This is a genomic window from Micromonospora sp. NPDC050980, from assembly GCF_040653835.1.
GTDB lineage: Bacteria > Actinomycetota > Actinomycetes > Mycobacteriales > Micromonosporaceae > Micromonospora.
Genome location: NZ_JBFAGS010000007.1, coordinates 172190 through 287106, shown reverse-complemented (window position 1 = coordinate 287106; position 114917 = coordinate 172190). Strand labels below are relative to the sequence as shown.

Annotated in this window: 114 protein-coding genes, 1 tRNA gene and 2 pseudogenes (2 of these 117 running past the window's edge); 53 read left to right on the top strand and 64 right to left on the bottom strand. The window is 69.3% G+C overall.

Annotated elements, in window-relative coordinates; translation table 11 throughout:
* The 27 genes from AB0H28_RS14565 to AB0H28_RS14435 all read right to left on the bottom strand — a co-directional run.
* Positions 1-685: the 5' portion of an AAA family ATPase gene (locus tag AB0H28_RS14565; RefSeq protein ID WP_358038987.1), read on the bottom strand. Its footprint begins 428 nt before the window's first position; only the first 685 of its 1113 coding nucleotides appear in the window; it begins with the start codon at positions 683-685; its stop codon lies beyond the left edge, outside the window.
* A 183-nt stretch (positions 686-868) separates the two neighbouring features.
* Positions 869-1348, bottom strand: a complete 480-nt coding sequence (locus AB0H28_RS14560) for a hypothetical protein (RefSeq protein WP_358038984.1) — start codon at positions 1346-1348, stop codon at positions 869-871.
* A gap of 368 nt (positions 1349-1716) precedes the next feature.
* Positions 1717-2115: a hypothetical protein gene (locus AB0H28_RS14555; protein ID WP_358038981.1), complete on the bottom strand. Its 399-nt coding sequence runs from the start codon at positions 2113-2115 to the stop codon at positions 1717-1719.
* On the bottom strand, positions 2102-2767 hold the full coding sequence (locus AB0H28_RS14550; RefSeq protein WP_358038978.1) for a hypothetical protein: 666 nt from the start codon (positions 2765-2767) through the stop codon (positions 2102-2104). The genes AB0H28_RS14555 and AB0H28_RS14550 overlap by 14 nt, the downstream gene beginning before the upstream one ends.
* Entirely contained in the window at positions 2767-3126 is a 360-nt protein-coding gene (locus AB0H28_RS14545; RefSeq protein WP_358038975.1) for a histone-like nucleoid-structuring protein Lsr2, read from the bottom strand. The genes AB0H28_RS14550 and AB0H28_RS14545 overlap by 1 nt, the downstream gene beginning before the upstream one ends.
* A gap of 119 nt (positions 3127-3245) precedes the next feature.
* Positions 3246-3512 carry a hypothetical protein gene (locus tag AB0H28_RS14540; protein WP_358038972.1) on the bottom strand — a complete coding sequence of 89 codons (267 nt, stop codon included), beginning with the start codon at positions 3510-3512 and terminating at the stop codon, positions 3246-3248.
* Positions 3505-4668, bottom strand: a complete 1164-nt coding sequence (locus tag AB0H28_RS14535) for a DUF4314 domain-containing protein (RefSeq protein WP_358038969.1) — start codon at positions 4666-4668, stop codon at positions 3505-3507. The genes AB0H28_RS14540 and AB0H28_RS14535 overlap by 8 nt, the downstream gene beginning before the upstream one ends.
* A 124-nt stretch (positions 4669-4792) precedes the next feature.
* Positions 4793-5455 carry a hypothetical protein gene (locus tag AB0H28_RS14530; protein WP_358038966.1) on the bottom strand — a complete coding sequence of 221 codons (663 nt, stop codon included), beginning with the start codon at positions 5453-5455 and terminating at the stop codon, positions 4793-4795.
* A gap of 102 nt (positions 5456-5557) precedes the next feature.
* Positions 5558-6058, bottom strand: a complete 501-nt coding sequence (locus AB0H28_RS14525; protein WP_358038963.1) for a hypothetical protein — start codon at positions 6056-6058, stop codon at positions 5558-5560.
* A 74-nt stretch (positions 6059-6132) separates the two neighbouring features.
* Positions 6133-6786 carry a hypothetical protein gene (locus tag AB0H28_RS14520; protein ID WP_358038960.1) on the bottom strand — a complete coding sequence of 218 codons (654 nt, stop codon included), beginning with the start codon at positions 6784-6786 and terminating at the stop codon, positions 6133-6135.
* An 80-nt stretch (positions 6787-6866) separates the two neighbouring features.
* Positions 6867-7664, bottom strand: coding sequence for a hypothetical protein (locus AB0H28_RS14515; protein WP_358038957.1), 798 nt, complete (start codon positions 7662-7664; stop codon positions 6867-6869).
* 436 nt (positions 7665-8100) lie between these two features.
* Positions 8101-9135 carry a hypothetical protein gene (locus AB0H28_RS14510; RefSeq protein WP_358039053.1) on the bottom strand — a complete coding sequence of 345 codons (1035 nt, stop codon included), beginning with the start codon at positions 9133-9135 and terminating at the stop codon, positions 8101-8103.
* On the bottom strand, positions 9132-9644 hold the full coding sequence (locus AB0H28_RS14505; protein WP_358038954.1) for a hypothetical protein: 513 nt from the start codon (positions 9642-9644) through the stop codon (positions 9132-9134). The genes AB0H28_RS14510 and AB0H28_RS14505 overlap by 4 nt, the downstream gene beginning before the upstream one ends.
* Positions 9645-9945: 301 nt before the next feature.
* Entirely contained in the window at positions 9946-10530 is a 585-nt protein-coding gene (locus AB0H28_RS14500) for a hypothetical protein (protein WP_358038951.1), read from the bottom strand.
* A 90-nt stretch (positions 10531-10620) separates the two neighbouring features.
* On the bottom strand, positions 10621-11256 hold the full coding sequence (locus AB0H28_RS14495; RefSeq protein WP_358038949.1) for a GGDEF domain-containing protein: 636 nt from the start codon (positions 11254-11256) through the stop codon (positions 10621-10623).
* Between the two features lie 98 nt (positions 11257-11354).
* Positions 11355-12212, bottom strand: coding sequence for a MarR family transcriptional regulator (locus AB0H28_RS14490; protein ID WP_358038946.1), 858 nt, complete (start codon positions 12210-12212; stop codon positions 11355-11357).
* Positions 12213-12273: 61 nt separating this feature from the next.
* A complete protein-coding gene (locus AB0H28_RS14485; protein ID WP_358038943.1) occupies positions 12274-13200 on the bottom strand; it encodes a hypothetical protein in 927 nt (308 codons plus the stop codon).
* A 351-nt stretch (positions 13201-13551) separates the two neighbouring features.
* Positions 13552-14127 (bottom strand): hypothetical protein, encoded by a 576-nt coding sequence (locus AB0H28_RS14480; protein ID WP_358038940.1) that lies wholly within the window; start codon positions 14125-14127, stop codon positions 13552-13554.
* A 106-nt stretch (positions 14128-14233) separates the two neighbouring features.
* Entirely contained in the window at positions 14234-15067 is an 834-nt protein-coding gene (locus AB0H28_RS14475) for a hypothetical protein (RefSeq protein WP_358038937.1), read from the bottom strand.
* A 304-nt stretch (positions 15068-15371) separates the two neighbouring features.
* Positions 15372-15782, bottom strand: coding sequence for a hypothetical protein (locus tag AB0H28_RS14470; RefSeq protein WP_358038934.1), 411 nt, complete (start codon positions 15780-15782; stop codon positions 15372-15374).
* Positions 15783-16272: 490 nt separating this feature from the next.
* A complete protein-coding gene (locus tag AB0H28_RS14465) occupies positions 16273-17196 on the bottom strand; it encodes a replication-relaxation family protein (protein ID WP_358038931.1) in 924 nt (307 codons plus the stop codon).
* Between the two features lie 220 nt (positions 17197-17416).
* Positions 17417-19951: a DUF87 domain-containing protein gene (locus AB0H28_RS14460; protein WP_358038928.1), complete on the bottom strand. Its 2535-nt coding sequence runs from the start codon at positions 19949-19951 to the stop codon at positions 17417-17419.
* The gene (locus AB0H28_RS14455; RefSeq protein WP_358038925.1) at positions 19948-21735 is read right to left on the bottom strand and encodes a DUF87 domain-containing protein; all 1788 of its coding nucleotides are present in this window, start codon (positions 21733-21735) and stop codon (positions 19948-19950) included. Before AB0H28_RS14455 ends, AB0H28_RS14460 begins: the two co-directional genes overlap by 4 nt.
* A complete protein-coding gene (locus AB0H28_RS14450) occupies positions 21732-22694 on the bottom strand; it encodes a PrgI family protein (protein ID WP_358038922.1) in 963 nt (320 codons plus the stop codon). The genes AB0H28_RS14455 and AB0H28_RS14450 overlap by 4 nt, the downstream gene beginning before the upstream one ends.
* On the bottom strand, positions 22691-23611 hold the full coding sequence (locus AB0H28_RS14445) for a type IV secretion system protein (protein WP_358038919.1): 921 nt from the start codon (positions 23609-23611) through the stop codon (positions 22691-22693). The genes AB0H28_RS14450 and AB0H28_RS14445 overlap by 4 nt, the downstream gene beginning before the upstream one ends.
* Complete coding sequence (locus AB0H28_RS14440) at positions 23608-23997, bottom strand: pilin (protein ID WP_358038916.1); 390 nt, start codon at positions 23995-23997, stop codon at positions 23608-23610. The genes AB0H28_RS14445 and AB0H28_RS14440 overlap by 4 nt, the downstream gene beginning before the upstream one ends.
* Positions 23998-24614: 617 nt before the next feature.
* Complete coding sequence (locus AB0H28_RS14435; protein WP_358038913.1) at positions 24615-25481, bottom strand: hypothetical protein; 867 nt, start codon at positions 25479-25481, stop codon at positions 24615-24617.
* Between the two features lie 1540 nt (positions 25482-27021).
* Between AB0H28_RS14435 and AB0H28_RS14430 the strand changes: the two genes are divergently transcribed.
* The 11 genes from AB0H28_RS14430 (at position 27022) to AB0H28_RS14380 (ending at position 36204) form a co-directional block, all read left to right on the top strand.
* Complete coding sequence (locus AB0H28_RS14430) at positions 27022-27921, top strand: hypothetical protein (RefSeq protein WP_358038910.1); 900 nt, start codon at positions 27022-27024, stop codon at positions 27919-27921.
* A gap of 49 nt (positions 27922-27970) precedes the next feature.
* The gene (locus AB0H28_RS14425) at positions 27971-28888 is read left to right on the top strand and encodes a DNA methyltransferase (RefSeq protein ID WP_358039049.1); all 918 of its coding nucleotides are present in this window, start codon (positions 27971-27973) and stop codon (positions 28886-28888) included.
* Positions 28885-29775 (top strand): hypothetical protein, encoded by an 891-nt coding sequence (locus tag AB0H28_RS14420; protein WP_358038907.1) that lies wholly within the window; start codon positions 28885-28887, stop codon positions 29773-29775. The genes AB0H28_RS14425 and AB0H28_RS14420 overlap by 4 nt, the downstream gene beginning before the upstream one ends.
* Positions 29771-30316 carry a DNA (cytosine-5-)-methyltransferase gene (gene dcm, locus AB0H28_RS14415; RefSeq protein WP_358039046.1) on the top strand — a complete coding sequence of 182 codons (546 nt, stop codon included), beginning with the start codon at positions 29771-29773 and terminating at the stop codon, positions 30314-30316. The genes AB0H28_RS14420 and dcm overlap by 5 nt, the downstream gene beginning before the upstream one ends.
* Positions 30294-31166 carry a hypothetical protein gene (locus AB0H28_RS14410; protein WP_358038903.1) on the top strand — a complete coding sequence of 291 codons (873 nt, stop codon included), beginning with the start codon at positions 30294-30296 and terminating at the stop codon, positions 31164-31166. Before dcm ends, AB0H28_RS14410 begins: the two co-directional genes overlap by 23 nt.
* Entirely contained in the window at positions 31163-32326 is a 1164-nt protein-coding gene (locus tag AB0H28_RS14405) for a site-specific DNA-methyltransferase (RefSeq protein ID WP_358038900.1), read from the top strand. Before AB0H28_RS14410 ends, AB0H28_RS14405 begins: the two co-directional genes overlap by 4 nt.
* Complete coding sequence (locus AB0H28_RS14400; protein ID WP_358038897.1) at positions 32323-32775, top strand: XF1762 family protein; 453 nt, start codon at positions 32323-32325, stop codon at positions 32773-32775. The genes AB0H28_RS14405 and AB0H28_RS14400 overlap by 4 nt, the downstream gene beginning before the upstream one ends.
* Positions 32776-32889: 114 nt before the next feature.
* Complete coding sequence (locus AB0H28_RS14395) at positions 32890-33465, top strand: VUT family protein (RefSeq protein ID WP_358038893.1); 576 nt, start codon at positions 32890-32892, stop codon at positions 33463-33465.
* A complete protein-coding gene (locus tag AB0H28_RS14390) occupies positions 33425-34030 on the top strand; it encodes a hypothetical protein (protein WP_358038890.1) in 606 nt (201 codons plus the stop codon). The genes AB0H28_RS14395 and AB0H28_RS14390 overlap by 41 nt, the downstream gene beginning before the upstream one ends.
* A gap of 298 nt (positions 34031-34328) precedes the next feature.
* Positions 34329-34634: a helix-turn-helix domain-containing protein gene (locus AB0H28_RS14385; protein WP_358038887.1), complete on the top strand. Its 306-nt coding sequence runs from the start codon at positions 34329-34331 to the stop codon at positions 34632-34634.
* A gap of 85 nt (positions 34635-34719) precedes the next feature.
* On the top strand, positions 34720-36204 hold the full coding sequence (locus AB0H28_RS14380; RefSeq protein ID WP_358038884.1) for a site-specific integrase: 1485 nt from the start codon (positions 34720-34722) through the stop codon (positions 36202-36204).
* Between the two features lie 503 nt (positions 36205-36707).
* On the opposite strand, the gene AB0H28_RS14375 is transcribed toward AB0H28_RS14380, so the two are convergent.
* The 15 genes from AB0H28_RS14375 to AB0H28_RS14305 form a co-directional block, all read right to left on the bottom strand.
* A tRNA-Lys gene (locus AB0H28_RS14375) sits at positions 36708-36780 on the bottom strand.
* Between the two features lie 239 nt (positions 36781-37019).
* Positions 37020-37631: a hypothetical protein gene (locus AB0H28_RS14370; protein WP_358038881.1), complete on the bottom strand. Its 612-nt coding sequence runs from the start codon at positions 37629-37631 to the stop codon at positions 37020-37022.
* 165 nt (positions 37632-37796) lie between these two features.
* Positions 37797-38537, bottom strand: coding sequence for an NYN domain-containing protein (locus AB0H28_RS14365; protein ID WP_358038879.1), 741 nt, complete (start codon positions 38535-38537; stop codon positions 37797-37799).
* 809 nt (positions 38538-39346) lie between these two features.
* Positions 39347-40336, bottom strand: a complete 990-nt coding sequence (locus AB0H28_RS14360; protein ID WP_358038876.1) for a tetratricopeptide repeat protein — start codon at positions 40334-40336, stop codon at positions 39347-39349.
* A 47-nt stretch (positions 40337-40383) separates the two neighbouring features.
* Complete coding sequence (locus AB0H28_RS14355) at positions 40384-41172, bottom strand: hypothetical protein (RefSeq protein ID WP_358038873.1); 789 nt, start codon at positions 41170-41172, stop codon at positions 40384-40386.
* A gap of 228 nt (positions 41173-41400) precedes the next feature.
* A complete protein-coding gene (locus AB0H28_RS14350) occupies positions 41401-42192 on the bottom strand; it encodes a methyltransferase domain-containing protein (RefSeq protein ID WP_358038870.1) in 792 nt (263 codons plus the stop codon).
* Position 42193: 1 nt separating this feature from the next.
* Positions 42194-43981, bottom strand: coding sequence for an ATP-binding cassette domain-containing protein (locus AB0H28_RS14345; RefSeq protein ID WP_358038867.1), 1788 nt, complete (start codon positions 43979-43981; stop codon positions 42194-42196).
* Entirely contained in the window at positions 43978-44115 is a 138-nt protein-coding gene (locus AB0H28_RS14340; RefSeq protein ID WP_358038864.1) for a hypothetical protein, read from the bottom strand. Before AB0H28_RS14340 ends, AB0H28_RS14345 begins: the two co-directional genes overlap by 4 nt.
* A 37-nt stretch (positions 44116-44152) precedes the next feature.
* Positions 44153-44773: an ATP/GTP-binding protein gene (locus AB0H28_RS14335; RefSeq protein ID WP_358038861.1), complete on the bottom strand. Its 621-nt coding sequence runs from the start codon at positions 44771-44773 to the stop codon at positions 44153-44155.
* Positions 44770-45180, bottom strand: coding sequence for a roadblock/LC7 domain-containing protein (locus tag AB0H28_RS14330; RefSeq protein WP_358038858.1), 411 nt, complete (start codon positions 45178-45180; stop codon positions 44770-44772). The genes AB0H28_RS14335 and AB0H28_RS14330 overlap by 4 nt, the downstream gene beginning before the upstream one ends.
* Entirely contained in the window at positions 45177-47549 is a 2373-nt protein-coding gene (locus AB0H28_RS14325; RefSeq protein WP_358038855.1) for an ATP-binding protein, read from the bottom strand. Before AB0H28_RS14325 ends, AB0H28_RS14330 begins: the two co-directional genes overlap by 4 nt.
* A 90-nt stretch (positions 47550-47639) precedes the next feature.
* Positions 47640-48296, bottom strand: a complete 657-nt coding sequence (locus AB0H28_RS14320; protein ID WP_358038851.1) for a GNAT family N-acetyltransferase — start codon at positions 48294-48296, stop codon at positions 47640-47642.
* Between the two features lie 51 nt (positions 48297-48347).
* The gene (locus AB0H28_RS14315; protein ID WP_358038848.1) at positions 48348-49028 is read right to left on the bottom strand and encodes a GPP34 family phosphoprotein; all 681 of its coding nucleotides are present in this window, start codon (positions 49026-49028) and stop codon (positions 48348-48350) included.
* A 16-nt stretch (positions 49029-49044) separates the two neighbouring features.
* Positions 49045-50058, bottom strand: a complete 1014-nt coding sequence (locus AB0H28_RS14310; protein ID WP_358038845.1) for an acetamidase/formamidase family protein — start codon at positions 50056-50058, stop codon at positions 49045-49047.
* On the bottom strand, positions 50055-51467 hold the full coding sequence (locus AB0H28_RS14305) for an APC family permease (RefSeq protein WP_358038842.1): 1413 nt from the start codon (positions 51465-51467) through the stop codon (positions 50055-50057). Before AB0H28_RS14305 ends, AB0H28_RS14310 begins: the two co-directional genes overlap by 4 nt.
* A gap of 388 nt (positions 51468-51855) precedes the next feature.
* Here AB0H28_RS14305 and AB0H28_RS14300 point away from each other — a divergent pair, with 388 nt between their 5' ends.
* The 5 genes from AB0H28_RS14300 (at position 51856) to AB0H28_RS14280 (ending at position 57143) form a co-directional block, all read left to right on the top strand.
* Positions 51856-52734: a helix-turn-helix transcriptional regulator gene (locus AB0H28_RS14300; protein WP_358038839.1), complete on the top strand. Its 879-nt coding sequence runs from the start codon at positions 51856-51858 to the stop codon at positions 52732-52734.
* Between the two features lies 1 nt (position 52735).
* Complete coding sequence (locus AB0H28_RS14295; RefSeq protein ID WP_358038836.1) at positions 52736-52948, top strand: DUF397 domain-containing protein; 213 nt, start codon at positions 52736-52738, stop codon at positions 52946-52948.
* 314 nt (positions 52949-53262) lie between these two features.
* The gene (locus AB0H28_RS14290) at positions 53263-54537 is read left to right on the top strand and encodes a hypothetical protein (protein WP_358038833.1); all 1275 of its coding nucleotides are present in this window, start codon (positions 53263-53265) and stop codon (positions 54535-54537) included.
* Between the two features lie 12 nt (positions 54538-54549).
* Positions 54550-55278: a creatininase family protein gene (locus AB0H28_RS14285; protein WP_358038830.1), complete on the top strand. Its 729-nt coding sequence runs from the start codon at positions 54550-54552 to the stop codon at positions 55276-55278.
* 866 nt (positions 55279-56144) lie between these two features.
* Positions 56145-57143 (top strand): hypothetical protein, encoded by a 999-nt coding sequence (locus tag AB0H28_RS14280; RefSeq protein WP_358038827.1) that lies wholly within the window; start codon positions 56145-56147, stop codon positions 57141-57143.
* Here AB0H28_RS14280 and AB0H28_RS14275 read toward each other — a convergent pair.
* Positions 57140-58189, bottom strand: a complete 1050-nt coding sequence (locus tag AB0H28_RS14275; protein WP_358038824.1) for an NAD-dependent epimerase/dehydratase family protein — start codon at positions 58187-58189, stop codon at positions 57140-57142. The genes AB0H28_RS14280 and AB0H28_RS14275 overlap by 4 nt on opposite strands.
* A 295-nt stretch (positions 58190-58484) precedes the next feature.
* Here AB0H28_RS14275 and AB0H28_RS14270 point away from each other — a divergent pair.
* The 24 genes and pseudogenes from AB0H28_RS14270 to AB0H28_RS14155 all read left to right on the top strand — a co-directional run.
* A pseudogene (locus AB0H28_RS14270) lies at positions 58485-59124 on the top strand (transposase); the annotation flags it as partial.
* Between the two features lie 226 nt (positions 59125-59350).
* Positions 59351-59974: a GTP cyclohydrolase I gene (gene folE, locus AB0H28_RS14265; RefSeq protein WP_358038821.1), complete on the top strand. Its 624-nt coding sequence runs from the start codon at positions 59351-59353 to the stop codon at positions 59972-59974.
* On the top strand, positions 59971-60417 hold the full coding sequence (gene queD / locus AB0H28_RS14260) for a 6-carboxytetrahydropterin synthase QueD (protein WP_358038818.1): 447 nt from the start codon (positions 59971-59973) through the stop codon (positions 60415-60417). Before folE ends, queD begins: the two co-directional genes overlap by 4 nt.
* Complete coding sequence (locus AB0H28_RS14255; protein ID WP_358038815.1) at positions 60414-61211, top strand: 7-carboxy-7-deazaguanine synthase QueE; 798 nt, start codon at positions 60414-60416, stop codon at positions 61209-61211. Before queD ends, AB0H28_RS14255 begins: the two co-directional genes overlap by 4 nt.
* Entirely contained in the window at positions 61195-61695 is a 501-nt protein-coding gene (locus AB0H28_RS14250; RefSeq protein WP_358038812.1) for a phosphoribosyltransferase family protein, read from the top strand. Before AB0H28_RS14255 ends, AB0H28_RS14250 begins: the two co-directional genes overlap by 17 nt.
* Positions 61692-62726, top strand: a complete 1035-nt coding sequence (locus AB0H28_RS14245) for a radical SAM protein (protein WP_358038809.1) — start codon at positions 61692-61694, stop codon at positions 62724-62726. Before AB0H28_RS14250 ends, AB0H28_RS14245 begins: the two co-directional genes overlap by 4 nt.
* Positions 62723-63817, top strand: coding sequence for an aminotransferase class I/II-fold pyridoxal phosphate-dependent enzyme (locus AB0H28_RS14240; protein ID WP_358038806.1), 1095 nt, complete (start codon positions 62723-62725; stop codon positions 63815-63817). Before AB0H28_RS14245 ends, AB0H28_RS14240 begins: the two co-directional genes overlap by 4 nt.
* Positions 63799-64746, top strand: coding sequence for a zf-HC2 domain-containing protein (locus AB0H28_RS14235; RefSeq protein WP_358038803.1), 948 nt, complete (start codon positions 63799-63801; stop codon positions 64744-64746). Before AB0H28_RS14240 ends, AB0H28_RS14235 begins: the two co-directional genes overlap by 19 nt.
* On the top strand, positions 64739-65428 hold the full coding sequence (locus tag AB0H28_RS14230; RefSeq protein ID WP_358038800.1) for a 7-cyano-7-deazaguanine synthase: 690 nt from the start codon (positions 64739-64741) through the stop codon (positions 65426-65428). Before AB0H28_RS14235 ends, AB0H28_RS14230 begins: the two co-directional genes overlap by 8 nt.
* Positions 65429-65495: 67 nt before the next feature.
* A complete protein-coding gene (locus tag AB0H28_RS14225) occupies positions 65496-66323 on the top strand; it encodes a TIM barrel protein (protein ID WP_358038797.1) in 828 nt (275 codons plus the stop codon).
* A 23-nt stretch (positions 66324-66346) separates the two neighbouring features.
* Positions 66347-67180, top strand: coding sequence for a hypothetical protein (locus tag AB0H28_RS14220; protein ID WP_358038795.1), 834 nt, complete (start codon positions 66347-66349; stop codon positions 67178-67180).
* Positions 67181-67186: 6 nt separating this feature from the next.
* Complete coding sequence (locus tag AB0H28_RS14215) at positions 67187-67882, top strand: ribulose-phosphate 3-epimerase (protein WP_358038792.1); 696 nt, start codon at positions 67187-67189, stop codon at positions 67880-67882.
* Positions 67879-68646, top strand: coding sequence for an HAD family hydrolase (locus AB0H28_RS14210; protein WP_358038789.1), 768 nt, complete (start codon positions 67879-67881; stop codon positions 68644-68646). The genes AB0H28_RS14215 and AB0H28_RS14210 overlap by 4 nt, the downstream gene beginning before the upstream one ends.
* Positions 68643-69461, top strand: a complete 819-nt coding sequence (locus tag AB0H28_RS14205; protein ID WP_358038786.1) for a hypothetical protein — start codon at positions 68643-68645, stop codon at positions 69459-69461. The genes AB0H28_RS14210 and AB0H28_RS14205 overlap by 4 nt, the downstream gene beginning before the upstream one ends.
* On the top strand, positions 69458-70564 hold the full coding sequence (locus tag AB0H28_RS14200; protein WP_358038783.1) for a hypothetical protein: 1107 nt from the start codon (positions 69458-69460) through the stop codon (positions 70562-70564). The genes AB0H28_RS14205 and AB0H28_RS14200 overlap by 4 nt, the downstream gene beginning before the upstream one ends.
* Positions 70561-71442, top strand: coding sequence for a nucleotidyltransferase family protein (locus AB0H28_RS14195; protein ID WP_358038780.1), 882 nt, complete (start codon positions 70561-70563; stop codon positions 71440-71442). Before AB0H28_RS14200 ends, AB0H28_RS14195 begins: the two co-directional genes overlap by 4 nt.
* Positions 71439-71996 (top strand): AAA family ATPase, encoded by a 558-nt coding sequence (locus AB0H28_RS14190; protein ID WP_358038777.1) that lies wholly within the window; start codon positions 71439-71441, stop codon positions 71994-71996. Before AB0H28_RS14195 ends, AB0H28_RS14190 begins: the two co-directional genes overlap by 4 nt.
* Positions 71993-72802, top strand: a complete 810-nt coding sequence (locus AB0H28_RS14185) for an inositol monophosphatase family protein (RefSeq protein WP_358038774.1) — start codon at positions 71993-71995, stop codon at positions 72800-72802. Before AB0H28_RS14190 ends, AB0H28_RS14185 begins: the two co-directional genes overlap by 4 nt.
* A gap of 8 nt (positions 72803-72810) precedes the next feature.
* A complete protein-coding gene (locus AB0H28_RS14180; protein WP_358038771.1) occupies positions 72811-73485 on the top strand; it encodes a thymidylate kinase in 675 nt (224 codons plus the stop codon).
* A gap of 50 nt (positions 73486-73535) precedes the next feature.
* Positions 73536-74525: a phosphotransferase gene (locus tag AB0H28_RS14175; RefSeq protein WP_358038768.1), complete on the top strand. Its 990-nt coding sequence runs from the start codon at positions 73536-73538 to the stop codon at positions 74523-74525.
* Between the two features lie 108 nt (positions 74526-74633).
* Positions 74634-75713 carry a glycosyltransferase gene (locus AB0H28_RS14170; protein ID WP_358038765.1) on the top strand — a complete coding sequence of 360 codons (1080 nt, stop codon included), beginning with the start codon at positions 74634-74636 and terminating at the stop codon, positions 75711-75713.
* Positions 75714-75757: 44 nt separating this feature from the next.
* Positions 75758-76555 carry an HAD family hydrolase gene (locus AB0H28_RS14165; protein ID WP_358038762.1) on the top strand — a complete coding sequence of 266 codons (798 nt, stop codon included), beginning with the start codon at positions 75758-75760 and terminating at the stop codon, positions 76553-76555.
* A gap of 136 nt (positions 76556-76691) precedes the next feature.
* On the top strand, positions 76692-78083 hold the full coding sequence (locus tag AB0H28_RS14160) for a UDP-glucose/GDP-mannose dehydrogenase family protein (RefSeq protein WP_358038759.1): 1392 nt from the start codon (positions 76692-76694) through the stop codon (positions 78081-78083).
* Positions 78084-78175: 92 nt separating this feature from the next.
* Positions 78176-79213, top strand: a complete 1038-nt coding sequence (locus AB0H28_RS14155; RefSeq protein WP_358038756.1) for a methyltransferase domain-containing protein — start codon at positions 78176-78178, stop codon at positions 79211-79213.
* A gap of 53 nt (positions 79214-79266) precedes the next feature.
* Here the strand turns inward: AB0H28_RS14155 and AB0H28_RS14150 are convergent, their stop codons facing one another.
* From AB0H28_RS14150 to AB0H28_RS14140, 3 genes are all read right to left on the bottom strand, one after another.
* Entirely contained in the window at positions 79267-79818 is a 552-nt protein-coding gene (locus AB0H28_RS14150) for an NUDIX domain-containing protein (RefSeq protein WP_358038754.1), read from the bottom strand.
* Positions 79819-80062: 244 nt separating this feature from the next.
* The gene (locus tag AB0H28_RS14145) at positions 80063-80728 is read right to left on the bottom strand and encodes a 2'-5' RNA ligase family protein (RefSeq protein WP_358038751.1); all 666 of its coding nucleotides are present in this window, start codon (positions 80726-80728) and stop codon (positions 80063-80065) included.
* Complete coding sequence (locus tag AB0H28_RS14140) at positions 80725-82023, bottom strand: helix-turn-helix transcriptional regulator (protein WP_358038748.1); 1299 nt, start codon at positions 82021-82023, stop codon at positions 80725-80727. The genes AB0H28_RS14145 and AB0H28_RS14140 overlap by 4 nt, the downstream gene beginning before the upstream one ends.
* Before the next feature lie 147 nt (positions 82024-82170).
* On the opposite strand from AB0H28_RS14140, the gene AB0H28_RS14135 reads away from it, so the two are divergent.
* The 9 genes from AB0H28_RS14135 (at position 82171) to AB0H28_RS14095 (ending at position 89920) form a co-directional block, all read left to right on the top strand.
* On the top strand, positions 82171-82731 hold the full coding sequence (locus tag AB0H28_RS14135) for an NUDIX hydrolase (protein WP_358039043.1): 561 nt from the start codon (positions 82171-82173) through the stop codon (positions 82729-82731).
* A 71-nt stretch (positions 82732-82802) separates the two neighbouring features.
* The gene (locus tag AB0H28_RS14130) at positions 82803-84821 is read left to right on the top strand and encodes an ATP-binding cassette domain-containing protein (RefSeq protein ID WP_358038745.1); all 2019 of its coding nucleotides are present in this window, start codon (positions 82803-82805) and stop codon (positions 84819-84821) included.
* Positions 84818-85399, top strand: a complete 582-nt coding sequence (locus tag AB0H28_RS14125; protein WP_358038742.1) for a kinase — start codon at positions 84818-84820, stop codon at positions 85397-85399. Before AB0H28_RS14130 ends, AB0H28_RS14125 begins: the two co-directional genes overlap by 4 nt.
* On the top strand, positions 85396-86307 hold the full coding sequence (locus AB0H28_RS14120) for a hypothetical protein (protein ID WP_358038739.1): 912 nt from the start codon (positions 85396-85398) through the stop codon (positions 86305-86307). The genes AB0H28_RS14125 and AB0H28_RS14120 overlap by 4 nt, the downstream gene beginning before the upstream one ends.
* Complete coding sequence (locus AB0H28_RS14115) at positions 86298-87644, top strand: MFS transporter (RefSeq protein WP_358038735.1); 1347 nt, start codon at positions 86298-86300, stop codon at positions 87642-87644. The genes AB0H28_RS14120 and AB0H28_RS14115 overlap by 10 nt, the downstream gene beginning before the upstream one ends.
* The gene (locus AB0H28_RS14110; RefSeq protein WP_358038732.1) at positions 87634-88089 is read left to right on the top strand and encodes a hypothetical protein; all 456 of its coding nucleotides are present in this window, start codon (positions 87634-87636) and stop codon (positions 88087-88089) included. The genes AB0H28_RS14115 and AB0H28_RS14110 overlap by 11 nt, the downstream gene beginning before the upstream one ends.
* A gap of 43 nt (positions 88090-88132) precedes the next feature.
* Positions 88133-88702 carry a nucleotidyltransferase family protein gene (locus tag AB0H28_RS14105; RefSeq protein WP_358038729.1) on the top strand — a complete coding sequence of 190 codons (570 nt, stop codon included), beginning with the start codon at positions 88133-88135 and terminating at the stop codon, positions 88700-88702.
* Positions 88703-88736: 34 nt separating this feature from the next.
* The gene (locus AB0H28_RS14100; RefSeq protein ID WP_358038726.1) at positions 88737-89606 is read left to right on the top strand and encodes a carbon-nitrogen hydrolase family protein; all 870 of its coding nucleotides are present in this window, start codon (positions 88737-88739) and stop codon (positions 89604-89606) included.
* A gap of 2 nt (positions 89607-89608) precedes the next feature.
* On the top strand, positions 89609-89920 hold the full coding sequence (locus AB0H28_RS14095) for a hypothetical protein (protein WP_358038723.1): 312 nt from the start codon (positions 89609-89611) through the stop codon (positions 89918-89920).
* Here AB0H28_RS14095 and AB0H28_RS14090 read toward each other — a convergent pair whose 3' ends face one another.
* The 7 genes from AB0H28_RS14090 to AB0H28_RS14060 all read right to left on the bottom strand — a co-directional run bounded on the left by AB0H28_RS14090 (position 89921) and on the right by AB0H28_RS14060 (position 101606).
* Entirely contained in the window at positions 89921-90370 is a 450-nt protein-coding gene (locus tag AB0H28_RS14090) for an NUDIX hydrolase (RefSeq protein WP_358038720.1), read from the bottom strand. It lies immediately after the preceding gene.
* 321 nt (positions 90371-90691) lie between these two features.
* Positions 90692-91513, bottom strand: a complete 822-nt coding sequence (locus tag AB0H28_RS14085; protein ID WP_358038718.1) for a sugar phosphate nucleotidyltransferase — start codon at positions 91511-91513, stop codon at positions 90692-90694.
* Positions 91514-91651: 138 nt separating this feature from the next.
* Positions 91652-92182, bottom strand: a complete 531-nt coding sequence (locus tag AB0H28_RS14080) for an 8-oxo-dGTP diphosphatase (protein ID WP_358038715.1) — start codon at positions 92180-92182, stop codon at positions 91652-91654.
* A 413-nt stretch (positions 92183-92595) separates the two neighbouring features.
* The gene (locus AB0H28_RS14075) at positions 92596-93144 is read right to left on the bottom strand and encodes an AAA family ATPase (protein ID WP_358038712.1); all 549 of its coding nucleotides are present in this window, start codon (positions 93142-93144) and stop codon (positions 92596-92598) included.
* A 400-nt stretch (positions 93145-93544) separates the two neighbouring features.
* Positions 93545-94996, bottom strand: a complete 1452-nt coding sequence (locus AB0H28_RS14070) for a hypothetical protein (RefSeq protein ID WP_358038709.1) — start codon at positions 94994-94996, stop codon at positions 93545-93547.
* Complete coding sequence (locus AB0H28_RS14065; protein WP_358038706.1) at positions 94993-96306, bottom strand: DUF4365 domain-containing protein; 1314 nt, start codon at positions 96304-96306, stop codon at positions 94993-94995. Before AB0H28_RS14065 ends, AB0H28_RS14070 begins: the two co-directional genes overlap by 4 nt.
* 392 nt (positions 96307-96698) lie before the next feature.
* Positions 96699-101606, bottom strand: a complete 4908-nt coding sequence (locus AB0H28_RS14060; protein WP_358038704.1) for a DEAD/DEAH box helicase — start codon at positions 101604-101606, stop codon at positions 96699-96701.
* A 916-nt stretch (positions 101607-102522) separates the two neighbouring features.
* Between AB0H28_RS14060 and AB0H28_RS14055 the strand changes: the two genes are divergently transcribed.
* Positions 102523-103413 carry a hypothetical protein gene (locus tag AB0H28_RS14055; RefSeq protein WP_358038701.1) on the top strand — a complete coding sequence of 297 codons (891 nt, stop codon included), beginning with the start codon at positions 102523-102525 and terminating at the stop codon, positions 103411-103413.
* A gap of 29 nt (positions 103414-103442) precedes the next feature.
* Here the strand turns inward: AB0H28_RS14055 and AB0H28_RS14050 are convergent.
* Positions 103443-103686 (bottom strand): annotated as a pseudogene (locus AB0H28_RS14050) (IS5/IS1182 family transposase); the annotation flags it as partial.
* Positions 103687-104248: 562 nt separating this feature from the next.
* On the opposite strand from AB0H28_RS14050, the gene AB0H28_RS14045 reads away from it, so the two are divergent.
* Positions 104249-105355, top strand: a complete 1107-nt coding sequence (locus tag AB0H28_RS14045; protein WP_358038698.1) for an NAD-dependent epimerase/dehydratase family protein — start codon at positions 104249-104251, stop codon at positions 105353-105355.
* Between the two features lie 54 nt (positions 105356-105409).
* On the opposite strand, the gene AB0H28_RS14040 is transcribed toward AB0H28_RS14045, so the two are convergent.
* From AB0H28_RS14040 to AB0H28_RS14020, 5 genes are all read right to left on the bottom strand, one after another.
* Entirely contained in the window at positions 105410-106609 is a 1200-nt protein-coding gene (locus AB0H28_RS14040; RefSeq protein WP_358038695.1) for a hypothetical protein, read from the bottom strand.
* A gap of 84 nt (positions 106610-106693) precedes the next feature.
* Positions 106694-107443: a ZIP family metal transporter gene (locus AB0H28_RS14035; RefSeq protein ID WP_358038691.1), complete on the bottom strand. Its 750-nt coding sequence runs from the start codon at positions 107441-107443 to the stop codon at positions 106694-106696.
* A gap of 39 nt (positions 107444-107482) precedes the next feature.
* The gene (locus AB0H28_RS14030; RefSeq protein ID WP_358038687.1) at positions 107483-108682 is read right to left on the bottom strand and encodes a GNAT family N-acetyltransferase; all 1200 of its coding nucleotides are present in this window, start codon (positions 108680-108682) and stop codon (positions 107483-107485) included.
* Positions 108683-108733: 51 nt separating this feature from the next.
* On the bottom strand, positions 108734-109453 hold the full coding sequence (locus AB0H28_RS14025; RefSeq protein WP_358038684.1) for a protein phosphatase 2C domain-containing protein: 720 nt from the start codon (positions 109451-109453) through the stop codon (positions 108734-108736).
* A gap of 36 nt (positions 109454-109489) precedes the next feature.
* A complete protein-coding gene (locus tag AB0H28_RS14020) occupies positions 109490-110074 on the bottom strand; it encodes an XRE family transcriptional regulator (protein WP_358038681.1) in 585 nt (194 codons plus the stop codon).
* 54 nt (positions 110075-110128) lie between these two features.
* Here AB0H28_RS14020 and AB0H28_RS14015 point away from each other — a divergent pair, with 54 nt between their 5' ends.
* Positions 110129-111367 (top strand): benzoate/H(+) symporter BenE family transporter, encoded by a 1239-nt coding sequence (locus AB0H28_RS14015; protein ID WP_358038678.1) that lies wholly within the window; start codon positions 110129-110131, stop codon positions 111365-111367.
* Here the strand turns inward: AB0H28_RS14015 and AB0H28_RS14010 are convergent.
* The 4 genes from AB0H28_RS14010 to AB0H28_RS13995 form a co-directional block, all read right to left on the bottom strand.
* Positions 111330-111695, bottom strand: a complete 366-nt coding sequence (locus AB0H28_RS14010; RefSeq protein ID WP_358038674.1) for a hypothetical protein — start codon at positions 111693-111695, stop codon at positions 111330-111332. The two genes, AB0H28_RS14015 and AB0H28_RS14010, sit on opposite strands and share 38 nt — an antisense overlap.
* A 29-nt stretch (positions 111696-111724) precedes the next feature.
* A complete protein-coding gene (locus tag AB0H28_RS14005; protein ID WP_358038672.1) occupies positions 111725-111973 on the bottom strand; it encodes a hypothetical protein in 249 nt (82 codons plus the stop codon).
* A gap of 77 nt (positions 111974-112050) precedes the next feature.
* Positions 112051-112506, bottom strand: a complete 456-nt coding sequence (mscL, locus tag AB0H28_RS14000) for a large conductance mechanosensitive channel protein MscL (protein ID WP_358038669.1) — start codon at positions 112504-112506, stop codon at positions 112051-112053.
* A gap of 39 nt (positions 112507-112545) precedes the next feature.
* Complete coding sequence (locus AB0H28_RS13995; RefSeq protein ID WP_358038666.1) at positions 112546-113229, bottom strand: FadR/GntR family transcriptional regulator; 684 nt, start codon at positions 113227-113229, stop codon at positions 112546-112548.
* A 49-nt stretch (positions 113230-113278) separates the two neighbouring features.
* Here AB0H28_RS13995 and AB0H28_RS13990 point away from each other — a divergent pair, with 49 nt between their 5' ends.
* A complete protein-coding gene (locus AB0H28_RS13990; RefSeq protein ID WP_358038664.1) occupies positions 113279-114595 on the top strand; it encodes an MFS transporter in 1317 nt (438 codons plus the stop codon).
* 9 nt (positions 114596-114604) lie between these two features.
* Here the strand turns inward: AB0H28_RS13990 and AB0H28_RS13985 are convergent, their stop codons facing one another.
* Positions 114605-114917, bottom strand: the 3' portion of a protein-coding gene (locus tag AB0H28_RS13985) for an STAS domain-containing protein (protein ID WP_358038661.1). Its footprint extends 44 nt past the window's final position; only the last 313 of its 357 coding nucleotides appear in the window; its start codon lies off the right edge, out of view; the stop codon is at positions 114605-114607.

Genomic DNA, 114917 nt, shown 5'->3' with positions numbered 1-114917 from the left:
GACCGTCCATGGCCGGGTAAAGCACGGCGAGGACCTTCGGCGGGATGAGGGTGGCATCGTCGACCAGCAGCGCCCGGCCTTCCCGCATCGCGGTGACCAAGGGCCCGTAGACGAACTCGAACCCGCCGTCGGGCAAGGGGATGAAGTTGCCGAGGAGATCCTCGACGACGGTGTCGCCGGTGCCGGCGACGGTCAGCAGGTCGGGGTAGGCGGCCTCGACGAGGGCGGTCTTGCCGGTGCCGGGCGGCCCGTAGAGCAGCACCGGGATGCGCTTGTCGCGCAGCCTGCGCAACACGTCGACGTCGGTGGCCCCGGCGAGTTTGCGGGGGAAGTACAGGTCCCCGTTCGGGCGGGTGACCGGCTGTCGCCGGCCTGACCCGGCCCGACCACCGGCGGCCGATCGCGGTGCAGGGGGCGGCATAGTGCCGGCGGCGTCGATACCGGCCTTTGTGATCTGGAAACGGTGCGGTCCGGTCAGGTGCGTGGCGTATCCGGCTTTGGCCATCTTCTTGCACACCTCGTACACCGCCCCGGTCGACGGCACATCGAGGATCTTCTTCAGCTCACCGACGGTGAATATCTGGTCAGGGTGAGCGACCAGATGCGCTGCGACCTTGTAATACAGGTAGCCGGGACGCCGGTCGCCCGTCGTCGTGGGCGACGTGGTGCTGGTAGTCGGATCCATGCGGGTCCTCCCAATGGATAAGGGATGGAGCCCGCGCACCCGTCTCCGGGGTGCGCGGGCGGTACACATCCGCGCAGCGGAGACGGGACATCGGATGGAGCTCAGATCGCAGGCAGTCAGCCGGTTCTAGGCGTTCGAGGAACCGGTCGTCTGCTGCTCAGAAGGGTTGGTGAGGGTGATGGTTCACAGCGTTCGGGCGAGATCCACCAGCCGATACAGCCCGGTCACGATGCGGCTGCCCGCGGTTCGTGAGGGTCGGCGCGGCGAGCGGTCGACGGTGACCGTCTGCTCGCCGCGCACACGCGTGATCTCGTAAAGCCGGCGGTCCAGGTCGACCGCGGCGGCGATGCGCATCTCGATCCGTTCCGACGGTGGCGCCTTGGCGAGGTCACCGTGGCGGTAGCCCGGTCGGCCGGGAGCGGCCCAGACCTCGAAGACCAGAGCGAAGCCGATGCAGCGTCGCCCGTCGCGGTGCAGCCACGACCGCATGGCGTCGCGCGCGGGCGGGCTGCCGGCGATCTCGGCCAGGCTGTGCAGGACCACGGCAGGCGGCAGACTCGCATCTCCTCCGGCCAGGGTCAGGTTGTGCCAGACACCCCAATCGAACAGGTCAGCATCGATGGACACGGCGTGTGACGGGTCGGCGAGCGGCCAATCGAACACGCCGATCAGCGTCGGAGTGAGATCCCATCCGTGCAGCTCGTGCAGCGTCTCGACGTCGAGGAGTGCGCGGGTCAGCGCGTCTCGGGTACGGGGGTGAAGCATGCATCCTCCTTCAGGAATACGTGATGTCGTCAGCGGGTCTGAGCGCCGCAGGACCGACGGCGGTGAGCGCGTGTCTCGCCGTTAGTCCCGGACTTCAATGCGACTGCGGGGTTGAGCCCGCGCACCCGTCTCCAGGTGCGCGGGCGGTGACAAGTCCACGCCGCGGAGACAGGAACATTGGGATTGGACGTCAGCCGCCAGGCGGCGGATACGCGCCGTGAACTGCTGGTGGTGGCGACCGCTGCCGAGTTGAGCCGGTGGCTGTGTCAGGCTTCGGGATGTCCGACCACCCGGTCGCAGCGTCGAGGATCGACCGGTGTCCAGGGCAAGCCCCAGCCGATCCGGTAGCGCCCGTTCACGGGCTGAGCGAGGTGAACGCCGCCGCCGAGGGACAGCGGCCGGGCGACGGTAAGCACGTCGGCGTCGAAGTCGACGGTGTGCCAGTCACCCCCGACGGTCTCGGCCATCTCGGCGAAGGTGTGCGCGAGCGCCCGGGCGACATCGGCGTCGATGCTGAGCTCGCAGGCCCCGTTCCACCAGCCGATGAGTGTCGCGGCGTAGCCCTCCTGGTAGCGGTGTGACTGGCGGCTCGTCTGGTAGCGCAGCCAGGGCCCGGAGAACACGGCGGCGCTGCCGCGCGCCGGCTGGTAATCAGGAGTGGGCATCGACCACCGCCACCGACCAGTCCGCCGCGCGGAGCGCCACCGGTATGCGGTGGATTCGCCCAGGCCGCCGAGCGGGCAACCGCCGGCTGGCTACGGCGGGTCCACGCGCTGCCATCTGCGCCGTCGGATCCGGGTTTCGACGCCCGCTGACAAGGTCTCGGAAAACCATCCGCAGACGTGCAGGGATTTGGCCGCTATCGCTGGCGGCATCGTAGGCTCCCTCAGCGTCGAGCCACACGACGCCGGCCAGGTCGACCCAGGCCACCGGGGTGCCGCCCGGCGGGAACCGCCAGCCGGGGTGCAGCAGCCTGGGCAGCGCCACGATGTCCCCGGGATACGGCGCCCAGTCGGTGTAGCTGCAGGGCACCACGGTGCCGGGCCGACGGCCGGCCTGTACGGCGTCGGCGCAGGCGAGGCAGGTGGCCCCGTCGATCTGGGTGGTGCCTCGGCAGGCGTCGCAGGTGTGCCAGTTGCTCGGGTCGCCGTCAGGGTCGTAGCTGGTGTCCCACGCCCCGGTGACCTGCCCACCGAGCCGGTAGCCATCGATACGGTGCTCGCGGCTCACGAGCCGCATCGGCGCGGCCAGGTGCGCGTCGATGCTGGCGACGGTCGCGCCGGCGCGTACCAGCACGGCGAAGAGGTGGTGTGCCATCAGCGCGTCCCCTGATCGCTCGTGCGGGCCGCATGCGTGCGGTAGGCGTCGTAGACCGCTGCGGGGATCGGGCCGTGCCGGCGGTACGGGGGAAGCTGCAGCGGCTGCTCGTAGGTGGCCCAGAAGGCGCGGACGTCGGCCGGAAGGCCGGTGGGGATGCTGGGACCTTGTGGCCGAGCGGCGGGCCGCTTGGGCAGCCGGCGGGCCGCTGCGAGGTAGGTGTCCTGTAGCCGCTGCAGGTTGTGCGGTGCGAGGTCGATCTCGTACTCGACGCCGTCGAGGGCGATGCGGTGGGTGCGGACGTCCTGCGTGCTGTGGTCCAGGTCGTCGCTGAGCACCACGATGGTTTTGGTTGACATCGGGCTGCTTTCTGTTGGGGGACATGACGAAGCCCCGCCACCAGTGGAGGTGGCGGGGCGGTGCTGACGGTGTGATCGGCGCCGGCACTACAGGGCCGGTGCCGGCGCCGAGGTTGCGGTCAGCCGGCGATGTAGGCGATGTCGCCGTCGGCGTCGGTGACGCGCACGATGTGACGCGGGGCCGTGGGGATGAGGTCCTCGCGGTTGACGTTGGGCCACTGGTAGCCGTCACCGCCGAGGCGGGCGATGGTGTAGCGGGGATCGTCGAAGCCGTCGATGGCGACGTACAGGCATGGGCCCATCTCCACCATCAGCGCTGGCGCGACGGTGACGATCTCCCCGGCATCCAGCGTCCGCTGGTCCTCGCGTGCCGGCTGCTCAGACATCGGCTTCTCCTTGAGGGCAGAGGTTTTGCTTGGCGTCGTCGTTTGTGGGTGGGTCGGGGATGGCGCCGACGATGCGGTCGCAGTCGTAGGGGTGCACGGCGTTCCAGGTCCAGTTCCAGCCCATCACCACGTAGCGGCCGTCGGCGTCGGGGTTGATGCGGTCGACGGCGTCGGGGTCGGCCTGCACGCGGCTGTCGTCGGCGACGATGACGTCGCCGTCGAAGGACATCCGCCCCAGCGATTCGTCGACCTGCTGCTCGGCGTCGGTGTTGGTGGCGCCGCCGTCGAGAAGGCGCTGGCGGAATTGGTCGCGGTGGGTCTGCTGGTCGGCGACGATCGCCTGCGCGACGTCGCGGGTGCAGGTGAACACGGCCCACCCGTTCCAGTGGTCGATCAGGATGCCGGCGAACCCGACCGGGATGCGCATCTGCCCATCGGCGTTGGGCTGCCAGGCCCAGTCTCCGGCGAACACACCCGGCCCGCCCAGTCGCACGCGGTCGGGGTGGACATGGGTGAGGTCGCGGTCGTCGCCGTCGGGGTGCAGGATCATGCGGCACTGGCGTGCGGCCTCGGTGTGCGCGGCGTCGGCGTAGCCGCCGCACCACGCCCAACGCGCCTGGTCGCGCTGCTGCGCGTTGAGGTTCTCCCAGGCTGGCGCTCCGGGTGGAGCGTGTTGGGCGTAGCGCTCGGGGTCCTCGGCGAGGTGGTACCGGTCGGCTGTCGGGAGTCCGTCGAGGATCAGCGGGACGATGTCCTCGGTGCCAGAAAGGACCCGTCGGGCGATGTCGGTGACGTCACCGCGCGCCTGTCCTCCCAGGGTGTGCTGTGCCCACCAGGTGGCGGCGCCGCGGCCGGCAGCCGCCCCGGCGGTACGCAGCGCCTCACGCACCTGCTGCCCGATATCGGCGGGGTGTAGGGCGAGGAGCCGACGAACGCGGTCGGACTCGCCCAGCAGAAGCGACAGGTGGGAGCCGTTGTCCCAGGCCACGTCGAGGACCTGACCGTGGGGGTCGTAGCGGCGGATGGTCCCCTCGTCACCGGGGCGCAGCCGGGTGTGGGGGTCGCTGGTGTGCGCCAGCACGACCCGGTCGCCGCGGCGGTACGTGCCTGCTGCGGGCTGGTCTTCGGGGTGGCTGTTGCTGGTAGGACTTGTCATCGCAGGTGTCCTTTCGATGTGGTGTTGTACGTGTGGCCATCGGCGATGGCGGTCGTGGAATCGGGTTTCCTCGCCCGCGTGCCCGTGCCGTCGTCGCAGAGGGTCGGCAGGCGTTGCGGGGCGGTCATCCTTCGAGGCGGATCTGGTGCGGCCAGAGGGCGGTGGCGATGCCGGGTCGGGGGCCGCAGGTGCAGTAGGCGGTCAGGGTGGGCGGGTTAGTCGTGCCGTAGACGGGCCGGTTGTCGACGCGCACGAGCACCCGCCGCCCGGCGGGGAATTCCACTGGCGCGGCGGGGTCGTTGCGCCAGTGGATGTCGGCCACGACGCGGCCGAACACCCAGTCGGCGAATGAGGCCGTCTGGGGGTATCTGCCGTGGTCGGAGGCGATGTCGGTGATGAGCTGACGGGCTTGCTCCAGGCTCAGCTCTTCGAGGAGGTCGTCGGGCACCGGTGGATGCGCGGCGAGGCTGACGACCTGCACACCGCGACCGGCGAGCGTGCGGGGCGTGTCGTTCTCGCCGGTGATGGTGATCTGGCCGCTGTGGTGGTCGACGGCGGTGACCCGCCGTCGGATGGCTTCGCCGACTGGTTGGACGAGGTCGCCGACGGCGATGGCATTGCCGGGATAGCCGCGGCCGGCCAGGCGGATTTCGACGGCGGCGCGGTCGAGGACCGGGCTGCCCGGTACGTGGACATAGGCGTCGAGGTCTACCGGCGCTGCCGGCGGTCGTTGCGGCAGTCGCAGGATGTGACCGTCGGGCTCGTGCGAGCTCAGCTCGGACGTCATGCGGGTGGTCCTTTCAGTTGGGGGGCAAACGACGGCCGGCCGCGGCCCCCGGGGTGGGGGTCGCGGCCGGCGATGAGCAAGGTGGTGGATGGTTGTCGGGGGTTACTCCTCGCAGCCCCATACGCAGCCGTCGGGGCTGCAGGGCTGGCCGGCGGCCATGCGGGTCAGGGCCGCCCGGCCGTCGGGATCCTGCGCGCTGCTGTGCAGCGGCCAGCCGAGCCCTTCGGCGAACACGGCGATCTTCGGCGCCCCGTACATCGGGTAAGGGGCGGCGGTCACGGCGCTGACCACGTCATCGCGGCCGAGCAGCCAGGCCAGTTCGGTGAGCTTGTCGACCGCCCGTGCTGCGGATCCGCTGCGGTGGTTCAAGATTTTGTGCACGGCGAACCACAAGTACTCGCGGCCGTACGCCTCGGCACCGGCGTGACCGTCCCACCGGCTTTGGTTCCACTGCTCTGCGGTGAAACCGGGGTGCAGGAATGGGCGGGCGTGATCGACGTCGAGGGCGTTGATCAGCAGATCGCGGCGGAAGCCGAACACGTCGTCGTTGCCGGCGTGTTGGTTGATGCGGTACAGGATGTCCTCCTGCGTACGCGAGATCATGAGCTTTCCCTTCCGGTTGTGGGTATGGGCTGATAGGTGAGGCGGTGGAGCGGGCGCACTCAGTGCGTGCTGCCCTATGGACCGCCGGTTGCGGGTGCCGGTGGTGGCCAGGGCTTGCGGATTAGGCGGTCACCGAAGAACGGGTTCGTGGCGATCAGGGAGCCGCAGCGGTTGCAGGAGGTGGTGATGTCGGAGCCGTACCCCGCCATGGACGGCGCTTCGACGTGGTCGATCTCGTCGGTCGCGCCGCACACGGTGCACACCGTCACCTCCGGGCCGCCGTCGTTGAGGGCGGGTTGGGTGACGAAGAGTTCCTCGGCCGGGTTGAGGTGGTGGGCGCTGTGCCGTAGCCAGCGGCCGTGGACCGTTGCCTCGTACGCGACCAGCCGCCGCTGGTCGAGGTCCAGCAGGTACAGCCACTCCAGTGACCCCTCGACGTTCTCGCGCAGCGAGCCCCGCCATGGGAAGTCGTGGCCGGCGGTCGGGTAGCCCACGCCCGGCACCGGCGGATGCTGGTCCCATCGGCGGGGTTTGGGGTCGACGGCGAGCTGGACCCAGGTACGGGCGAGCAGCGCGGCGGCCATCGCGTCGGTGTCGCGGTCGAACGTGTCGGTCCAGATCCGGCGCAGCAGCGGCACCAGGACCTCTGGTGCTTCGCCGAGCTGGATGCGGCGGGCGAAGCAGGTGCCGCGGGACGCGGACACACCGATCAGCGCAGGTGCGCTCACGAGTCTTGGTCCTCCTTTAGTTGAGGGGTGTGCGGCTACGGCGACCTTGAGGTCGCCGGGAGGTGAGAGCACCCCGGGTGTCAGGCTGCGGTGGCGTTGACCCAGGGCCACTGGTAAGCGCCGATGGCGTAGTGGCCGTCGGCGTCGATGCGGCACAGGTCCTGCTCGAGCCAGCGGCTGCCCTCGTCGGTGTGGTCCTCCCATTGCACGCTGACCTGACGAAACGCCAGCCGCAGAACGGGGTGCTGTCCGGGCACGTCGCCTGTGGCCAGCTCGTGCAGGTCGTGAGCCATACGCTCGACCTCGTGCCGGGGAAACCGACACAATGGCCCGCCAGAGGAAGTGGTGTATCCGTCGGCGACCAGCGCCCTGTAGGTGCCGCCGCCGACGGTGGCGCAGGTGACGGTCACCGGCGTCCAGCTCGCGCCGCGTGGCAGGTGGCCGTGGCGGCTGCGGGAGAGCAGGTATCTGTCGTTGTGCAGCTCGCTGGTGCGGTCGGCGTTGACGCCGAGCCAGGGCACGTCATGCTGACGGGCGAAGCGAAGCAGGTCGAGCAGCGTGCGGCGCCCGTCGAGGTGCGTGGCGTGCAGGGACATGAGCCCGTCGCCCTGGTACGGGCGAGGGTTTCCCGTGGCGCCGGTGTCGGTGTAGGTCCATGTTTCGGCGCGTACGCGGTGCTCGGCGCCGCTAGCGTCGTACCAGGCGGGCGCGCCGTTAGACGTCAGCCAGTCGCCGTCGTGCTCGCGGGACCAGAGCAAGGCGGGCACGTCCGGCTGATCGGGGCGGTACTGCTCACGGATGTTGCGCTGCGGGCAGGCGGCGGCATGTTCGGCCAGCGGATGGATCTGCGCCGCCGGCAACCAGAGTCGACGTGTCATGATCGTTCATCTCCGTGTGTTGTTGGGCCACCCGGCACACGAGGCGAGCCGGGTGGCTATTAGCGATCGGGGGACGCGGCAGCATCGATCGGTGCTGTGCGGTGTCGCCGCCACGGCCACGCGGCATCAGCCGCGGTGTCGAACACCGTGTCGCTGCAAGCGGTTGAGGGCGGGGACCTGCTCGACCGCAGACCGCTAGGGCCCGGCGGTGAGCGGGCGTTCTGAGCGGCCATCTATGGCTCGACGCATAAGCGCGAGGTATCGGGTTGCGCAGCGCGGAGGTGCTTTGGTGCCAGCCATCGATCGGTACCTCGCGATCACGGCCATCCTCAAGCTGCCTGCGGGTTGAGCGGGGACCGCGCTTACGGCCAGCGTCCGCACTGCCATCGGGGATGCTCGGGGTTAGTCGGGTAAGCATGAGGAATGGGTTTGTCCGTCATTGGACGCTGATGTGGACGTGGTTGGTGTGCCATCCGGAGGGGTCGTCACCACCCCATGGGTTGTTGTAGGGGTGCCAGCCTTCGGACTCGGTCCAGATCTGGCGGAACCAGATGACGTACTGGATGCCGAGACGGTCGGCGTTGGCGACGGACCATGCGGCCATCGCGTCGCCGCGGGTTTTTTGGGTGCCGGACGCTTCGCCGCCGGAGGTCATCATCCAGTCGCAGGCGCGGCCTTTGGGGTGTTCGCCGTGGTCGTCGACGCGGTAGCAGCTTGGCTTGGGGAAGCCGGCAGCGGTGCTTTGTTGCACGAGATGGAGTAGGCGTGGGGTTACGCAGCCGGTGCCGGTGGTCGGATCGGGACGGATAGCGCAGTTCTCCTGCGGCCAGGAGCCATCGGAGTTACGCGGGGCCGGTTCGGCGGCGCCGAGCATGGAGGAGCAGTCGAGTCCGACGCCACCGCTTGAGGTGACCTGCTCCTGCACCAGTGAGGTCGCGTCGTCCTCCCACTTCGCGTAAGCGTCGGGGTAGGCGGAGCGTTGGACTGCTTGGGCGGCCTCGGTGAGCGGCATGCTCTGCCAGCCGGCGATGGTGGTTAGCTCGTCGTAGAACTTGCCGGCTGCGTAGGCGGGGTCGCCGAGTTGGGCCGGCGTTCCCCAGCCTTGGCTGGGGCGTTGCTGGAACAGGCCGACGGAGTCACGGTCGCCGCCGGCCAGGTTGCGGAGCCCGGACTCCTGCATGGCGGTGGCGAGCGCGATGATCCAGCCGCGAGCTGGCACCTGCTGTTCGGCGCCGACAGTGATGATCGTGCGGGCGTTGGCGAGTTGGTCGCTGTCCCAGCTCCGAGCTCCGTCAGTTGGCGAGGACGCCGCGGAGGTGGGCAGCACCGGTCGCCCGTCCGGGCCGACAGCGGCGTAGCAGGCGGCTGACACGCTGCCGCCTCCGCCGAACAGCGCGGCGACGCCGCCGGCGCAGAGCACCAGCACAGCGATCACGCCGGCGGCGACCGCACCGAGTGCGCGGGCACTCACTGTGGCGCCGATGCTGGTGGTTGCGATCCGCACCGCTGCTCAGCGTCCCCGGTGCCGTCGGTGCCCAGGCAAGCGACCAGCGGGTAGGTGGCGACGGGGGTCCCGTCGCCGGTGTGCACGACGATGGTGTCGGTGGCGGCGTCGATGAGGTAGATCCATTCGACGTCGAGGTGCCCGGCGTGGCAGAGCGGGAAAACCGTGACCGGTTCCGGCGGGTCCACCGTCACGCCGTCGCTGGTGGAGGCCAGGGTGATGCCGACTCCGGGTACCGGTTTCTGGCCGGCGAAGTTGGAGCGGGTGCTGGCGGTGGTGTCCTCGTCGAGCTGTTCCCAGTCGTTGGCGAGGATCGTGGTGATCAGCTCGGCGGTGTCGTGGTGGGCGTGGGTGGCCCAGATCGCGGCCAGGGTCGGCAGCACGTTGGACGGGTATCCGTCGTAGTGCACGATCCGTGCGCGCACGAGGGCTGGGTTGTCGGGGTCGATGACGCCGATGCAGCAGGTGGTACTCACGGACAGGCTCCTTCGCACGCAGGTGAGGACTGGGTAGCGCTTTCACGGGGGACGCGGTCTTAGGCGGGTGGGGTGCTGGGCCTGGCGCGCCAGCCGTAGACCGGGTCGGTGGTTTCGCTCGATCCGCAGCGCAAGCAGCGGGCGGTGGTGCTCTCGCCGTAGGCGGCCATCGACCTCGGCAGTTCCGTGATAACGACTTCGTCGACGGCGCCGCAGACCCGGCACCTGATGGATCCGCCGTCAGGTCCGCATCGGCTGAAGATCGGCTCGGCTGCGCTGGCGTCGGCTGCGGCGGCCGGGTTCATGCCTTGGGTCCGGTAGTTGCGGGCCGGGTGTAGTGAGCGGTGGCGGCCAGCAACGCGACCAGGCCGGGGTAGGTGGCGGGCAGGTCGCGGGAGTCGGGGATGTCGTCAACGAGCACCAGGGGGTGCTCCTCGCCGCTGAAGTGGGTGAGCTTGTAAAGCCTTCCGTCGGTGTCGACGGCGTCGATGCGGCGGACCTGGCGCAGTTCGCCGTCGAGCGTGGAAACGTCTGCGTAGCAGGCGGCCCAGGCCAGAAGCCGCGTGTCCGGAACGGCGTGGCGGATCCGAGTGATGATCGTGTCAAGGGTGCGGTGGTAGGGCGTGACCTTGGGGGTGCTGTGCAGGGTGGCCGCGAGGTGATGCAGGAGGGCGGGTAGCCCGGCCGGGTTGTCGAGAACGTCGTCGGGGTGCGGCGGGAACTCCACACTCCGCATCGCCGGACCCCGCGACGCGGCGGCGGCAATCAGCGGCCAGTCGTGGACGAGCAGCAGCGTTGGCAACTGGTTGAAGTCAAATCGGGCTGATTCGGTGGATGCCTCAATGAGGCAGGTGCAGAGGTTGTGAACGGCGTCGAAGGACAGCACGGGGTCTCCCATCTCAGGGGTGCACGACGGCAAGGACCCCGCAGCCGGATTGGCTGCGGGGTCCTTGGCGGGTGAGGGTTGGGCGGAGGTTCAGTGGCGCTGTCGGTCGCGGCTGCGCACCGCCGCGGTGCGGTGCGGCAGGTATTCGCGGACCCCGCCGTCGATGCGCTTGGCCTCGTACATCGCGCTGTCGGCTTCGGTCAGCAGCTGCCGTGGGCTGACATTGGCGTGGTGGGTGTGGGTGTAGCCGACCGACGCCGTCACGCACAAATCGCCGTTGACCACGATGATCGTGCCGGCGGCGATCGCTTGCCAGGCGGCGTCGGCCGCGGCGGCGGTGTCCTCGCGACTGCCAAGGACGAGCAGCGCGAACTCGTCGCCGGAGAGCCTCGCGGCGATCCGCACGGGCGTGGGAAGGCTGGACAGGCGGCGGCCGACCTGATCGAGCAGGTCGTTGCCGACCTCGTGCGTGAGGGTGTCGTTGACGGTTTTGAAGTTGTTGAGGTCCAGCAGCACGACCCCGACCGGCGTGTTGTCGGCGAGGGCGGCGCGCAGCCGGGCGTGGAACAGCCGCCGGTTGGGCAGGCCAGTGATGTCGTCGTGGTTTGCCTCCCAGCGGGCCTTAATGAGGGCCCGCTGCTGCCACGACAACAGGGGCGCGGCGACGGCGAGGCCGGCGAGAACTCCGCCGGCGCAGGTGAGCATCTGTTGCACGGTTTGCGACACTGGTATGGCTCCTTGTCTCAGAAGGAGCACCGGGGGCGGGCGAGCAGCGACCAACTTCACGCCCGCCCTCGGGCTGCCTGACGTGTGCGGTGCCTCCGCTACTGGGCGGCGGGAGCGAGCTGGAACGTCGCGTGCTTTCCGTCGATCCGAATCGCCTTGCCGGCGCCGACGAGTTTGTCGGCGGCGTTGGCGACCGCGCCGGGGCTGGCTTTCCTCGCGTCGGTGCCGACGTTCGCGGCGTCGATGAGCTTGGACAACTCGCCGGTCTTGTAGGCCCGGTCAGGGTGCGCTTCGAGGATGTCCAGCACCGCTGCGCGCAGCGAGCCCTTCGCCCGGCGGCTGCGCCCTGGTGCCGTGGTCGACGAGTCCGGGGTGGCGACAGCCTGCGCTTCGCTGTCGTCGAGCGTGCCGGCCTGCGGGGGGTCGTCGTCGACCGTCGGTGCGGGGTCGTCACCTGTGGGCGGCTCGTCCGCGGGCGCGGACGGTTCGGCGGCGGGAGGTTCGCCTTCGGCGGTGCTGTCGGGCGTGCTGGCCCGCTCGCTGGACTTTTCGGTGTCGCCGGGACCGTCGCCAACGGTATCGCCGACGCTGGCCGACTCGTCGGCTGGCGCTTCGGGCTCGGCGAAGGAGGAGTCTGTTGGCGTGGCGGTGCGGCTGGCGCCGACGGTGGCGTGGCCGGAGTCGGTCAGCCGCCACACGGCACGCTTGTCGTCACCTTGGATGCGTTCGGTTTGTCCGGTCCCTTCCCAGACGCGCAGCTTGGCCGTGGCGGTGGAGTAGCCGAGGCCGGCGTGCTCGGCCACGGCGGCGGCGGTGGCGTCGCCGAGATCAGCGAGGGCGGCGAGCACCTTGAACAGGGCGTGCGGTGGCGCGGTTTCCGGTTGATCGGTCATGGGCGTCTCTCCTTGTTGTGTGAGGTCAGCACTGATCCACGCTTCAATCGCGGGAGGAATCAAGTGCGTTGGCCGGATCTGCGGACGCGAGATCCGGCGGAGCGGGATGCGGAGCCACCGCCGGTCAGAACGGCGGCGGCTCGGTGACCGCAGCGGGTTCCTGCCGAGGCGGCAGGTGGGTGGCGGTTCTAGTGCGCAGCCGGGCGGTCAGAGCGGTCAGGTGCAGGCGCATCCGGGTGCGCCGCGGCATGAGGGTCCAGGTGTCGGCGGTCCAGAACCAGCGGTGCGCGCCGATGCCGTAGTAGCCGTCCCGGTCGGGGTGGCAGCGCTCGTCGAGATCGAGGACGACGTCGCCGCCGCCGGTGTCGCGTTCCTCCAGCAGCGCCGCGATGTCACCGTCGAAGCGCAGCAGCGGGAATTCCCCGGGCATGCTGCCCATCCGCCACGGGCCGGTCAGGTCCTCGGCAATCCGTCGGGCCGTGCTCCGGTCGAAACGGCAGATGAGACCGCCGGCGTCCGTGCTGCAGTCGTCGGCGACCAGGGCGGGATAGCTCTGGTTGCGGACTTGCCGCGAGGAGACCATGACCGGTCGCCAGCGCGCGTCGGGTGGCGCGATGTCGCCGCGGTAGTCGAAGGACTGCAGGTGTGTCGCGTCGAGAGCGGCGCCGGGCCACACTCCGGTGTCGATCGCCAGCCAGTTGCGCGCGAGGTCGCGCGCGCCGCGTAGAACGTCGATTAGCCGCCGCTCGGCGGCGGTCGACGAACCGAGCGGCAGGTACCGGTGTTGTGGCCGCTCGCGTTCGCTGCTCGCGGTGGTGGTGCGGCGCCAGGAGACGCTGGAGGCGATCTGCTCGTCGCCGTCGCGGGTGTACCAGACCGGGATGCCGTTGGACCGGATGTGTGCGCTCTCGCCGTCGTGGGTGAGGCTCAGCGCCGGGCCGTTGAGCTCGCCGGCGGCGATCTGCCCTGCGGTGAGGCGGTGGGTGGGGCAGGCGAGGGCGTGCTCTGCCAGTGGCAGGACGTCCTCGATGCGGAACCACAATTGGGACATGGTGAGGGAACCTCCGTGAGGGTGTTGGGCTGCAAGAGGAATAGGGCGGCCTGTCTGCGGCCAGTGCTGCGGAAGCCCCATGCCCGGGGCGCCTGGCGCAGCGGGGTGCGAGAGTCGGCGCCACCGGTCCGAGAAGCACGGTCTCGGAAGTGCCGGTGACAGCGCGCTGAGGTGTGTCACGAGGCTGCGGCGATGGGTGACTGCCAGCATCGGGCCGCAGGGCACGTTTGCATTGATGGCGACCGCTGCAGCCCCTGGTGTAAGGGGCTGGCGTGGTCTCTGCCGGACGCGGCCTGATCGGCGGGAGCGCGTCGGTGGTGGAGCGCTCGGGCGTCCGCGCCGGGCCGCAGGTTAGGCGCGGATGGTGCTGAGCAAACGGCGCAGGTCGGCTGCGATCGCGCGGTCTCGGATCTCCGCCGGTGGGTCGTGCAGCACGACGCTGGTGATGGTGGCCGCGCCGCGGTAGCGCAAGAATTGGTAGTGGCGTCCGTCGATGTCGCAGGCGGTCAGTGCTCGTACCGGGATGCCGTCGTCGGCGGCCGGTAGTCCGAGGGCGGTGGCGTCGCGGCGGCCGGATTCGCTGGTGTCGAGTCCTTCGCCGAGGAATGCCATGGCGAGGATGGGCCCGATCTGGGCGCGGGTCCACTCCCGCAGTTCAGGGGCCTTGGCGGTGGTGAACACTGCGGTGATGGCGCGAAGGCCGAGCCGGTAGGGCATCGTCGAGCGGGCGCCGAGCACGGTGTGCAGCTGCCAGATCGACGGGTCGATGGGCAGTTCCTTGACGTCGAGGCTTTCCACGCCGGTGTGGGAGCTGGAGTCGAACACGCCGAGCAGCGCGGGCAGAGCGTCCCAGTCCTGCTCGTCGGCAAGGGCTTCGACAGCGGTCAGCACGGCCGTGATGGCGGCGGCGCGACGTTCTGGGTTCATGGTGTGCCTCCTTGGCATCGGTGGGTGGGGCAGGAACCGGCACCGCCGGGCGGCGCGCCTGGGGTCCCCTGGGTGCGGGGATCGGGGCGCGCCGTCCGGACGGTTGTTATGCGGTGGTGTCGAGGGCGACCGCGAGGAGCCGTTGGCCGGGCTCGAGGGTGTCGAGGTGGCGTAGGGCTTGTTCGAGGTAGCTCACCCGGTGGGTGAGGGAGTCGCTGATCGGGGCCAGTTTGTGGCCGTCGATGGTGAGCATCGCGTCGCCGACGACGGCGCTGGCTGCTCGGTGGTGTTGGTAGGCCATCTGGCCGGCCTGGTACATCTCCAGTTCTCCGACGCCGGGTTGGCCGGGGCCGGGGGTGACGGCCGCGTGCAGTCGCATGGCGTTGACGCGGGGTTGGGCGTGGAAGTCCGCCACCGCGGTGTCGTACGGGTACTTCTGCGGGTCGGTCAGGTGGCGGGTTTCGAAGGTCGGCCACGGGGTGGCCGGCCGGGTGCCACGCACCGCCTGCTCCCAGATCTGGTAGCGGATGGCGGCGCCGATGGCGGCGGCGTGACGCATGCCAGGCAGGTCGAGCAGCCGCAGCGGTCCTCCCGCGCAGGGGATGGGACGGCCTTTGCGCAGGCCGATCATCTGGTTGCGCTGCCACAGCCGAAGCTGCGGTACCGCCCAGAACAGCGGGGTGAGGGTGCCGGTGACATCGAAGTGGGTGCGTAGCTGGTGCGCGGTGAGCGCTTCGGCGGGCACCTCGTCGGGCAGGCAGATGACCATCGTGGCGATGGTCGGCGGCGGCGTCACGGGCGTACGGATGACGCTGTTGACCCGGGCGGGGGCCGGGGGGCGCGCGGGCGCCGCGGTGGCCTTCGCGGGGGTCGGTCGGGTGGGAAGGGCGGGCACGCGGCTGCCGTTGCGGGTCAGCGGGGTGCCGTTGACAGCGGACATGGTGGGGTCCTCCTTTGCTTGGGTGATGAGGTGTCGGGGCGCGCGGAACTGACCGGTTCACCGGGATCGTGGGTCGGGGTCAGGTCGGCAGGCGATGCAGGTCGCGCGTGGGCGCGGGATCGACCAGGCCACCGGGTTCGTGGGGAGGTCGGTGATGCAGGGGCGCGTGGTGCGCTGGTGCGGGTGGTTGGTGCGATCGTCGGGATCGCTGCGGATACACGCTGGGCCGACCGGACCGCGAGGGCCGATGAGCGCCAAGCCGTCGCGGGGCAGTCACGTGGGCACGGTCCGCGACGGGGATGCCTTACAGGTCGCTGTACAAGTCGCGGCGCAGCATGGGCACTCTCCGTGCGGTCCACCCGTGGTCCGCGGCGGCCATTTCCATCACGGTCGCCATGGCCTCGCGGTTGCGCCTGTACTGGTGAGGATCAGAATCTGCCATGTCCATCGTCCATTCCAGATCAGGGTTGGCGAAGACAACGCCGACGGCGGTGCACATCGCCACGAGGGCGGCGACGGCCTCGTCCCCGTCTTCGAAGCCACCGACAGCGAAGCTGTTGTGCTGTACACCCTCGCGCGGAAACTGGACGCTGATGGTCAGGTCTGCCTTCGCTCCCCAATACCAGCCGTAGAATTCGATGTAGTGGGCATTGATGCTGACCGTCTTGCAGATGATGGGTGCCGGGGACACGGAGTGCTGTTCGGTGTTGGTCATAGGTGCTCCTTGAGGTGGGCGCGCCGGGGCGCGCTGGGGTGACCGGCCCACAGGGTGCGTGGGTCGGGTCATGTGGAATGGGCCGGATGGTGCGGGTGGTTGGTGCGACCTCGTGGGCCGTCGCGCGGGGCGCGGGCCGACCGGCTGATGCGGGTGGGCGTCGCGTACCGCTGGGTGCGGCGGGTGTCCCTGAGGTGGGACCGAACCGGGGTGGAGCGATATGTGGGGTGTGGTGGTGACGTGAACGGTAGCCCTGGGCACTCACAGCGGCGGCGGGCCGTGTGGCGGCGTGGCAGGCGGGTTGACCTGCGGTGTGAGAGATCATCGGCCGCCGTGGGCGGTCTTGGTGTGAGTGGCTGTGAGTCGCTGTGAGTGGCGGGCCCGCTCACAGCCGTTCGCCTGCGGTCGGAGCGTCGCGTGCCGCTGGTGCGGCTGTGCGACGGCGGTTGACCTGCGGTGTGAGCGGCTGTGGGCGAGCCGGCGAGGGCTGTCAGGCGTCGTCGGGATCGGTGAAGTGGTGGGGGTTGGTGGCGGTGTCGGGGCCGTGGTCGCTGGGCAGCTCGTGCAGCCAGCGTCGTGAGCCGGGGTCGGAGGTGAGGGTCCAGGCGGGGCCGGCGGGGTGCTCGTGGTGTAGGCCGGTGGCTACCGGCATGGCGGTGGGCACGCCGGCGAGGGCGTCGAGCAGGTTCGCCTCACGTCGGCGGTGGGGCACGCGCAGCAGGACCGGGTAGCGGGGTCCGAACTCGGCGAGCCGTTCGTAGGCGCGCAGCTTGCCCAGCACGATGCGCAGCGGTTCGGTGCCGTTGTCGTGTTCGAGGAAGAACCCGACGGTGCGGCCGGCGGCGCGCCAGATGCCGTGGCCGTCGGGTCGCACGCCGGCGATGGCGTAGGCGGCGGTGGCGTGCTGCTCGGACCACCAGCGGACCAGTTCGGCGTCGCGGTCGGCGCGGGTGTAGGCGTGCAGGTCGATGAAGAGCTGGTTGGTGCCGAGTAGGTGGCTCATTCGGCCGCTGCCGATGATGCGGTGGGCGCGTTCCACGCTGGTGCGGGGGGCGGGGGCGTCGGGCCGCAGCGGGTCGCTGTAGGCGCGGGGGTGCACGTCGATGCCGAGCGGGCCGAGGGTGTAGAGGTACTGGTCGGTGCCGGTTCGGGTGTCGCCGAAGCGGTGCACGGCCTCGTAGCGGTGCAGGGCGGCCAGGCGCAGCAGCGCGGAGCGCTTGGAGGGGAACAGGGCGGCGGCGATCTGGTCGGCGGAGAGCAGGTAGTGCTCGGCGAGCCAGTCGAGCAGGTCGTGGTCGCGCAGGGTCAGTAGCCGCAGGCGGGCCAGCCGCTCATCCTTGCTGAGCCGGCGAGGAGGTGGGGTGGGTCGAGGTTCGGACGGGTCGGGTTCGGGAGTGTGTGAGTGGCGGGACATGGTGATCTCCTCAGGGGGAGTAGGGAGGAATCCCCCTCCTTTCAGGAGGGAGTCTGGAACTGTCACTGCCGGTGAGCAGCAGTGGTCACCGGCGGTGTGCTGCAGTGACAGGCCGATCGGCCGGTGTGATGGCCGGCGACGGCGGTGAGGGGTGGTGAAGGCACGGCGAAGACCGCAGCGAAGGTGCTACCGAAGCCCCTGAGAGAGCCGCAGATGGTGCTCAGCGGCGTGGACGACGAGCTCGTTCCGAGTCGCGGTTGCTGTCCTCAGGGGGCGCGGTGTCGTCCTTCTTCGGGCGGGAGAACTTCTCGACGAGGTCGTCGATGGCGCTCTTGTCCTGGGGTAGGACCTTCTCTGCGGCTACTTCTCGGATGGCGGTGGCCTCGCCGATGACGGGCTTCGGGGCGCGGGTGCGCATGGTGAACGCCGGTGTCTGGCGTCCGTCGGCGACCAGGCGGGTCGCGGTGGTGTAGGCGTCGAGGTGCGTGAGGTCGTGCTCGTCGAGTTCCGGCAGGGTGTGCCGGGCCAGCACCCGCGCGTCCTCGGGCGCGCAGGAGAAGTAGACCTTGTTGCGGGCGTTGGCCGACGCGGCGGCGAGGAGGTCCTTGGGGAACTGGGCGAGGTCCTGATGCGACAGGACGAGGGACAGCCGATACTTGCGGGCCTCGGCGAGCATCGTGTCGAGGCTGTTGGCGAGGGTGAGGAAGTTCTGCGCCTCGTCGATGATCAGGGTGGCGTCGCGGCGCTGGTCGGGGGCGAGGCGGGCGCGGGCGGTGGCGGCCTGCCACACCTGCGCCAGGATCAGCGACCCGAGCAGCTTGCTCGTGTCCTCCCCCAACTGCCCTTTCGGAATCCGCACCAGCAGGGCGCCGCCGTCGAGGACCTTGCCCATGTCGAAGCTGGAGCGCGGGTACTGCATGGTGCGTTTGACGAAGTCGCGCAGCAGGAAGGAGCGCAGCCGAGCCAGGACCGGTCCGATGACCTGTGAGCGCAGGGCAGGGTTGAGCTCGTCGTACCACTGCCAGAAGCCGTGCAGTCCGGCCGGGTCGTCCAGGTCGACGGTCATCGCGGAGCGGAACTGGGCGGAGTTGAGCAGCGGCGGGATGTGTTGCAGGGTGACGTTGGCGTGCCGCAGTAGGGTCAGGCACGCCACTCGCATGACGTCGTCCATGCGGGGGCCCCACGCCTTGGCGAAGATGTTGCCGAAGATCGACACGAGGTTGTCGACGACGAGGTCGGGGTCGTCACCTTCGAGCGGGTTGATGGTGGGCGGGTTGGGTTGGTCGGGGTCGAACAGCACGACCCGGTCGGCGACGTCGGCGGGCAGCCGGTCGAGGATGTCCAGGACCAGGTCGCCGTGCGGGTCGATGACCACGGTGCCGCGGCCGGCGATGATGTCGTCGAGGGCCATGTTCACCAACATGGTCGTCTTGCCCGAGCCGGTGGATCCGATCACGTGCATGTGATACCTCGAATCCGGCACGGACAGGCCGACACGGTGCCCGCCCATCTGCGCGTCGCCGAGGATCTTCTCTCCGCGCCCACCTATGGTCACGGCGACCGGGGCCGGCATGGACTTCGCGCGGGCCCGGTCCAGACCGGGTACGGCCAGGTCCTGGGGTAGGGCGGCGAGCGCGGCCAGCTCGGGGGCGCTGGTGAGAAACCCGGCGCCGAGACGCCGCGCAGCCAGCACCGCCGTGGGGTGGGGCATACGGGCGCGGTGGGTAAGCCGGTTGCGGGCGGAGTACACGGCGAACGCGGAGGCGATGATGTCCGCGAGGCCGCGCAGCCGGGGCCGCTGGTCGGTGTGGGCGCGGCCGGTGTCCTTGGCGACGGCGTAGCGCACGGCGGTCTCCCACAGCGGGTGGGCGCTCTTGTCGAGGATGGCGCGCACGTCGCGTTCCACGCTCGGGTCCCGCCGTACCGACGGCGCCGCGCGACTGGTGCCGGCGGTGCGCCCGGGTAGGAACGCCTCGATGAGCCACAGCAGTGGTGCGGCCGGGTTGATGGTGGGCAGGGCGGTCTTGCCGTCGCGTAGCCGGCCGGCGGCGCGGCGGGCCCGCTGCGCGCGGCGGGGTGCGGCGGGTCGGGCGAGGATCTGCACGCAGGCGTGCTCGTCGGCGCGCAGGCTGGCCCCGGCGGACATCAGGGGGCGCAGCGGGTCGGTGTCGTGGTCGGTGCGCAGCGGCAGCCATTCGGCGGCCGTGGGCAGCAGATGCCCTCCGACAGCGGCCGTGTCGAGAGGGATCGGCGGTTGCGGGTTGTCCTCGGTGGTGCAGGCGGCGCCGGGCCATGCGGCGCGTACGGCCGCTTCGACGGCGCCAGGTGGGACGGTGCCGGGCACCCACACGGAGATGAGCAGCCGCCGCCCGCTCCACGTGTACTGCCACACGACGTGTGGGCTGCCGTAGCGCAGCCGGCGCCGCCGCGAGGGGGTGAGGGTGCCGGCGAGGTTGGCCCACAGCGCCGCGGCGCTGTGCGGGTCGACCTCCGGCGGTGGGGCGATGGTCACCAGCCGGGCGCCCTCGGCGTGGCGACGGTGCCGCCACGCTGCGAGGAGGTTGCGAGCGGCTACGAAGGCGACCAGCGCGGTCGCGGCGACGGCGAGCAGCCACGGTCGCTGGCCAGCCCACGCGGCGGCGTCGAGCAGCCACCGAGTCGCGTCCGTGGGGGGCATGATGCCGGTGGGCGGGGTGACATCTGTGGCGGGTGCGCTGGGTGCGGGAACAGAGGTGAGGTGGGCGGTGGGGTTCACAGGTCCTCCTCGTCGTCGAGGCCGGGCAGCTCGCCGGGACGGGTCGTCGCGAGGCGATGCTCGGCGTCGGAGGCGATCGCCTCGAAGCTGGTGCGGTTGGTGCCGGAGATCAGGAGCCCGGTCCCGACGCGGGCGGCGAGCAGGAGGCGCCGCTCGCCGGCGGTGAGGCCGAACGCGCCGCCGATGGCGTCGATGGCCTGCGGTGCCTGCTTGAGCAGCACCTGGGTGGCCGCGTTGGCGACGACCGCCTGGCCGAGGTCGGTGCCCAGGACGTCGGCGACATCCTGGGTGATCACCGCGAGTCCGGCGTGACGCTTACGGGCGGCCTTCGACATGCGAAAGAGGAAGCGGGCGCCTTCGCCGTCGCGCATGAGCAGCCACGCCTCGTCGACCACGACCAGCCGCCTGGTCGCTGACCGGCCGGGGGCGTCGACCTGCCGCCAGATCGCATCGAGGGCGAGGAGGGTGCCGACGGTGCGCAGCTCGTCGGGTAGCTGCCGCAGCGACCACACGACCAGATGCCCGTCGAGGCGGGTGGTGGAGGGCCCGTCGAACAGCTGAGAGAACGAGCCGTGCACCCACGGGGCGATGCGGGCGGCGAGCTGCCCGGCGGCCGGATCACTGTCGGCGTCCAGGCATGCGGCGAGGTCGCGCAGCAGTGGCGCGGGCCGATGGTGGGTGGCGGGGTCGGCGGTGATCCCGGCGTGGCGGTAGACGGCGAGGATCGCCCGGTCCAGGGCGGCGCGTTCGGCCGGTGGCGGTTGGTGGCCGAGCAGGACGGCGACGAGGGTGTGCAAGAACAGGCCGCGGCGGGTCAGCACGTCGGGTCGGGTGTCTCCGGCGGGCAGGTCGAGCGGGTTGATCTTCACGCCGGGAGCGCCGAGGCGCACCACCGTGCCGCCGACAGCGTCGGCCAGGCGCAGGTATTCGTCTTCAGGGTCGATGACGGCGACCTGCACCTGCTGGTAGAGGTTGCGCAGGATCTCCAGCTTCACGAAGTAGGACTTGCCGGCGCCCGAGCGGGCCAGCACGACGGAGTTGTGGTTCTCCTGCACCCAGCGGTCCCACCACACGATGCCCTGAGAGTCCGGGTTGACCCCGTAGAGCACGCCGCCTTCGGCGGGCGGGTCGCCGGGCAGCGGCGCGGGCAGGTCCGCCGACGCGAGGGGAAAAGCGGCGGCGAGGGCCTGCGTGTCCATGGTGCGGCGCATCTGCAGGCTGTCGGTACACAGGGGCAGGGTGGTGGTCCAACCGGCGAGGTGCCGCCAGGTCGCGGGCTGCACCTCGATCAGCGTGGACGCGGCGGCGGCCTTCACCTGCGCGCACGCCTGCAGGAGTTCGTCTTCGGTGCGGGCGTGCACGGTCAGGTACAGCCCGACGCGGAACAGTTTCGCCTGCCCGCGGGCCAAGCGCCCGGCGAGGTCGGCGGCGTCGTCGGCCGCCGCCTCAACGTGGGGGTCGGCGAGCTTGCCCGCTCCGGCGTCGGCGCGGCGGCTGGACTCGAAGCGGGCACGCTGAGTACGCAGCCGCGCCGCCGCGATCGGTGCGGGCAGCGGGTCGATGTGCAGGGCCAGGTCGAGGCGGCCCGGCCACGACAGGAGAGGCTCCAGCCAGGCGTGGCCGACCTCGGCGGGGTAGCCGGTGACCACAAGGGTCGCGGCGTAGCCGTCGCCGACGCGCAGCATCCGCGGGGTCACCTCCACCGAGGCCGGCGCGACGGCGCCCGCCAGCGATGAGCGCTGGCGGGCGCCGGTGTTGGTGCGAGATCGTGTGCGGGTTCTCATCGGGGTCCCTTCTTCTGGCGGGCGGGGGTGGCGGGGCCGGTGATGACGGCGTCCGGGGCGGCGAGGCCGCCGGGGCGGGCCGGTCGGTAGGGGTCTGCGGCGGCGGCGATCGCCGCGGTGACCGCCGTCCCGTCCAGGGCGCGGGTGGTGACACCGAGACCGGACAGGGTCCGGACGGTGTCGTCGGCGCGTCGCCGCGCCGCGTGCTCGCCGCGCTCGCCCGCGCTGTTGCGGGTGACGATGAGGACCTGCCGGCGCAGCGGATCCCGCCGGGTGGCGAGGTCGTCGAGGAACCGGGCGTGGTCGGCCGCCGCCTCCGCGAGTGCCGGGTGTCCGAGTGCGTCCACCGTCTGCGACAGGGTGCGGGCGGCGGAGTGCAGGTCGACCGGCTGCGCCGAGACGACGATCTGCGTCGGCGTGGACAGGCTGTTGAGCCAGCGGCCGAACGTGTCGACCAGGGCTGCCTGCTCGTCGGCGGTGCGCAGCGCCAGGTTGACGCTGGTCGCGGCGACCATCGCCGCCCGCGCACCGCCCAGGCGGATCTCCCCGCCGTCGTCGATCGCGTCGGCCGGAAGTGTTAGCGGTGCCGGCACCATCACCCTGCTCTGGGGCACGTGCACCCAGTCGGGTGTCGCCGAACCGGTGTCCGTCGTCGACATCGCCCGGGGCGCCCGCGAGTGCCGGACGGCGGCGAGCAGCCACACGTCCAGTGACAGGCCGTCGCGGCGGCCCACGGCGACACCGAAGACCAGGCCGCCGAGGATGACGGCGGCGCCGACGATCACCGGCGCCGGGACGAGCGTGTGCAGGCCCCGCCAGGCGCCGTAGAAGGCCAGCGCGGCGACGGCGAGGATCGCGAGCTGACGGAAGGTCAGCCCGTACAGAACCTTGTCGGGGGCGTCGACGTCGGCGGGCATCCGCACCCGCTCGGACACAGCATGTTCGGTGCGGGTGCTCATCGGCTCACCGACCGAAGTCCACGACCGAGACCGGGGATCGACCGGGTGACCTGCTGCACGACGATGACCCGCGCCGCCATGCCGAGCACGTTCATCCCGCCGCCGCTGTTACCCGCGCTGACGTAGCGGCGCATGAGCGCCGGCACCCGCAGCGTGGTCCACAGCATGACCATCACCACGAAAAGGTTGATCACCCCGCCCGGATCCACCGGCAGGCCGAGCACAGGCAGCAGGTGGTCGGGGTCGGTGAGCATCCACTGCCCGGCGTACAGGGTGAAGCCCTGCACTATCGGCACGGCGAGGACACCGGCGTAGGACTTCCACCACAGGCGGGCCACCGGGTCGGTCTGCGGCAGCGCGTGACACGCGAGCGCGATGGGCGCGGCGGCGGTGAGGACGAGCACGACGGCGAAGCGGACGATCACGCTGAACGCGGTGGAGGCGAGCAGGACCCCGATGATCGCCACGCAGATCACGAACAGCAGCACCGCGATCTTGTCCTGCCCCGCGGTGATGTGGGTCTTGATGGCCCGGAGCGCGCCGTCGCTGTCTCCCTCGGGAGTGGTCAGGGCTGCGGTGAGGGCGTTGCCGAGGTCGATGAGCATGCCGCACCACAGCTGCGAGAAGTGCGCGGCGATGAAGCCCACGATCAAGCGAGGGAGCAGGTCCTTGACGGTGTATTGGGATCGTTCGTCGCCGCCGCCGGTCACGGTGAGCACGCCGGCGGCGACGAACGCCAAGACGAACACGGTGTCCACGACGAGGATCGAACGGCCGGTCAGGGCCTGCACTTGCGGCAGGGCGGTGACGTTCGGGGTGATCAGCAGCGCGCTGCTGATCACCCCGATCAGCGCGTCCAGGGTCGCCAGGATCGCCGCGGCGAGCCAGTCGAGAATCTGGCCGAGCACGTAACTCATGACGGCGATCCGACGATGCCCTTAACGACACCGAGCAGGATCGGAGCCAGCACGGCGAGGCCGTAGCCGATCAGAGCGTTCTTCAGTGCGCTCTTGGCCTTGTCGACCTGCGCGGGGTCACCTCCAGCGGTGGCCCAGTAGACGCCGGCCAGGACGAGGAACAGGGTGGCGACGGCCGCGAGGATGCCGATCAGCCATGCCTGCAGGTTGGCGATGACGACCGGTAGGGAATTCGCCGCCAGGGCAGGCCCGCCGCTGTCGGCGTACGCGGCGGCGGGCACGGACAGAAACAGCAGCACCTCACCGGTGACGGCGGCGACGCGGCCGACCTGACGGGCGGTGCGGGAGCGGGTGAGGGCACGAAGACGTGCCGGAATGCGGGACATTGAGCGTTCACCTCCGGCCCCGGCCGGGTGAGGGCGGGGCGGTTGTCGGCGGTCCGGGTGGGTGGACCGCCGCCAGAGGGGCGCGGGCGCGGACAGCGCCTCGAAGCACGACCGTCCCCGGGAGGAGCACGTCCTCCCTTGTCGGGTAGCGATCTGTTCGATGAGGTGTCAGCGCACCAAACTGCGCGGCACCCGGAGACGTCCGGTGCGTGGGGCGGCCCGGTGTGGGCCCGGCCCTCTGGCGGCGGGCGGGACCGTCACGTCCGCTCGGCGGCGGGTGAAGTGGTCTCGCACTTGTAAACCGCCGCCTGTGTGCTCTGGCGAACGCCTGTCGTTCTCACAGCGACTCACACGGACTCACAGCCGCTGACACACCGCAGGGTCTTATCGCTTCTGACCTGCGCGCTTGTCAGTTTTGCTCTGACGGCCGGTGTTCCGAGTTGAGATGATCTAGTCGCCGGTCGTTCATCCGCGGCGCTTCATTGGGGTAGCAGCGTTCCAGTGATCGGTTCGTCACCCCGCTCAGGTGGGTGCCGTCAGCGCAGCCTGGACAAGGTCGCGGCGCCCGCACCGAGGATCCGGTGCGGGCGCCGCGCGATTGTCGTGCTGCGAGGGCCTCAGGCGGCGGCTGCCGCCTGAGTCGCGTCCTGACGGGCAGGGCGGCGGCTGGCAGCGCGCAGTCTGCTGCGTCGTTCAGCCTGGACGGCGAGGGCCTCGGCGGCCTGCGGGGATGCCGTCCCGGTGAGCAGGCCCGAGGCGAGGGCTTCGGCGATGCGGGTGTCGATGCGACCCAGGCGCATCCTCAGGGCATCGGTGCTTAGGCCCCGCAACGCGGCGATCGGCTCGATCGCCCGTCGACCGAGCCGCACGTCGATGTAGGACTGCTCGTCGTCGGCGTCGAGGATGCCGAGCCGTACGGCACGGTTGATCAGCACGTCGGGATGTCCGTAGGGGATCTGCGGGGTGCGCGGCCCGATGACGTGCTCGACGTCCTCGACCGGGATGACCTCCGCCGCCTGCTGGCGCAGCTTGAACCCGGCGCGCCAACCCGCACGACACAGCCCGGCGTACGGGGCGGGACGGGCGAGATCCACGTGATCGCGTAGTGCTACCAGGAACCCGGAGAGGACCTCCGCCTCGATGTCGTCGGGGTCGCCGGGGTAGCCGTTGCACAGCTGCCGGGTGTAGCGGCGCAGCGCCGGCAGGGCCATGCCGACCGCGCCGATGACCCACTGTGGCCCGTCCAGGCGGGCCCGGCGGATCATCTCGACCCACACCGCGTCGCGTGCCTCGAAGGACGTGCGATGCGCCAGCAGCCAGTCGCGCACCGCCAGCACCGTCATCACACCCGCCGGTAGGCCGAGGTCCGGGCCGAGCTGGTCGAGGTCGATCGACAAAGGCTCGGGATCGCAGGTCAACGCCGTGAAAGCCACCTCGGCGGCGTTCAGCGGGGACTGCGGCCACTGCGTTGAAGTCGTGCTCATGATTGCCACTCCTCGAAGTCGAGGTCGGTGTCGTCGCCGATCTGGGCGACGTCTGAGCAACCGATTACGCCATGCGTCGCTCACAGACGCTCACAGCGCAGGTCAGCGCGCCTTTCCCGCTGTCAGAGGTGCTCCTCACCCCGGTGAGGGTGGCTGCGCCTCGGTGCCGCCTTCGGTGGGGGCGTCCGTCGTCGGGCGAGCCGCTGACCAGGGCTGTGAGCGATGATCCAACCCACACATACTCGGGGTCGCCGCGTTCGTCACTGCGGCCAGCCACACCCACTCACAGCCGCTCACAGGGACTCACAGCGGCCAGCCACGCCCGCTCACAGCGGCTCACAGCGGCTCACAGCGGCTCACAGCGACCAGCCGCGCTCGCTCACAGCCGCTCGCAAGGGCCAGTCGCGCCGGCTCACAGCCGCTCACAAGGGCCAGCCATGCCCCTCACGGCGGCGCACAACCGCTCGCAGTGGCCTACCGAGGGATGTACGCGACGAATGCCTCGACCCGTCGTCGCGCCGCGTCCGGGCGCCGGCCGATCGGCGTCGGGGCGGGTCCCCCCAACCCTGTCCGGCATGGACGTGAGCGTGGCCAAAGTGACATGACGACCGCGCGCTGGGCGCGCCAACGTAGCCGTCGTCCGGGCACCGCCGACGTGTCCGGCACCCCCTTGCCACCGTGACAATGTCAACGATCGGCTTCGATGCCTTGGACAAAATGGCAACGCTCGCGGACAACAGGTTGCCGCGGCGGCGCGGCCACGGTCAGCGGTGACACCGCCGCTTGGGAAGCGGTCATCCTGGCATTGAGGTTTGTCGTTGACATTTTGTCCGCGGGTGCTCGTGAGCAGGCTGTTGACATCGGTCACGAACGCGCAGGGCGGGCAATGGCGTGGTACCTGACGTGGTCGCGGCCATGCCGTCGCCAGCCGGCGGTGACGCCGGTTGTGACACTGCGGCGCGTCGGCCCCGGCCACTTTGTCCGACAGGACCCGGTCGACTTGAGGGCTGTCACCACGGGTCGCATCAGCGCGCTGCGGACAGTTTGTCATCGCCTCATGTCCATCGCCGGCAGTCGATGCTCAGGCGCGCGCCGCGGTGCGCTTGTGCTGTCGTGTGCCTCGCTGCCGAGTCCACCGATCACGGGGCTTCTCTTCGGTCAGCGGAGAGGTATCCACCGACCGCTGTCCTTTCTCAGTGAAGGTGCTCCGGTCGCAGCGCGTTGACCTGGGCGGATCAGTTTGATTGAGAAAACGGCTGGCCGGGTTTTCTCAGTTGATCTGCTCCGGGTTCGCGTTTGGGGCCGGTTTTCTCAGTCTTTCTGCTCCTGGGAACGCCTTCGTTGCGGATCTTGCTGGTGATGTAGTGGCTGACCGAGCCGTAGGACAGTTCGGCGCCGTGTTCGTCGACGAGGCGTTCCCAGATCGCCCAGCGCCGCCGTGTTGTGAGCGGCTGTGAGTTTGACAGGCGTTCGCCAGAGCACACAGGCGCGGGTTTACAAGTGTCAGCGCACTGCATGCGCGGCGTGGAGCCGACACCACATGAGCGAGCACACGCCGCAGCACCACCAGCACCCTATCCACCCCGTCGACCCGCGCGTGGTCGACCCGACCCTGATCGATGTGGTCGCCGGCGACCCGCCGGTGCCAGTCACCGTGTGGCGCACCGCCCACGGCCCGGCCGACGCCGGGCGTAGCCTCGGCGCCCGCCTGACCTACCGGCTCGTCGCCGCCTACACCCGCCCCGGTGAGGTCGTGGTCGACCTCACCGCCGATCACGCCCTGAGCGCCGTGTGCGCCGCGGGCGGCCGGCGGCACCACCCGGGCTGGTTCACCGACGCGTCCAGCCTGATCATCGGACCAGCCACCCCGCCGGCGCGAACCGATCCCGCCGATCCCGCCGCTGCCGACGACCGCGACGGCGACGAGGGCGACGGCCTTCCGGACATGACCGCCTGGTTCGGTGACGACCTCACCGACGGGCATCCGCCCGCCGAGCGCACCATCGCAGCAGCAGGTCTCACCTCTCTCGGTGAGGCGACGAGCCTGGTCGTGGCCTGCTGGCCGCTGGACGCCGATGGCACCACCAACCGGGTCCGGCTGGCGTGGCTGCTGAGCGCGTGTGCGCGGCTGCTGCGCCCCGGCGGCTGCCTCGTCCTGGTCGTCACCGTCCCCAGCGCCGCAGCCGGTGGCCCGGAGGACTTCAGCCCGGTGGCCACCGCCGCCGCGCAGGTGGGCCTGGGCTACCTGCAGCACATCGTCGCCGTCGGTGCCGACACCGATGGTGACGCGTTCGTCTACCACGTCACCGACGAGGAACTGCTCACCCTGACCCATCCGCAGTGGGTGGCGCACGTGCGGGTCCACGCGGACTTGCTGGTGTTCTCACCCGTCCACAAGGCGCGCGAGCAGCGCCGCGACGGCGGTGAGAGCCGTGGCTGAGCACACCGCTTCTCCCGCCGAGTCGCAGGAGCCGACCCAGGACTCCAGTCTGAGCGACAGCGCTCAGCGCCAGCCCGCGCAGCCGGAAGGGCTCTCGGTGTGGGCGACCGCCCAGCGCACCGGGCCGGTGCAGCGCCGCGGCCGGTACGTGCCCGAGTCGGTCAAGCACCCGGCCCGGATGCTCCCGGCGATCGCCGCCCACGCGGTGCACGCCTACACCCAGCCTGGGGACCTTGTCCTCGACCCGATGTGTGGGATCGGCACCACCCTCGTCGAGGCCATCCACGCCGGCCGCGACGCGATCGGCGTGGAGTACGAGCCGCGCTGGTCCAACATCGCCGACGCCAACATCACCCACGCTCACCAGCACGGCGCGACCGGCCGGGCGTCGGTGGTGCGCGGCGACGCCACCCGCCTGTCCGCGCTCCTGCCCGCCGCCTTGGCCGGGCAGGTCGCGTTGGTGGTCACCTCGCCGCCGTACGGGCCGACCGTGCACGGCCTGGTCCGACCCGGCGAGGACGGGGTCGCGAAGTTCGACAACGCCTACAACGACGGCGCCGACCGCGGGAACCTCGCCTACCGCGACCTCACCGGCCTTACCGACGGGTTCGAGCAGATCCTGCGCGGCTGCGCGGGCCTGCTGCGACCCGGCGGCACCGTCGTGGTCACCGCCCGACCGTGGCGCAAGCACCGGCAACTGGTCGACCTGCCCAGCGCCGTGATCGCCGCCGGCGTCCGCGCCGGCCTGATACCCACCGAACGATGCGTCGCGCTGCTCGCGGCGGTCCGCGACGGGCAGCTCGTCGCCCGGCCATCGTTCTTCCAGCTCCGCGCCGTGCGCAAGGCCCGCGCCGGCGGCACCCCACTGCACCTGATCACGCACGAGGACGTGCTGATCTTCCGTCGGCCGGCCGGCGACCCGGGTTCCCCAATCCTGAACACCGCTGAGGGCGGGGTGATCGCGTGAGCGCACCCGCCCACAGGTACCTGAGCCTCGGTGCCGGGGTCCAGAGCTCCACCGTCCTGCTGCTGGCCGCCCGCGGTGACATCCCCACCTTCGACGCGGCGATCTTTGCGAACACGGGCTGGGAGCCCATCGCGGTCTACGCCCATCTGCGCCGGCTGGAGCAGCTGGCCGCCGCATCGGGGATGCCAGTCGTGCGGGTCGCGGCGGGTGACATTCGCCGCGACGCCCTCGACCCGGCCCACCGCTTCGCCTCGATGCCACTGTTCACCCTGGGACCCAACGGCGAGCGGGGTATGGCGCGCCGGCAGTGCACCGGCGAGTACAAGATCAAACCGATCAAGGTGGAGGTGCGGCGCCGCCTTGGCTATCCGCACCCCACCCGGGTCCCCGCCGGTGTGGTCGCCGAGATGGCGATCGGGATCAGCCTCGACGAGATCGGCCGGGCCCGCGACGCCGACGTCGCCTACATGCGCAACACGTTCCCGCTGCTCGACCTCGGTTGGCGCCGCCAGGACTGCCTCGCCTACCTCACCGCGCACGGGCTCGGGGACACCCCTCGAAGCGCGTGCGTGGGTTGTCCGTTTCGCACCGACGCGGAGTGGGTGCGGCTGCGCCGCGATGATCCGACCGGGTGGGACGACGCGGTGGCGTTCGACGCCGCGATCCGCCACGGGTCCGCACGGGCCAACGCCGCCGGGCAGCCCCTGCGGGGCCAGTTCTTCCTGCACCGCCAGCGCATCCCTCTCAACCAGGTCACCCTGCGTCCCCGCGCGGACGCGCAAGCGGACGCACCGGGGTGTGGGCCGTGGACCTGTCCCCACCCGGACACCGTCACCGAACCGACGCCCGAGTCATCGGCTACGTCGGGGCGGGAGGTGCGCCATTGACCAGCACCTCCCACCCCGAATCGGATCGCTGTGCACCGGCTACGGCGGCCTCGACATGGCCGTCGAACTGGTGCTCGGCGGCCAACTCACCTGGTACGCCGAAACCGACCGGCACGCCGCAGCCGTCTGCGCCCACCACTGGCCCGACGTGCCGAACCTCGGCGACATCCGCACTGTCGACTGGAGCAGCGTCGCACCCGTCGACATTCTCACCGCCGGATTCCCTTGCCAGGACATCAGTAATGCCGGCAAGCGAGCCGGCATCACCGGAGCGCATTCCAGCCTGTGGAGCGCTGTCGCCGACGCCGTTCGCGCGCTTCGACCGCCGATCGTCTTCGTGGAAAACGTCGCCGCGCTCCTCCGACGAGGCTTCGACGTCGTCGAAGCCGACCTGGCCACGCTCGGGTACGACACGAGCTGGACGTGCCTACGCGCATCCGACGTCGGCGCCGCGCACCGCCGCGACCGGCTGTTTCTGCTGGCCACACCCCGAGAGCTATGGGCTGGGGGTGCGGACGTTGCCGACTCCGTGCGCCCGTGACGGCAAGGGCCCCGGGCACCAGTACGGTCTGCCCGACCTGATCGAACCGTCCGGATCCACCCATGGCCTGCTGCCCACGCCCACCACGGTGGCGTACGGGTCGAACAAGTCCCCATCCGCGGGAGCGGCTCGCCGGCCCAGCCTGGCCGGCATCGCCGGGCAGCTTCTGCCCACTCCCACGGTGGCCGACAGCCGCTCCTCGGCCAACGTCACCGCCAGCCGCGTCACCCCGATCGATCACCAGGGCCGGACGCTGACCGACGCCACCCGGCTGCTGCCCACCCCCCGCGCCAGCGACACCGGCACCCCCGGACGCAAGGCCGGGGCCGGGTTCCGGCCCCCGCTGTCGCAGGTACTGCTACCCACCCCGAGGGCCACCGACGGCGCGAAAGGCTGTCCAGGGCAGCGCGGCTCGCACGGCGATCTCACCCTGCCGTCGGCGGCGGTACGGGTGCCCACCCGCACCCTGCCCACTCCCCGCGCGTCCGACGGGCGCGGCCCCGGACGCCACGGCGACGGGGGCGCGGACCTGCGCACCACCGTCGCCGGTCTCGGTCACCTCGACGAGGGCCGGTGGGGCTCCTACGCCGCCGCCGTCGCCCGCTGGGAGCTGTTGCTCGGCCGCCCCGCGCCAGGGCCCACCCAGGCCGGGCAGCACGGCAAGCCCGTGCTCGCCCCACCGTTCGTGGAATGGCTGATGGGCCTCAACGCCGGTCACGTCACCGATCCGGCGCTGGGCCTGCCGCGCACCCTCGCGCTGCGGGTGCTCGGCAACGGCGTCGTCCCCCAGCAGGCGGCAGCCGCGCTGCGGCTACTGCTGTGCCCGCACCGCTGGCAGGTGCCCTCATGACCGAAGAGCGAATCCGTGCGGCCGAGGGCCTGCGCCGCTACGAGTACCACCAGGACGGGCCGGTCACCCTCTACCTCGGCGACACCCGACGGGTGCTCACCGCGATGCCCGACGCGTCTGTGGACTGCGTCGTCACCTCACCCCCGTTCTGGGGCCTACGCGACTACGGCACCGGCCGCTGGAGCGGCGGCAACCCCGCCTGCCCGCACGACGCCCGGCGGCGGGTCGACGGCGCCACCTGCCGGCGATGCTCTGCCCGATGGTCCGATCCGCAGTACGGACTCGAACCCACCTTCGATGGATACGTCGATCGACTGGTCGACGTATTCGCTCAGGTGCGGCGGGTGCTCACCCCGACCGGGACGTGCTGGCTCAACCTCGGCGACAGCTACAGCACCGCCTCCGGCGGCGCACCCCAAGCAGGCTGGCCGCAACCCGGAGGGCGGCGCCCGCCACGCCCCCGCGCGCAGGACAACCTCGCGCCGAAGAACCTCCTCGGCGTGCCCTGGCGGGTCGCGTTCGCGCTGCAAGCCGACGGCTGGTGGCTGCGTAACGCGATCATCTGGTCCAAGACCAATCCGATGCCTGAGTCCGTCCGTGACCGCCTGTCCACCACCTACGAACTGCTGTTTCTGCTCGCCCCGTCACCCACCTACTTCTTCGACCTTGACCCCATCCGGATACCTCTGATCCATCCGAAGGCAGCCGACGGATCCCGAGTCATCGGTGGCGCCCGCAAGGGCGCCACCGGCGGGATCGGGGCGACCGCCCGCCGCCGAGGCGCCACCGCCTACGGCAGCAAGTACACCGCCACCGACACCACCGAGCCGCGCGCCGCGGCGGGCAACCTCAAACCGCTCGGACACGCCCACACCGCCGCGCACCAGAAGGGTCGCAACCCCGGGGACGTGTGGCGTATCGCCACCCGCCCCTACCGCGGCTCCCACGTCGCCCCTTTCCCCATCGACCTGCCACTACGGGCGATCGCCGCCGGCTGCCCGACCGGCGGCGTGGTCCTCGACCCGTTCTCCGGCGCCGCCAGCACCGGCCTGGCCGCGATGCACCTCGGCCGGCGCTACCTCGGCATCGACATCGCCGAGCAGTTCCACCGCGAGGCCATCACCCGCCTCCGCCCGTACCTGGCGAAGGACACGACGTGAGCCTGCGCCTGGTGCCGGTCACGCTTGCCCAGGCCGGCCAGTTCATTACCGACTGGCATCGCCACCACCGCCCGCCCCGAGGACACAAATTCTCGATCGGCATCGCCCAGGACGACGTTCTCGTCGGGGTGGCGGTGGTCGGCCGGCCCGTCGCACGGATGCTCGACGACGGCCACACCCTTGAGGTCACCCGCGTCGCCGTCGCCGACACCATGCCGAACGGCTGCAGCATGCTCTACGGCGCCGCCTGGAGAGCCGCGAAAGCCCTCGGCTACCGCCGGCTGGTCACCTACACCCAGCAGGGCGAGTCCGGAGCCAGCCTGCGGGCGGCCGGGTGGCGCATCGTCGCCGCCCGGCCGCCCACACCCGGCTGGTCCCGCGCTGCCCGACCCCGCAGCGACCACGGCGTCGACCACATCGCCCGCCTCCGCTGGCAACCGCAGCCCTGACCCTGCCACCGGCCGCCCCGGCGCCACCTGCGGGTGGGCGCCCGTCGAGTTTCGACGAGGCGCCCACCCGCTGCTGCCACACGCACCCCACCTCCACCATCGAAGGAACATCCGTTGTCACCCTTGATCTCTGCCATCTCCACTCATCACCCGCTGACGCGGCGTGCTCTCGCCGCGGTAGCGGCGATCGTCGCGTTCGTCGCCACGATCGTTACCGCGAACCTGCTGACCGCCCGCTACGGTCTGGTGCCCGTGGGTTTCGGTCTCACCGCGACCGCCGGTACCGCCAGCGCCGGACTGACGCTGCTGCTGCGCGACGCGGTCCACCAGATCGCCGGCCGCATCGTCACGCTGCTGTGCATCGCCGCCGGAGCGGCTCTGTGCGCGGGGCTCGCCTCCGCCCGACTTGCGCTGGCCTCAGCCTGCGCGTTCCTCATCTCGGAAATGACGGACCTGCTGGTCTACGAGCGGCTGCGCGCCCACAGAGGCTGGATGTGGGCCGCGCTCGCCTCGAACTGCATCGGCGCTCCCGTCGACTCCGCGCTGTTCCTCGCCCTCGCCGGACTGCCGATATGGGCCGCGATGCCCGGACAGGTCTGGGTCAAGACCGTCGCCTGCGCCATCAGCCTCGCCGCCGTCGCCGTCTCTCGTGCGCTACTACGCCACCGCCTCCGGCCCCCGTGTCCGTGAGGCCATCCGCGCCGGCCACCTCGCGATGATCGCCACCCCCGCCTCGGGAAACATCATCCCCGCAGGCGTGGATTGGTGCGCCGACAACGGATGCTTCAACCCTGACCGCTATCCCGGGGACGCCGCGTACCTGCGGTGGCTGTCCCGACGGGCCGACCGCGCCAACCGGTGCGCGTTCGCGACCGCACCCGATGTCGTCGCAGACGCTACCGCCACGCTGCGCCGCAGCGAACCGATGCTTGGCGAGATTCGCGCGGCCGGCTACCCGGCCGCGCTCGTCGCCCAGGACGGACTCGAGGCATTCGCGGTGCCCTGGCACGCCATCGACGCCTTGTTCATCGGCGGTAGCACCGCCTGGAAACTCGGCCCTGATGCCGCGCATCTAGCCGGGCAGGCCCGCCGTCGTGGCTTGTGGGTGCACATGGGCCGAGTCAACAGCTTGCGGCGCCTACGCCACGCCACCGCTATCGGCTGCCACTCCGCCGACGGCACCCACCTCGCCTTCGGCCCCGACCAGAACCTGCCGAAACTCCTGGGCTGGCTGCAGACCGTGAACGACCCATAACCAAGCCTGCCGCACCGCAGGCCGGTGTCCAGCGCAAGAGGCACTTCGCCGCAGCGGCTGCGGCCCGCTCCCGCCACCGGCTGCCACTCGGCTGACGGCACACAACTCAGCTCTGCCCCACCACCAACTGCCGCGACCCCGGTCCCTGCCCGAGCAGCCCCACCAACTCGGTGACACCTGCCTCGAGGGATAGGCCCACCACCCCACGCGGGCCTACCGCACATCCGCCTGGCCACCGCAGCCACCCGATCCCGGTTGGCAGTCAACGTCACCCCACGTCCTTGAAAGGACCCATCCCATGACCACGCCCAACCACAACATCACCGACCGCCGCAGCCCGGAAGATGGACAATCCGACAGCGCTGTCTGGACCGTCGAACGGATCCACGAACTCGGGCTGATCACCGACATCGCCACCGCTGCGGAAATCTTCGGCCTGTCCCGCGCGAGCGCCTATGACCTCGCCAAACGCGACCTGTTTCCGGTCGCGGTGCTGCGCTTCGGCAGCCGCTACCGCGTACCGGTCGCGGCGATCCTGCACGCCCTGCACCTACCCACGGGCGACGAGCAACCGCCCGACCCGCCCGCGACGGCAGCGACTTGACCGGCCGCCGAAGGCACGCGTCGATCACCCCGTACGAAAATCCGCAGCCACCGGCTGCCCCACAACCCCGAGGAGCCACCGCACCATGGCGCAAGGATCCATCTACAAAATCTGCAGCTGCCGCGACCCCAACGGCACAAAACTCGGCACACGATGCCCACAGCTACGCCGCGCCGGCGGCGCCTGGAACTCCCACCACGGCAAGTGGGGATACCAACTCGAACTACCGAAGAGGCCCGACGGGACCCGCCGTGCCCCGCTACGCCGTCACACCTTCGACGGCCGCGACGACGCCGCCCGAGACCAGGGGCAGGCCATAGCGTTGCTGGCGCTCGCCGGCGACGACGCCGCCCTCGCGACCGAGATCGCCGACCTCCTGCAGCAGGTCAAAGCCCGAGCGCCGATGCCCGACCGCGACACCATCGCCAAGCGAGTCAACGCCGGACTTCCCACCAGCGTCGACATGACCGTCGGCGAATACCTGAAACAGTGGCTGGAATCGCGGCGCAACATCGAGCCCAGCACGAGACGCGCCTACGATTGTCAGATCCGAGTGCACCTCATCCCGCACCTCGGCGACATCCCCCTGGTGAAGCTGAGGGTCGAACACATCTCCGCCATGTTCACCGCGATCACCGACCGCAACACCGCCATCGACATGGCCAAGCAAAGCGAGGACCCGCAGATCCGCGCCACCGTCCGCGGGATACGGGCCACGGGCCCTGCGACCATGCAGCGCATCCGCGCCGTCCTACGCAAGGCACTCAACGACGCGATGGCACGCTCCAACAACCGGCTCATCGACTTCAACCCCGCCAAACACGTCGAACTGCCTTCGGCAAAGCAACCCAAACCCCGCGTCTGGACGGACAAAGCCGTAGCACGGTGGCGCGAGACCGGGGAGAAACCCGGCCCCGTCATGGTGTGGACACCCGACCAGGCTGGGGTCTTCCTCGACTACGCCCAAGATCACGACATCGCCCTCTACCCGGTGTTCGTGGGCATCATGCACCGCGGAATGCGCCGAGGCGAGGCACTCGGCCTACGCGACACCACCGTCGACCTGGACGACGCGTTGGTAACCGTCGACCTGCAGCGCACCACCGTCGGCTACGAAGTGGTCGACAAGAAAGTCAAGTCCGAGTCCGGTAACCGCGCGTTCGCGCTGGACAGCTTCACCAACGCCGCGTGGCGCGCCTACCTCGCCCGCCGCGCCCGCTGGCGGCTCGCCTGCGGCAGCACATGGCCGGACACCGGATTCTTCTTCGTCCAACCCAACGGCGACAAGTGGCACCCGGACGCCGTCAGCAAACGCTTCGAAAGCCTCGTACGCGACGCCGGCCTGCCACCGGTCCGACTGCACGACCTGCGGCACTGCGCCGCGACCTACCTGAAAGCCTCCGGCGCCGACCTCACCGACGTCAAGGAACTACTCGGGCACTCCACCATCACGATCACCAGCGACACCTACACCTCGGTCATCGTGGAGCTACAAGTCGAACGGGACAAAGCCGAGGCCGCCGCCGCGCTTGTTCCCCGCCGCCCACGTCCACGCCCACGGGCGGCCTGACCGCCACGACCACCGAAACAGGACACCCCGAACCGTGACACGATCCCCGCACCTCGCACGGCGGCAACCGCTCCACCGAACCACGCCGCCAGCTGGGTTCAGACCACGGCGAGCACCGGATGCGGCCGACCACCGTAGGTCGGCCGCATCCGGGTCGCCACGTTCGCGGGAAGCTTGGCCATGCCGACCGCCAACCCACGATGACCCGCCTCATCCGGTGCAGCCCACGGGATCAGCCCAGGGCCGCCCTGGGTCTCGGCTGGTCAGACCGACACTGCCCAGCCGGCCACGCATCCTGCGCCGGCGCGGCGAGCACCAGCAGCCCGCACTTGATCATCCGTATTTTCGTCAGGTTCGGCGACACGCACGGTGGGATCGACGTTCACACGGCTGGCAGACAGCGACTTTTAGCGCTGATTCGCCGCGACTCTACGCCGGGCTGAAATCCACGGCCATCGACGTGACGTCTGGCTATACACGCAGGTCAGACAAGGTTTTTTGGGTGGGCCGCCGGGGGCTCGAACCCCGAACCTACTGATTAAAAGTCAGCAGCTCTACCGATTGAGCTAGCGGCCCGCCGCGCCATAAGGCTACCCGAGGTTCCGTCGGGTAGCCGCGCGACTATCCCTGGACGTGCTCCCGCCCTCGTGAAGGCATGGCTCGCCGTGGCTCAGAGGGTGCCCTCGCGTGGGCGGGCTTCTCCCGGTTTGCTCGGCCCGCGGATGTTTCACGCGCCTGGTTGATGACTTTAGGCGTCGAGCCACGCTGCTTGCGTAACGTGGGGGGACGGCCTAGCCGTCCGTCGGCTGGGGTGATCACTCCTGCGGGAGGATCTTTAGGTCTGCGGTCATGCGGGCAGCGACGTCGGCGTCGAGTTGCGGTCCGTGGGCGAAGGTCCAGGCGCCTCGGCGGAGGTTAGTGACCGTCTGGCTGAGGGCGCGCCGGGCGTAGACGACGCTCTCGCCGCTGCAGAGCACGGCGTCGCCCTGCGCTGTGGTGTGGCTGTTGCTCACGGCTTCACCGAGCAGCGTCAGGCAGTTGCTGGCGTCGTCGAGGACTCCGACGGCTTCCCATTTGTCGTGGTGCCCGTGCGTGAGTCGGTCGTGGTTGAGGCTGACACACCGCACGGCTTGGGCGAGCGACGCGATGAGTCGGCCGGTGGCCGCAATGCTGAGCACCGCGGGGGAAGCGTTGGTGACCTCGCGTTCCTGCGCGTCGTTCGCGTGCTTGATGTGGGTTACGAGGTCGGCGATGTCGATGGCCGAAAGGTGTGACCGTACGAAGGTTTCTTCACGGATTCCGAGGGTCGCGGCGTTGGTGGTGACAAGTTCGGCGAGGACGTTCTGCGCGGTGCTCGCAGAGATGTCGAGGCCGTGACGTTGACCCTCGTCGCGCAGCCGGTCGACCGTCTGCTGGAATTTGGTCATTCGACGCACGCGTCCTCCTCAGGTGGTGCCTCACCCGCAGGCTAGTCGGTTGTCGTGTGGGGAGCCAGGAGCCCGTCCACGCGGCCATCGACGATCCAGAACAGACACGCTGGCGTCTAGGCGGGAACCGCTGGGTGGCCCTGTTTTGTCGAGAGTCCATCGGTGTTATTTCTCGGTTTGGATCAGGCGGATGGTGATGTCGGCGCCGGAGCGTCCTGCGGTGGCGACCCGGTGCGAGAGCCGGTTGAGGAAGTCGCGGAAGGTGCGGCACCCGTAGTTGCCCTGGTCGAATGATGGGTCTAGCACCAGCATCTTGTTCTTGACGGTGCCGGCGGTTGGGGTGTCAGTACCGATCTGCTCGAACGCGCGCACGAGCAGGGCCTCGGCGTCGGTGATGTCGAAGGCGGCGGTGACCGCGGGCCGGGCGGCCGGCTCGACCTCGGCGACGATGGTGCCCCAGAACTTGTACTCCGAGCAGACCGACACCAGGCGCTGGCTGGCGGTGGCCTGGGTGCCGACACCGACGACGTGCTTGCCGAACTCGCGGAGCCGGTGCACCAGCGGGGAGTAGTCGCTGTCACCGGTCACCAGGACGAACACGTCGACGTCGGGGTGGGTGATGAGGACTTCCATCGCGTCGACGGCCATCCGGATGTCGGCGGCGTTCTTGCCCGCGATGCCGTGGTGGGCGATCTGGACCAGGTCGACGCCGTTGTTGGCCAGGGCCGGCTGATACCGGCCGAACCCGGAGTTCGCCCAGTCGGCGTAGGCCTTGCGGATCGAGGCGTTGCCGTAGAAGCCGCGGCACAGGTGCGTTAGCGCCTTGGCCGGGATCGGCTCGCTCTGCCCGGGAAGACCCTTGCCGGCGCCGCACACGAGGTTCTCGAAGTCGATGAACACCGCCACGCGCGTCTCGGGTGAATACCGAGGAAACGGCTGCGAGCGCATCCACCGGCTCAGCGTTGCGCGAGTGCTGTTCTCCTTATCCATGTTCACGCCTTCCTCTCTGGGGCCTCATCCGATTGCCTGAGCCCGCCGCCGCTCTTGTCAGTCATACCGAGCCAGCCCGGCAGCTACCACATGTCGCCACTGTTCAGTGTGCTTTCGTACTGGGGGCGCCTGCGAATCGGCGGCAGGCGGCGGGTGCCGGACTGCGGTGGGGTGGAGGCGGTTCGCGCGTGATCCTGTTCGGTGCTTCAACCAATCGAAACCACCCGCCGCTTACCCGTTCGCGTGCGCCCACGGCTCATCGGCCGCTGGTTCAGAACGGCCACTAGGCAGGCGGTCGCTGGCAAACCGTGCCTGTGCGGCACGATGTCGAAGCCGCCCGGCTCGGCCGGGTAGTGCGTGGCGCCGGTGCGGGGCGTGCACGGTGACCAGGCCTCCGCTGGGGCCGAACAGATCGCTCACGTGGCGCCGGTCAGCGGCACCGGTGAGGTCGAGGATCCGCTGCGGACACCCACCCGGCCGATCTGATCGGTCAACGTCCGGGTGAGCGTCGTGCGCGCGGCTTCCTGCCACTGATGCCCCCGGGGGTCGCGCCGGCGTGGTTGTCGGGGACGGCGGGGGCGTGGGGTTCGGTCATGGTGCTGTGCTCCTGACGTTGGGTGCGGTCGGAAGGACTTGTTCCAGGTCGGTGATGCCGTCTGCGTGACGGGTGGGCTCAGCGTCTACCGGTTGTCGCTGGTGTGGTCGGGCTCTGCGGCGCCGTGCTGTCACATCGTGGCGAGGTGGCTGATCATTCGGGCGGTTGCGGGGTGCCCGGGGTGGGCGACTCGGTGTACGGCGATGGTGTCGGCGAGCAGGTCGCGGGCGCGGGCGTGGTGGCCGAGCTGGTGCAGGACGACGGCGAGGCTGGCTTGCGCGGCGAGGGTCGGGTGGGCGTCGGGGCCGGTGGTGGTGGCGAGTTGTTCGGCGAGGTGGCGGTAGAGGTGGTAGGCCTGCTGCGGGTTGCCCGCGCAGCGGTGTGCGGCGGCGAGGGTGTGGAGAGCGGCCAGCGTCGATGCGGCGGCGGGGCCGTGCAGGTGGGTGTGGGCGTGGTGGGCGTAGGTGGCCCAGCGGATCGCGGGTGTGGGGTGTCCGAGGCGGATGAGCACGTCGGCCTGTAGGTGCGCGGCGGCGGCGCGCTCGGGATCGGCGCGGGCGGTGGCGGGGTCGACGGCGGCGAGCACGGCGGCGAGCAGCTCACGGGCGTGCGCCGGGTTGGCGGCGGCCAGCGTGCGCGCCCGGGCAAGGTGCTCGGCCGGGCGCGGAATGTCCGTGACGGCGGTCCGCCAGGTGATGTGCAGGTCGGCGGGGTGCCGCCCGACGGTGAGGCGGCTGATGACCCGGCCCGCGTAGGTGGCTGCGGCCTCGCGGCTGTAGGGAGCGGTGGCGGCGGGCAGGATGCGCGGGGTGTGCTGAAGCACGGCGCGGCCGATCGTGTCGACGATCCGTGCTGCGGGTAGTGGCGGGCGTGAGCATCCGGGTGGGCAGTCATATTCCACGGCTGCGGTGGCGGTGAGGAACGCGGCCATGCGGTGGTGGCACAGTCGGCACCACAGCAGTCCCGGCGGAAGCGACAGCGGAACGTCGTCGTCACCCTCGGTGCGCTGGTCGAGTAGCGCGGCGGTCGAGACACGGTGGCTGCTGGCCGCATGGTGCTGGCTGGTTGGCTGCGCGGGGATCGTTGTCAGGTTGTGCGGATGCTTGTGGCTAGTCGGCATGTCGGCAGTCCTTGGGCGTAGCGGTAGTCAGCTCGGCGGCTCGGGGCTCACGTGGTGCGTCGTGGGGGTTGGTAGGTGCACAGGGCGCGGTGTTCGGGGCGGGGCGGGTGGCTTGCGGCGTGTTGCACCTGGTGGCGTAACGGTTCGGGTTGTCCGCGGGCCGGGTGGGTGCCGTGCCAGTAGTGGTAGGTGGCGAGGTTGGTGTCGGCGCAGTCGCGGTACATCCCGGCGAGGCGGATGAGCATCGGCAGCGTGAGTTCGTTGCTGTCGCCGGCGTGGGCGCGGCGGGTGTGCCAGGCACCGGTGAGTTCGTTGTGGGCGGCGGCGCAGGACCCGGCGCGGTGCAGGGCGCTGGCGCGGTCGGCGCGGGCGGCGAGGATGTGATCGCTGGTCGGGCTGTGAAGGGACGGGAGGGCGGCGATCAGGTCGCGGTAGCAGGCCGCTGATCGTCGGGGATGATTGTCGGCGAGCAGCGCCGCGGCGAGGACGCCGAGGGCGTGGAGCGTCGTCGGGTGGCCGGGGCCGTGGTGGTGGTGGGTGTGCGCCCACCTCGCCCACGCCGACGCGGCGGCGGGGTGGCCGGTGCCGGCGAGGGCGTAGGCGTAGAGCACGGCGGCGGTGTCGGCGTTGGCCAGACCTGCGGTTACGTGCGCCAGCGTGGGCCGCAGCAGCGCGGCGACCGCCCTGAGCTCGCCGACGGCGGCGAGGTCGTCGGCCTGCGCGATGATCGGGGCCTGCCGTGCGGGCGCTGTTGCCGCCTTGCTGCTGTTGCCATCGCCGGCAGCGGGGTGGGCTGCGGTGACGGCGGCGTCAGCGAGGTGGTGCGGGGAGCCCATGGCGTCCTTTCCTCGTGGGGGCGGCAGGTATCGGTGGCCGGCGGCGGCGAATGGGGGATGCGCCGCCGCCGGCCACGCCGGCGTTCCGCCGCTCCCTGGTGCGGGCGGTCGGCCGGCTCGGCCGCCGGGAAGGTGTCGGCGGCCGTCGCGCCCCGGGTTGGCTGGCTGCCGAGACCGAGCCGTCCGGGGCGGGGGATGCGGGCGTGGCAGTGGTGCCACGCCCGCGGGTCAGTGGGGTTTGCGGGCGGTCGTGGCGGCGAACTCGTAGCCGCGCACCACGACCGTCGGGTCGCTCATCAGGTCGTTGAATCGGTCGAGGTCGCCCGCGGTGAGGTCGGCGGCGCGGAGCTGCTCGCGTAGTTGCCGGGCGTTGTCGGCGTATAGGCGGCAGCCGGGGCTGCCGCCTGTCCAGGTTTGCGCGACCCAGCGGGTGCGGACCTCATCGAGGCCGGCGTCGAGCAGCAGCCTGGGAACCTTTTCGCCCCAGTGCAGGTCGACGCCACGTTCGGCGAGGACGTCGAGGATGGTGTGTACGACCCGCACGATCAGATCGGCGTCGCCGGCGGTGGGGGCGTGAGGGACGGTGGTGCGGGCGTAGACGATCTCGCCGAGTACGAGCCGCCCGCCGGGGTGCAGCGCGGTCACCATCTGGTCGAGTAGCCGCGCGCGGGTAGGCAGGTGCGCCAGGATGCAGCGGGCGGTGATGACGTCGAGGCTGCCCGCCTCGACGGGTAGGCGTTCGGCGCGCAGGTCACGCTGGTAGACGTCCAGCGCGTCGCTCTGGCTGAGGAAGGTGGTGTCGAGGTCGACGGCGGCGACCTCGCCGGTGGGGCCGACGAGGGCGCGCAGGAGCTCGGCGACGGATCCGGCGCCAGCTCCGACGTCGAGGGCGCGGTGCCCGATGGTGACGCCGACGCGCTCGAGGTCGGCGATGGTGACCGGGTCGAGTATCTCCTGCAGCGGCTGCAGGTAAATGGAGGTGTTGCGCAGCTGGTAGGGCTGTTTCCCGGTGGCGGTCATCTCACGGTCCTTCCTCAGTCGCGGTAATGGGTGCGGGGATGCAAAGCTGTTCGGGGCGCAGGATGTACCTGCTTTGCCGGCGGGGCGTCATCAGGCCCGCCTGCCGCACCTGCGTGCTGTCATCGGCGGTGGTGGACGGTTTCTCCCAGTAGCGGCGCTCGGCATGGGTGCGGGTCAACAGCAGCCGGTAGACCGACGGCTGCCAACCTGACGGCGTGTGCGTGGCCCGTTCGTAGGCCAGCACCTGCCCGGTGGACGGGTGCAGGATCAGCAGGTGCCGCTCGGTGCCGTGAGCGCCGATGGCAGCTACACCGATACCGGCGCGGCCGGCGCGGTCCACCAGGGCGGGGTAGGCGGTCAGCCCTGGGGTGTGCGCTAGTTCCATCACCGCGAGTCGGCGCCCGGCTGGTCCCGGGCTGCGCCACGCGGCCAGCACGGCGAGACCACGGATGATCCGGTCACCGCCGCCGTCGCCGGCAAGCACGTCCACGCTGTAGTGAAAGAAATCGCTGCTGGTGAACGCCCCCGACACGCTAGGGATGGTGAGATCTCCCGGCAGCCAGAAGTCGTGCGTGATGCCAAGCCACGGGTCCGGGAAGTCGCTCGTCAGGGCTGCGCCGGAATCGTCGTCCCGGTACCAGCGCACCACGTCGCGCGTTGCCGGCTCACCCTCGTCGAGATGCCAGCTACGCAGCCGCACCACGTCGAACCGACCGCTGATCGTGTCGCAGGTGTCCGGCGCGATCCGCTGGGCCAGATCCTGCAGCACGCCGGGTGCCGTCCGCGGGTACGCGAGGATCGTCGCCGGTGGCATGGCCGCGGTAGCGGCCAACTCAGCCGCTCGTGCCGGTTCCGGCACCGCGCAGCCGGCCTCGACGCCAATCAGGGCTGACACGTCCGGCTTCGCCGGGACGAGGACGCCGGGGAAGGCCAGCGCCAGGGCCATCACGGTGCCGCCCGCGGCGGCGACGCCGTGGCGGCGCGGGGCTGTCGTCGGTGCGGTGGACGCCTCCTCGCCCGCGCCGAGGTAGAGAGCGACGACGGTCGGGTCGGCGCGCACGGTGTCAGCGGGTCCGTCGGTGTGGCGGCGCCCCTGGTGCAGCACGGTGATCCAGTCCGCCTGGGCCGCGACGACGCCCGCATGCTGCTCGACGAGCACCACAGCCATCCGCCGCGGCAGCGCACCGAGGACGTCCACGAGACGGGCGGTGTCGGTGTCGTTCAGGCCCGCGGCGGGCTCGTCGAGTAGCAGCACGCGGGGTTGTCCGGCCAGGGCGACGACCAGGTCGAGCATGCGGCGGTGCCCGTGTGGCAGGCCCGCGGCGGGGTGGTCGGCGTAGTCGAGGAGCCCGGTTAGGTTCAGCAGTTCCAGGGGTGTTTGCTCGGGCTGGTGGCGGTGGCGCCAGCCGCCCATGCGCACGCAGTCGAGCACCGACAGCCCGGGGTAGACCTGGGGTTGTTGAGCGGTCCGGCTGATGCCGTTGCGGGCTCGCCATGTGCTCCCGCGGTGGGTGATGGGTTGCCCGTTGTAGGTGATGGTGCCGCTGCGGGCGCGGGTGGTGCCGGCGAGGAGGTTCAGCAGGGTGGACTTCCCGCCGCCGGTGGGGCCGATAACCGCGTGTCGGTCGCCGGGGGCCACGCTGAAGATATCCAGGTCCAGCACGGTCGACCGCTGGTACTCGTGCCGCAGGCCCCTCGCGGTCAGGCCAGAGCTGGAAGCGCGCTCGATGTCAATACCACTGCGTCGCGAGGGTACCGGCTCCTGGTCTATGCGGTGGATGATCTTCACGGGGTGCTCCTCGCGGGTCGGATCATGCTGCTGCTGCTCGCCTCGCCGGGCGTGCTGGTGCAGCCGGCGCTGGTGAGTAGGACAGCCGTCGACGCGAGCGCGGCGATGCGGCGTCGCATCGGTGGGGGCGTCATCAGGTGCTCCTTGCCGAAGGGGTTCGGGGGGTGATGGTCAGGATGTCGGCGGGCTGCTCGCGGCGGTGGCTTTCGCGGGCGTGGTCCTGGTGCGCGTGAGGACGTGTTCGACGAGGGCGATGAGCAGGTCGCGGACGCTGTCGCGGTCGCGGGCGTCGATGGTGACGACGGGCACGTCCGCGGTGATGGCCAGGGCGTCGCGGATCGCGTCGGCGGGGTGGATCTGCCCGTCGGGGAACTGGTTGACGGCGATGACGAACGGCATCCCGGCGTTCTCGACGTAGTCGAGGTGACGGAAGGATTCCTGTAGGCGGCGGGTGTCGACCAGGACCACCGCGCCGACGGCACCGTGGGCGATGGCGTCCCACATGAACCAGAACCGGTGCTGCCCGGGTGTGCCGTAGACGTAGACGGTGACGCCGTTGATCTCCAGTCGGCCGAAGTCCATCGCCACGGTCGTGGTGGTCTTCGCCGGCGTGTGGGTCGTGTCGTCGGCGGTGTTCGCGGCGGTCATGACCGCCTCCGTGGTCAACGGCGCGATGTCGGACACCGCGCCGACCAAGGTGGTCTTCCCGATGCCGAACGGGCCGGTGAGCACGATTTTCAGCCGCGGCGCGTCGGCGGGCGCGCGCACCGCCACAGTGGTGGACGTGCTCATCGGGGGCCGTGTCCGGCGGCGGTGAGGGTGCCGGCGAAGGCCGGGGTGAGCTGGTCGCGGACCTGGTCGGCGAAGCGGTGCAGCTCCTGGGTGACGAACGCGAGGTCGGCGTTGGGTTTGGTCAGGGTGAGCAGCGACGCGCCGCTGCTGACGGTGACCAGCAGAAGGAAGCCGTTCTCCAGGGTGGTGATGTTGCCTTCCACCGCACCGCCGTCGAGGTCGCGGGCCGCGCCGTTGACGAGACTGGTCATTCCCGCGGCGATCGCGGCGAGCCGTTCGGCGGCCTCCCGGTTGAGGGTGTCGGTCCAGGCCAGCAGCAGGCCGTCAGCGGACACCGCCACGGCCCGGCTCACTCCGGGGATCCGGGCGAGGTTGGTGCTCAGCAGGTGGCTCAGGTGGTTGCTCATGGTTGACCTTCCGCGGGGGTGTGGCGGCCGAGGCCGCGTTGGTAGGCGGCTGCCACGTCGGCCTGCCGCGTGGAGGGGCGCCGGGGCGGCTCGGGGGCGGGCGGCGGTGGTGGTGTGAATACGGCCATGGGCTGTCGCACTGGCAGGCCGCTGATCGTCCTCGCGGCCTCATCCGTCGTGGCCGGACCGGGGTCGGCGTGCAGGTGGACGGTGGCGCCGTCGTCGAACCACGGCGATGGAAGAGGTTGCCGCCGGGCTGCCTCGTTGAACACTGGGGTGGCCTCTCGCTGCATCGCCCACTGCTTGCGGCTGATCGTCGGCAGCGGCTGGGTGGGGCTGTCGCCGACCAGGGGGGTCTCCGGCGGGCGGGGTGCGGGGATCGCCGCCGGTTGCCGGGGCGGTGCGGGGATGGGCAGGGTGAGGGTGGAGGCGGGGGTGCCGCCTGGTGCCCGGCGCCCGGCGATCGCAGGCGCGGGTAGTTCGGCCGGTGGCGCGGGCGCGATCAGCAGCCGCTCGGCGGGGATCTCCACTTCGGCGACGGTGCCGCGCGGCTGTCCTGGCAGGAGCCGTACCGATAGGCCGTGTGCGGCGGCGAGGACCGCGACGGTGGCCAGTCCTTGGCGGCGTATGTGCTCGACGTCGATCTGCGGCGCGGGTGCGGCGAGCTCGGCGTTCAGCCGCGCCATCAGCTGCGGGGTGATGCCGGTGCCAGCGTCGACGATCTGCAGGATCACCCGGTCGCCGAGCAGGTGTCCGGTGATCAGCGCGTTGCCCGGGTTGTAGCGGGTGGCGTTGTCCAGCAGCGACGCCACCAGGTGCACCAGGTCGTCGACCATGGCTGGTGGCACCTGGATCCGGTCGTTGATGACGCCGAGGTCGACGCGCAGGTACTCCTGGATGAGGCCCTGCGCCGCTTGGGCGACCGTGACCAGTGACGCCGGTTCCGAGCGCACGGTGCCGACGGAGCGGCCCGAGAGCACCAGCAGGCTTTGCGTGTGGTGTAGCAGCTGCGCGGCGAGGTGATCCAGCGCGAACAGGGTGCTCAGGGTCGCCGCGTCGGCCTCGTCGCGCTCGGCTGTGTCGAGGGCGTCGAGCAGTCGTCGGGTCATGCTCTGGCAGCGGCGTCCCACGGCCTCCACCGCGGCCGAGGTCACCCGTCGCTGCCGGGCCAGGTCCGTCGCGACGTGGTGGGTGACCAGGGCGAGGCTGTCGAACGCTGCCATGACGTCGTCGATCTCGTCGCGGCGTGCGCCGGCCAGCAGCGCGGCCGGCGCGGGCGACATTACCGCTGCCGGGTCCGTCGGGTCCGCGGTCGAGGCCCGCCGCACGATCTCTGGCAGATCGTGTTCGGCCATGCCGGACACGGCGTCGCGGACCCGCCGCAGCCGCCGCGTCAGTGTCCTGCCCTGACGTACCGTCGTCACCGCGGCCAGGGCCACCAGCGCGACAGCGACCGCGCCGAGCACCAGGGTGCTCGTCCACTGCCCCTCCCGCCGACGTTGCACGTCAGCGGCGATCTCCGCGTCAATGCGGGACCGAAGCGCGTGCAGCCGCTCGCGTCGGTCAGTGGCGGCGCGCGTCCAGGCGCCCTCGTCAACGCGCGAGCGTGATCCGACAGACGCGCGGGCCACCTCGTCGTCGAGACGCTGCGCCGTGAGGATCTGCGGGCCGGTCAACGCCTGATCCAGCCACACCCGCCACTGCTGGGGGGAACGCTGCCCTGCGGTCAGCAACGCCTCGTCGTAAGCCGCCCGCGTCACCGCGAGGTCCTGCTGCACCGCCAGCGTCATAACACCGGCGGTAGCGGCCAGAACCGATTCCTCGCGTGTGCCTGCGGCCTCCGATGCCCGCGACACCGCCGCCGCGACGCGCAACCGATCGGCGAGGTCGTTGTCGGCGCCCCCTACCTGGCCCACGCTCTCGCGTACGGTCAGGCCGTGGGCGACCGCGACGCGGTAGCGCGCCAGCACCGCCGAGCGCGACATCGACCGGCCGCGGATCTGCTCGCGGAACGCCGGCAGCAGCGCGAGTTGCGCATCGAAGTGCCCGAACAACCGGGTGGTGTCGCGGTCGTCGGTCAGCCGGCTGCGGCGTTGCCGGTAGCCCTCGATCGCCGCGTCCGAGCGGGAGAACTGCTCCAGCAGCGGGTCGACGCGGGAGTCGGCCGTCAGGGACTGCGTGGCGAGGAAGCGTTCGCGGTCGAGTTCGGCGAGCGCGTCACCTGCGGCCGTTGAGGCCGCGACCAGCGACCGTAGCCGCTCCGCGGCGGTGACCTGCCGGCCGGTGGACACCACTGCCCACATCCCGAAGACCAGCGTCGCCACCAGCGGGATGACCAGCAGGAGAGCGAGCCTCCTGGCAACGGGCACCTCAGCTCCATCCTCGCGTCGATCGCGCAGACGCCGCGCCGCATCCGAGCATGGCCACCGGTAGCGCTTCGCCGCGCCCTGCGCCGGTAGTCATCGGGCGTTCCTCGCGGGGGTGCTCTGCGTGGCCAGGGCGGCGGCGTTGACCGGCCAGGCGTCGCGCCGCGGCCGCGGGTTACGGCGAAGGGTGGCGATGACCGGTCCGTCGGGCAGGGCGACCTGCGGCCGGGGCTGGTAGCCGTGCCGCTGGTACATCGCGGGGGTGCCGGTGAGGGTCTCGGTCCAGGACGGCAGGTCGGTGCGGTCGAGGCGTGCTTCGTGGTGGGCGAGCATGGACGTGTCAAGGCCGCGGCGCTTTCCGGCCGGTGTGACGGCGAGGACCGCCAGGTGGTAGTGCGCCTCGGTGGTGCGGGCCTGGGTGAGCAGCGTGTCGAGCAGCGTGAATTGCTGGGCGTGCGCTCCCGCGGCGACGGTGAGACGGTCGTCGTAGTTCGGCGGTGGCGGGAGGTCGCGGTAGCGGTTGAAGCCGACGGCGGCGGCGCTCAGGTCGTCGGTGACCTGGATGTCGCCGAAGAAGATCGCGTGTTCCAACCAGATCTTCGCGACGCCGGTCAGGACCTTGACGCGGATCGTTGGCTCGGGCACCAGCCAGGCCGCGAGCGGGCTGGTGTGCAGGGCCTCGGCGACGACAGCGGCGATCTGCTCCTGCTCCGGCCAACGGGCAGAGCGGATACGCGGGGCGTCGTTCATCAGACCTCCAACAACAATAGGACGGCGCCAGCGAGCACGGCGGCGGCGCCTCTAGCGGTAGGTGGCGGTGGCGAGATCACCGACGGCGGCGTCGACCGCCGCGGTGATCTCGCAGACCGGCCGGTGGTGCTGCCCAGCGATCGCCCGCAGCTGGGCGGTGACCTCGGCGGTGTCCTCACCGAGATACAGGTGAGCGGTCAGGCCCAGGGTCGCGACGAGCCCCGCGAGCGCGGCGGTGTGGTTGGTGGGCTCATCACGCCCGGCCGCGAGGTACCGCAGCCGGGCCCGGGCCACGACCGCCCACCGGGTGTCCGTCAACAGGTAGCAGTCGGTGCGGGAAAGGCCACCGAAACGGCGGCGCACCTCGTGGCGCAACACCCCCGCGTCGTGCAGGCCCGCTCGGGTGCGCTCGTACAGGTCCTCGGCGAACCCGCGCAGCCAGGGCCGTAGCGGCGGCGCGGTCCGGGCGTGACGCAGCGAGGTGATGGCGGCATCGGCGACCAGGTCCCCGATCGGCCGGTCCAGGTGCAGCCCCAGACACAACTCACCCTCAGGGCGACCATTCCCGGATGCGAGAACGATGCGCCCGGTGAGGAACAGGTCGATCAGGACCGCGCCGGCGAGGCCGAGAGCGAGAGCCTGCCGGTACAGGTGCGGCTGGCCGGTGTCGTCGTCGTGCCCGAGCAGGAACAACTCGTCACGCAACGGCAGCGGAGCATTCGCCGAGGTCATCGCCGCAGCCCCTGCTCTACCGCGGCCCGGCGGCGTGCTGCCGCAACCGGGCGTGCGCCCCGTCGTACGCCGCGCCCGGCGACGGCAGCAGGGTCTTCTCGACGGCGGCGAGGACGGTGTAGTTCGGGTCGCACACGTTGCCGATCGGCGCCCGCCCGGCCTGCGACACCAGCTGATAGGCGTCCAACTCGTCCAGGCCGGTCAGATCGCTGGCCCACCCGACAAGATCCCGGTGAGCGATCCGGTAGGCATCCTCCAAGGGCCGTGCGCAGCCGACCGTCATCAGGTCACGGTCGGTCTCGATACGCGGCCACACCGTCGACACGCCCTTGATGACCTCGACAACGAGGGTGGTGACGGTGGCGATCTCCACCCCGACACCGCACGCCTCACCCTCGCCCTGGCGGGCGTGGCCGTCTCCGAGGGCGAGCAGCGCCCCGGGCACGTTCACCCCCAGATACAGGGTGGCCCCGGCCCGCAGCTCCGGCGTGTCCAGGTTCCCGCCGTGCATGTCCGGCACGATCGTCGAGCGGACCTCGAACGCGCCCGGCGCGACACCGATCGTGCCGATCATCGGCTGCAACGGCAGATCAACGCTGTGCTCGCTGCCCGTGGCCTGGAAACGCACCGTCTCGGCGGACCGGTCGATGTCATACACCCACACCCGCTCCTGCAATGGCGGCTGCAGGGTGGCGGTGTGCGAGGTGGAGGTCAGCGCCCCGAAGTGCGGGAACGTCGACGACACCCCCCACTCCCGGACCGGCTCGATGCCGAGGATGTGCACCGCGAGGGTGTCACCGGGCTCGGCGTCCTCGACGAAGAACGGCCCCGACACCGGGTTCAGGTACGGCATCTGGCACACCCGCGACGGCAAGTCCGCCGCACCGCGCACCAGCCCACCGAAGCAGTCCTCGGTCTGCACCTGCAGGACACTGCCGCTGCGCACCCGGGCCACCGGCTCCCGGCCGCCGAAGGTGTACGCCAGCTCGTCACGCGCCGGCCGGTAGGTGAACGCGTCCACGCCGCTCACACCCGCTCCACGTGACGCGCCGACGACTGCGCCTGCCCCGACGCCAACCCCGACAACTCCGGACGACGACCCGACACGTACAGACCCGCCAGAACCACCACGCCCAGGGCGAGCCAAGCCAGCCCGAGACGCTGCGCGGCGATGTTCGCATTCACCACGACGTAGGCGAGGATCGCGAACCCGATCCCGGGCATCACCAGGTGCTTCCACCAGTTGCCGCTGCGCTGGCGGATGAGGTGATGCACCACCACCGAGACGTGCAGGACCAGGAACGCGACCATCGCCCCGAAGTTGATCAGCGATGACAGCAGCGTGATCCCATCGGCGCGGGTCGCCATGTACAGGCCCAGGGCGAGGGACACCGCGCCGGTGAGCAGCGTGGCGTTGATCGGCACGTTCCGGCGGATCGACACCTTCGCCAAGAACGCCGGCAGCTGCCGGTCGCGGGCCATCGCATACAGCAGCCTCGAGGTGGCGACCTGGGCGACCATCGAGTTCGGCAACCCCCACGCGATCGCCGTCGCCACCGCGCACAACGTCGCCAACCACCCCCCACCGGCCACCGCGGCGGCGTCGTAGAAGGCGGTTCCGTTCGGGTCACCATTCGACAGGAGACCGGCCGGGTCGGGGACGAGCATCGCGGCCAGCCACGTCTGGGCGATGAACAGCACCCCGGCCAGGATGAGGACGGCGGCCATGGACCGGCCGATCTGCCGGGCGCCGTCGCGAGTCTCCTCGGCCAGCATGCTGATGCCGTCGAAGCCCAGGAAGCTCAGCACGGCGATCGACACCGCCCCCGCCACCAGCGACCAGGTGAACGTGTCGGCGTTGTAGAAGGCATCCCAGCTGAACCGTCCCTTACCGCTCGCGAGGGCCCATCCGCCCACCGCCAGGAAGACCGCCAGGACGATCAGCTCGCCGACGAGCATCACCCGGGTCACCACCGCCGTCATCCGAATACCGACCGAGTTGACGACCGTGTTGACCGCGACGAACCCCAGCAGCCACAGCCACACCGGCACCGCCGGCACCGTGGAGTGCATCGCCACCGACGCCACCAGATACAGCAGCCCCGGCACGAGGACGTAGTCGAGCAGGATCACCCAGCCGGCCAGGAACCCGACCGGCGCGCTGATGCCCCGGCCCGCGTAGTTGTAGACGCTGCCCGACATCGGAAACGCCTTCACCATCTGCGAGTAAGAGAACGCCGTGAACACCAATGCCACAACACCCACCGCGTAGGCCAAGGCGACCATGCCGCCCGAGCCGGAATACACGCTGCCGAAAATCGCCATCGGCGCGATCGGCACCATGTACACCAGCCCATACGACACGAGGTCCCGGAACCGCAACTGCCGGCTCAGCTCCTGTCGGTAGCCGTAGCTGGCCAATAACTGCTGCTCGGACATCTCATTCCCTTCCGCTCGAAGCGGCCTTCGCGGCGGGCCCTTACGCTGCTCGCTTGGACATCGGCTCGCCCGTCAAATGCTCACCGATCCAGGGCAACCGCGCGACGAAGTCGAACTGCGCCCTGTCACTGCCGTGTCGACCTACGAGACCTAAGCCATCGATAGTTAACTCGTTGCGAATTAACGATCACGGAAAGGCTGACGCCTGGGAATACCGACTTACGGTCCGACCTTCTGTACCGACCTGCGGTCCGACCGGCACCTGAGCTGCGCAAATGCGACCGGTTGCCAGGTAGCTCAAGATCGTTTTGCCGGATCTCGGGGTTACAGTGGACGCCCGGCCGACGGACACTAGCGGCCGGGTTTCACGCATCCGTGGAGGACATTGGTGAGTCGCCCTAGTCCGTATGTTCGTCGACGATGGCTTGGACGCGAGATCCGGCGCATGCGCGATGAGCACGGCATGTCGGCTGAGTCGCTCGCCCGCGCGGTCGGTTACTCGCGCCAACAGCTCAGCGCATTGGAGAACGGTCATCTCGGCCCAGACGTGGATCTCGTGAGCGCGATATGCGAATATCTTGCCGTCGGGGTCAAGCGGCGGACGGCGATCATGGATGGGGCAGCTGACGGATGGGCGCGAGGCTGGTGGATGGCCGATGCCGAACGGATGGGTGCGCGACAAGCAATCTACGCCGACTTAGAAAGCGGCACGAAGAGCATCACCGAGTACGCCCCGTTTCTAATCCCCGGGCTACTGCAGACGCCCGCCTTCGCCGACGCGCGGATGCGCAGCGAACCCGCACGTCACACCGAGCCATTCGAATCCGCTCAGGCCGTCTCAGCCAGGGCTCGCCGTCAACAATTGCTTCTTGCCCCGGATGGGCCGCGCTACAACGTTGTCCTCGACGAGGGGGCGATCCGGCGCAGCGCCGCCGAACCACACATCGTTGCCGACCAACTACGGCACATCTTGAACATCTGCGCTGCCCACGCCTCCGTGAAGGTTCGAGTGCTGCCGATCGACACCACGATCAAGGGCCATAGCGCGATGTGCTCACCGTACTCGATCTATCATTACCGAGACACGCCGAGTTCAATTGCTGTCGCAGTTGACACTCTTAACCAGGATTTGATCCATACTGAGACGGACGAGATCGACCCGTACCTGAGCTTGCACGGACGACTCAAAGCTGCCGCATTAGACAATGAACGAAGTTTCGGTCTGATCCGCGCCGCTGCTCAAGCTTATTACCGACAGGAGTCATAGCATGACCGCACGAAAGTACACCAAGTGGCGCAAGTCAACCCGCAGCGATCAAGGGAACTGCGTGGAGGTCGCCCGCGCTGACAACGGCGGCGTCGGCGTGCGTGACTCCAAGGACACAGGACCGGTCCTGGAGTTCACTGCCACGTCCTGGGCCGCCTTCAGCAATGCCGTCGGTGCCCGCACGGACGATCGACGGCTCACCCCTCGCGAGTGAACCGGGTCGATGCCGACCCGTGCATCCGCGGCGGGGCCCGCGAGTGAGTCCACGCCGTTAGAAGCTGATCCCCGCCGAGATGACTCACACCGCTCATCCATCGGCCGGCTCTGGCTGCCTTAGATGGTGCCGGCGCCCAGGTAAGCGAGCCGCCAGCCCGGGTCGGCTTCCCCGGCCGGAAGTATCGGTTAGACCTCTGCACATCAGCGGCGCGCCGGCACCGTCCCAACTCTCTGGCACGACCACCTTGACAACACGCTGCGATTCCGGAGTATCACACTCTGATACAGTCTTGCATCTTGTGGAGGCGATCGGTGCCGCGTCATCCCGATACGATCATCGCGCCAAACACGCTCCTCACCGATGCTCGCAAGAGCCTGCAGTCACCTCACCGGCGTGGCCAGTATCTCTCACGGGCGGAGCTGGCCGACGCCGTCAACAACGCTCTCCAACAGCTGCATCCTGGCCGAGACATGACCTTCCACTACGTCGACTTCCGGTGGATCGGCAAACTCGAACGCGGTGAGCACCGCTGGCCCAGCGACGAGCGCCGCAAGGCCCTTCGACACGTCTTGAAGGCCGCCGCCGACCGGCACCTCGGCTTGTTCAGCCCACGCCGCTCTGGCGAGGACGCTTCCGCCTGGGTGCCAACATCCCCCGCTCTTCGATCAGCACCAGACGAAATCGAGGACAAAGTCGCTGAGGCGCTCGCCACCGGATATGCGGACGCTGCGGGGCCTTGGCTGCGCGACCTCGACTGCCTGACGGCGCAGCCGAGCATCAGCGTGACGCCGGAACTCAGCCGTCAGGTTCGCCAGAATCTCGAGGTCCTCGATCGGCTGCAGCGCGACGGACAACGACCTCATTTGGCCGCCGCGGATGCACGGTGGTCAGAGTTCATGAGTTGGATCGCCGACAACGTCGGAGATTCTGCCGGCGGGGCGTGGCTGGAGCGATGCCAGCGCCGCGCAACCGAAATCGAAGACCAGGTCCTCATCGCTTACGCGCTGATGCGAGGCAGCCAGCGCTCCCTCGATGACGGCGACGTTCGCAGCGCGATTGACTTGGCACGCCGTTCGCTTACCCACGTCCCGGCAGCGCCTCGCGTACGCGTGCTGTGCCTGACCCGGCTAGCCGAAGGGCTGGCCGCCGGTGGTGTTCATGACACCAGCGCCGTCATCGCCGAGGCTCATCGCGAGCTTCGGTACATAGGGCACGATGGTGCTGATAAGCTCGCCCGACATTGCGATCCTCGCTACGTCAGAGCGGTCGACGCACGGTGCCGGCAGCTACTCGGCGACCTGTTGTCCGCGGTGTCGATCTTCGAAGAGCTGATCGGGGAGGATCGAACGACACCTTCGCTCGACGTTGGGATGTGGCATACCTACCTGGGCGAGTGCTATCTGCACAACGATCCCGAACAGGCCGCTGCGCACGGCATGCAGGCGCTACGGCTGGCTCGCGAGGCGCGTTCGTACCGCGTGATCCGGGCATCCCAGCCCCTCGCGATCGCGGTGCGCCGTCATGGCAGCCTCACCTCGGTTCGCGCGTTCGTCGATGCTCATCGAAGCGCCGTTCAGGACCAGTGACAGGATGGCTCGGTGGACTTGATTCCCATGACCACCAGCACCGAGGTCGCCACTCACGCACCGAAGCTCGCAGTGCTGCCGGTGGGCAGCTTCGAGCAGCACGGCTCATACCTGCCACTCGCCACGGATACCATCGTTGCCTCGACGATCGCCGCATCAATCGGCGCACAATACAACGTTCTCGTGCTGCCGCCGATCACCGTGTCTTGTTCACACGAGCATGCCTCTTGGCCTGGCACGGTAAGCATCAGTCACCAGACGCTGACCGCCATCGTTGAAGACGTCCGGGCGTCCCTCGTGCGGAGCGGAATTACTCGATTAGCAATCGTCAATGGCCATGGCGGGAACTACGTGCTGAGCAATATCATTCAGACCGCCAATGCGCTGAAGCCGGGAAGTATGACGCTATTCCCTGGCCGCGCCGACTGGAACCGGGCACGCGCTGAGGCGGGGCTATTGACTGACGCGCATCGAGACATGCACGCGGGCGAGCTCGAGGTCTCGATTCTGCTGCATAGCTGTCCAGACTCCGTCCGCGCAGGCTTCGCACAAGGCGACCATCTTGCCGACGAGCGTGCCATGCTCCTTGTGCACGGCATGGGCGCATACACGGAGACCGGCGTCATCGGCCAGCCATCGGCTGGCTCCGCCGCGAAAGGACAGGCAGTACTCCGGAGCCTGACCGCAGCGTTCAGTGACCATATCTCAGCCATGAACGCCGAGCCAGAAGTTTCGATCTGATGCATGGCCTTTTGAGCAGGGCCTTGGCATGCTGGCCGTTGAGAAGGCCGCCTGTCGAGTGGCTTCGACGCGGGCGGCCGTCAATGCAGGCGCACCCGCGAGGACGGGCGCGAGAGTCGGAGGGGGCTAGTGCGTCACCATCCCGATACCGATGATCCCAGCACGCAGCTCCCCTGCGCTCCCCTGAAAGCGCCCTTGCCACCCGCACACGAACACGGCCTGTGCCGCGGCGCATCGACCGGTGTCATCCGGACGAGGATCGGCCACCACGTTCCTGCAAGCGATCAGGCGTCCCCCACAGCCCACCTTGGCTCGACGAAGGAGCTCGAACGTACCGAGCCTCTTCCGGCGAGCGAGGTGGGTAGCGCCGCCCTCCTTTTTGTCCTGGAAGTTGCCCTCGCCGAGGCCCTGCGCGTGCGTCGGCTCGCGTGGAGGGATCGGTAGTGCCCCGCCATCCAGAGACGGTGATTACGCCGAACAGGCTGCTCAGCGATGCCCGTCAACGCCTGGCCTCGCCGAAGCGGGCAGACCAACGCATGTCACGCAGCGAGCTCGCTGACGCTGTCAACACTGCGCTCGACCGGTTGTATCCCGGCCGCGCCCTCACCGCGCACTACGTTGACTTCCGGTGGATTGGAAAGCTTGAACGTGGCGAACATCGCTGGCCCAGCGATGAACGCCGTGCCGCCCTCCGCGACGTTCTGGACACTGGAACGGACGGCGGCCTAGGCCTCTACAGTCCCCGACGCACCGGTGGCGCCCCGGCGCATACCCTGGACGGCAGGACAGGACATGTGCCAACGGCCGTTCTGGTGCCGGTTAGTGGGACCCTCACGGGCAGGTACGTTGGACTTGAGCAGGCGATCGTGGACGCCGCAGACGAATGCAGCAAGCACGCCAATGACGCAGGGACGTGGAAGGTGCCGGACGGGGAGATCGACCAGCTACGCGAGGACGTGGGATCCGTTGCGCTGAGCTTTAATGCTCTAACACCGGCTGAGGCTGTGAAGGAGACACTCCGCATCCGTAGTGCGGCAGTGCATTCCCTGCCTCGGACGCGGCGCCCCTCGCAGCAGAACGACCTCTACCTCACCCTCGGGCAGACAGTCTCGCTACTCGCCAGCGCCAGCATCGACCTGGGCCTGTGGGCAACGGCGCGGCAGTACGCGCAGGCGGCAGAGCAGTACGGCGACATCATCGGACATGCCGGCGTCCGGGCTTATGCCTTAGGGATGAAAGCGACCATCGCTTACTGGACCGGGCGGGCCCCAGAGGCTGTCCGCTACGCCAGCATGGCAGCAGAGCTGGCACCGGTCGGAGTCGCCCAAACACGTGCCTTCAGCATATTGGCGAGAGCGTGGTCTCACCGCGGGGCAGCTGACGAGGTAGGCCATGCCCTGCTTGCCGCCGAGGACGTCCGGAGCTCTGAGGGCTTCGACGAGCTGCATGATCTTATCGGCGGGGAGTTCGGGTACTCCGTTCCGCAGCAAGCACGAAGCGCGAGTACCGCCTGGCTACAAATCGGGCAAATGGAAGCTGCCACTGCGGCCGCCACGCGAGCGGTCGAGGCTGTCGCCGCATCGAGTTCGGAGGCTTGGTCCACGGTAGAGGCTGAGGCCCGCGTCGACCTCGCCACATGTCAGCTTCTCGCCGGCGACGTAGGTGCCGCACGAGACACGCTGACCTCGCTTTGGTCGATGCCGCGCAGTTGGAGGCGAGTCGGATTGCTCAGGCGGGTTCAGCGGTTGCACGACATGCTGACTGCCGCTCGATGGCGCCCGGTCCTCGCCGCTAGGGAGGTGGCTGAAGAAGCCGCCGTCTTCACCGCAAACATGGGTGCAACAGTGGAGCCCCCGTTGTCCTAGTCGCGCGCGGTGTACGCCTTCAACAGGGCGCGCTCCCGCTCGACCCGGAGGCCATGATCGGCAGCCCGTCCCGCTTCGCCGTTACCAGAAATCGCGGTTCCGCCGCCTCTCATCCACGCCCACGTGTCGGTGACGGTTTGCGCCAACGGTCGGCATTTCAGCCCGGCATCGACAGCACGCGAACTATCCACGCTCCAGACGCCCTTACTTGTACGCCACAGCGGCAACTCAGTCCATTGCTGGACGTCGTGTTCTAGAAGCCATGTCGGCTCCATCCAGATCGGACGCGAGTCGGCCGCAGTCGTCGCAATGCAAGTGTTGATCAAATCGGCGAAGGTCGCGTGCCCCATTGGAGCGGTGAGATTGAAGGAGCCGCAGTGGCCGATGGTCGCGCACTGCAGGGCGAATGTCGCGACGTCGCGCACGTCGATGGGTTGGATAGGCCGGTCCGGCGGGCCAGGGACTAGGAGTTGGCCGCCACGGGAGGCACGCGTCAGCCACCATGTGAGCCGACCGACATATTCCCTAGGGCCTAGAATGACACCGGGCCGTAAAATTGCGGCGCGGTCCTCGCCGACTGTCTCCACAACGGCTCGTTCGCAGCCAGCTTTGAGGCTCCCGTACTGGCCGGCGTAACCGAGTTCGGCGCCAAATTCAGCGTCCGCATTAGGCGGACAATCGAACGTCCTGGATTCATCGTTGAGCGACTCGTCCGGCCAGCCAGTGAAGACGTTGACCGATGACACAAATATGTAGCGGCCCACGACCTGATTCAACGCGGTCGCTGCAATCAGAACCTGCTGCGGAACGAAACCGATCGTGTCTATTACGGCATCCCAAGGCCCATGCTCAGCGAGCCGGCGAATATCCTCGGGGCGCTCGCGGTCGCCTCGTAGCGCCTGCACGCCGGGAATATCGGCCGCGGAGACACCACGGTTGAACGTTGTGACAGAGTGCCCGGACTCAAGAGCTCGCTCGGCCAGCACACGACCGAGGAACCATGTGCCGCCGAGGATCAGTAGCCGCATCTGCTCATCATCGCTCACCACTGCGCCCGTGTCCTGATGGGGGCATGGGCCTGACCCGGCTCAACGGACATCTTGGATCAAAGGCTGTGTGTCTGCGGGAGGATGTTCATGAACGGCGCGCGGAAGAAGCCGCGCGGGTGTTCATGCCCGGAGTTCCAGGCGGAGATCGACGAGATGTTCCGACGCGGTGATCGGCCGGTCGGTCAGGTCGTGAGGGGCTTCGACCTGACCTAGACCCCGGTGCGGGAGTGGGTGAAACGCGCCGACCTCGGCGCCGGCCCGCGCGGACGGGTCAAGCAGCGGTGAGCACGACGACTTCCCGCCCCGCCAGACCATCTATGGCTATTTCACCGCCTGGACCACGGACGGACGGGGTCTTCACCAGCTCAACTACCAGCTCACCGGCTTGGTCCGCACCAGGGCTGGACGCGCGATGCAGCCCTCCGCCTGCGTCATCGACACCTGAAGCGTGAAGACCTCCACCAACGCGCCCCTGCCCACGCAAGGAATCGACGCCGGCGCGAAGATCGTCGGAAGCGAACGCGGCATCATCACCGACACCCGGATCCGCTCCTCGCCGTGGTCGTCAGAGCGGCCAGCACCAGCGACAACACCACGGGCATCGGCCTTCTCAACCAAGCCACGACCACTCACGCGATGCTGGCCAAGGCCTGCGTCAACGCCGCCTTCAAGGACAAAGTCATCGAACACGGCGCCGCCCTCGGCATCGACGTCGAAGTCATCGCCAAACACCCACAGGTCAAAGGGATTCTCCGTGGTCGAACGCCGCTGGGTCGTCGAACGCACCCTCGGCTGGATCATGCAACACCAACGCCTCGCCCGCCATCACGAAGCCTTACTTTACAACGCCGCCATCATGATCCACGTCGCGACGATCGAAAACCTCACGATAGATCATCGACGAAACCACCCCAGCCCAGCGAGACACCTGAAGTCGGCTCCGAACCCTACTGTTTAGACGGTCCTCAGGCTCAAGTTAGTGCTGCTCAACACTAAGTCGGACCGAAGGTCAGTACGCAAGGTCGGACCGTAAGTAGGTATTCCCAACTCCGCGCCTCTAAGTGATCGTGGTTCTGCAGTCGGCCACATTGGCCGTCTGCAGGCGGACACAGCACACGCGTTTCCGAGAGTTCAACCTCACCCCCCAAAGGAGACTCGGTGGTTACTACCGTTTCCGATCCGGAGATTGGCCATACGTTCTTACCCACGACGGCGCCCTCGATCGACCGGACTGCCGCTGAGCTGGCCGTCGGGCAGCTACTGGCCGCGTTCGGCGTCGATGCGGACTCTGAGATCGGTGTCAACACCCCCCGCAGGGTCGCGGACGCTTACGCGCAGATGCTTACGCAGAAGCCCTGGAAGTTCACCAAGTTCCCGAACGAAGATGACCAGCATGACCTGGTGGTTACCGGCGGGATTGAGTTCACGTCGGTGTGCGCGCATCATCTTCTCCCATTCTTCGGAACGGCGGCCGTCGGCTATCGCCCGACCCAGTTCATTCCCGGTCTGTCGAAGGTCGCCCGGGCCGTACGGATGTTCGCCGCACGCCTGCAGACGCAGGAGGGTATGGGTCGGCAGGTCGCTCGGTACTTGCAACAGCAGCTCGAATGCGCTGATGTTGGGGTGCTGCTGCGGGCCGAGCACACCTGCATGACGTGCCGCGGTGTGCGGGCGCAGGGATCGTTGACGATCACAGTCGCGACGACCGGGGCCCTCCAGACGGACGCCGCTGCTCGCGCCGAGTTCGTCCAGCTGGCGTCGATGGCAGGACGTGCGGCATGAGCGCCACATCGGCAGAAGCGGGGCCGACTGCGGCCAAGGGTCGGGGGGAGTACCGGATAGGGAAGTCGTTCGCATTTGAGGCCGCGCACCGGCTTGGGGGGCTGCCGGAGCGCCACAAGTGCGCGCGAGTCCACGGCCACTCTTACACCGTCGAGGTGACCCTCGTTGCGCACGTCTTGAGCGGACCCGGCTTCGTCGTCGACTTCGCAGATCTCGAGCCCGTGAAGCAGTACCTGGCCGACACGTTCGACCACCGGTTGATCAACGAGGCGATCGCGGTCGAGCCTACCAGCGAGAACCTTTCCCGGCTGATCTTCGACTGGTGCGCCGAGAGGTTGCCGCTTCCCGACGGTGTGTGCATCGAGGCCGTGAGGGTCAGCGAAACCGCGACCAGCTGGGCGGAGTACCGGATACCGGTCTGCGCTGGAAGGGAATCTCGTTGACTACCGTCGCCCGCTCTTCGGTCCGACGCAAGGCCGGCGCTGCGCAGGTCGCCGACCTCTTCTACTCATTCCAAGGCGAAGGGCCCAGCTTCGGGCGCCGTGCACTATTCGCACGCCTGATGGCCTGCAACCTGACATGCGGATACATGGCGCTGCCGAGCACCGGTGACGCGCCGGCTGACGGAGTGATGATCTGCGACACCGAGTACACGTGGAACTCTTCGCGGTACGACCTGAGCGCGGCGCGAACGTTAACGTCGGCCGAGATCTGGGAGGAGCTGCTTCGGATCGATCCCGCCACGGCCGACCCATCGCGAAACCCGGTAGACCTGGTCGTCGTGACCGGCGGCGAGCCGTTGCTGCACCGGGATGTGGTCACCAGTATCGCGTGGTCGGCGCGTGCGAGCGGGCGCACGGTCGAAGTCGAGACGAACGCGACGGTCGCGCCGGGCAGTGACCTAATCGACGCCGGGGTGGCCTTCAACGCGGGTCTGAAGCTGGAGAGTTCCGCGGTCCCCCGTGCAAAGCGGATCAAGCCGCACGTCATCAGGCAACTGCAGGACACCGGGAGAGCCCACTGGAAGTTCGTGGTGACCTGCCCGGCCGACATTCAGGAGATCGTCGCCCTGCAGCACGAGTTCGGGCTCACACAGGTGTGGCTGTCCCCAGAGGGCACCACCGCGGACGTGGTCACCGAGCGGATGCGGTGGATGGCGGACGCCGCGCTGACGCACGGCTGGAATCTGACCAGCCGCGCCCACGTCCTGATCTGGGGTGATGAACGTGGCCGTTGACCAGACACCGATCATCCTGAGCTGGGCCGATGTTGCTGAGACGGTCGACGTGATCGCCGGCCAGGTCCGCGACGATCGGCTGCCCGATGTGCTGGTGGGCGTGCTCCGCGGCGGCCTCGTTCCGGCCGTCCTGCTTTCGCACGGGCTCGGCGTTCGCGAGATGCGCGCGGTGGAGGTGGTCCATACCCTGGACGACTCCGTGAACGCCGACAAGTCCGGCACACCCCAGGTGGTGAACCCCGCTACTCTCGGCGACCTCACGGGCATGGACGTGCTGCTGGTCGACGACATCGCGGGCAGCGGCGACACCCTCGTCTGCACCGTCGGCCTGCTGCAGGCCGCCGGGGCCAAGCGGGTACGTAGCGCCGTTCTGACCGTCAACCGTGCGAACTGGCGCCGACCGCAGCGCCCCGCCGACGTCGTGACGTATCTTGGTCACCAGGTCGGCACCTGGGTGATCTTCCCCTGGGAGGCGTCAGCATGACGGCCGACCTGAACCCGGTCACCCTGCTGTGGGCACTACGGTCGCCGTGCAACCTCGGCTGCCGGTACTGCTACTTCGGCACGATCGAAGAGCACCGCGGAGCCGTACCGCTGCAATCCGGAGCGCTGTCGCACCTGGCCCGCACCGACCTGGACCTCGCTGCGATCACCGCCTTCGTGGACACCCTGCCCGGGTCCCGGGTGAAGCGAATCTTCATCGCCGGCGGTGAGCCGCTGATCTGGCCGCCGGTGATGGAGGTGATCGCCGCGATAAAAGCCGCCGGCGTGCAGGTGGTGTTGTGCACCAACGGGATTCCGCTGAACCGGCCCGAACTGCTGGACATGATCATCAGCTTGGGCGTCGACGCCGTGTCCGTATCTCTTGACTCGCCAGACGCGGACTACAACGACACGTGGAGGCCTGCCCGCAACGGCAAACACGCGCACCAGGACGTGATCAGCGGCATCCAGGCCTTGATCACCGCCCGAGGCAGCAGCCCATCGCCGAGAGTCGGCCTGTACTCGGTGATCACCCGACTCAACATTGACGTCGTCCAGACCGGCGCCGTGCTGGCGTCCGAGCTCGGCTGCGACTACTTCGTCCCGCAACCCATCGCCCTCGAGCACGGCCATGCCCTGCACACACAGCTGTCCCTGACCGACGGCGACGCAGACCCGATGTCAGAGGCATTCACCCAGCTCTACCGCTCCTGCACGCCGGTGCGGCTGCCCGACCCAAGTTATCCCGGCAGAGTCGTCGACAGCATCACCCACGAGCAAGGCTTCGTGAGCGGCTGCTTCGGCGGCACGAACCTGTTCTTCATCGAGCCGGACGGCAGCGTGTATGACTGCCCGTCGAGTTTGAAGATCGCCGCCACCGCCCCGGGACGGACCATCCGCGGTGCCGACGCACGAACGCTGTTCGCCGCAGCCGGTCCCTGCAGCGACTGCGGATTGTTCAGCCGCGACTGCGTCAACATGTGGCCGCTGATGGGCTTCGAACGGTTCCTGACCGAGCGGATTCCGACGTGACCGCCGCGGACGGCACTGCCGTCGAGGACCTGTCACGGCTGCTTGCGCAGATGCCACGGCCGGCGGGCGCCGAGTATGTCGCAGCCCTGGAAGACGAGCTCGCTACCAGGTTCGGGGTCCAACACGCCGTCGCAGTCTCATCGGGTACCGCGGCATTGCACACCGCTCTGCTCAGCCTCAGCGTCGGGCCCGGTGACGAAGTCCTGGTGCCGGCGCTGTCGGTGGTGATGTCGGTTGCGCCGATCATCCAGGCCGGCGCCCGGCCCGTGTTCGTCGACTGCGATCGGCAGGGCCGCGGTCTCGACCTGGACGACCTCGCAGCCAAGGTGACCGGGGCGACCAAAGCGGTCCTGCCTGTCCACCTGTGGGGCCGCCAAGGCGATCCCGTCCGATTGGCGCAAGCCGCCGCCGCGCACGGCCTGGCCGTGGTCGAGGACGCGTGTCAGGCCCAGGGCAGCAGGACCGGTGGGCGAGCTGCCGGAACCAACGGCGACGTGGGTTGCTTCAGCCTCAAGGACGGCAAGATCGTCTGGTGCGGTGAAGGCGGCTACCTGCTCACTGACCGCGACGACATCGCCGGCCGCGCCCGCGCGCTGCGGGCACACCACCTGCCGCCGTACGACGGCCAGCCCGAAACAGTCGGCTACAACTACCGCCTCGCCGAACCGCTCGCGATCATCGCCCGGTCGAACCTGGCCCGGTTCGACGATCTGCTCGACCATCGCCGCGGCCAAGCGCAGCAACTCGCCGGCCTGCTCGCCGCCACCCCGGGGTTGAAAGCAGCCACCGACGCGGCGGCCGGTGACAACGGCTACAGCGCGCTGTTCCGGCTGGAGCTGGAGCGCCCGCGGGCCTTCTGCGAGCACCTCGCCCGGCTCGGGGTGCCCAACAGTGTCGGCACCTTCGGGTTGACGGCCGCCGACCGGCGGCCCGCGCTCGCCCGTTACGCCGGCTCACCGTGCTCGCAAGCGGAGATGGTCATCGACCGCACCTTGGCCGTCGTCCTGACCGACCACGACACCGAGGAACGCATCAACGGTTATGCACAGACGATTTCGCGAGAGGCGAGCACGTGGGATACACACCGGTAATCCTCGGCGCCGGGCACGCCCGTGGCGACGCAGCCGCGCGACCCGAGCTGAGCTGCGCGGGTGTCCGCGCCGTCATCGACGACTACCGGACCGGCGCCTTGGGCGCCGATACGCGAGATCTCATGCGCACGCACCTCGACGAGTGCGCCGACTGCCGACAGCAGTGGCGTCGGTCCCGGTGGGGCGCCGCCCGGACCTCCGCGCTCTACGGGGAACTGGCCGGCTTTCTCGGTGACGGGTTCGTCGAGCACCGCGACACGACCCAAGAACTCGTGACCGCCTGGGACCAGGCGGCGCCGCGCACCGACCTGGAGATCCGCCGGTTCTACCGCACCACGCAGGCGTACCTCTACGACCAGGTCCTCTGGCATGCCAGCGGCACCCGCCCCAACTACGTCGCCGCAGCCCTGCCCATCCTGCAGGCGCACCCCGGACCGGTCCTCGACTGGGGCTGCGGCATCGGCGTGGATCTGCTGCGCATGCACCAGCTCGGGCTGAACGTCTGGGGATGCGAGCTTCCCTCACCACCGCGCGACTTCCTGATCTGGCGCGCCCGCCACCACGGATATCACCGTCCGATCGTCGACCCCGGCAACGCCGGCCCCAGAGCCAAGCCGACCGTCCTGTGGCTCATCGACACCCTGGATCACCTCCGCGACCCGCAGGCTTCCCTCGGCGCCCTGCTCGACACGGTCGACGTGCTGATCACCGAACGCTACGTCGACGATCCCCGCCGCGGCCGTCTGGGATTCCACTTCCGGCGCCCCCTGTCCGAGATCGCCGAGCTGCTCGCCGAGCACGGCCTGCACCCGCAGCAGCAGCGGGACGAACCGGTCCTGCTGTCGGTCTGGTCCAGGGCCCGCCGCGGCCCTGCACAGCCCGGCCCCGCCACCCACGACGACATTCGGCAAGGAGCACCCAGTGCGTGAAGTTCTGCTCTTCTCCGCCGGCTTGGACTCGTTCCCGGCGTGGCACTTCCTCGGCAAACCGCCAGCGCTGTACTTCGACAGCGGCCATTACGGCCGGCAGCAGGAGATCGACACGGTGCGGGCAATCGCCGCGGGCCACGGCATGGACCTGGAGATCAGCACCGAACTCGATTTGTCCGCTCGGGCCACGAAGGAGGGTGACCTGATCCCGTTCCGCAACGTGCTGTTCGCGATGCTCGCGGCGTTCCGCGCGGACGTCATCTGGTGTATCGGGGTCAAGGGCGATCACACCGCGGACAAAAGCCCGGAGGCGTTCGCGCGGATGAGCGACGTGCTGAGCGAGTTCGCTGACCGGCCGATCCGCGTCGACAGCCCGTTCTGGGACAAGACCAAGACCGAGATCGTCGCCTGGTATCTCGCCGCGGGACTGCCGGTAGACGCGCTGCTGCAGACGTTCTCGTGCGCCACCCCCGGTGACGCCTTCGTGCACTGCGGGGAGTGCCCCAGCTGCCTACGGCGGTGGATCGCACTGGCCAACAACGGCATCACCGGCACGTTCGTCCACGACCCATGGGCGTGGGAACGAGTCGGCAGCTACTACCGGCCCGCGATGGCCGAGGGGCGCTACCCACCGCACCGCGTCGAGGAGTTCCGACAGGCGATGTCCACCGTCACGCCGTGAACCACGCCGCAGTCCCATCTGCTTAGCGGGCCTCCTGCCCGCCCACGGCCGACCTTTGTGAGGAACGATGAACACGAACGGACTGCGGTTCGCCGCCAACATGTCCATGCTCTACGGGCACCTGCCGATGCTCGAGCGGCCGGCCGCTGCCGCCGCCGACGGGTTCATCACCGTCGAAACATGGTGGCCCTTCACCGGCCCCGAGCCCGACGCCACCGAGGTCGAAGCGTTCACGGCCGCGCTCGACGACGCCGCCGTACAGCTGGTCGCGATGAACCTCATCGAGGGCGACATGCGCGCCGGCGACCGCGGGCTGCTGTCGAGCCCCGACCGGCACGGCGAGGTCCTCGCCAGCCTCGACGTCGCGACCAGTTTCGCCGACCGGGTCGGCTGCCGCATTCTCATGGTGCTCTACGGCAATCGTGAACCAGGCGTCGACCCGCATCAGCAGGACCGCCTCGCCGTCGAGAACCTCGCCATCGCCGCAGCAGCCGCTGACCGGATCGGCGCTTGCGTCGCGTTGGAGGCGATCAGCCCGGCGGAAGCCCCGGACTACCCGATTAGCGACGCCGACACCGCCGCGGCGACGACCGATGCGGTCAACGACCGCAGCGGGCTGACCAACACCGGGCTGTTGGCCGACCTCTACCACCACGGACGCTCCGGCGAGGACGTGCCCGGCCTGCTGCGCCGTCACGCCCAGCGGCTGCTGCACGTGCAGGTCGCCGACGATCCCGGCCGGGGACGGCCCGGCTCCGGAGCACTGGACTACCCGGCGTACTTCGCCGCACTGCACGACATCGGCTATGCCGGCTGGATCGGCCTGGAGTACGAACCGACCCGCGATCCCCGGGTCGACTTCGACTGGCTGCCCACGCTGCGGCCGGCCGCCTGAGAAGGAAGCAAGGGAGACTACCGATGCAGTCGTTGGCGCCATCGCCGTCCGCCCCAGCCGGTCAGGGAGGTACCCCCACCGACCCGCTGCGTTGGCTGGGGCTGCCGCAGGGCCGCCTGGTCACCATGGAGGGCATCTGGGGAGCGGGCAAGACCACCGCGGCCCGGCTGGTCAGCACCCGCCTGGAAAAAGCCAGCTTCAGCACTGCCGTCATCCATTACGGCGGCGAGCCGGGCACCATCGGCCGCCTGTCGCAGTTCCTCGAAACCGCGCCGCTACGCTCCCGCACCGGACTCGGCGGATACCAGAGCGCCCACCACAGCACCGTCGACGTCCTGCTACGCCTGTGCCGCGAAGCCCACCATCACCTCACCTGCTTCGGGCCGGCACTGGCCGCCAACGATGTGGTGCTCGTCGACCACGGCATCTACTCCAAGATCGCCTGGGCGTTGACCGTACTGACCGAGACCGACCCACAGGCAGACCAGGCCCAGACCTTGACCCGCATCCGGGCCCTGACCGCGCCCTGGTTCTGCACCCCCGACGTCCCCGTCTTCCTCGACACCCCCTGGCCGCTGGCCCGGGAAAGGGCGATCAGCAGGGGGCATGGCGGCGGCAATCCGGCGGCTGTCGAACGGCTGCTGTTCTTGCCCCGGTATGTCGAGGCGTACCGCCGGGTCCTCACCGACCTGATGCCACCGACGCTGCGCATCCGGGTCGGGCTGCGCGACCCCGAGGACGTCGCCGACGAGATCACCGCCGAACTCCTTGGCTTACTCAGGGCCGCACCGACGGCCGCGGATCAGACCACGGCGGCGCAACCGCATACGCCGGTGCCCGCCGACCGGAGGAACTGACCAGCCATGACATCGTTCCTCGACACGTTGCCGACCGACCGGCTCCTGCTGGACGTGTCCCTGTGGTCCGCCGACCTGTCGGCCCTGGGCGCCGAGGCAACCCGGATCAGCCCTTACGCCGATCTGCTGCACATCGACGCCTCCGACACCGTGTTCGTCCCGCAGCCGCTGTTCTTCCCCGACCTGGTGAGCGCCGTCCGAGCACACACCAGCCTGCCGTTGCACGTGCATCTCATGGCGCATCACCCGGCCCGGCTCGCGCAGGCGTTCGTTGAGGCCGGCGCCGACCTGATCACCGTGCACGCCGAGGCCCGCGAAGCCACCGACGCCATCGAGGTCATCCGCGCCGCCGGCCGAGCGGCCGGGGTCGCCTTGACGCTCGACACCGCGCCGGACGCCGTGGCCGGCATGCTCACAATGGCGGATGCCGCCGTGCTGATCGGCACGCCGCTGGGCACCAAGGGCACCTCCATGGACCCGGCCGCCGTTAGCCGGATCGCCGACACACGACGCCTGCTGAACGCGGCGGGCCGACGTGTCCCGATCTTCGCCGACGGCGGGATCCGCCGGGACACCGTGGCCTCGCTGGCCGACGCTGGAGCGGCCGGCGTGGTCCCCGGATCCCTGCTGTGGAGCAGCAACGATCTTGCCGGAACCGCTGCCTGGATCCGCGACCAACGAGCGGCAGGGAGCCCCCGATGACCGGCGAAGCCCTGGCAGGGTGGACCGTCAGCCTCGACATGTGGGGAACGCTGATCGACCACACCGACAAAGACGCGGTCGCCGCATGGCGGGTGGCGGAGTTCGCGCGAGTCTTCGACGCGTTCGGGCACCGCCGCACACTCGACGAGGTTCGCGCCGCCGTCAGCGCCACAGACCAGGATGTCCTGCGTCAGCAGCGGCGGCACGGCGTGCAGCCGGTCCTGGACGACATGCTCGCCGCGATCCGCGGGCCGCTCGACATCCCCGACACACTGCAGATGACCTCGCTGCTTCGCGTCGTGCACACCCACGCCGCCCTGCGTGGATGCCCGCAACCGTTGCAAGGCGCTGTCGAGACCCTCACCGCGCTGAGCATGAGCGGTGCCCGGCTCGTGCTGACCTCCAACACCCTCGCGACCTCAGCCGAGGTACATCGGCAGCTCCTGCACGACCTCGGCCTGTCCGTGTACTTCGCGGACATGCTCTTCTCCGGAGAACTCGGTATCGCGAAACCCCACCCCGACGTATTCGCCGCCATCACCGCTCGGGCGCAGTGCCCGCCCGAGCGGGTATGGCATGTCGGCGACGACCGCCGCACCGACGTCAACGGGGCACTCACGGCCGGGTGCCGAGCCGTGCATTACCGCCCGGACGGCGAAGCCGCCCGGGGCGAGGTTCCCGTCATCACTCATCTCGGCCAGCTCGTCGACCTGCTGACAACCGCCTGCCAACGGGCTGGCGCCGGCAACCTGGAGGAGTCATGACCCCGGCGATGTCCCACACCACTTCGCTGCTGACGCCGCTGCACCCGGCCAGCCCCGGAACCGAATACCGGCTGTCGGACTTACTGCAACGACACCAGGCTGGCGACGCGGTCTTCGTCACCGACGATGTCGCCGGCTACCGCGGCGGCCACGACCCCCTGTTGTATACCGCGTACCGCGACGTGCTTTCCCCGCGAACGGCCGACGGTTCCGACTGGTTCGCGGACCTGGTCGAGTACCAGCCGGGGCAGCTGCCCGGAGGTGAACTGATCCGCTCCACCGGGCACTGGAACACCCCGACACAGCTCGAAATCTTCCAGACACTGACCGGCCGGGTCCTGATGCTCGCCGCATGGCGCACTAGCTCAGGCGAGCCGGTCCTGACCTGTCAGACGTGTGATGCCGGGGAAATGGCCGTCATTCCCTTCGGTGGCTGGCACCTCACCCTCGTTCTCGACGGCCCCGCCGCAGTGTTCAACTTCTACACCGACCTGCCAGCCGATCCCGCTCCGCCGCAGCAGGCAGCACCGCATCAGGCACCGGCGGCCGGAGATCGAGGCAAGTACCGGCGAGCGGCGCCGGTCGAGCTCACCGCGGTCCGTGCCGGGGACGGATTCGCGATCACCGGACCTGCCAGGAGTCTGGCCGTCTGGGGTGCCGCACAACCGGTCTCGGAGGCGGCCTGGCTGCGCGACATCGTCGCCGGCACAAGTCTTCCGGACTTCTACCGCGATGCCGACAGCGCGACGCTGGCCGCCTTGGTCGCGAACACGCGCCGCCACGTACCTGTCAGCCACCGAACGGATCCTCGATGACCACATCGAATCCCCCGGCGATGGCCGGCACGGCGACTTTCCGGTGCGCCACCGCGTCGGTCACGCTCACCACCGACATCGACGGCGCCCTGGACGAGGCCCGGAAGATCCTCTACTCCTACGACGAACTCCCCGGCACCGGCGGCACCTGGCAGGTCCACCTGCGCCACGACCCGGACGTCGTCACAAACCCGAACGCTCACACCGACGGCGACGAGTTCGACATCGGGCCGCAGACGTACGCGTACCGGCACGACGGCGCCCTGCAAAACGTGTTCTGGGTGCCGGCCCGCCGCACCCTCCTGCACGCCGGCCCAGCCGCGAAAGTGATCTGCGCCTGGTGCGCCGACCTTCCCGCCGCGCTTGACTGGGCGCCGCGGCTGGTTCGGCAAGCCATGACCGCGCAACTACTGGCAGCCGGCATGGTCTACGCCCACGCTGCCGCCTTCACCCACGGCGAGCGTGGCGTCCTGATCGCGGGCAACCGTGGCCGGGGCAAGACGACGACGCTGCTGGCGGCCCTGCACCATCTCGGCGTGAACTACTGCACCAACGACCGGCTCATGCTCCACGCCACCGGCGAGGATCTGCACGGCTATCCATGGCCGATGCCGCTACGAGCCGGGATCGGCACCCTCACCGCCCTGCCGCACCTGCGGCACCTGGTCCCACCGCAACAGCAGACGCTAGCCGCCGAGCAACGATGGACATTCCCCACCAAGATCGTCGTGGAGCCGCCCGCCTTCTCCACACTGATGCAGCCCGAGGCGACCGTCACCCGCCACCTGCGCGTTTCGATGATGCTCTGGCCGCAGCTTGACCCAACCCGAACCGAGGTCCAGGTCGAGCGGGTCGACCCGGACGAGGTCGCGGCAACCGTGAACAAAACCCGCATGTTCATGCACGACCTGCACCGCGGCGCCAGCGCCCACACCAACCAGTGGCTCGCCGCGGCCCCCGACGACGACGTCGTCTACCGGAACGTGGAGCAGGCAGCTGCGGTCCTGGCCGGGCAGCCCTGCTTCCGCATCCGGGCTGGCGCCGACCCGGTCGCGCTGGCCGCCGCCGTCGGCCGGTTGCTCGACAACGAGGCGGCCGGATGAACGCCATCGAACCCGTCCAGAGCTTCTTTCCCGACACAACCGAGCGCCCGCGCGTGTACCGGCTGCTGCGGGCGGCGAGCGAACCGGCCCACCGGGAACTCGGCGAGGCGCCCGGCCTGGACGACATCCCTCCCCTGGGCGAGGTCCTGGAGTACGTCATCAACGCCAAGATGACCTGCCTGTTCGCGGACTGGCTCAGCCGATACGGCCACACCCAGCGCTTTCCCCGGCCGATGCAGCAGTTCCTACGCGGGCAACTGCGCCTCAACGCCTACCGATCGCGCAAGCACCATCAAGAAGCCGCAGCGATCATCGCCGCGCTGCACGACCACGACGTGCCTGCCGCGGCGATCAACGGCATCGCCCACGCCGCCCTGCTCTACCCCGAAGCCGGCGTCCGGCAGTCCAGCGACGTCGACATCCTCATCCCCGCATCCGCGGCGGCCACCGCCGCAGCGCTGCTCACCCGCCGCGGCTACTACAGCACCGGTCGCAGCCCCACGACCTTGCACCGCGACTTCGACGACCCAATCGTGCCCGGGCTCACCCTCGACCTGACCACCGAGCTGGCCCACACCGGCGACGACACCACCATCCAGACGATTCTCGACCGGCGTGTACCTGCACCCGGAAGTGTCGAACACCAGGCGCCGCTGCCGATCCTGCACCGAGATGACGGGTTCCGGCACACCCTGGCCCGCGTCGCCTCCCAGCGCCGCTGGCCCGCCCTGGCCGACGCGCTGCACTACGCCCTCGACGACACCAGCCCCCAACCGGCCACCGCCCTCGACGAGCCGTCGCGGGCGGGCTGGGATCTCGTCCGTTCCTGCTGGCCCCAACTCCCGCAGGACGCGCCTCCGAGCGGGAGCCACCGATGATCGTGCAACTGACCGGTCTCCCCGGCACGGGCAAGACCACACTGGCCACCGGCCTCGGCCGACACTTCGGAGAGCGTTGCCTGCTGCTGGCTAAGGACCTCGTACGCGATGCCCTGTACGGCCCGTCCGGGCAGGTCACCTACCAGCGGGAACAGGACGACTTCGTCGTCTCCCTGCTGCACCTGGCCGCCCGGGAACGACTCACCCGCGACCCGGACGCCGTGATCGTCCTCGAACGCACCGGCACCCGCGCGTACCAGCTCGACGACGTCACCCAGCTGGCCACCACGCTCGGACAACCGTTGGCCGTCATCCACTGCTGGTGCCCCGACACGGTGGCCCGCGACCGGCTCGATGCCGACCACCGCGACGGCACCCATCCCGCCGGCAACCGCACCTTCAGCCTGTACCAGCAGTTGCAGCAGTACGCCGACCCGATCACCGTTCCAGCACTGCGACTGCAGACCGACACCGGCGCGGACGAACTGCTCGCCGCTGCGCTCGGCTACCTCGACCAGCTGCACACCAACCGATCGGAGGCCGCCGCCCGATGACGCACCAGCTCGCCGACCTGCTCGACATCGCCCGTACCGCCGTCCAACTCGGCACACGAGTCCTGGAGACGGCCGCCGTCCGGCAGGTCACCGCCAAAGGGCCCAAGGACGTGGTCACCGACCTCGACCTGAGCATCGAGCAGCAGATCCTCGCCTTCTTGAAAGAACGAACCCCCGACATCGACCGGTACAGCGAAGAGGCGGGCGGCGACCCGGCCCGCCCGCGCCAACGGTGGGTCCTCGACCCGATCGACGGCACCGTCAACCTCGTCCACGGCCTGCCGCTCTACGGGGTCTCCCTCGCCCTCACCGACGGCGTCCAGCCGCTGCTCGGCGTGATCAGCCTTCCCACCCTCCGCCGCACCTACTGGGGCGCCGCCGAACTGGGCGCCTGGTGCAACAACCAACCCATCGCACCGTCCGAAGCGAGGAACCTCGCCGACGCCGTGATCGCCATCGGCGACTACGGCACCGGCGACGACGCCGACGAACGCAACGCCGTCGCCGTCGCACTGCACGCCGCCCTCGCTCCCGCCGCCGGCAAGGTCCGCATGCTGGGCTCCGCCGCCGTGGACCTGGCCTTCGTGGCCGACGGATCCCTCGATGCCAGCATCACCCTCGGCAACCGGGACTGGGACATGGCCGCCGGCGTCGCGATCGCCCGAGCGGCTGGCGCGAACGTCACCGACACCGACGGCACCCCCCACGACCTCGCCTCTCGCACCACGATCGTCACCGCACCCGGACTGACCGGCGCGGTGCTCGACACACTGCGTCAGGCAACCACCGGCACTACGTACGCCTGAACAAGGAGATGCGGATGCTCATCGGATTCGAAGGGCTGACCGGCGCCGGGAAAAGTACCCAGTCCGGCATGCTCGCCGACTGCCTGACCGAACAGGGGCTGACCGTCACCTACCTGCCCGACAACCTGACCCGCGCCGCCGATCCGCTCGGCCGGGCGCTGCTGACGTTGTTCGACTCCGGTGATCCGTTCTCCCGACATGAACACGTTGTCACCGACACCCTGCTCGGCGCGGCGATTCGGGCGGACACCTACGCCACCGACATCGCCGGCCACCTCGCCGAGGGCAGCACCGTCGTCGAAGACCGCGGGATCCACACCCTCTACTCCTACAGCCTCGCCCGGCTCCTGCAGCACCACCACATCGTCCGTGCCGACGCGATCACCTGGCTGCGCAACGTCGGGACCTTCGCCGGCCCCGCCGCCGTCCGGTCCGTGTGGCTCTACCTGCCCGCCGACGATGCCATCGCCCGCGCGGAACTCCGGCAAGGCCATCCGTACACCGCCGAGCAGCGGGCGTTCCTCCGGTTCGTCCACGATGCGTACGCCGAACTCGCGCGAACCGATCCCGACCTGCACCGAGTCGACGTCACAGGACTCAATCCCCAACAGGCACATCACGCGGTGCTCGCCGACCTGGCCACCTTGCCGACCTTCGCTGCGAAACGTGCCACCGCGGCGTGACACGACCGGCGGCGTCGCGAGACCCGCCACGCGCCCAGCTACTACGGTCGGTGCCGTCCATCAACCCCAATTACCATGGAGCCGAAGACAGCATGATTGCCCGATCCCACGAGGCCCCCCAAACGCTGCTTACCGAACTCCGGCAGGCCCGTGAGCACGGAGGCGAAGCCCTCAGCGACTCCCTGGCTAGCCTCGGCGTACGTCCGCTCTCCGGGGGCATGCAGAACGATCTTTACCGGTGGACGTCGCCGGGTGGCCATGACATCGTGATCAAGTTCTACACCAAGACGGACCGGCGGCGTGCCGAGCGCGAATGGGCGGCACTGAACCTCCTCGAGCCGCAGCACCTTGGCACTGTCCCGGTCCCGCTGTGGCTCGACCCGGCCGAAGTCGAACCAGCCATCGGCATGACCGTGCTTCACGGCACCCCGCTGATCGAGGCAGCGGATCGGCTGCACGCCCTGCGCGGCCTTGCCTGCACGACCATGCAACTGCAGGCGGTCCCGCTGTCTGGGCTGATGGCCGAGTTACCTCGCATCGACAGCGGTGAGCACTACTTGGTCCGGCTGACCCAGGCATGGCCGGAACTGCTCGAGGACCAGGCCGACGACCCACTCGCACCCGCCATGCAGCAGCTGCTCGCCGCCTGGCACAGCAGCGGTGACGCCGACGTGATCATGGAGCGGGCCGAGCCGGTGCTGTCCCGCGGCGACGCCAATATGCTCAACTGGCTCCAGACCTCCGACGGGGCCGCCTGCGTCGACTTCGAGTACGCCGGCTACAGCAACCAGGTGTTCGACGCCGCCGACCACATCGAGCACATCAGCGCCCGCGACGTGCCCGACGAGGTGTGGGTGAACGTGCTGCCCGACCTCGGGGTCACCGACGCCCACCGCAAGCAGTTCGCGGCGAACCAGCGCACGTGCGCTCTGCGGTGGCTCGCCGTCCTGTGGAAGCAGCGAGTCCGCCGCCGCGACGAGTTCACCCGGCAGCACGAACGGGTCGACATGCTCTTCGGTTCCTCCAACCCTTACGCCTAGGGCCTGCTGGCCCAAGCCCGGATCGCGCGGACGTTCACCGAACTCAGATCGGCGGGCAAGGTCCGCCACTCTGCGGAGTTCGCTTCCGAATTCGTGTTCAGGAGCCCCATGAAAATCGACATTGTGCACCCCGGCTACCTGGCCGTGCAGCCGTCGGACCTGACGACGAAAGGCGTGGGCGGGAACGAGACAGGCATGATCCTGTCCGCCCGCGGCCTCGCCGCGCGAGGCCATGAAGTGCGGGTGTACGCCGACTGCCCACGCCTTGAGGATCGCGGCGTACAGTGGCTGCCCCTCACGGAACTCGCCGAGGACGATTACCGGGACGTGATCATTTTCTGGGTCCGGACTAAGAGGATGGAGCCGGGCCGGTTCAATGCGCCAGTACGAGCGGTGAAGCTCGGACTAAAGACGCCCAACGACAGCCTCATCAACCAGGTTGGCACCGGTGACGTCAACCTCTTGATCGCCTTCTCGGACTTCCAACGCGACCTGTACATCAACGACTTTGGTTACCCGCCAGATGCCGACTGGGTCGTCACAGCCGACGGCTTGGACACCTCGGACTACGCCGAGCAGCCACCCAAGGTACCAGGACGATGTCTGCACGCCGCCAACCCGAAGCGGGGCCTGGAACCGCTGCTGGACATGTGGCCCTCCATTCGCCGGGTGCACCCGGACGCAGAGCTGTTCGTTGCCTCGAGTCACCTCCTGCGAGGAATAACAGTCGAGGAAGACTTGCGCCGAGCCGGAGTGCTGTATGAGCGCGCGAGGGCGATGGCATCCGACGGCGTGCACTACCTGGGCCGGCTAGCAAAACCGGACCTCATCCGCCTTCAGCTGACTGCAGAGTTCTACCTGTACCCCACTACGTACCCGGAGACCTGCTGCATCGCCGCTATGGAGGCCGCCGCCGCCGGCGCAGTGATCGTCTGTTCGCCGGCCGGCGCTCTGTCGGATCGGGTCATCGACGGCGTCACCGGCTGCCTGGTCGAGGGAGACCCAGCAGACACCGTCGTGGCCCGAACCTTCGTAGAGCGGATCACCACTCTGCGATCGGACCCGACCCGGCTGAAATGCATGGCGCAGGCGGCGAAAGAATTCGCTGGCGCTAGCGACTACACAAAGGTGCTCCTCGTCTGGGAAGAAGCCTTCAGTCGAGTTCTCCCCTCGTTGCCCCCCGGCTGAGCCCAACAGTCTCAGGATTCTTCGCCCGAACTCGGACGTGTGCCATGAAGACTATAATCATTGATCTCGATGACACCTTGATTGAGGATATGCAGGCCGCGAAAACGTCAGTCGCCCAGACACTTTCGACGGTCGCCTTACCCACCGACGGCGAGACAATCGAACTGGCTCTGCAGTTGATCAGAAAGATGTGGAAGGCGCACCCTCACCGGCACACTGGTTCGCTCGCTCACGTCAGCGGATGGGAGGCACTCTGGCTACCGCGCGAGAATACAGGGCTCCCCGGGCCTGTCATCGAGTCGCTGCAGCAACATGAGGTCCAGGTCTGGTCCGCAATACTCGATGCGCGCCGAGCCGACCCGGCCAGGGCGAAAACCGCAGCGGAAGGCTACCGTTCGTTCCGCCACCGCCTCATCCGCGCCCTGCCGGGCACCCAAGCCAAGCTGGCCGAACTCCGTCAGAACCACCGACTCTGGCTTGCCACTAACGGGATGCCGGCGCACCAGTGCCGGAAGCTAGCGAAGGCAGGGCTCGCAGACTATTTTGATCGGATTCTGGTCTCCGGCGACGTAGGCGCCGCCAAGTCGCACCCCGCTTTTGCGTCCGCAATCGGGCGTGAATTGGCTCGGGACGAACTTCGTATCTGCCTTGTGATAGGGGACAGCACCACCCAGGACCTACAGTTGGCCAGCAACGGTGGCTGGAACGCCGCTCACGTCTGCCCGGCCGGATCCTGCGACGAAGAAGTCGTGAACACCGTAACCACAGTGACGCACATTCGTTCCCTGAATCACGTCGCATGTGAATGCCCGTCTTCAGCGGCACGCAGACTTCGACTGTGAGGGCGTCAGCCAAGCGGAGCGAGGTTGGGGCGACAACCTGCCGCGTGGTTTCGCCCCTTGTAAAATAGAAGACGATCACCATCCGGATCGGTCCACGGCGTTGACCGACCAAGAATCCGTGGAGAGGAAATACTCAATGAAGGTTTGTGTCGTCGGGACCGGATACGTCGGTCTCACCACCAGCGTCAGCCTCGCCTTCCTGGGCCACGACATCACCTGCATTGACCTTGACCAACGCAAGATCGACATTCTCCGCGCCGGCCAATGCCCGATCTACGAGCCGCACCTGGAAGCGCTCATCGACCAGGCGTCCTCGCACCTGAGCTTCACCACCGACTACGCCGTCGGCGTGCCCGACGCCGACGTCGTGTTCATCGCCGTGCAGACCCCGCAACTCGACAACGGCAACCCCGACCTGCAGTACCTGCGATCCGCCGCCGAAAGCGTCGCCGAGCACCTGCGCGGCGGCTTCACCGTCGTGGTCAACAAGTCCACCGTGCCGATCGGCTCCGGCAACTGGGTCGACGCGATCCTGCGCGAAGCCTACGAACACCACCACGGCAACCGCCCCGACGGCCAGTTCGCGGTCGCCTCGAACCCTGAGTTCCTGCGCGAGGGCACCGCGCTCGCCGACACCCTGTACCCGGACCGCATCGTCATCGGCTCCGACAACCAGAAGAGCCTGGACGTCCTCAACCAGCTCTACCGACCCATCCTCAACCAGTCTTTCACCCCGCCCACCGTGCTGCCCCGCCCCGCCGGCATGAGCGCCGTGCCGCTGGTCTCCACCGACCTGGCCTCAGCGGAGCTGATCAAGTACGCGGCCAACGCCTTCCTCGCCCTCAAGATCAGCTATATCAACGAGATCGCCGCGATAGCCGGCAAGGTCGGCGCCGACGTCCGCGAAGTCGCCCGCGGCACCGGCCTCGACGCCCGCATCGGCCCCCGCTTCCTCAACCCCGGCATCGGCTGGGGCGGATCCTGCTTCGGCAAAGACACCGCCGCGCTTATCGCCACCGCCAGCGAGTACCACCTCGCTACGCCGATCGTCACCGCCGCCCGCGATGTCAACCACCGCCAGCGCACCAAGGTCGTCGACCGGCTCCTCGACGAACTCCACATCATCAAAGGCCGAAAGATCGGCATCCTCGGCCTCGCGTTCAAGCCCGACACCGACGACCTGCGCGACTCACCCGCCATCGACATCGCGAACCTGCTCCTCGAACGCGGCGCCCGCATCACCCTGCACGACCCCGTCGCCGCCGACCGCTTCCGCCGCGAACAACCCACCCTCGCCGCGCACCTCGCCGACGGAGTCGACGACGTGTTCGACGACGCCGACGCCATCGTGGTCGCCACCGAATGGACGCACTACCGCGACCTCGACTGGGCCAAATTCGCCCCCACCATGCGCTCACCACTCGTCCTCGACGGACGACACTGCCTCGACGCCGACAGGCTCACCGAAATCGGCTACCGATACCTCACCATGAACTCCCCAGCCCTCCCTCCGCGCAGGCAGCCGTAGCTGCTCACGATCCACAAAACACCGCCATCGATCGGGCGCTGATCCCGGCTCTCAAGCCCGGACGGCAACTCGCCTGCTACGGAAGGAGTCCTGTGACCGCCGCCGATTCGCTACTCGGCAGCGTTCCCGAGCAGCACTACATCCACAACGCGGAGCGCGGCGAAACCCTGCACCGGTCCGCGCCGGAAGCCATCCACCGCGACGTGCTCGCCCTTCAGATCAGCGACGGAGACAACGTGCTGGAGATAGGCACCGGCACGGGATACTCCGGCGCGCTGCTCGCCGCCCAAGCCGGGCGCTCAGGGCGAGTAACAAGCGTCGACATCAGTGACCACCTGGTCGAATGGGCAACCCGCCTGCACCGTCAACGCGGCCTGAGCACCATCACCTGCCACAGCGCCGACGGCCTGGCCGGCTACCCGCCACACGCCGCCTACCAACGCATCGTCGCCTGGTGCACACCACCACGGCTACCCCGATCGTGGATAGACCAACTAAGCGCGAACGGGAGGCTCGTCGCCACCCTACCCATCGCCGAACAGCCCTCCACCACCCTGATCACGACCATCACCCTGAACGAAGGACAACCGCGCGTCGAGATGGCCACCCTCGGCACCGGCTACGCCCAATCCACCACCGCAGCCGTCGACGACGCCATCACCATCCCCGGCCGCTGGGTAGACCACCACATCGAGCACCCCCACCCGGCATGGATATCCATCGGCTGGCGCGAGCACGACCCGCACCACACCGGCGCCCGCGACGCCCTCAGCCTGTTGCTTGACCCCCGCCACAGCGAGACCTACCACGGCCCGCCGCTGGACTGGCAGTCCTGGTCGGCCTACTCCGTCATCGCCGGCGGGCCACACCGCAGCCTCGCCTCCCTGGGCGACGGGCAGCGCGGCATCGGGCACACCAGCGCCACCTCCGCCGCCGTGATCCTGGGCGACGGCACCATCCTCGCCGACACCGCCAACTCCCCATCCCTGACCGCGCTACGGAGCTGGCTCGGGCGGTGGGAGCAGGCAGGACGGCCTGACGCCTCATGGTTCGACGTGAGGCTTGTGCCCTACCACGGGGAAGACCTGCCCGGCTGGGACCTACGCATCACCGCTGCCACCGGGACGTGACCCCTGACGACCATCGGATCGACCCAAGCCAGCCCGTGACCCGGTCACGCACGTCACCCGGGCGTGCTCACTGCCCGGGTGACGCGGTGACCGACAAGCCGCTGCGCCTCGGCCAGCGGATACCAGGCGGCGCCTCGCACCTCCGACTCCTGGATCGACCCGACGTCGGCGGACGTGGTTGAGAAGGCGTACCCGATATCGAGATGGAAGTGTTCCGGTTCGCCCTTGTCCGGCCGCGCTGGCACCGGCCCGTACTCGACGTACGCCGGTAGCGGTGAGGTCGGAACAATACCGGCGGGATCAACTCCGGTCTCCTCCACCAGCTCCCGCACCGCCGCGTCGATCAGCGTGGCATCGGTCGGCTCGAGGTGCCCGCCGGGCTGCAGCAGGAGCCCGTACGCGAGGTGATCAACAAGAAGGACCTCCGTTCCGCCGCGCACAAGGAGCGCACCGACAGTCACGTGCACGGGGAAGTGGAGCCGCGAGGCACAGTCCGCGCCCTCGGTCAGTAGCTGCATCGGCGCCGACAGCGCTGCGGCTTCGTGGCGATGGAACTCGAGGTAGGCCGACAGTGTCCACAGGATGCCTGAGTTGCTGATCGTCATCATCAGTCTCCGTCGCAGCTGCAGAGCAAGCTCTACCAAATCGCTTGCTCAGCCGAGAGTGGGAACGCCGGACGCCGGCAGCTTCCTTAGGTGCGTGTCGTTCCCGGCATTCATACGCTACAGGCGAGCGTTAGCACGGTAGGCGTGCCTCGCTCCCAGGACGCCCGGGTGGTCGTTGCCACATCTGTGTCAGGCCACCGACGCTCGCGCCGATCGTGGTCTCGCTTGCCCGCGTCCTCTGCTGCTATGCACCGAGGGTGAGCGTGGCCACCGATGACCATCGGTAGGTGTGATGCTCTCGGCGCAGCGCGATCAGTGATGCCGTGTGGATCGTCGCGGTGGCAGCGGGCAGGCTGCGGAGTTCGGCCAGGCGTTCGCGGATCGGCGCGGTGGATGTTGCCTTCCTGCTGTAGGCGATGGTGACGTGCGGTCGGAACCCGTCAGCGGGTTCGGGCACGCTCGGCCATACGGCGCCGATCGCGGCGCGGATGCGGTCGCGGAGCTGTTCAACCGGTTGCCAGGGCGTCACGAGCAGGCCGATGCCTTCGGCGTCGGGGTCGACGGGCCCAAGAGACAACCGCAGCGGCGCAAGGTCGGCGCACCGTCGACGGGCTTCGGCGACGACCGCGTCGATGTCGCTGTCGGACACCTCGTCGACGAAACCGACGCCTTGCATGGTCAGGTGCAGGCAGTCGAGGGGCACCAGGTCCAGGCCGGGCAGCGCCAGCCGGTCCTGGAGCTCAGTCACGAACTGGTGAAGGTCGGGTTGGTGTTTGAAGGTGAGGTGCCAGGTATAGAACTGGCGGTCGGGCCGCCAGCCTGGGCGCCAGTACCAGTGCTCGGTCAGGGTGGGCAGGTGGTGGTAGGCGGTCCAGCGGTGCTGCAGGCTGCGCGCTTCCCGACTGCTCATGCCGGGGATCGTAGGCCCGAGCGGGGTGCGCTGCTGGTCGGCGTGTACTCATTGAGCAGGTCAGTGACGTAGAGCAACTGGGGGTGGCGGCCGAAGGGGCGCGCAGCGCCAAGAAACTGTCGGGCGCGCTGCCGCACCGATTCGAAGCGGCAGTCGGCGGCCAGGGTGAGCGCCTCCACAGCCAAGTCAGCGGCGTGATCGAGGTTCCCAGCGTGCAGGTGGGCGGTGGCCAGGTCGAGGCGACTGAGCGCCTGCGGACCGCGCAGCTGCGCAGCGTCGAAGGCGGCAATCGGGGTAGCGAGGTGGTCGATCACCTCGGCGGTGCGGCCGATGGTGAGGTAGGCGGTGGCCGCGTTGGCGGCGGCGCGGGCCAGGCAGTATGGGCCGAGGGTCAGACTGGTGCTGACCTGCTCGGCCGCCGGCTGCCCCGCCAGCAGGGCGAAGGCGTGGTCGACGGCGCGGTCGACGCCGTAGCGGTCACCGACGCAGGCGAGCGCGCGGGCCTGCCCGTTGACGAGCAGGCGGATGCGGTGCGCACTCGTGCCGGAGTGCCGCAGGCCGTCGTCGGCGTAGTTGAGAGCGTCGCGAGGGTCCCCGCTGTAGTAGGCGATCAGGCTCTGAGTGGCGCGAGCCCACGCCCGCACATCGGGTTGCTCGGCGGCGTCAGCGAGCTCAAACGCCTCGGCGGCGTAGGCGCGTGCGACGCCGAAAGCCCGAAGGTCCAGAGCAAGGACGGCGAGCAGCCCGGACAGATGCGCGGCGACCGTATAGAGCCGGGCCCGCTGCGGGGGGTGATGCCGGGCGGCCATCAACTCGTCGACGCCGACGCGCAGCGGACGCAGCCGGCCCACCAGCGTGGCCGGTGGAAGTCGTTCATTGTCGGTGATCGCTTGTCGGATCTCGTCCTCCAGGTGAGTCAGCCGCGCGTCCTCGTTTGCGGCGGTTAGGGCCGCTCGGCGCGCGGCGATGTGCTGCTCGGGCTCCCACAGAGCCTCACCGCCGGTTGCTGCGGTATCGCCCGCGTCAAGCTGGCTGCGCTGACGGTGTAGGTCCAGCTCGGCGATGCGGTCGTACTCGGCGACAAGTGCTCCGCCTGTCCGCAGGGCGGTGTCGCAGCGTCGCCAGAACATCCGGTCGGGGTACTGCAGGCCGGTCTCGGTGCTGGCGATCGAGCTGCGGGCGTAGCGCACAAGCGGGGCGAGGCCGTGCTGCGTGAGATCGGCCGTCTTACGCAGGTGCGCGAGGTGCCGGCCGAGCGCGCGGCGCGCGGTGATGATCTCGTCGCTGTCGCCCATCGGCCATCACCCCCGAGTCGAGCGGTCACGGTAAGCGGTGACCGTAGCGACCGGCTGTGACATTTTCCAGGCGGGCCGCGGAGCCCCGGGCGGCGCGTTCACGCCGCGAGGTAGTGGCCGCCGTGGTCAAGGTGGCGGTTGTCGGAGGTGCTGTCGGAGAAGCCCGACATTGTCGGCGCGCGCCGCTGCGGGCGTGTCGGGCTGCCAGGGTTCTACCGTGCCTGCATGCCCTCCGACCCCCACGATTTCACCGTCGGTCTGCCGCGCAAGCGGATGGCTGCGGGGCTGCTGATCACCGATCCGCAGGATCGGGTTCTGCTGGTCGAGCCGGCGTATCAGGCGTGGTGGGAGATTCCCGGGGGGTGCGTCGAGGACGGCGAGTCGCCGTGGCAGGCAGTCGTGCGGGAATGCCGCGAGGAACTCGGCTTGGACCTGACGCCGGGTCGGCTGCTTGTCGTGGACTGGGTGCCGGCCGGCGACGGCCGCACCGACGGCGTGATGCTCGTCTTCGACGGTGGTGCCCTGGACGCGGTGCGGGCGCAGCGCATCGTCGTGCCGCCCGCCGAGTTAAAGGGGTGGGCGTGGTCCGACCCGCCGCAGGCGCGGGCGAGGTTGCAGCCGTTGCTGGCCCGCCGCGTCGCCGAATGCCTGCAGGCGCGGGGTGACGGTGTGACCCGCTACCTCGAAGACGGCGTACCGGTCTCCTGACGCGACCTGCCGCACCGCCGCCTCGCTCGCTCGATCGCCGACTTGCCAGCCCGTCGTTGGGAGGATCCGTCGTGCCCGAAACCAACCGTTCCGATCCCGCATCATCCGAGCCCGCGTCGCCGGTCGACTCGGTGTTGCCGGAGCTGCGGGAGATGTGGTGGGAGACCGGCATGCGCGCCCGGGCGCAGGCCGGCCTGTTCGCGGTGTTCACCGAGCTACCCCGTCTGGTCCGGGCCGCCCTGGTGGTGAGCTGGCGCGCGGACCGGCCGCGGACATCGGTCGTGGCGGCCACGACGCTCGGCGCGGGCGTGATGGCGGCGTTCGGGCTGCTCGCCACCCAGCGGGTCCTGGTGGAGCTATTCGCCGGCGGACCCACTGGGGACAAGGTCCGCGCGGCGTTGCCCGCCCTGGCGGCGTTGGCGGCGGTGACCGCGCTGCGCGCCGCGATGGCCACTGCCATGGGGTACGCGCAGAACGGGCTGACTCCGAAGGTGGACCGGGAGGTGGAACGGGGCCTGTTCGAGGTGACGACCGCCGTGCAGCTGGAAGCGTTCGACGCGGACGCGTTCGCCGACGACATGGAGCGGGCATCCCGGGGCGCGGACTCCACCACCGGGCTGGTGCAGGCGGCGATGAACCTGCTCGCCGGGCTCGCCGGCGTCGTGGCCGTCGCGGTCGCCGTGGTGGTGGTCCACCCGCTGCTGCTGCTCGCTTTGTTGGTCGCGACGGTGCCGAACGGGTGGGCGTCGCTGCGCGCGGGGCATCTGCGCTACCAGACCTACGCTGCGGGATCGGTGCGGCGGCGCCGGTTGTGGTTGCTGCACCGGCTGATGGCCGAACGGGACTCCGCCCCCGAACTGCGCTCCTACAGTCTGCGGCAGTTCCTGCTCAACCAGTACGACCGGGTGATGGGCGTGGAAACCCGCATTCAACTCGCCCTCGCGAAGCGGGTCACCACGACCACCACCGTCGGCGCGGTGATCGGCGGGATCGCCACCACCGCGGTGTACGTCCTGCTCGGCCTGCTGCTCGTCGACGGGCAGATCCCTCTCGCCGCCGCCGCGACCTGCGTCATCGCCGTGCAGACCGCGCAACGCTCCCTGGCCGTGGTCACCTTTCAGATCGACCGCGTCTACACCGAAGGACAGCACTTCCGCGACTACCAAGGCTTCATGACCCGCGCCGCCGACTACCTACCCACGCCCCTTGGCACGCCGCAAGGCCAAGCTGCACACGGTCCGGCGCCGCAGCGGCTGCGCAGCATCACCGTCGACTCGGTCAGCCTGCGCTACCCCGACCGCGACACCGCCGCCGTCGACCACGTCGCCCTGACCATCGCAGCGGGCGAGACGGTGGCATTCGTCGGGGAGAACGGCTCCGGGAAGTCCACCCTCGCCACCATGATCGCCACCCTGCGCGCCCCCACCGCCGGCACGATCCGCTACAACGACCAACCCGGCGACGACTGGGACGTCGATGAGCTGCGGGCCCGCATCGCAGTCGTGACGCAGGAGTACCACAAGTGGCCGTTCACGGCCGCCACGAACATCGCCATCGGCGACGTCACCACCACCGCCGATCAGACCCGCATCGCCGCCGCCGCCGGCCGGGCCGTCGCCCACGACATGATCAGCGAGCTTCCGCACGGATACGAGACGCTGCTCGACCGGACCTTCGCCGGCGGCCAAGACCTCTCCGGCGGGCAGTGGCAACGCATCACCGCCGCCCGCGGATTCCTCCGAGAAGCCGACGTGCTCATCATGGACGAGCCGTCCTCCGCCCTCGACCCCCGCGCCGAGGACGCCCTGTTCCAAGCCATCCGCGACCGGCAAGGCCACGCGATCACGATCCTAATCACCCACCGGTTGGCCAACGTCCGCCACGCCGACCGCATCTACGTCCTGCACCACGGCCGCCTCGTCGAAGCCGGCACCCACCGCGACCTCATGACCGCCGGCGGACGCTACGCCGAGCTGTTCACCCTTCAAGCCTCCGGCTACGAAAGTGGAATCACATGCCCGCACCAGGTCACCAATCCCGACGAGGAGAGCCAGCTCCCGCGGCAGGGCCAGCATCAGGTGGTCCGATGAGCAGTTCCGCCGTGGACGGCGTACCTTCCACCGGCACCAATGAGACGATTTTGATCTGCCTTCGCGGGAACAGCGGCGCCGGGAAGAGCACCCTCGCCCGGACGCTGCGTTACCGGCACGGCCGCGGCTGCGCCCTGGTCGGCCAAGATCACCTCCGACGGATCCTGCTCAGAGAACGCGACAAGCCCCGAGGCCTCGCGCCCGCACTCATCGCGCAGAACGTCCGCTTCTGCCTCGACCACGGCTACCACGTGATCCTGGAAGGGCTCATGCATGCCGCTCGGTACCGGAGCATGCTCACCGAGCTGCGCGACGCGCACCGCGGGCGGACGCTGTTCGTCTACCTCGACGTGTCGCTGCCCGAGACCCTGCGACGCCACGACACGCGTCCCATGGCGGCGGAGGTGTCGCCAGACCACCTGCGCAGCTGGTACACCCCGCGCGATGTCCTCGGCTGGCCCGACGAACTCGTCCTGCCCGAGACCACCACCCTGGAGCAAGCGGTCGAGCGCATCGCCACCGCCGCCGGCCTGCCACTGACCGGCCGCGACACCGACATCCTTCCGGCCGCCCCGTGAACCGGCGCCAGATGACGCCCGTCGGCGGCGCGAACACTCCGGTGGGCGGGGCTGACGAGGCGTTCGCGGCGCTGATCGCCCGCGCCGGCTCCGCCCGGGTGGGCATCGGCCGGGTCGTGCACCGCACCGACAAAGCCCTCGTCGCCACCGGACACCGCAACGGCCAGCCGGTGATCGCCAAGCTGCTGACCACCGACGACCCGTACTGGGTCGGCCGCCGCGACCACGAACTACGCACCTACGAGCGGCTCGCCGACCAGCCGCCATCGGTGCGTGTGCCTCGGCTGGTGTGCTCTGACGAGCGGCTCACCGTCCTGACGCAGCTCCCCGGACAGCGTCTGCACGACGCGCGTCACCTCACCCGCGACGTCCACGCCCGCACGGCACAGCAGGTCCTCGACACACTCGACGCCTTCGCCCATTGGGCGCCAACGCCGGCGCTGCCGCAACCTGTCGACTACCACGGCCGCATCGACGCCGAGCACGCCAGCGGGCTCCTCGACGACGCCGACCGATTCGCCCTGCACGCCCTCGTCGACCAGCTCGGCCCGGCGCGGGTAACCGCCCACGGCGACGCCCTACCAGCGAACCTTCTCCTTGACGGCGGGCACTGCGCCCTCGTCGACCTCGAGCACACCGGAAGCTACCTGCCCGGCTACGACCTCGCGCTCCTGCACCTCGTCAGCGCCGCGGCCAGCCCGACCATCACCGCCGCGATCACCGCACGCGTACAGACCGCTGGCATCGACACCGCCTTTCAGGTCAACCGGTTGTTGCTGACCTGTCGAGAGATCCGCCTGCACACCAGCTTGCCGGCCGCTGATCCGGCCACCTCCAAGCTCGCGTACCTGCGACAGCTCCTCAGCCAGGCACGCCACGACGTTCAGGCGCTGATGCGATGGGCTTGAACCGGACGATCGCCAGTACTCGGGCCCACCGCAGCCCCACGGCGAGCTCACCAGCACCTCCCCAGCTGAGCGCTGACTTCCACCGCCTGTGGGGCGCCTACTCCGTGAGCCAAACGGGATCTGCTGTCGGGGCGGGCGCGCTGCCGCTGGTCGCGATCCTGCTGCTGGACGCATCGGCTCTGCAGATCTCGCTGCTCGCGGTGATCTCCGGCCTCGCTGCGGCGGTCATCGTCCTACCCCTGGGCCCTTGGGTGGAGTTCCGGCGTAAACGGCCTGTGATGATCGGCGCCGACCTGCTGCGCTTCGCCGCCCTGGCAAGCGTCTGCATCGCCGCCGCGCTCGACGCCCTGACGTACGCGCACGTGTGCGTCGTCGCCGTCATACAGACCGCCGGCACCATCGTGTTCAACGCCGCCAGCGGCGCCCACCTGACACACCTGGTCACCGTCGAACAGCGTGTCACCGCCAACAGCCGATTCGAGACCTCCCAGTGGACGGCGAACAGCCTCGGCTCACCCATCGGCGGTGTCCTCGTGTCCTGGCTCGGCGCCACCGCGTCCGTCACCGTCGACGCCGCGACCTTCCTGGCATCCGCGCTCGGGATCCGCCGCCTCCGCACCCCCGAACCGCCGCCACCGGCGCGGCAACCCACCCCGAGCCGGAGCCGGGAAGCCATCGAGGGATGGCGGCACATCCTTCACCACGCGGGCCTGCGTGCCCTGTTCGTCAACGCCATCATCTTCGGCGGCGCCATCACGGCCAGCACGCCCATCATCGCGGTGTTCATGCTCCGCGACCTGCACCTGGCGCCCTGGCAGTACGGCCTGGCCCTCGGACTGCCCTGCCTCGGCGGGATCCTCGGCTCCCTCACCGCCGGCCCGCTCACCACCCGATACGGCCTGCGCACGGTCCTGCTCACCACCGGCGTCGCCCGCACACTCTGGATGGGATTCATCCCCCTCGCCCCGCCCGGCACACCCGGCCTGATCATCATCACCCTCGCCGACACACTCCTGCTGTTCGCCGCGGGAACGTTCAATCCCACCTTCGCCGCCTACCGGATCAACCACACCAGCGAGCACTGCCTGTCCCGCGTCCTGACCGCCTGGTCCATCACCAGCAAACTCACCCAACCGATCGTCATCGCCGCGGCCGGCGTCCTCGCCGCCGTAACCGGCCCCCGCACCGCCCTCACGGCTACCGCCGCCCTCACCCTCACCAGCGCCGCGTTCCTGCCGTGGAAAGCGACCCGGAACAGCCCGCCCTACAGACCCGGCGCGAGCACCCGCCTGCCCGCCGCCGTCACCACACCCAGGAAGAACGCAGATGAGCGATGACACCCCGCAGCGGCGAGCGCCCCGCCGCTACACCGGCACCACGACCGACTTCGTACTGGACGGCACCACCGGACGCCTCACCACGGCCACCTCGTTCGGCTCCCTCACTCACGTCGAGCTGCGCGTCGGTAAACACGGCTCCACCCTGGCCGGCCTCACCGAAGCGCTGTCCACGGCGATCACCACCGGCCTGCAAGCCGGCGCGCCCCTGCCCGAGTTCGTGGCCCCACTACGGCACACCCACTACATCCCCTGCGGCGCCACCACCGACCCGGACGTGCCACACGCGACCTCGCTGAGCGACTACCTCGCACACCGCCTCCACCAGCAGCACACCCACACCGCGCCACCACACCCGGACGCCGCGCAGCTGTCCGGAGACGTCCAAGCCAGCACGCAGCCACAACTGCCGAAGGCCACCTGGATGCCACACCCCCGCAGCTGACCTGGCCTCGATCACCCTCAACCTGACGGAAGGCGGACAGGAAATGCGTGACGACGAGTTACGCGCTCTGGTTGGCGCGAGTCAGCCGCTGATGCGGGCGCTGCGCACCGTGCGGGACTCGGGCCTGCCGGACGCCTGGATCGGCGCTGGTGTCCTCAGGGATCTCGTCTGGGACCAACGCTACGGGCACGGCTTCGACTTCCTCCGGACCCGGGACATCGACGTGGCGTTCTTCGACCCCGCCGACCTGACCCGGGCCAACGACGAGCACGCCACCGGGCGTCTGACGGCGATGTGGCCCGGACCGCCCTGGGAGGCGAAGAACCAGGCCGCCGTGTACACCTGGTACCCCGCCCGATTCGGAGGCGACCCCGTCCCCGCACTCGGCAGCATCGCCGACGCGGTCGCGACCTGGCCCGAATACACCACCGCCGTCGCGATCCGTCTCGACGCCGACGGGCGCATCGCTGTCTGCGCACCACACGGACTCGATCACCTCCTCGACGGCATCTGGCGCCGCAATCCGACCCGAGTCAGCCTGGCCGTGTCCGCGCAACGACTAGCACGGCAACGCCCCGCCCACCGGTGGCGCCGAGTCCGAGTCCTCACCTGACCACCCACGATCGACCCCAGGAGGCTCACCCCGAATGCCCGAGGCCCGCCGAGTGGACGACTCGTCGACTCTCATGATCGCTGCCGCCCAGCCGCTGGTCACCTGCGACGCCGCGCTCAACGGCGCCGCAATCCGTACGTTCATGCGACGCGCGCACCAGCAGGGCGCCCACCTGGTGCAGTTCCCCGAAGGCGCCCTGTCCGGCTACGCCGGACAGGCCAAGGACCACTTCGCCGGTTGGGACGTCGACTGGACAGTGCTGAGGCGGGAGTTGGACGAGACGGCCGCGCTCGCGGGTGAGCTCGGCCTTTGGGTGATCCTGGGCAGCAACCACCGACTCAGCGGCCAGCACCGACCACACAACAGCCTGTACGTAATCTCCGACCAGGGACGCATCGTCGACCGCTACGACAAGCGCTACCTCTCCCACACCGAGATCAGCCGCTTCTACACCCCCGGCTTCACACCAACCGTCCTCAACCTCGCGGGATTCAAGCTGGGTCTGGCACTCTGCGTCGAGATCAACTTCCCGGAATTGTTCCTCGACTACCTGCACCGGGGTGTGGACTGCGTCCTGTTCTCTACCTTCTCCGAAGACCCGATGTTCGCCGTGATGGCCCAAGGTCACGCCGCCACCATGAGCCAGTGGGTGAGCGTCTCGGTGCCCGCGCAATGCAGCACCGCGATGCCCGCCGGGATTGTCGGCCCGCACGGCGGCTGGCTCGCCCAGTGCGCCCCCGATGGCACCACCGGCCTGGTCTGCGCCACCCTCGACCGCGACGCACCAGAGCTGCGCGTCGCCGTGCACCACGCCCGCCCCTGGCGCGCCACCGCCCGCGACGGCACCATCTACCGACAACAGCGCGTGGACGATCCGCGCAGCCACGACCGCACCGGGAGATGACAGTGGCACCGAACATCCGCCGCCTGCTCCGCGGCCAGCCTCAGTTCCCACTGATGATCGTCGGCCATGGTCGCATCGGCCACGCTCACCTTCCGGTCGGCCTGCGCAAGCAACTGAAGGAACTCGCCGCCACCGACACGGCACACTGGGGGCTGCTCTTCGTGCTCGACGCCCGACGGCACCGCTGGACCCTGTTCTCCCCAGACGCGGAGTACGCGGCGCTGTTCGCGCCCGCCGCCCACAACCTGAACCTCGACGTCGACATCTTCACCACGAAGTTCCCCTGCTGGAACAGCGGCTGGCGGATCACCTAGCTACGGCACCCGCGGGATCGCCTCGGGCTCCACCACCGGCGGGCCACAGACGACCAGCATCGTCGGCACGGCGAGTCCCGACGTCTCGGTGGGCAGCCACGGCAGCGGCACCCAGTCCACACCCACCATCGCCGGGCAGTCACACGCCGACTCGTCCGTACCGAGGGTCGGTTCACCGGCGGCTACGTCGACCGCGAAGCACGCCGTCAAGCCCGACGGGTACGGCACCTCGAACAGGTAATGCACCGCCACAGCCCGCAGCCCCACCTCCTCGGCAACCTCACGCCGGACCGCGTCCTCCGCAGTCTCGCCAGGGCCAATACCGCCCCCAGGAAGCGTCCAATACTCCTGGCCATCGTGGCGACCCGACGGCCCGAGACCGCGCTCGCGCACCATCAACACCCGGCCGTCGCGGATGATCACCGCTGCGGCTCGCCGACGATCCGTCACTGTCACATCATCCCTGCGCCAGCTGGACACGTCCGTCTGACCGCGGAGGGATGTCACCGCGCGCCATACAATTGCAGAAACATCCGATGGATCGGCGTGACAATCGGTAGTCCTTCAACCTCGCAGGCAGCCGCACCTATCGAGGAAGGCGCAGCGTCGAGGTCGCGCTGCACCTCGTGTCCTTCGGACACCATGATCGGATCCGATTAAGGACGCCTTTCGGGCGCAGAGGATCACGGGCCACGGGGCACTGGCCAGCGTCGGCGCAGAGCCGCCGGACTCGCCGCCGGGGGCGTCCGTGAGACCCGACGTGGCCAGGCCCTACGCCAGAGCCGCGGCGTTGTTGGCCGCGAGCCAACCCGAGGGGTTGCCGCAGTCGTGGTACTCACCGGTGACGGGGTGGATCAGCACCTCGTTGTCACGCGCGAAGGCGATCACGGCGTCAGTGGCCTGGTACTCGCCGCTCGGCGCCGGGGCCAGCGCCTGGAAGTAGGCCACGGCCTCGGCGGGTAGCAAAGTGCGGCTGATGTTGATGTACGCGGTCGGCTCGCCGTAGCGGTCAGGCTTCTCCAGCAGCTGATCCAGTAGTTGAAGGCCTTCCGCTGCTCGCGGGTGCAGGATGCCGTAGCGATGGGCTTCAACCCCGGACACCGTGGCCGCGGCGAGCGCGGCCGGCACCCCGGCGGCGGCCCGGGCAACGGCGAGGTCGGCCAAGTCGGACCCGCCGTCATTGCGAAGCAGAAGGTCGTCTCCGGCGACGAGGAGGAAATCGTCGCCGGCGATGAAGTCGCTGGCGACGATGGCGGGCAGAGCGGTGCCGTACCGGTCGTCGCGTGGTTGTTCGATGAACGTGAAGTCGGCCTGGCCGTGGAGGTCGGCGAGGGATGCGTACTTTGCCTGCCAGCCGCGGGCGGCGAAGTAGTCCATCAGGTCGTGGTCTTCGGTGAAGTAGTGACGCACCTGGCGGCCGATCTCGCCGGGGGCGGTGACGATCGCGATCTCGTGAGCGCCGGCGGCGACGCAGTCAGCGACCGCGTAGGCGACGACTGGCTGGTTGAGAATCGGCAGCATGCACTTGTTGATCGTCTTGCCGATCGGGAAGAAGCGACTGCCCGTGCCGGCGACAGCGATGACGGCCCTCACGCGCTCACCCCTTCATTCGGGTCGCACCGGCCGTCAGGGGGTGGCGACAGCGAGCCAGGCAGACGGCTGCAGTCTATGCGTCGTCCGAGTCCGATCCGGGGAAGTAGAAGAACGACACCACGCGCTGATGCGCCGTCATCAAGGGACCCGCGTCGCCGTCCTCGACTGGTCATTGAGGCCGTCGGTGAGGCTGTAGGACCAGCTCGTGGCTTTGCCGTCGGCGAAGGGCATCACGCCATGAAAGACGCGAGGCTGGCGGCCGAAGACCAACGGCAGGAAGTGTCGATCGCTCTCCCACATCGGCACCCGCCCGGCGAGCACGTCATCGATCTCGGCCCAGATCAGGGTGCCCTCCGGGCACTCCGCCCGTAGCAGTCCTGTCCAGTTGGGGATGCGGAACAGGAACCCGAACCAGTTCTCGCCGCTGCGGCCAAACCCGGGCCAAGATATCGTTCCGGCGAGCTGCACCTCGTGACACTTCAAGCCGCTCTCCTCCCGGATCTCCCGGCGCATTCCCGCGATCACGTCCTCGTCCGGCTCGACCTTCCCGCCCAGCCCGTTGTGGTAGCCGAAGTGCACGTCATCGGGACGCTTGTCCCGTCGAATCAACAGCACCCGCATGCCGTCGGGATGCAGGACGTAGCCGAGCGTCGCGAGGATGGACAGCATCCCCTCACCCTAGGTGCCTGCTCCGGCGACGGCAGCGCGGTGAAGATGGGTGTGTCGACCGCCTTTCGGGTGGCCCCCAGCAACAGGTGCGAGAGCAGCCGCACCTGGCGCGCGACGATTGCGCCTCCGGACCGTGGCGGGATGGTCGCCTCAGCCTTCGTTGCCGGCGTCACCGGCGGCAGCATGGTCGCTTGGGCGGCCGTGCAGCCCGTTACTGCGGCGACGCCCCTCGAAAGGGTGCTCATCGTCTCCGGACTTGCCAGCGCACTCGGCGGAGTGTTCACCGCGAGCGCGTAGCGCCCAACCGGGGCGTGCCTCGCACGCCAGGAGCGCGCCTCGCGCAGACACGAAACCGTTTCCCGGGACAGCCGCAGCGATCAGACGGTCCATGGACGAGCCTCTCATTGATCGAGTCAGGTCGCCGGCTCCGCCAATCGCGCCCGCACCCGCCCGGCCAGTTCGTCGACTGATAGCTCACCATCCAGCAGCATGGTCTGCGCTGACAGCTGAGGCACCGCGGCGACGCATCGCTGGATCTGCGCTAGGCGCCACGCACGGACCTCAGCGTCCCGGCCCTGATCTCCCGGCCAGATGGACTGCTCCTCGATCCGCTGCCGGAGCACCTCCACCGGCGTGTTCAGGAAGAAGTGATCAACGGATGCGCCCGCGGCGCGCAAAGCGAGGAAGATCTCGTCCAGATACTGCGGCACGACGACGGTCATCGGGACCACGAGGGTCGTGTGGTACTCCTGCAGCAGTGCTACGGCCGTATCCGCCACACTGCGCCGCCAGATCCGAAGGTCTTGAAAATCGCCGCTCGGCGGCAGAGGGACGATCTCGCGGAGCATGTAACCCGGCAGTTCGGCATCGAACAGCAACAGCCGGGCATCATCGGCGAGCAGCCGCTTCGCCAGCGTCGTCTTGCCGGCACCGAACGCGCCGTTCAGCCATACGATTCTCATGCCAGCCCCCTCTGACCCGTGACGAAACTCGACCGTCGTTCACCCAAGAGTCCGCTACTCGATCATTCAACGATCGACGTCAGGTCCGACGGTTCGCCGCCGGACCTGAGGAGGTCCGCGGGCGAGCGCTGCAGCATCGGAGCCCCTGCCGCAGGCTGACAACCGCAGCGGGGCGTCACCAGCAGGCCCTCACAGTTGAGCTATCATGACGGGCATTGCTCGGATGGCGGACTGCCGACGAGCCCAGCCGCGACTCGCTTCCCCCCGATGTCGATTGGCGTTATCTCTGCGCCTTGCGCCGGAACAGGCCGATGAAATTAATCGGCAATGCCTGCGGCACATGGCACAGGGCTCTGAGGATGACCCATCAGGCAATTCGGGTGTCCCGCATCCTGTAGCTTTACATGTAGTAGGCGTAACGCGTTGCAATTCGAGCGTTGCTCGGAACATGCTTGAGGATCGAGCCGACCCTGTAGGCGGTGCGCAGGGTGAGCGGGTCGCGTTCGTCGAGTTGGGCGTTGTTCCAGTTCATCTTGGATAGGGCGAGTATGTCGGCGCCGGCCGCTAGCAGATCGGTACCTGGCGATGCTGACCGGATTAACAGCGGCTGCGGGACGTACATGCCGGGGTAGGTACGGAAGTAGGGCACCGATCCGCGGGTGTACAGCAGCAGCGTGCGCGCATTCATCTGAACGGTGGTACCCCGCAGGGGTGGAAGTTGCCCAGCGCGGTATAGGTGTGGGGCACCGCGTCGCTGGATCCACAGCATGTCGACGTGGTCGATGTCGCGCTGGTCGGCGGCTTCATGGAAGCCATCAATCTCCCCGGGGGTGAAATTCGAGGTCTTGTGCACCGCGATGCGCGCGGGCTGGTGGCCGTGGGTGCTGCGGTACTCGGCCAGCGCGTCGATCAGCAGCCGGCGGGCGTCGGAGAGCGCCAGGTGGGGCTGCCGGTCGCTCTTGGAGATCTGCGCGGTGCCGCCGCGTACAACGACGCCGTCGCCGCGCTCGTTGAATACCTGGGCGACGGCGGTGTGGAGCTCCTGGCCGCTTTGGGTGCGGTAGAAGCTGACACCGACGTAGCAGGTGGCGAGGTCTGAGCTGTGGCGCTGCATGCGCCAGGGTGTCCCGCCGGCCTTGTAGTACAGGGCCGTGTGTAAGTTCCAGGCCCTCGTGGCTTCGTCCTGTAAGGGCCGGGCGGCCTGCCCGCCGGTCCTGGCGCGAACCCCGGTCCAGGTCTCTCTGCGCATCAGCTGCAAGGGCGCCGGCAGCGTGAGTGCGGTGGCTTTGAGCAGATCATGAAAGTCGCCTCCGGTCCCACGCTCGTCCTGCTCATCCTCGTGTTCGGCTGCGCCTTCGACCGACGGCGGGGGGTTTTCCCTGTCGTTGAGCTCATCCGGACGGGCGCAGATCACGACCCGGCAGCGTCCAGTCTCGACGAGCGATCGGGCGGCATCAGCGTAGATCTCGACCGCATCAGCGGTTGCGGAGATGACGTCGGCGCGGGCCAGGCGGCGCAGCTGGCGCTCGGGGATCTCGCGGACAAGGGAGTCATCGAAGATGAGCTCGGCGCCAAACTGCGCATTGATGCTGAAACCGGGAAAAGGCTGGTGGAGATTCTCCTGCCCGGGCTTCGTGTCTTTGGCGTCAATTTGATTCTGGCAGCGCTGTAACCAACTCCGGATGCCATCGATGGCCTGGGCGGGGCCGACCAGGGCGACCGGGATCTGGTGCGGCGCGGCCGGGGAGTCGGCATCGGCCGGGCCAAAGACACTGATGCCGTAACGCGGGTCGATGTGCCGGTTCCCGGCGCGAAACTCCAGCTCCGGCTCGTGAAGCACGTGCGCCCTCATCGTGGCAACTCCCACAGCCCTTTTGTCAGCCCGTGCACGCTCGGCTTCGGGACCGGCTCCTGTGGAATCCAGACCGTCTCGTCGATCGTGGCGTCGCAGTCCAGCTCGAGGAGCTGGCCGAACCGGATGCGCTCGTCTCGGCGGCTGAACAGGGTATCCTCGCCTTGCAGATAGTCGGCCCAGGCGCGCACGAGCTGGTAGACAGCGTTGTTGCGCTCCATGCGCTTGATCTTCTTGACGTATTCGGAGTCGTACAGAGAATCGCGCCAGCCGTCGATGGTGAAGTGGTAGGTGGGGTTAATCTCCAAGTACCACTGCTCGCCCCAGCGGCGGAAGTACAAGCCGGCGGCGTAGTGACGACAGAAGCTGATCTTCTTTTCGTCGTCCTTTCCGAAATAGGGGGTGAAGAAGCTGCGCCCACGGCTGCCCCGATAGCGGCCCTTAATTCGTCGGTTGGAGCGGTCGGGTGGGGCCTGCATGTAGACGACCTTCTTCTTGAGATGCCAGACCAGCTCAGGGTGGTGCGCCGCTCGCAAGGTGAAGTTCAACAGGGACACGAAGCGGCGCTGCAGGTCGGGATCCTCGGTGCTCGCCCAGGTCTCGGTCGGGATGGAGGTCACCGGGCCGTCGCACAGGATAGCCAGCGGGCCCTCGTCCAGTCGGCACAATGAGAAGATTCGCCCGGCGGCCAGGTGGAAGCCGCCCTCGAACTTGTTGCCGTTCGAGCGCATCCGTTCCCAGGCTTCGCCCCGGTCACGACACGGCGTCGACGCCTCGTAGACAAGTGGAGCGAACCCCACGACAGTGAGCAGGTTCGAGACCAACCGCTCGCTGCCCTCTAGCCGCGGGAGTTGCTCCCCTATCGGCACGCCCAGGGCCGACATCTCGCTAAAGGCGTCTGGATCGAACCGATCCGCCGACTTGTCGAAGTGGACGACGCGGCGCGCCCTGCGCTCGGGGTCGGCGAACCACGTGTCTACGCGCTTCCACCACGCCTGCTGGCTACGAAGGTCCACGCAGATCAGCACGACTGGTCTGCCCAGCCGACACCAGTAGTCGATGTGGTCGGCCTTGCACGGGAACCTAAAATGAGTTGGCGTCTCGCCCGGAAACCCGGCTTCTGTAGCCTTTACCTGGGCTAGAACGGCAACTCCAGTAACTTCCCGATCGGTGTCCACGAACTCGATCTGGCCGTCAATCGCGAAGTCACGCCGACTGTCGTTCCACACGTGGCCAGCGTCGGAGACGGCCTTGTCGACGAAGGCCTCGCCCCGGTATCCAGCCCGCTGCTGAACGCTACGCTTCGGCATCCGATCACGAGCCCAGCTGTAGGGCGAGTGACTGTGCCGCGGCCCGCCCGCGTCTGACAGGTCGATGCCGCTGTACTGGGTTGTTCCGCGCCATGCGCTGGTCCTTCGCTGTCGAGCTGTGGCTCAAGTCAGCATAGGCAGGCCCACCGACAATTCCAGCGGATGCGGCAGCGGACCCCGCATGCGTCAGACCACGCCCCTGATCGGGCGCGGCAGTTCGGGTCTGGTTCGAATCGGTGGGCCCTTGTCGCTGACGAGCCGGCCAGCCACGGCGGCGGCTCGTCAGCAACGACCCGTCAATCCGACGGTGCGTGTCGCAGCCACGCTGTCAGCGCGGCGAGCGCCCGCACCTGTAGCGACGCCAACGAGACCCGGATCCGGGCGTCGCAGTGTCACGACCTGACTCCGCCGTACCGTTGGTCGAGAATATCCATGGAGGGCAGGCCATTCACAATTTTCATGGTTTCCACGCTGACGGTCACAATCCGCTTAAGCAGATCGACCACATAACGAGGATCGTCGGACCAATCGTTCGGGTCGTTAACGTTGCCTGAATCCTTATCAGTCTTGACTTGGAACCGCTCGATGATCCACTCGATAGCCGAACGGGCTCCGAGCTGGTAGCGGTACGCCTCCTCGGGGATGTTGCTGAGTGTCACTCGGTGGTTGTAAAGGATCGTCGACCGGTCCACCACGGCCTTGACCCTGGCGAACTTCATCTTGCCGACCCGGTACAGCTCGTCGAGTGGAGTGGTAGACGCATCTCCCGCGACCGTCTCGACAACACCCTGGTGCGGCTCCACCTGCTCGTATCGGATGTGGAGGTCGGTAAGCTTACGACCCGCGTCCGCGAAGTCCCTGAAGTGACTCACTTTCGGGATGCGAGGGAGTGACTTCTTCAGGTCGGAGGAGAAGAGGTCTCGGTATTCCGGGGAGTGCAGCAGGGCGTAGACGTAGTAAAAGATGTCATCCTTGCTGACGGTCGCGCCTGGGTATGCTCGCCTAAAGTCCTCTAATGCGGCGTCGCTGATATTGTCGACGCGCCGATACCGTTGACTGCCCTCTCCGGCGGCAGCAAAGAGATCATTTGCCTCGCCGGAGTCTCGATAGGTGTAGCGCGGGAAGAACTGGCCGACGCTCGATCCCCAGTATGAGACATCGGGCAGGCAGCCCATCGCGTGGACCGAGAACGGCTTGTCTGAGCCAGCTCCGGTCACGTAGAAGCCAAAGTTCTGCGAGTCGACGGTCGGGAACATTAGAGGCAGTTGACCCGGCCGATGGATCAAGTTTTTATCAAAGTAAACGGCTTGGCGGCAGAAGGGCCGATATTGTGCGGTGACGATGCGGGCCGGGTCGTAATCGATGCGTTTTCCCTGCAGGAGCTTAGCCAGAAGGCTCGAGGACCAGCTGATCTTTGCCGAATCGGTGGCGACCCATTGTTCGGCATTCCTTAGGCTGGGCGCGACAATGCCGTTCGATCTGCAGTTTTCCTCAAAATCGGCGACCTGGTCGTTGTAGAAACTAACCAGGGCTCGCACGCTATGCTCTAGGCGGCCTTCGGAGAAGTTGTATACCCAGGCGTCGCGAGAAGACAACAGGCCGTTGGAGTATATCTCGAAAAGGGCATCGGCCCGCCGACCCTTGTCCTTTTCACCAATAGCCCGGAAGGTTGCAAATCGTTGGTTGCGCTGGTTAATCCAGTCACCATCGGGATTCGGCTTGATCTGCTCCCACGGGACAGATTCGAGACTTTGCGACGCGAGGATGCGCAGCTTGTCCTCGCGGGTCAGGTAGTCCCCGATATTTCGGTAGTGCAAGGGGCAGCCATCGGTTTTGGCGTTCTTCGCGCCCCCCTTGACGAGAAGCAGGATGGCTACGGTGTTTCGGCTGCCACTGCCGAAGATCTTGCCGCCTTCCTTACGGGACTGCTCGCCTGCGGTGCGCTGATTGCCACGCAGGTTGTAGCAGTAGATTGCGTCGAACTCGTCGACAAGGCATTTGCGCAGTCCGTCGGCACTTGTCCCATCGATATAGCCACCGTTGGAGACATATGCCACGATTCCTTCTTGGTCGATACGGTCCGATGCCCAGCGGATCGAGCGGATGTATGAGTCATATAGCTTGCTCTTGTTGGTAGCGTTCGTCCGCGCGACGTAGGTATCGGCGATCCGCTGGTCTAGAACCTCGTAACTGAGATTCTGGTTGTTGTCGTTTTGGCTGTCCTGCCCCACGGAGTAGGGCGGGTTGCCGATGACGACGGTAATCTTCTGCTTCTGTTGTTTCTTGGCCCGCTCGCTGTTGCCTTCGAGGACGTCCATCCCGTCTAGTTTGGCCGTGCCCTCCGCGAGTTGAAAGGTGTCAGTGAGCACGATGCCTTCGAAGGGGCGGTATTCGCCGCCGGCCCGGTCGTGGAACGCGGCTTCGATGTTGACAGCGGCGATGTAGTACGCGAGCAGCACAATCTCGTTGGCATGCAGTTCACTCGTGTACTTGCGGAGCAGGTCTTCTGGTTTGATGTTGCCGGACTGGAGAAGGCGGACCGGGAAGGTGCCGGTGCCAACGAACGGGTCAATGATGTGGACGCCCTCGTCTGACAGCGAGCGACCGAAGTGCTTGTTCAACGCCTGCTCAGTCGAGCGGATGATGAAGTCGACGACCTCGACGGGGGTGTAGACGATGCCGAGGGCATCGGCGGTCTTCGGCAGGGCGGTCTTGAAGAACTTGTCGTACAGCTCGACGATGACGCGCTGGCGGCCCTCGTGGTTGTCGATGCCTTCAGCGCGCACCCGCACCGATTGGTAGAACTCGTCGAGCTTCTTGCTCTCGACGTCGAGTCCCTGGTCATCGAGGATGTCGAGCATACGCTGCATGGCTTTGGAGACTGGGTTGTGCTCGGCGAAGCCGTAGTCCTTGAACAGCGCGTCGAAGACCGGCTTGGTGACGATGTGCTGGGCCAGCATGTCGATGGCGTCGGTCTCGTTGACGCCAGGGTTGATGTTGAGGCGCAGCTCGCTGAGGAACTCCTCGAAGGCGCTCCGCTTCTCAGGCAGCGTCAGGGCAGCCTTGATCCGGGTGACATGCCGGTCGGCGATCTGGGCGATGTCACGGGCCCAGTCTTCCCAATACTGCCGCTGGCCGACCTTGTCGACGATGCGGGCGTAGATCGCCTCTCGCCAGTCGGTGACGGAGAAGAGCGCCTCCTGGATGTGCTTGGCGCTCTGGGCTTCCTTAGCCTTCGCGGCCTCAGCGCTGTCGGCTGTGCTCGATCCATCGCGGTCACCGACCGACTCGTCACCCGGGCCGATACTGCCGATGCCGATCTTGTTGTCCGGCCTGTTCTTGTTGAGCTCGATCTGGTTGACCGTCGCGTTGAAGCGGTCGTCATGGGCGCGCAGCGCCTGCAGGACCTGCCACACCGTCTTGAAGCGCTGGTTGTCGGCGAGCGCCTTCTCCGGCGCCACACCGGCGGGGATAGCGACCGGCAGGATGATGTAGCCGTAATTCTTGCCGGAAGCCAGGCGCATGACCCGCCCGACGGACTGAACGACGTCCACCACCGAGTTTCGGGGGTGAAGGAAGAGGACAGCATCCAGGCTGGGCACATCCACGCCCTCGGACAGGCAGCGAGCGTTGGACAGGATGCGAGCGTTGGCCGGGCCCGGGTCCTGCTTCAGCCAGTCCAGCAGCTTGTTACGCCGCAGCGTGTTGAACGTGCCGTCGACGTGCTCGACCTCGCAGCGCAGCACCTCGTCGTCGGCATCGTCGTAGGCGTCAACCACCTCGGTGAAACGCTTGGCGATCGCCGTGGAGTCGGCGATTGAGCGGGCGAACGCGACAGCCCGTTTCATGGGCGCCTCGCCCTCGGCAAACCCGGAGCCATCGGCGAACGTACCGGTGCGCTTCGCCATCGCGTTCCAGCAGCCGATGATTTTCGCAGCGTCGTCGAGCCTCAGCTCGAAGTCCCCTCCGGCGAGACCCTGCTGCAGCGTCTTGGCGACCCTGCCCTCGTCCACGGTGAGGATAAGAACCTTGTAATCGGTAAGCAGACCCCGTTCGACGGCTTTGCCGAAGCCCAGCCGGTGGAACTCAGGGCCGTACGTCGTCTCGTCGTCCATCGACGCCAGCAACGCGTCCGAGTTCCTCGCCTCGGACTTGGTGTCGTCGTTGTAGATCCGCGGGGTCGCGGTCATGTAAAGGCGGCGGTCGCCGCTGAGGTACGTGTCATCGTGCACTCGGACGAACGACGACTCGTCATGCCCGGCCAGCGTGACACCGGTCGTCCGGTGGGCCTCGTCGCACAGGATCAGGTCGAAGCGGGACAGGCCCTTGCGCTGGGCCGCCGCCACAGTCCCGATGGACTGGTAGGTGGAGAAGACCACGGTCAGCCCCGGCTCAGCCTCAACCCTGGCCATCTGCTCAATGAGGCGGTCGGGGTCGGTGGTGGCGGGCAAGGCCAGGTCGTAAGTGGCCATTTCGTTATCGTCGCCCATGGCGGCTCGCTGCTTGCCAACCTTGGTGTCCGAGCACACCGCGAACGCGCGCAGCCTCACCGCGGACTCGTACGACCATTCGCGCAGGCTCTGCGACAGCAGGGCGATGGAGGGAACCAGGAACAGAACGGTGGTGTGCTCTGACTCTCCAGCGACCGCGCGCTCGCGCTGCAGCCGTTCGGCGATCTTCAGGCTGGTGAACGTCTTGCCGGTTCCGCATGCCATGAGCAGCTTGCCACGGTTGTGCTCGGCGAAGCGGGCGAAGACGTCGTCAATCGCTTCACGCTGATGGGGGCGGAGATCGTGCTTCTTCCGCAGCGTCATCTCGACGCGGTCATCGAGGGTGGGCATGTGCCACTGCACCGGGCTCTGCGCGATCTCGTCGAGCCCGATCCGCGTGACCGGAACCTGCTGATCGGCTAGCGCCGCCTCAGCGTGGACATTCCACTTGTCGGTCGTCGAGATAATCATGCGGCGGGTGAAGCCACCCTTGCCGGAGGCGGTGAAGAAGGAGTCGATGTCCGCCTTCTCAACGGTGTGGTTCGGCTCGTAGAACTTGCACTGAATGGCACAGTAGCCACCCGTCTCGCGGTCCTGTGCGACCAGGTCGATGCCGACATCCCGCTTGTCGTGCTCCGTTCCCGGCCACTCGGCCCACATCCACACCCGGCTGAACTGCTCAGTCCACTGCGGGTCGGTGCTCAGGTACTGAAGCATCAACTCCTCGAAGCCGGTACCACGATCACGATTGCTCAACGAGTTGTCGCGGATCGCCTTGATAACGTCATGCACGGTCGTGGTCGTCGTCACTGCGCATCGAGTCCCGTCACAGATGCCGGCGAGCCACCACTCGCCGGAGAAGTCGGCCGGAGGTAGGCGACTCTACCGCTGCTGCGGATTGCGCAGCGGTAACGGAGTCTTGGGCAAGAACCGGCAGGAGCGGCATGCCACGCCTGGGACGCTGCGCGCTGGCTGCTGGCAGGCCAGTCGGCTCGTCACCTGGCCTGAGGAAGATGACTGCGACTTGCATGACCGTTTCAGGCTGGACCCGGAGTTGCTCGGCGGCGGGGTACTCAGTCGGTAGTCCGCCGCGGTCGAAGCTGTGCCCCTCCGCTCGGGGTCGGGACTGTCAGGTCGTTCAGGTAACCGCCGCCGTCGGAGATGTGGCTCGCGAAGGCATGGGTGGGATGGCCGAGCCCTATCTCCAGGCGGAAGCTCGTCGGAGTCGTCGGTTGCTGTTTGCTGGTCAACTGTCGATCGCGGCTGCTCCGATTACGGCTGGGCCTACGACGCAGCCGGCTCCTTGCACGTCCATGGCACGTTGACGGGTAGGCGCCCAGGGGCAACTAGCGCACCGCTGCCCGATCGACATCGATGTCGATCCGAAGCACGGCCTGGTCGGCGGGACCGATCGTCATGTTGTGTCCGCAGCCCCCATGAGCATGATCGTCTCGACCTACTCGTCGCCTCCCGCGCTGCCCGTGACCTGCACCGTCACGATGAGAATGGCTCATTGTGTGGTTGAGAACTCTTCGCCCAGCCGTCGTGCCGGCCGAATCCACCCACCGCAGTGGGCCTTAACCTCGCATCAACCTAGGCGTATCGGAGTTTTGCGAACTCCGGACGCACCCGATGTCCCTTCCGGCCGTTACTCAGAAGCAGGCGGTTCGGCAACTCGCTACGGCGAGACCCAGAGCCTGGCCGGAGCCCGACCGGAGGAGCCGAGGTGGTACGACAGGGTTGCCTCGCGACGCTGGTCGTGACGGGGGTGCTGCTCGCAGGGTGTAGCGCGCAGGGCCACCCGGAGCGCGTGGATCCGCAGCCGATCTCGGGAACTAGCGGGCCTGTGGTGCCGTTGGCGCCGGAGTCACTGATCGGTTCTTGGACGATCGTCGACGTTGCCGACCCTGGCGCGGGCAGGATCCTTCGCCTCGCGGACGGTGATCTGGACCTGGTCGGCACCCGCTGCGGCACTCTGGGCGGCTTTTGGCGGGCCAGCAGCGACGGCACCTTCCTCGCGGACATCTTCACGGCTTCCACCGCTGCGGTCGAGGGCATCCCCGGCTGCGCGAAGGCCAGTCAAGAGACTCCCGAATGGCTGCGCCGCATCACTGCCTACCAGTTCGACGGCGCAGGACTACCCGTGCTCCTGGACGCACGAGAGCAACCGGTCGCCCGGCTGATCCCCGGGGCGACACCGACCCCGGAGCCCGACATGGCCGACGACCTACTGGAACCGCCGGTGATCACCGACGAAGCCCGCCGGGCCCTGAGACCAGCGGTCGCCCTACCGGCGAAGCTAGTTCCGGTGGACCGAACCCGGCTGGCAGGTCGCTGGGTACCCCTGAGCGGGCACAAGGCCGCATACGTGAAGTTCACGGCCGACGGTGAATGGCGCGGATCCGACGGCTGCAACGACGAGAGCGGTCGATGGATTACCGCTGCCAGCGGCACGCTGCTCACGACCGCAAGAGGAACCACACTGATATTTTGCGCTGACAGTGTGTCGGTCGGGGGATGGGTGGTGGCGGCCAGACGAGCAGGCCTCGACGGTCAGGTCCTGGTGCTCCTCGACGCCCAAGGCGCGGAGACAGGCCGACTATTCCCCGCGAACTAAGGCGTATTTCATAAGCCTGGTCAGAGTCGTTAGCAGATGATGGCGACGGTCAGGACGGCCTGGAACTGTTTGGCCAACTTGAGTCGTAGCGGGTGGCGATGCCGCGGTGGCGCTCAGTTCGGGCTATGCCGTTCTCGAAGGCATGTTGCATCCGGTAGAGCCTTGGTTGAACTGCGACGGGCGTCCGCCGCGGCTGCAACTGGCTTTACGATGGGCGTCCTGATCGGTTTTGCTCGGAATGCCGGTCTTGATCCCACGCCTGCGGAGGTAAGCAGCGGTGTTGGGTGCTTCAGTCCAACGCTCGCAGGTGCGCTAGGTGTAACGCCCGACGTAGCTGGCGCGCATAGCGGCTTCAAGCAGGGTCGCTGAGGGGCCGTGGGTGTTCCATGGGTGATCGGATGCCGGCGACCCTGGATGGATTACAAGCCTAAAATCTGGATTTCGGCCACGAGCAATTGCGGACCTGGCGAACACAATGAGTAACGACCATGCTGGCCTGCTAATACGTGGCGGCCTTTTCTCGGAAACGGGCGTAAGAGTCCGGACAGAATTAGTTTACGGTAAGTAGCGGAGGCAATGAGCGCTCCTGAAGATTAAAAGTCCACAGCTCTGCCATTGAGCTAGCGGCCCGCCCGCTCAGGTTACCGGAACCTCCCCGTCCCGGCCTTCCACCTCCACCGCCTGTCGATCTTCGGCTGGGGGCCAGCCCGCCGAAGTGGCGTGATCCGACCCGGCAGGACCTCACCACCTCGCCGATCTGGCAACGGAGATGGATACGCACGAACCTCCCACCCGGGAACGATTGCTGCCCGGTTCAGCGGGTACCGGACCGGTCATGCGTATCGTGATCGTGGGGGCCACCGGAAACGTGGGGACCGCCGTACTCCGCCGGTTGCGGCGGGAGTCGGAGGCCGAACTGGTCGGGGTGGCCCGCCGGTTGCCCGGGTCGGACGCCGGCGAGCCGTACGACGACGTCCAGTGGCACTCCTGTGACATCGGCGCGCCCGGCGCGGCCGACGAGCTGGTGCGGATCTTCGCCGGGGCCCGGGCGGTCGTGCACCTGGCCTGGCAGATCCAGCCCAGCCACGACCGGCGCACGCTCTACCGGACCAACGTCGGGGGCAGCCGCGCGGTCGTCGAGGCCACCGTCCGGGCCGGCGTTCCCGCCCTGGTGTACGCCTCGTCGGTCGGCACCTACGCGCCCGGCCCGAAGGACCACCCGGTCAGCGAGAACTGGCCGGCGACCGGGGTGGAGACATCGTCGTACAGCCGGGACAAGGCGGAGGTGGAGGCGCTGCTCGACGGCGTGCAGCGGGAGCACCCGGAACTGCGGATCGTGCGGTTGCGGCCCGGGCTGATCTTCCAGCGCGAGGCCGGCACCGAGATCAGCCGCTACTTCCTCGGCCCGCTGGTGCCGGTGCGGCTGCTGCGTTACGGCCGGATCCCGCTGGTGCCGTCGCACCGGCGACTACGGATGCAGGCGGTGCACGCCGACGACGTGGCCGACGCGTACGCCCGGGCGGTCGTGGGCGACGCGCGCGGCGCGTTCAACGTGGCGACCGACCCGGTGCTGACGCCGGAGCTGGTGGCGCGGCACTTCCACGGCTTGACCGTGCCGGTGGCGGTGCCGCTGCTGCGCGGTGCGGCGGCGCTGACCTGGCGGACCCGCCTGCAGCCGGTGGACGTCGGCTGGGTCGACCTGGCGTTGAACGTCCCGTTGATGTCCACTCACCGCGCCGAGGCGGAACTCGGCTGGGAGCCCGAGGTCGACACGGTGACCGCCCTGCGGGACGTCATCGCCGGCATGGCCACCAGGGCCGGCACGACCTCCCCGCCGCTGTCCACGGACCCCACCCTGCCCGGTCGCCCGGCCGCCCTCCCCAAGGGCCGCCTCCCGGCCACCCCAACCCCTACTGATCCGCACTCCCCACCGAGAGTGTGAGAGGGGGCCCCTTCTCTACCGGAGGCGTTAAGAAGGGGCCCCTCCTTACACCTCTCAGGAGAGGTGGGAGAAGGTGACCGACGGGGGGCGGGCGCCGAGGAAGAAGATGCCCGGGAAGCCTTTCGTCTCGAACCCCTTGCTCGGGTTCCTCCGCAGGGTCGAGCTGGTGATCGACATCGTGCCGGTGCGGTTGTTGCTGACGAAGAAGACGGCGCCGCCGCCCTCGTTGGCGCTGTTGTTCTCGATGATCGTGCCGGCGAGCTTCACCGTGAACTCGTTGCCGTCGCAGTAGATCGCCCCGCCGCTGCCGCCGCCCGGCGTGCCGCCCCGGGCCGGGTTCGCGCCGGTGCCGACCGCCTGGTTGTCACGGAAGACGCTGTTCAGCACCGTCCAGGAGACGCCGATGCTGCTCAGCGCGGCGCCGTTGGCGCACACCCCGCCGGTGAAGGTGCTGCCCACCACGTACACCGGCTTGTTCTCGAACTGGCTGAGCACCCGCAGCGCGGCGCCGCCCAGGTCGGGGCCGGAGCGATCGCAGCGGTTGTCGACGAACCGCGAGTTGACCACCTTGACCCGCCCGCCCCGGACGAAGATCGCGCCGCCCCCGCCGCCCTCGGCGGTGTCGCCGGTGGAGTTGCCGCCGGTGAACGTCAGGTTCTGCACGGTGAGCTGCGGGTGGTCCTGGTTCTGGCAGTGCGAGGTGGTCCAGCCCTGGGCCTGGTCGCAGGTGTTCATGTAGAGGATCCGGCGGCTGCCGCCGCCGCTGAGCGTGACCTTGCCGCCGCCGTCGAGCACGATGCGCGGGCCGTGCGCGTTCACCACCTTGGCGGTGGCCTTCATGGTGATGGTCACCGGTGCCGGGCCGCAGTCGAACGTGATGATGCCGCCGGCCGCCACCGCCTTCACCACCGCCGCCGAGGTGCAGCTCGCGGGCGTGCCGGTGCCGACGGTACGGGTCGGGTGCGACGTGTCCACCGCGCGTGCCTCGGCCGGCACGGCCGCCCGACCGGCGGGGTTGCCGGCGCGCAGCGTGGCCGTGGCCGGGGTGGGGCTCGGCTTGGCGCTGCCGAGGCCGGCGCGGGCGCTGGGCGTGGCCGCCGGGGCGTCGGCCGCCGGGGCGGAGGCGGTACCGGCCGGCGTGCCGGTGGCGGCGGCCGGTACGGGTCGGTCGGGCGGGTCGTCGCCGCCGCAGCCGGGCAGCGTGGCGGTGGTCAGGGCGAGGGCGAGCAGCAGGACAGTGGACTTCACACGCACCCGCCCGATGCTAGGAGGCCGGGGCGCTCCGGCACGACCCGGGCGGCGATCCTTAACCCGCCGCTAAGCCACCTGCCCGGACCGTCAGGCGTGGGAGAGGGCGAACGCGACCAGGAAGCCGAGTACGGTGATCAGGCCGACCAGCAGGTGCGCGTCCTCGAACGCCTCCGGGACCATGGTGTCGGTGATCATCGCCAGGATCGCGCCGGCGGCGAGCGCGGTGATGGTGGCCAGCACCTCCGGTGCGGCGCCGCCGAGCAGCGTGTAGCCGGCCAGTGACGCGGCGCCGGAGATCAACGCGATGGCGGCCCAGAGGCCGAAGACGTAGCGCCGGGTCCGCCCGGCCTGCCGCATGCCGGCCGCGCTGGACAGCCCCTCCGGCACGTTGCTGAGAAAGACCGCGATCACCGTGACCACGCTGACCGGGCCACCGGCCAGCAGGCTCGCGCCGATCACCACCGATTCGGGTACGCCGTCGAGCAGCGCCCCGATCGCGATCGCGTTGCCGGAACCGGGCTGCTCCCGCTCGGAGGGCTGCTCGTCGCCGGAGCGCTTGCGGTGCCGCGCCCCGTGCCGGGCCAGCAGCACGTTCGCCCCGGTGTAGGCGAGCGCGCCGGCCACCGCGCCGATCGTCACCGGCAGCAGGCCGCCCTGCTCGTGCGCCTCGGCGATCAGCTCGAACGAGACGGCGGAGAGCAGCACGCCGGCCCCGAACGCCATCACCGAGGCGGTGGCCCGGCGCGGCACCCGCGCGAAGAACCCGACGGCCGCCCCGATCAACAGGGCGGACCCGGCGAGCAGGCCCCAGAATCCCGCTTCCAACCACTCCGGCACGCGCAGGTCCCTACCCGCGGGGCGGCCGGGTCAACCGGATCAGAAGTCGGCGAACAGGTAGGGCAGCTCACGGGGAAACAGCCGGCGCAGCTCGGTGGCCGCGTCCACCGGCACCTCGCCCAGCCCGCGCACCGCCACCTCGGCCGGGTCGAGCACCCCGTAGGCCAGGGCGGAGAGCCCGGCGGCGGTGAGCCGCGCGGCCGACACGCTGCCCTCGGCGGCGGCGTCGGCCGGCAGCACCGCCAGCTTGCCGGTGGTGCCGTCGAGCAGGTGCCGGCCGGCGAGCCAGCGGTCACCGACCAGCTCGACGAGCACCCGGCCGACGCCGACCGGCTGTTCGGCGAGCGCCTCCAGGCTGAGCAGCCGGGCCATCGGCGCGGTCGGGTCGGGCCGGGCCACCCGCGCCTCGACCCGGACGTCCAGGTCGGTGAGCCACAACTCGGGCAGCTCGCCGGGCGGCAACTCGACGCTGACCCGGGCCACCTGGTCGACGTGCCGGGCGAAGAACTGGAGCAGCGACGCCCGCGCGTACGGGTCGTCGAAGAGCAGGTCGTCGGCGATCAACGTGCCGGCGTGGTCGTCGATCCGGTAGGTGACCGCGCCGACCGTCTCGCCGCCGCGCACCACGCTGACCAGCCAGCGGTCGTCCCGCTCGCGCAACCCGACGGCCCGGAAGTCGGGGAAGACCGCGAAGCCGTGCCGCTCGCGCAGGCACCGCTCGGTGTAGGCGCGCCACCGCGGGTAGCCCGCGCCGATCCGCTCCCACACCAGTTCGTCGGGCAGTTCGGCCCGCAGCAGCGACGCCAGGTCCGCGGGGGCGAAGACCGCGGTACGTCGCCGGGGCAGCCCGACGTAGCCGAAGCGCTCGTAGAACGAGGCGCGGAACGGGTGCAGCGCGCTGAGCTGGTGCCCCTCGTCCCGCATCCCGTCGAGGAGTTGGTGCATCAGCGTCCGCACGTGCCCCCGCCGGCGGGCCAGCGGGTGGGTGGCCACCCCCGCGACGCCGGCCATCGGCAGCACCGCGCCGCGCAGGTTCTGCCGCATCGGGATCGCCGACGCCGCCGCCAAGGTGACGCCCTCCTCCTCGACCACGAGCGTCGTGTTCCCCGCGTTGTACGGCAGGTAGGCCCGGAACTCGTCGGTGCGGTTCGCCGTCATCGGCGACGCCTCGAAGGCGTACGCCTGGAGCGGGAAGCTGGTGGTCAGGCGGTCCTCTGCGGCCAGCCGGCGAATGCGCATCCGTTCATCCCATCCGCACCGGGCGCGGGCCGCAACCCGAATGGGCCGGGCTCAGGCGGCGGTGACGTCGGAGATGACCACTGTGACGTTGTCCGGCGCGCCGGCCTGGTGGGCCAGCTTCACCAGTTGCTCGCCGCACTGCTGGCGGTCGCCGTAGGTGGCCAGCGCGGCGGCGATCGCGGCGTCCTCGACGTAGTCGGAGAGGCCGTCGCTGCACAGCAGCAGCCGGTCGCCGGAGAAGACGGTGAGCGCGCCGACCGCCGGTGGCGCGTCCGAGCCCTGCACCGCGCGGGTGACGAGCGAGCGCTGCGGGTGGTGGCGGGCCTGGTCGCGGGAGAGCGCGCCCTGGTCGACGAGCGCCTGCACGAACGTGTCGTCGCGGGTGAGCTGGGTCAGCTCGTGGTCGCGCAGCAGATAGCAACGGGAGTCGCCGACCTGGGCGAGGACCAGGGTGTCGCCGGCCAGCAGGGCCGCGGTCAGCGTCGTGCCCATGCCGTCGCGGGCCGGGTCGACGGTGATGGCGGCGCGGATGCGCTGGTTCGCGGTGCTGACCACGGCGCGCAGCGCGTCGGCCGCCTCGTCGGCGGCGGCGGGCGGGGTCAGCTCGTCCAGGATCCGGATGACGATCTCACTGGCCACCTCGCCGGCCGGCAGGCCGCCCATGCCGTCGGCCACCGCGACCAGGCGGTCACCGGCGAGGGCGGAATCCTCGTTGTTGGTCCGGACGAGGCCGACGTCGTTGAGGATCGCCGAGCGGAGGATGAGCGTCATGAGGACAAGCTTGCCAAGAAGAACGCCTCCGCGTCTCTACGCGCTGCCGGGTCGGCGGAAAGAAATGTCGTCCGCTTGCATCCCGGGTATGCGTCGACCGTCCTCACCGGACGGACGCGGGTAGCGCAGCAGCAGGCTGGCCCGGACCTGCTCGTCGCCCACCGCGGCGTAGCTGTGCGGCACGTCGGAGGTCCAGCGCAGGTATTCGCCCGGGCCGGCGGTGCGGGTGGCGTCCACCGGCCCGGCGCGCAGCACGCCGGAGAAGACCGTCACGTGTTCGGTCACGCCGGCCTGGTGGGCGGGGGAGAGCTGCGCCGGGCCGGGACTGACCCGCATCCGGTACAGCTCGTAGGTCGCGTCCCGGTCGTGGAACACCTCCAGCAGCGTCGCGCCGACCGCGGCCCCGCGTACGGTCGGCGTCTCCTCCGGGGCCGACAGCACGGCGGTCAGTGGCACGCCGAGTTGCGCGGTGATCGCGTACAGCGTCTCCAGGGTGGGGTTGCGGACGCCGTTCTCCAGGCCGGAGAGCGTGGCCTTGCCGACGCCGGCCAGCCGGGCCAGCTCGGAGAGGGAGATTCCCCGATCCATCCGGAGGGCACGGATCCGCGGGCCGACGTCCATGGGGCTATGGTGCTACATCATGCTGTTCCGTAAACGGAACACCAGGGAGGAAGCGTGGCCGGTCGACTCCAACCCGTGCTGGCCGGCGTGGTGACCGCGCTGGTCGGCTTCGCCAGCTCGTTCACCGTGGTCCTGGCCGGGCTGCGCGCGGTCGGCGCCGACCCGGCGCAGGCCGCCTCCGGCCTGCTCGCGCTCTGCGTCGCCAGCGGCTGTTGTGCCGTCTGGCTCGGCCTGCGGCACCGGATCCCGCTCGCCGTCGCCTGGTCCACGCCCGGCGCGGCGCTGCTGGTGGCCACCGGGCCGGTCCCCGGCGGCTGGCCCGCCGCGGTGGGGGCGTTCCTGCTCACCGGCGCGCTGATCGTCGCGGCCGGGCTGATCCCCGCGCTCGGCCGCGCGGTCGCCGCGATCCCCACCCCGATCGCCTCCGCCATGCTCGCCGGGGTGCTGCTGCCGCTCTGCACCGCACCGGTACGCGCCCTGGTGGAGGTACCCCGGCTGGCCGGGCCGGTGGTGCTCGTCTGGCTGCTGCTGCACCGGTTCGCCCGCCGCTGGGCGGTGCCCGGCGCGCTCGCCGTGGCCGTGGTGGCGATCGCGCTCACCACCACCGGTCCGGCCCGGCTGGACGCCGCACCCGTGATCGCCCTGACGATGCCGGCCTGGACGCTGCCCGCGATCGTCGGGCTCGCGCTGCCGCTGTTCCTGGTCACCATGGCCGCGCAGAACGTGCCCGGCACCGCCGTGCTCGCCGGATACGGCTACCGGGCGCCGCTGGGCTCCGCGCTGCGGGTCACCGGGCTCGCCACCGCGCTCGGCGCCCCGGCCGGCGGCCACGCGGTGAATCTGGCCGCGATCACCGCGGCGCTCGCCGCCGGCCCGGACGCCCACCCCGACCCGGACCGGCGCTGGATCGCGTCGGTCACCGCCGGCATCGGCCTGGCCCTGCTCGGCCTGGGCGCCGGCGCGGCCACCGCCCTGGTGCTGCTCTCCCCGCCGGTGCTTGTCGAGGCGGTGGCCGGACTCGCCCTGATCGCGGCGCTGGCCGGCGCGGTGTCGGCTGCGGTCGCCCAGCCGCACGCGCGGGAGGCCGCCGTGGTCACGCTTGTGGTCACCGCGTCCGGGGTCACCCTGCTCGGGATCGGTGGCGCGTTCTGGGGCCTGGTCGCCGGCTGGCTGATGCTCCTGCTCTTCCGCCGCCCGGCCGCCCCGACGCCGGCTGAGCCCGACGATCGGCCCGGGTCGGCTCCGGGCGTGCCGGTCACTCCTCGGCAGGCAGTTCCGCAGCGGGAACGGTGAGGCGGACCGCGCCGTCGGCCACCGCCGCGATCCGGTCGGCCAGCACGTAGACCGCGCCGGTGTCGGCAAGCTCGGTGGAGACCTTGAGGTAGCCCTCGCGCAGCAGCCGGGCGGCCAGGTCGGCCGGTACGTCCGGCTCCTCGACGGCGGCCGACTCGATCAGCTCGTCGAGGCTGCTGCCCGGGTCGACCGGAGTGGGCGCCTCCACGGTCACGGCGGCGGCGTCGCCGCGCTGGACGAGATCCACGGTGCCGATCTCGACGCCGGTGGAGTCGACCACCCGCATGCCGGTGGTGACCCGGGAGACGGTGTCCTGCTGCTGGCTCATGCCGGAGCGGTTCCCGGGTCGCGCGGGCGCTAAACGGAGGGGGCCCAGCCGCCCGGCGGGCGCGGCGACAGCTCGCGCCAGGTGTCCGGCCCGTCGAGCAGCGCCCGGACCGTCTCCTCGGCCTCCTCGACGCATGCGTGCTCGTAGAAGCGGGAGACCCCCTCGGCACCACCGGCGCGCTGCTCCACGTGCCAGCGGTCGCCGTCCACCCGGAGGAAGACGTCCCGCCGGGCGAGCCGCCCCCATTTCCCGTTCCACCAGTGCTTACGCTGCTCCATGGCCGGACTCTATCGAACATGTGTTCGATTCTCATCGGCCCCCGCGGAATCTCCACGGGGGCCGATGAGCTATGGCGTCAGCGCGGGGCCGGCGGCTCCTGCCGGCGGCCGAGCACATCGTCGAGCGCGCCGCGCTGGGCGGGCGTGCCCTGCCCGCCCGCGACCAGCGCGTCCCGGATCTCGGTGAGCAGCTTCACCTCCTCGCTGGGCGCGGCGGGCGGCAGCTCCTCACCGCGCTGTCGGCGCTCGGCGAGCTTGTTCATCGGGAAGACCACCAGGAAGTACAAGACGGCGGCGGTCAGCAGGAAGGTGATCGCCGCGTTGACGAAGTCCACCCAGGGGAACTTCACGTCACCGATCGTCCAGGTGCCCGACTTGAGTTCACTGCCGCCGCTGATCAACTTGATCATCGGCTTCAGGAACGAACCGGTGAAGGCGGTGACCACGCCGGTGAACGCGGCGCCGATGACGACGCCGACCGCCAGGTCGACGACGTTGCCGCGCATGATGAAGTCTTTGAAGCCCTTGAGCATCCGCTCTCCCGTGCTGTCCGAATCTGCGTCCGGCACAACCTATGCCTCGGTCGGCCCCTCGAGAAACGCACCGGCCTCGATCGCCGCCCGCTCCGGGTCGCCGGCCCGGATCGCCTCAACCAGTCGACCGTGGTCGACGTACCGCTCGTCGGTCAGCTCGTTGCCCATGGCCTGGGCGACGGTGTGCCGCAGCGCGGCGCCGACCGAGGCGTACAGCTCGGCCAGCATGGCGTTGTGCGCGGCGGCCACCACCACCGTGTGCAGCGCGGCGTCCGCCTCCACGAACTCGTCGACCCGGCCGGAGCGCCACGCGGCCTCCCGGGCGTCGAGCGCGCCGTCGAGCGCCGCCAGGTCGGCAGGGGTACGCCGCAGCGCGGCCAGCCGGGCGGCCTCCACCTCGAACGCGCGCCGGACCTCGATCACCTCGGCCATCCGGTCGTCGGTGAGTCGGCGGGCCACCACCGGCGCCAGCTCGTCGGTCGACACCACGTAGGTGCCGGAGCCCTGCCGGCACTCCAGCACGCCGGCGTGCACCAGCGCGCGGACCGCCTCGCGGACGGTGTTACGCCCCACCCCGAGCGCGGCGACGAGCTGCGGCTCGGTGGGGATGCGCCCGCCGACCGGCCACTCGCCGCCCAGGATGCGGGCCCGGAGCTGCTCGATCGTCTGGCGGACCCGGTGGCCGCGCGGCGGCACGGCGACGGAATCCGCGACGGGTGTCACCGGTTACACCTGCTGCCGAAATTCATCCCATGATTGTAGGTTCGAGGTCATGACCCCGCCACCCCCGCCCACCGCGACCGCGCCCACCGCCGCCGACGTCACGCCACCCGCCCCCTGCCGGGGCCCGGCGACGACCGCCGCCGTCCCTCCCGCCGTCACGGTGGCCCCGGCCGCCTCGCCGGCGCGGGGCGGACTGCTGGTGCTGGCCGGGATGCTGCTGGTCGCACTGAACCTGCGGGCCGCGGTGACCAGCCTGGGGGCGCTGCTCGACGAGATCCGGCTCGGGCTGGGCCTCTCCGGCGCCATGGCCGGCGTGGTCACCACGCTGCCCACCGTCGCGTTCGCCGGGCTCGGCGCGCTCACCCCGTGGCTGGTCCGCCGCTGGCCGGCGCCCCGGGTGCTGGTGCTGGCCATGATCGCGCTGACCGCCGGGCAGGTGCTGCGCGCGGTCACCGGCTCGGCGGCCGTCTTCGTGCTCACCAGCGCGCTCGCGCTGGCCGGCATCGCGGTGGCGAACATCCTGCTGCCGATGCTGGTCAAGCAGCACTTCCCGCACCGCACCGGGCTGGTCACCGGGGCGTACACGATGGCTCTGACGGTGGGCACCACGGTGGCCGCGGCCTCCGCCGTGCCGGTGGCCCACGCCTTCGGGTCCTGGCGGGCCGGGCTCGGGGTGTGGGCCGGGCTGGCCGTGCTGGCGGTGATCCCGTGGGTGCCGCTGGCGCTGCGGGCGCGCACCGCGCGACGGGCCGTGCCCACGGTCGCGGTGCCCGCCGCGCCGGCGCGGGTACGGCCGGCCCGCACCCGACTCGGCTGGGCCATGGCGGTCTACTTCGGGGCGCAGTCGCTCAGCGGCTACGCGATCATGGGCTGGTTGGCCCAGCTCTTCCGGGACGCCGGCTACCGGCCCGAGACGGCCGGCCTGCTGCTCGCCGGCGTGACCGCGCTGGGCGTGCCGGTGGCGCTGATGATGCCGGCACTGGCCGGGCGGCTGGCCACGCTGCGCCCGCTGGTGCTGTCGCTGACCGCGTTCTCCGCCGCCGCGTACCTCGGTCTGGCGCTCGCGCCACGCGGGCTGGCGCCGGTATGGGTGCTGCTGCTGGCGCTCGGCCAGGGCGCGTTCCCGCTCATTCTCACCACGATCGGGCTGCGCGCCCGCACCGCCGAGGGGACCGTCGCGCTCTCCGCGTTCGCGCAGAGCACCGGATACGTCATCGCGGCGCTCGGCCCGCTGCTGGTCGGCATTCTCTACTCCGCCACCGGCGGCTGGACCGCCCCGATCGGCTTCCTGCTGGTGGCGCTCGCCGTGCAGACGACCGCGGGCATGGTGATCGCTCGTCCCCGCTACATCGAGGACGAGCGCTGAACAGGTGGGTCAGGAGGAGGCCGGGGTGGGGTCGCCCGCGACGGCCTCGTCCACCGTCGGGTAGGTGTGCAGCACCTCGACCAGGCCGCTGACCTCAAGAATGCGCAGCACGCCGCGTTGCGGGGCGGCCAGCCGGACCACGCCGCCGGCCTCGTCGCAACTGTTCTTGGCGCGGACGAACACCGACAGCCCGGTCGAGTCGCAGAACGAGACCTCGGCCAGGTCGAAGACGAGGCGGCTGCGCCCCTTGTCCAACAGGTCGGTGATCTGATCCTGGAGCTGCGGTGCGGTGGCCATGTCCAACTCGCCCGCGACCGACACC

Coding starts and splice junctions, on each gene's coding strand:
- AB0H28_RS14555 (WP_358038981.1), bottom strand. CDS start 2,115: ATGCCCACTCCTGATTACCAGCCGGCGCGCGGCAGCGCCGCCGTGTTC.
- AB0H28_RS14550 (WP_358038978.1), bottom strand. CDS start 2,767: ATGGCACACCACCTCTTCGCCGTGCTGGTACGCGCCGGCGCGACCGTC.
- AB0H28_RS14545 (WP_358038975.1), bottom strand. CDS start 3,126: ATGTCAACCAAAACCATCGTGGTGCTCAGCGACGACCTGGACCACAGC.
- AB0H28_RS14540 (WP_358038972.1), bottom strand. CDS start 3,512: ATGTCTGAGCAGCCGGCACGCGAGGACCAGCGGACGCTGGATGCCGGG.
- AB0H28_RS14535 (WP_358038969.1), bottom strand. CDS start 4,668: ATGACAAGTCCTACCAGCAACAGCCACCCCGAAGACCAGCCCGCAGCA.
- AB0H28_RS14530 (WP_358038966.1), bottom strand. CDS start 5,455: ATGACGTCCGAGCTGAGCTCGCACGAGCCCGACGGTCACATCCTGCGA.
- AB0H28_RS14525 (WP_358038963.1), bottom strand. CDS start 6,058: ATGATCTCGCGTACGCAGGAGGACATCCTGTACCGCATCAACCAACAC.
- AB0H28_RS14515 (WP_358038957.1), bottom strand. CDS start 7,664: ATGACACGTCGACTCTGGTTGCCGGCGGCGCAGATCCATCCGCTGGCC.
- AB0H28_RS14485 (WP_358038943.1), bottom strand. CDS start 13,200: ATGTCCCAATTGTGGTTCCGCATCGAGGACGTCCTGCCACTGGCAGAG.
- AB0H28_RS14480 (WP_358038940.1), bottom strand. CDS start 14,127: ATGAACCCAGAACGTCGCGCCGCCGCCATCACGGCCGTGCTGACCGCT.
- AB0H28_RS14475 (WP_358038937.1), bottom strand. CDS start 15,067: ATGTCCGCTGTCAACGGCACCCCGCTGACCCGCAACGGCAGCCGCGTG.
- AB0H28_RS14470 (WP_358038934.1), bottom strand. CDS start 15,782: ATGACCAACACCGAACAGCACTCCGTGTCCCCGGCACCCATCATCTGC.
- AB0H28_RS14465 (WP_358038931.1), bottom strand. CDS start 17,196: ATGTCCCGCCACTCACACACTCCCGAACCCGACCCGTCCGAACCTCGA.
- AB0H28_RS14455 (WP_358038925.1), bottom strand. CDS start 21,735: ATGAGAACCCGCACACGATCTCGCACCAACACCGGCGCCCGCCAGCGC.
- AB0H28_RS14450 (WP_358038922.1), bottom strand. CDS start 22,694: ATGAGCACCCGCACCGAACATGCTGTGTCCGAGCGGGTGCGGATGCCC.
- AB0H28_RS14445 (WP_358038919.1), bottom strand. CDS start 23,611: ATGAGTTACGTGCTCGGCCAGATTCTCGACTGGCTCGCCGCGGCGATC.
- AB0H28_RS14440 (WP_358038916.1), bottom strand. CDS start 23,997: ATGTCCCGCATTCCGGCACGTCTTCGTGCCCTCACCCGCTCCCGCACC.
- AB0H28_RS14435 (WP_358038913.1), bottom strand. CDS start 25,481: ATGAGCACGACTTCAACGCAGTGGCCGCAGTCCCCGCTGAACGCCGCC.
- AB0H28_RS14430 (WP_358038910.1), top strand. CDS start 27,022: ATGAGCGAGCACACGCCGCAGCACCACCAGCACCCTATCCACCCCGTC.
- AB0H28_RS14405 (WP_358038900.1), top strand. CDS start 31,163: ATGACCGAAGAGCGAATCCGTGCGGCCGAGGGCCTGCGCCGCTACGAG.
- AB0H28_RS14385 (WP_358038887.1), top strand. CDS start 34,329: ATGACCACGCCCAACCACAACATCACCGACCGCCGCAGCCCGGAAGAT.
- AB0H28_RS14380 (WP_358038884.1), top strand. CDS start 34,720: ATGGCGCAAGGATCCATCTACAAAATCTGCAGCTGCCGCGACCCCAAC.
- AB0H28_RS14370 (WP_358038881.1), bottom strand. CDS start 37,631: ATGACCAAATTCCAGCAGACGGTCGACCGGCTGCGCGACGAGGGTCAA.
- AB0H28_RS14360 (WP_358038876.1), bottom strand. CDS start 40,336: ATGCCGACTAGCCACAAGCATCCGCACAACCTGACAACGATCCCCGCG.
- AB0H28_RS14355 (WP_358038873.1), bottom strand. CDS start 41,172: ATGGGCTCCCCGCACCACCTCGCTGACGCCGCCGTCACCGCAGCCCAC.
- AB0H28_RS14350 (WP_358038870.1), bottom strand. CDS start 42,192: ATGACCGCCACCGGGAAACAGCCCTACCAGCTGCGCAACACCTCCATT.
- AB0H28_RS14340 (WP_358038864.1), bottom strand. CDS start 44,115: ATGACGCCCCCACCGATGCGACGCCGCATCGCCGCGCTCGCGTCGACG.
- AB0H28_RS14335 (WP_358038861.1), bottom strand. CDS start 44,773: ATGAGCACGTCCACCACTGTGGCGGTGCGCGCGCCCGCCGACGCGCCG.
- AB0H28_RS14330 (WP_358038858.1), bottom strand. CDS start 45,180: ATGAGCAACCACCTGAGCCACCTGCTGAGCACCAACCTCGCCCGGATC.
- AB0H28_RS14320 (WP_358038851.1), bottom strand. CDS start 48,296: ATGAACGACGCCCCGCGTATCCGCTCTGCCCGTTGGCCGGAGCAGGAG.
- AB0H28_RS14315 (WP_358038848.1), bottom strand. CDS start 49,028: ATGACCTCGGCGAATGCTCCGCTGCCGTTGCGTGACGAGTTGTTCCTG.
- AB0H28_RS14305 (WP_358038842.1), bottom strand. CDS start 51,467: ATGTCCGAGCAGCAGTTATTGGCCAGCTACGGCTACCGACAGGAGCTG.
- AB0H28_RS14295 (WP_358038836.1), top strand. CDS start 52,736: ATGACCGCACGAAAGTACACCAAGTGGCGCAAGTCAACCCGCAGCGAT.
- queD (WP_358038818.1), top strand. CDS start 59,971: ATGAGCGCCACATCGGCAGAAGCGGGGCCGACTGCGGCCAAGGGTCGG.
- AB0H28_RS14250 (WP_358038812.1), top strand. CDS start 61,195: ATGAACGTGGCCGTTGACCAGACACCGATCATCCTGAGCTGGGCCGAT.
- AB0H28_RS14245 (WP_358038809.1), top strand. CDS start 61,692: ATGACGGCCGACCTGAACCCGGTCACCCTGCTGTGGGCACTACGGTCG.
- AB0H28_RS14225 (WP_358038797.1), top strand. CDS start 65,496: ATGAACACGAACGGACTGCGGTTCGCCGCCAACATGTCCATGCTCTAC.
- AB0H28_RS14220 (WP_358038795.1), top strand. CDS start 66,347: ATGCAGTCGTTGGCGCCATCGCCGTCCGCCCCAGCCGGTCAGGGAGGT.
- AB0H28_RS14215 (WP_358038792.1), top strand. CDS start 67,187: ATGACATCGTTCCTCGACACGTTGCCGACCGACCGGCTCCTGCTGGAC.
- AB0H28_RS14210 (WP_358038789.1), top strand. CDS start 67,879: ATGACCGGCGAAGCCCTGGCAGGGTGGACCGTCAGCCTCGACATGTGG.
- AB0H28_RS14205 (WP_358038786.1), top strand. CDS start 68,643: ATGACCCCGGCGATGTCCCACACCACTTCGCTGCTGACGCCGCTGCAC.
- AB0H28_RS14200 (WP_358038783.1), top strand. CDS start 69,458: ATGACCACATCGAATCCCCCGGCGATGGCCGGCACGGCGACTTTCCGG.
- AB0H28_RS14195 (WP_358038780.1), top strand. CDS start 70,561: ATGAACGCCATCGAACCCGTCCAGAGCTTCTTTCCCGACACAACCGAG.
- AB0H28_RS14190 (WP_358038777.1), top strand. CDS start 71,439: ATGATCGTGCAACTGACCGGTCTCCCCGGCACGGGCAAGACCACACTG.
- AB0H28_RS14185 (WP_358038774.1), top strand. CDS start 71,993: ATGACGCACCAGCTCGCCGACCTGCTCGACATCGCCCGTACCGCCGTC.
- AB0H28_RS14180 (WP_358038771.1), top strand. CDS start 72,811: ATGCGGATGCTCATCGGATTCGAAGGGCTGACCGGCGCCGGGAAAAGT.
- AB0H28_RS14170 (WP_358038765.1), top strand. CDS start 74,634: ATGAAAATCGACATTGTGCACCCCGGCTACCTGGCCGTGCAGCCGTCG.
- AB0H28_RS14165 (WP_358038762.1), top strand. CDS start 75,758: ATGAAGACTATAATCATTGATCTCGATGACACCTTGATTGAGGATATG.
- AB0H28_RS14160 (WP_358038759.1), top strand. CDS start 76,692: ATGAAGGTTTGTGTCGTCGGGACCGGATACGTCGGTCTCACCACCAGC.
- AB0H28_RS14150 (WP_358038754.1), bottom strand. CDS start 79,818: ATGACGATCAGCAACTCAGGCATCCTGTGGACACTGTCGGCCTACCTC.
- AB0H28_RS14145 (WP_358038751.1), bottom strand. CDS start 80,728: ATGAGCAGTCGGGAAGCGCGCAGCCTGCAGCACCGCTGGACCGCCTAC.
- AB0H28_RS14140 (WP_358038748.1), bottom strand. CDS start 82,023: ATGGGCGACAGCGACGAGATCATCACCGCGCGCCGCGCGCTCGGCCGG.
- AB0H28_RS14125 (WP_358038742.1), top strand. CDS start 84,818: ATGAGCAGTTCCGCCGTGGACGGCGTACCTTCCACCGGCACCAATGAG.
- AB0H28_RS14115 (WP_358038735.1), top strand. CDS start 86,298: ATGGGCTTGAACCGGACGATCGCCAGTACTCGGGCCCACCGCAGCCCC.
- AB0H28_RS14110 (WP_358038732.1), top strand. CDS start 87,634: ATGAGCGATGACACCCCGCAGCGGCGAGCGCCCCGCCGCTACACCGGC.
- AB0H28_RS14105 (WP_358038729.1), top strand. CDS start 88,133: ATGCGTGACGACGAGTTACGCGCTCTGGTTGGCGCGAGTCAGCCGCTG.
- AB0H28_RS14100 (WP_358038726.1), top strand. CDS start 88,737: ATGCCCGAGGCCCGCCGAGTGGACGACTCGTCGACTCTCATGATCGCT.
- AB0H28_RS14080 (WP_358038715.1), bottom strand. CDS start 92,182: ATGCTGTCCATCCTCGCGACGCTCGGCTACGTCCTGCATCCCGACGGC.
- AB0H28_RS14075 (WP_358038712.1), bottom strand. CDS start 93,144: ATGAGAATCGTATGGCTGAACGGCGCGTTCGGTGCCGGCAAGACGACG.
- AB0H28_RS14070 (WP_358038709.1), bottom strand. CDS start 94,996: ATGAGGGCGCACGTGCTTCACGAGCCGGAGCTGGAGTTTCGCGCCGGG.
- AB0H28_RS14065 (WP_358038706.1), bottom strand. CDS start 96,306: ATGCCGAAGCGTAGCGTTCAGCAGCGGGCTGGATACCGGGGCGAGGCC.
- AB0H28_RS14045 (WP_358038698.1), top strand. CDS start 104,249: ATGCGTATCGTGATCGTGGGGGCCACCGGAAACGTGGGGACCGCCGTA.
- AB0H28_RS14030 (WP_358038687.1), bottom strand. CDS start 108,682: ATGCGCATTCGCCGGCTGGCCGCAGAGGACCGCCTGACCACCAGCTTC.
- AB0H28_RS14025 (WP_358038684.1), bottom strand. CDS start 109,453: ATGACGCTCATCCTCCGCTCGGCGATCCTCAACGACGTCGGCCTCGTC.
- AB0H28_RS14020 (WP_358038681.1), bottom strand. CDS start 110,074: ATGGACGTCGGCCCGCGGATCCGTGCCCTCCGGATGGATCGGGGAATC.
- AB0H28_RS14010 (WP_358038674.1), bottom strand. CDS start 111,695: ATGAGCCAGCAGCAGGACACCGTCTCCCGGGTCACCACCGGCATGCGG.
- AB0H28_RS14005 (WP_358038672.1), bottom strand. CDS start 111,973: ATGGAGCAGCGTAAGCACTGGTGGAACGGGAAATGGGGGCGGCTCGCC.
- mscL (WP_358038669.1), bottom strand. CDS start 112,506: ATGCTCAAGGGCTTCAAAGACTTCATCATGCGCGGCAACGTCGTCGAC.
- AB0H28_RS13990 (WP_358038664.1), top strand. CDS start 113,279: ATGACCCCGCCACCCCCGCCCACCGCGACCGCGCCCACCGCCGCCGAC.